This window comes from Streptomyces sp. NPDC127114, from assembly GCF_042677525.1.
Lineage (GTDB): Bacteria > Actinomycetota > Actinomycetes > Streptomycetales > Streptomycetaceae > Streptomyces.
The window spans coordinates 1-113,174 of record NZ_JBHXTJ010000002.1 but is presented as its reverse complement, the minus strand read 5'-3'; the positions used below and the strand labels follow the sequence as shown (position 1 = coordinate 113,174).

Genomic DNA, 113,174 nt, shown 5'->3' with positions numbered 1-113,174 from the left:
ACCACCTTCCGCCCGCGCTGCAGCCGGTGCGCCTTCGAGTACGCCCGCACCACCGTGAAGGAGCCGGTGCGGTCCCGGTCGATCTCCAGGGCGGTGACCTCGCCGCCGAACAGCCGCTCGCGCGCCTGGCCCTTGACCGTCACCACCGAGACCCGCAGCGGCGTGCCGATCGTGATCCCCGTGGCCTGCAGCAACTCGTGGTCCGGGTCGCGGAAGGTCAGCACCGCCGTGTCCGGCAGCCCCACGTTCTCGTCGACCACGCAGCTCACCAGCTGCGCGGCCCAGACCGGCGGCAGTTCACCGGGCGCCTCCACGATCGGATCGGCCGCGAACGACCGCCCTCCGGTCTCGGACCCGCTCATCGCTCCTCCTCGGCATCCGCGTCCCGCAGCAGCCCCGGCACCACGAGTTCGGTGCCCGGGACCAGGGCCATCGGATCGTCGATCCCGTTCGCCTCCGCGATGGCCCGCCAGGCCGTCGCGTCCCCGTACTCGCGCCACGCGAGCATCGCCAGACTGTCGCCCGCCACCACCGTGTGCGTGCTGCGCGCGGTGCGCGAGCCCGACGTCGGGTTCTGGCCCGGCGGATCGACGCTCGCCTCCTCGATGGACAGCGCGCACGTCGCCCGCAGCGGCTTGCCGTCCACGTCGAAGAGCGTGTACGACACGGAGAGGTTCGACAGCACCCCGTCGAACGACGTGGTCCGCGCGTTGCCCCACTCGAACCGCACCCAGGGACTCGCCGGCTTCTTGCGGCCGAGACTGGCCGGGGTCGGCACACAGGCCTTCATCAGCTTCTCCACCGCCTGCTCCACCGAGTTGTCGTGGGTGGCGGTGGCATCGAGGAAGACCTCCAGGCTGAGCGTCCGCGGCCCGCTGCCCACGAACTCGGGCAGCGCCGACTGCCCGGCCATCCGGGACGGCGACCGCCGCCACTCGGTGGTCTTGCCGAGCTGCAGCGTCGAGGGGTTGAACTGCAGGTCGAGCCGTGCGATCGTCCCGCCGGGCCTGGCCCCGACGGAAGCCGGAGGCTCTTTGAGGGTGAGCTGCGCCCGTGCGCGGCCGGCGCGAGCCGATGGGGCCATGGCGGGGACTCCTTTCCGGAGGGACGGGAACGGGGAAGGGGGACGTCTACGGGGCCTTCGGGGGCCTTCCGAGGCCTTCGGTGGCCTACGGGGCTTACGCGACGGGGCTCCGGGTCAGCCGGGCAGCAGGCCCTGGTGGGCGATCTCCAGGCTCTCCACCGCGGCCTGCGAGCTGGCCGGGTCGAACGACGGCCCCTGCCAGCGCACCGGCACGATCCCGAACACCTGCCAGCTGATGATCCGGCTCAGGTCGGGCCGCAGCGCCACGATCTCGCCGTCCTTCGGCTCGACCTTCCGCAGCGTCTCGTCGAGCCAGCGCCCGATCTTCGCCGTATCGGCCGTCACCGGCCGGGTGAGGGTGATGTTCGACCAGGTCACACGCCCCGGCAGCTGCCAGGTGAAGCCGTTGTTGCCGCCCTCGGCGTAGCTCTCCATCTCGACCTCGGCGCCCATGCCGGAGCAGGTGTTGAAGGCGCCCAGGTCGTTGCCGCCGATCGCCAGCCGGAAGAACACGCTGGTCGCGAAGATGTTGTCGGTCATCGGTTCCGTGGTCCGTTTCTCGTGCGTCGTCCGCGTGCTCAGCGGCGTCCGTCGAAGGGCCGGCCCGTGCGCTCCCGGCCGCGCCGCAACTCGGCGCGCAGCAGCCGCGAGACGGGGTCGATCAGCTTGCGCGCCAGGTCGTCCAGGTCGGTGTGGTGGTCCGGAGCCTGCGGAGCGGAGGTGCCGCTCTTCCGCCCGGGCGAGGCGGACGCCGCGACGGGCGCCGCGACGGACGCGGCACCGCCGCCCTGGTGCGTCGCGGGCGCGGCCCGCTGCACCGGCGTGACGGCGGGCGTCGAGGGCGCCCGCGGCACCACCACCGGCACGTGCCGCGCCCCGCCGGCGGGCGGCGGCGCCTGAGCGGGCCCGGCCGGGGACGGCCGGACGACGGCCGACGGCTGCGGTCCGGTTACGGGCAGGGGAGCGGGGGCGTGCGGCGCACCGGGCGCGGGCCGCGCGAGGACGGAACCGGGCGGAACGGCAGCGACGGGCACCGCGGACGCCGTCGGGGCGACGGCCGCGCGTTGCACGGCGGGCGATGCCGGAAACCGGGGTGCGGTGGACGGGGCTGACACGGCGGGAGGGCCGGACAGGGCGGGAGGGGCGGACGCGGCGGATGCCGGGGCCGAGGCCGTCCAGCGGACCGGGACCACGGGACGGGCGTCCGCGGCCCGCCGCGGCCCGGCTGCCGTATGAGGACCGGCCACCGGCGCGTCGAGTCCCGGCGTCAGGGGCCGGTTCGCGAGCAGTCGGAGACCCTGGGACGCGACGGGCGTGTGACGCGGGACCGCGCCCGGGCCGTCCACCCGGCGCGCCACGACGAGCGGCGGCACGGTGGGTGTTCCGCCGCCGCTGACACCGTGACGGGAGCCCATCGGACGGGTCCCGCGGTTGCCCCGTGAGGCGGCGGAGGCACCGGTCTCGGCCGCGCCCGCCTTCCGGAGGTCGACAGACGGCGCCGTCGGCTGCGCCGCGCTCGCCGGCATGGCCGGCAGGGGAGCTCCGAGCCCGGAACGATGCCGAGCGCCGCGCCGCCCTGCCGCGGCCGGGCCGTCCGAGGACGCCTCCGCCGCAGCGCGTTGGAGCACCGGCATCGACGCGGACGTGACGGACGTGTCGGATGTGACGGGCGTGACGGGTGTACGGGGTGCGCCGGGCGCAGCCGGGCTGTCGGGTGATGCCTCCGTCGCGCGCCTCGGCGAGGGCGCCGCCCCCTGACCGGTGAGCGGCCTCGCCGTGGCGGGAAGTCGGGTCAGCGGCGCCCCGAGCCCTGCGGCCGGCCGAGGCGCGGCGGGACCGTCCCCGGGCTGTTCCGCCGTGCGCTGGAGGACGGGCATCGCGGGCGCCGAGGCGGGCGTCGTGGAGCCCGGGAATTCCCCGGTCGCCGGAGCGCCCGGCCGGACGAGCGCGCCGGGGCCGTCGGCCGCCCCGTCCGCCGTCTGCTGGAGAACGGGCATGGCCGGAGACGGGGTGCTGAGGGCCGGCGTCTCGTCGGCCAGCGGCCTTGCGGCGGACGGCCGTTGCACGTCGGGCGCGCCGAGCGGTGCCCGTCCCTCCTTGCGCTGGACGGACGGTGGCGCGGACGGGTCGTCCGCGTGTCGCGAGGCGGCCGAGGGCGGTACGACGGTCACCCGGCGCCGGGGTACGGCGGGGCCGTGCGCGGCGGTCGGTGTCCGGCCGACACCGCGCGGGCGCACGACGGTGCGCGCCGGCTCGGCAGCTGCCTCGGGCGGAGTGGACTCGGCCCGTTCGGCGTGCGCCGACGCGCGCTGTACGCGCGGGTTGGACCCAGGTACGGCGGCGGCGGACGGCACGGTTCCAGCCGTGGAGGCCGGCGGTACCACCGCGATCCGGCGGACCAGCGGGAAGTCGGGCAGCACGGGCCCGCGCCGGGCCGATTCCGCGGACGCGGAGCGCTGGACGACGCCGAGGACGGCGGGGGAGTCCGGGGACATGAGCCCCCGGGTCTCCCCGGCCGGATCCTGCCGCCCGGCGGCACCGGGCGGGGAGCCGGCGAGCCGGGCCCGTTGCACGACAGCGTCGCTCGTGGGATGTGACAGGGACCCGGACGGGGAGTCGCCCGTCGCGAGCTGCGGCCCGGCGGAACCGGCTCCGCTGCCGTCGCCTCCGGCCGGGCCGGACACCCGGGCCCGCTGCACGGACGCGGCGGAGCCACCGGCCTCGCGAGGAGCCCCCGTCGAGCCGACGGGCGCAAGACCGGTCGACCCGCCGGTCGAGCCGGTCGCCCGGCTCCGCCGGCCGCCACCATCAGCGGCATGGCCCTGCCCGGCACCCGCCGCGGCGTCACCCGACCCGCCCGGCCGCGGGGTCGAACCGCCCGGGCGGGTACCGTCGTTCGGCGTCGATCGGTTCGCCCGACTCCGCCGGGTGTCTCCACCGGCGGCACGGCCGTGCCCGGCACCCGCCGCCGTGTCGCCCGCCTCGCCCGGCCGCCGGGCCGAACCGGCCGCGCGGGATCCGCCGTTCGGTGTGGCGCCGGTCGCCGCACTGCGCTGCGTGCTTCCTCCAGTCGCGCGGGCGCGTGGGGCACTCGCCGCCGCGTCGTCCGCCTCGCCCGGTCGCCGACCCGAACCGGCCGCGCGGGGCCCGCCGTTCGGTGTGGCGCCGGTCGCCGCACTGCGCTGCGTGCTTCCTCCAGTCGCGCGGCCGCGTGGGGCAGTCGCCGCCGTGTCGCCCGCCTCGCCCGGCCGCCGACCCGAACCGGCCGCGCGGGGCCCGCCGTTCGGTGTGGCGCCGGTCGCCGCACTCCGCTGCGTGCTTCCACCGGCCGTGCGGTCGCGCGCGGCACCCGCCGCCGCGTCGCCCGGCTCGCCTGTCCGCCGTCCCCTGCTGCCCTTGGCGGGCGTCGCGGCACCGCTCGGCGCGCTCGGGGTGGTACCTCCCGCTCGTGCCCGGTCGACGGACCGGCCCGAGCCGTTCCCGGCCGGGGCGCCGGGGTCGTCCGCATCCCGTGCGGTGGCGCGGGAGACGACGGGGCCCACCGGAGCGGTGCGGCGGACGTGCCCGGTTCCGTCATGGTCCGGATGCTCGGCGTCGGGCGTCACCACCGGTGCGCCCGCCGGGCGGGCGCCCGCACCCGTGCCCGTACCCGCGCCCGTCCCCGCGGGTGACTCGGGGCCGCCCTCCGCGCCGTGCGGCGGTCGCACCGCGCGCAGCAGCAGCGGGCCGCCGGTGGGCACGTCGCGGGTCGTGGTCGGGCGGGTCACGCCGCGGACCAGGCCGGAGGGGGCCGACGGCAGCAGCGCGTGGGCGAGGCCGCTGTCGAAGGACGGGTCCTGCCACGCGGCCAGACCGTCGCGGAAGGCGAGCCCGTCGCTCACGCCCAGCGGGGCCCGCGAGACGGTGAGGGACGGCGGCGACGTCACGCGCCAGCCGCCGTCCCAGTCTCCGGGTACGCCGGAGCGCGGGGCGGCGTCCGCCGCGGCACCGGAAGCCGCCGCCCGCTGGACGGGGGCGGTCTCCGGCGCGACGGGCCGCCGACGCAGCCAGTCCCGCCATGCCATGTACTCAACCGCCTTCGTTCACGCGGGTGTTGATGCGGGCTATCTCGGCGACCCACTCCTGCCGCTCGTGGTGCGGCAGGTCGAGGATCTCGTCCCGCTGCCAGTGGAAGTGGTAGGCGATGTACGCGATCTCCTCCCGCAGCCGGGGGAGGGCGTACGTCACGATTCCCCCAGGCGCCCACCGGAGAGGTCGACCTCGAATCCGCCCTCGCAGTGCGGGCACGTCACCGCGGCGCGGGTGTGGCCCTCGCTGTTGACGCGCCGGTAGAAGTCCTGGAGGAAGGCCACGTCCGTGGCGTACATCCGCTCCACGACCCCCGCGTGCACGTCGGTGATCGTGCCCAGCCGGGTGATCACCTGGCTGAGCAGGACCACGCTCAGGTACGCGGGGTTCTCCTTGACCCGCAGGTCGATCTGCGGGCGCAGCTCGTCCCGGGCGGTGGCCAGCCGCATGGACCCGTGCCGGTGCACCGTGCCGTTCTCGTCCACGTAGCCGCGCGGCAGTTCGAACTCGAACTCGGTGCGCAGCCCGTGGTCCGCCGCACGCGGGGCACCGGACGGCGCCGTCGCCGGGGCGGCTCCAGGGGCGGCTGCCGGGGGCGCGGCGTGGGCCGGCTGTTCGCCGGTCCCGGTGCCGGCCGTGGCCGGGGAGGGCGCGGTGGCCTGGAGGAACTCCTCCAGGTTGCCCGCTGTGACCGTACGGCGCCTCATTCGACGACGATCTCCTCGAACACGATCGTCACGGTCTCGGTGGCCGCGGACGACTCACCGGCCTTCAGGGACGGGCCCTCCCACTTGGAGGCCCAGCCCTGCATCAGCTGGATGCGGCGGACCGTGTTGCCCTCGGTGTCCTTGATCTCGATCGTGAGGTTCTGCCGAGCGGCGTTCACGGCCCCGTTGTTCAGGGTCTCCTTGATCCAGTTGGTGAACTCGCTGCTCTGGTCGAGCCCCCGGGTGATCGTGATCTCGCCCGCCTGCCGGGCCCCCGGCTGTTTGCGGATGATCTGCTTGCCCTCCGAGGTCACCTGCTTGACCTCGACGACGTCCTCCTCGACGGTGAACCCGCTGATCTCCTGGATCGACTCGACCAGGTAACCCCCGAGCTGCACGCCGAAGACGTGGGTGGAAAGAGCATCGCCCGTTGCCATGTGTGTCTGTCAACCTTCCCTTGCGGACCCGCGGGTCACTCGTCGATGAGGCTGGTGCTGTCCGAGAACTGGGCCAGCCGGAACACCACGAACTCGGCGGGCTTCACGGGCGAGACGCCGATCTCGCAGACCACCCGGCCCTGGTCGATCGACTCCTGCGGGTTGTTGTCACGGTCGCACTTGACGTAGAACGCCTCCGCCGCCGTGCGCCCGAACAGCGCGCCGCGGCGCCACTCCTCGGTGAGGAAGGCGGTGACGTTGCGCCGGATGCTGGACCACAGCCGGTCGTCGTTCGGCTCGAAGACCACCCACTGGGTGCCCAGGAGGATGGATTCCTCCAGGTAGTTGAAGAGGCGGCGCACGTTGAGGTAGCGCCAGGCCGGGTCGGAGGAGAGGGTGCGGGCGCCCCAGATCCGGATGCCGCGGCCGGGGAAGGCCCGCACGCAGTTCACGCCGATCGGGTTCAGCAGGTCCTGCTCGCCCTTGCTGAGCCGCAGTTCCAGGTCCACCGCGCCGCGGATCACCTCGTTGGCGGGGGCCTTGTGCACACCCCGCTCGGCGTCGCTGCGCGCCCAGACGCCGGCGACGTGACCGCTCGGCGGGACCGTCGTGTTGCGTCCGGAGGCCGGGTCGAAGACCCGCACCCACGGGTAGTAGAGGGTGGCGAAGCGGGAGTCGTAGCCCGCCTCGTCCTGGCGCCAGCGGCGTACGGCCTGCGCGTTGAGGCCGGGCGGGGTGTCCAGGACGGCGACCCGGTCGCCCATCTGCTCGCAGTGCGCGATGACGGCGAGCTGGACGGTGCGCACGCCCTCGTCGTCGATCGCACCGCGCTCGTAGGCGCTCATCAGGTCCGGCACCGCGACCATGGTGATCTCGTCGATCGTCTCCAGACCGGCGAAGCCGGTGCGGGCGCCCGCGTCGCCGACGTACTCCGCCGGGTCGAGGCGGGCCGGGGCCGGTCCGCCGACCTGGGCGGCGGGCGCGGCCGGAGCGGCGGGGGTGGCCGGCGCGGCGGCGTCGGGCAGGGCGACCGTCTGGCTCTCGGGCCGGGTCTGCGTGCCGTCGCGGCGCTCGGCGACCTCGATCAGCTTCGAGCCGCGGGTCTGGGTGACGAAGTAGCCCTTGACGCTCTTGCGGGTGGAGACCTCGTAGGTCTCGGCGACCTGGTCGCCCTGGCGCACCAGGACCTTGAAGCGGTCCTCGGGCGGGTTGTCGCCCTCCACGTCCGCGATCTCCACGGACACGCCGCTGACGCCGGGCCTGGCGGAGACCAGGAAGCCGCCGAGCTCGACCGGCCGGCCGGCCGGGACCTCCTGACGACCGCCGGCGGCGGACGACGCTCCCGCCCCGCCCTCGGAGGCCTGGCTGCCGACGCGCACGATGTACGCGGCGCCGCCGCCGTTGGCGAAGTACCCGTAGACGGCGTGGGGCAGGTAGGCGCCGTCCGCGAAGCCGCCGAAGACCTGGGTGTACTGGTCCCAGTTGGTGACCAGGGTCGGCTCGTGGAACGGCCCGCTCCGTGCGAAGCCCACGAACGCGGCGACCGCGGTGCCGACCCCTTCGATCGGGCGAGCACCGGACTGCACCTCCTCCACGTACACGCCCGGGGTGAGGTACGTCGGCATGCGCGCTCCTTCGTTCTGTCACTTCTGTCACTGGTGGCGGTCCCAGCTTTTCCGCCGGGCCGTCAGGGCGACAGGTGCGCGCGGACCTGCGCGGGGGCAGCGGGGCTGCCCTCCCGGGACCCGCCCCGCGACCCGCACCCCGGACCCGCTCCCGCTCCTCGACTTCCGCGGCCCGCTCGGGGCGCCTGCGCTCCGCGCCGGTCTCAGCGCCGCGTGACCTCGGCCAGGTACGGGCCGAACTCGCCCGCCAGGACCAGCCGGCCCAGCTTGCGGTACTCCTCGGCGACGGCCGTCACCAGCTGGGACATGGTCAGCGGACCGCCCGCCGCGGCGGCCGCGTAGGCCGCGGTGACCGCGCAGGCCCGGATGCTGCCGCCGGCCAGCTCGAAGCGCTCCGCGCAGAAGTCCAGGTCGAGGTCGGCCGCGCGGGGCAGCCGCGCGCCCAGACAGCGTTCCCACAGGGCAAGCCGCTGGGCGGCGTCGGGCACCGGGAAGTCGGCGATCACGTCCAGGCGGCGGGTGAACGCCTCGTCCAGGTTGGACCGCAGATTGGTGGTCAGGACGGCGATGCCGTCGAAGGACTCCATCCGTTGCAGCAGATACGCCGACTCGACGTTGGCGTGCCGGTCATGGGCGTCCTTCACCTCCGAGCGCTTGCCGAAGATCGCGTCCGCCTCGTCGAACAGCAGCACCGCGTTGACCGACGAGGCCTCGGTGAAGATCCGTTCCAGGTTCTTCTCCGTCTCGCCGACGTACTTGTCGACGACCGTGGACAGATCCACCACGTACAGGTCCATGCCCAGATCGGCCGCGACGACCTCGGCGGACATGGTCTTGCCGGTGCCGGAGGCGCCCGCGAACAGGGCGATCACCCCGCGTCCGCGCCCACCGCCCGGCCGCATCCCCCACTGCCCGAGCACCTGGTCACGGTGGCGGGCGCGCACGGCCAGCTCCCGCAGCTGCCGGTGGGCGGGCGGCGGCAGCACGAGGTCGTCCCAGCCCACGGCGGGCTCCACGCGCCGGGCGAGCCGGGCGAGACCGGCACCGCTCTGGCCGCGGACGGCCGTGCGCAGGTCGTCGGGTGACACCGCCCGGCCGTCGAGCGCGGCCGCGCGGACGGCGGCCCCGGCGGCGCGCCGCAGCTGCCCGGCGTCCAGGCGGTGAGCGGCCACGGACAGCGCGAGCGCCTCGACGTCGGGAGCTGCGGCCGGAGTTCCTCCGTCCCGGGTCGGCGCGGCGCCGTCGCGGGGCGCGGTCGGGCCGGCCAGGGTGCCGGATCCGGGCGATCCGGGCGATCCGGACGGGGCGAGCTCGGTCAGGGCCCGTTCCAGCGCGTGCCGCCAGCGTTCCGCCTGGCGCCCGGGCGCGGGCGCCGCCACCGCGAGGGTGACGGGCGTGTCGGCGGCCCAGGCCGGTTCCCAGCCGCTCGTGCCGTACGTGAGCAGGGGCACGCCGCGCAGGGCGGCGCACATCGTGCGCAGCAGCCGGTCCCGTACGCCCGGCCGGTCGGGCAGCGCCTCCAACGGGCCGAGCACCACGCCCCCGCCCGTCAGCCGGGCCTCGCGGGCGACGGCCCGGGCGACAGCGGCTACGGCCCGCTCGTCGTGACCGAGCGCCACCGCGTCCAGGCACAGCGCGGGCAGTCCGGCGGCCCGCAGCGCGGCGGAGGCGAGGCCTGCGGCGTCGCCGCCGCGGGCCCGCAGGTGCACGTGACCGGTGCCGGTACGCAGCGCGGCGACCGCGCGGTCCCGCTCCACCGGCTCGGCGGCCGGATCGGCGGCCGGGTCCTCGGAGCGCCCGCCGAGCAGCTCGGCGAGGCTCGGGTCGGGCGCGTCGTCGCCGAGCAGGTGCGCGGTGACCCGGTCGGGGACGACGAGCACCCGCGAAAGCGGCGGCCGTTCGGGCTCGGTCACCTCCACGAGACCGCCCGCGACCAGCGGCGCGCCGGGCGACAGCCGGAACCGCGCCGAGGGGATACCCGCGCGGCCGACGAGTTCCAGCGCGAGCCCGACGGTGGGCCGGCGGCGCGTCAGGTCGTCGTTGAGATAGCCGTAGAGCCGCTCGAAGCGGGCGTCCAGGTCCGGCGCGAGGGCCACCAGGAGCAGGTCCAGGTCCAGCGGCGCGAGCCCGAACCGGCCGGCCAGGACCGCGAGCCGCGAACCCGGTGGCGGGCCGGCCGGTGCGAGGGCGGGCAGCTCGGCGTCGTACGGCGGGTCGAGCACCCGGGCGACCGCCTCGGGCGTCAGGTACTGGCCGCGGTAGGGGTCGTACGGGTCGGGGTCGACGGCCTGCCGCGCCGCGACCGCCTGCCGCACCCGCTCCTCGACGAGCTGCAGCCGGGTCCACAGGTGGCGGGCGGGGTCGTCCGGTCCCGCGGCCGCGTCCGTGGCACCAGCCGGTGCATGTGCCGGTGCCTCGTCACGTACGGATGCGGACATGGGGACCCCCGGCGGGCGCGGAATCGGCTACGGACACGGAATGGGCGACGGACACGGAATGGACGACGGACACGGAATGGGCGACGGACACGGAATGGACGACGGACACGGAATCGGCGACGGGCGCCGCATCGGCCGCGGACACGGCATCGGCTGCGGATACGAGGCCGGGTGCCGTCGGCGGCTCGGTGGTCCGCGCGGCTGGCGCGGACGGCGGGCTGCCGGTCACCGTTGACGTCCTCCCCGGCGACGGCGGGCCGGCACCGGACGGCGCTCCCGGGGAGCGCCGAAGCCCTCGCCCGGCGCGGGCTCGTCCAGCTCGGCGTACCGCAGCCGGTGCTGCTCGTCGCTGCCACCGGTGTCGTGGCCCGGCTCGCCCCGCACCCCCTCATCGACCCGCGTCCCCGGCCGGAGCCCCGGTCCGGAGCGCACGACGAGGCCCTCGGTGACCGGCGGGGCGGTGTTCCGGGTGACGCCGGCCAGCGGGGCGCGGACCCGCAGCCCGATCGACGGCCGCAGTTCGCCGCCCAGCGCCGACCACACGTCGGAGGCGGCCGGGGCGTCCGCACCGGTGCCGCCGACCTCCAGCGGGACGAGCAGGCCGAGTTCGGCGAGCGTGCCGCCGAGCAGCTCCGGCGGCACGGCGTCGTGCGACACGAGGCAGGACAGCACCTCGGCGAGCAGCCGGTGCTCGTCCTGGGGCCGGCCCGCCCAGGCGGTCACCAGGTAGGTGAGCTCGAACCAGCGCGGCGGGGTGCGGCGCGCGACGACGAGGCCCTCCGCGTCGTACACCTCGCCGGCCCCGCTGCCGCGCCGGGTCTGGTCCTCGCGGACGTCGTACAGGAACACGCAGACCGTGGGCGCGCTGCGGCGCGCCGCCCAGTCGCGCGTCGGCGCGTCGAAGACGACCTCGATGCCCGACGCCTCCAGACCGGACCCGGCGAGCAGCCGCCGCAGTCCCTCGTCGACCTCGTGGATCATCGGCGCGTCACCGTGTCCGGCGGCTGCACCGTTCCGCTCACCACCAGGAAGTCGGTCTTCACCGGCGAGAAGCCGGGACCGCTCGCGGTGATGGTGCGCGGGCCGGTCTGGTCCTTGGTGAGGATGAGCAGCTGCCCCGCGAAGGTGCCGTCCCTTCGCGGTACGGTCGGCGCCGCCGCTGCCGTGATGCCGGGCTTCCAGGTGAGCTTCACGGGCACGCCGGGCGGGAAGTCCCTGCCGCGCACCGAGGTGACGAACCCGGGCTTGCCGATCGGCGGCACGGCGACGATCCTCGGCTGGAGGATCCGGATGCGCCGCTCCGCGGTGTTGTCGCCCGGGTCGGCGTCCGTGCCGCTCGTGGTGAGCCGGCCGGTGACGCGTCCGGTGAGCGCGCGGTCGGGCCGCAGGACGACCTGGACGACGGCGCCGGCGCCGGGCACCAGGTCCGGCAGCGCGCACGACCAGGAGGCGTCGCAGCCGGGCGGCGGCCCGTCGTGGGGGACGCCCGGGGGCAGGCCGACGCGCAGCCGCAGTCCGGTGGCGAGGGCGTCCCGGCCGTTGCGGACCGTGTACGTGACGACGACGCGGCCGCCGACGTAACCCGGGTCGGGCTGGGCGCTGACCCGCACTCCGGGTCCCGCGAGCGGGGCGGGCGGCGGGGGCGGCGCGGTGGTGGGCTTCGGGGGCGTCGGCGTGGGCCTGGGCGTCGGCGTGGTCGGGGTCGGCGTCGGTGCCTCGCGCACCGGCACCACCGTCCGGCCGGTGTTGTCGCCCGGGTTGGGGTCGAGGACGGTCCCGGTGACGGTCCAGTCCACCGGCTGGTCGCCCGGGACGAGCCCGGCGAAGGTGACGGTGACCGGGATCGTGGTGCCCGGCGGCACGATGCCGAGGACGCAGGTCAGGGCTGCCGGATCACAGGTGGCGCCGGGCGCCGTGAGGGCGGTGACGGTCAGGCCGGTGGGCGGCGCGACGGTCAGCCGGGTGCCGGGGGAGGCCGCCGGGCCGTGGTTGACGACGTTCACCCGGGCGGTCGCGGTCTCGCCCGCGGTCACCGGGGGAAGGGCCGCGGGCGCCTCGACCGCGAGGTCGACGGACTGCTGGACGGCGGGTTCCTTCTGGCGGCCGGGCAGGTCGACGGTGAGGTGGACGAGTTCGCCGGTGGCCACGTCCACCCTCTTCAGCTTCTCCGGGCTGTTGGGTGCCCGCTTCGGCCGGACGCTGATGATCAGGCTCTTCGCGTCGGCCGTCCAGGCGGCGTCCCGGGGCTGGAACGGGCCGGGGTTCTCCGGAAGTTCGCGCCGGCACGCGCCCGGCACGTCGCGCGCGGCCCCGGGCAGCAGCACGCGGCAGGTGTCGCCGGTGAGGGAGGTGAGCAGGATGCCGTTGCGCTCGTCGAGGCGGCCGCCGCCGCTCTTGCGGTTGAGGGCGATGGTGGTGCCGTCCGGCGAGAACGCGGGGCTGTCGTCGATGACCTCGCAGTCACCCGGGCAGATCGCGGCGCTCAGGTCGCGCTGCCGGTCCGGCCGGTCCAGCCGGTCCACAGGCACCGTCCAGACGTGCTTGTTCCCGCCGTTGCCGTTGATCACCAGGTTGCGGGTGAAGGCCAGGGTGGTGCCGTCGGAGGACCAGGCGGGCTGGGCGTCACCGCCTCGCGGCTGACCGGCCGGCGGGACGATTTCGCCGCGGATCGCTCCCGAGGCGGCGTCCGCGACGAGGATGCGGCTGGTCCAGGCGACCCCGCCGGTCCCGTCGGGCGACATGCGGGTGAAGGCGAGGAGCCGTCCGTCCGGTGAGAACGCCGGGTCGGTGTCCCGGTCCCCGGGGCCGCGCCCGGCGAGCGGCAGCGGCGCCTCGTGGGTGCCGTCGGCGTCCACCATCCAGATCCGCTCGATCCGCCGGTCGGCGGTGCCCTCGAACCGGGTCACGACGATCCGGCGCCCGTCGGGCGTGTAGCTCTGCCGCTCGGTCCACGGGTCGGAGCCCTTGGCGGGCTGGAACAGCGGGTCCTTGGCCGGGTCGGTGTTGGTGTCGGCGGCCGGGTCCTCCTTGAGGATCTCCACGTTGAGGTCCCGCGGATCCGCGCCGTCCGGGCGGGCGTCCTGCAGGGTGACCACGTGCGGACCGGCCGCCGAGGTGCGCTCGACCACCGCGCCGCCGCCGGTCACCGGTCCGAGCCAGGTGACCTCGCTGATCTCCCGGTCCTCGCTCAGCTCGACCTTCGGGGTGGCCTCCGAGTGCGCGTCCACCCGGAAGACGTGGTTCCAGTCGCCCTCGCAGTCGCAGGTGCGGTCCGGGCTGAGGAACAGCAGACCGTTCCCGTCGGGCAGCCAGGCTGCCCCATGGGTCCGCCACTTCGCCTGCGCGCCCGACAGGAGCTGCCCCTTGGCGACCCCGTCGGTCCACTTCAGGCGCGGGCCGTCGGGGCCGGTCGCGGTGTACGCGATGACGTCCCGGTTCTCGGCGTCGTCCACCGGGTTCCAGACCGGCTCGGACGCGGTGCCGTGGGTCGGGTCGCTGACCAGTCTGGCGGCGCCGCCGTTCATGGGACGCACGTACACCTGCCGGCCGAGGACCGGGTCGGCGTCGCTCACGTACGCGAGGCGCCTGCCCTCCGGCGAGACCGTGGGGTGCACCTCGTTCGCCGGGGTCTCCGTCAGCCGGGCGAGTCCGGCGCCGTCGGTGCCGACCCGCCAGATGTCGCGCTGCCCGCCGTCGCGCGGTGCCGCGTCGAAGACGACCGCGCGGCCGTCCGGGGTCAGCCGGGGGTTCGCGGCGTCGAGACCGCTGGTCAGCCGGTGCACCGCGCCGTCGGCGGTCCGCAGGTAGATCTGCGGGGCCGGCTCGTCGCGGCGGCTCGCGAACACCAACCGGTCGCCGAGCGCGGCGGGTTGCACGTCCATGTGGGCCGGGCCCGGCCCGAACAGGGGCGTGCTGTCGGTCGCCGTCGTCACCCGGCCGAGGCTGCGGTGCCGGGTGCCGGCGAACGCGATCCGGCCCTCACCGGCCGCGGCGGCCCGAGGGCCCGCCTGCGCCTCGTCCGGGGCGGAGGCCGCCGTCACCGCCAGGAGGGGGACCAACAGCAGCAGCGGTGCCGCGGCCCTTCCCCAGCGGTACCGCCGGCCACCGGAGCCACCCGTGCTCATCAGGGTCCACCTCACAGTCCGGTGCATCACAGTCCTGTGTGCCAGCCTGCGGGCCGGCGGGCCCGCCGGGCAGGGCCAGGGGGCCGCACCCGGGGGAAACGCGCGGTGCGCTTTCGGGCAGCCGCGGCCACGGCGGCCGGCCGCCGCCGGCGTCGCCTTGGCCGGCGTCCGCGCCTTCGCCATGGCCGTCGCAGTCGTCGTCTCCGTGGCCGTCGCCGCCGCCGGCGTCGTCGCTCAGATCAGACCGTTGCGCAGGGCGAAGCCGACGGCGTGCGTGCGGTTGCGCAGCTGCAGTCGCGTGATCACCTCGTGCAGCACGTTCTTGACGGTCCGTTCGGAGTACGAGGTCTTCCGCGCGATCTCGGCGGTGTCCAGGCCCTCCGACACCAGCCGCAGCATGTCGGCCTCGCGCGCCGTGAGCGTGGACAACGAGGAGGCGTGCGGGTCGAGCGCCGCTCGCTGCAGGCTGCCGACGTGCTGCAGCAGGCGGGCGAGCAGATCGCCCGGCAGCACTCCCTCGCCCTTCGCCATCGCGAGCACCAGCCGTAACAGCCGGTCCTGGTCCGCCTCGGCGCGCCGCAGCACCGCCGTGACCCCGCACTCGATGGCCCGCTGCAGGGCGTCCCCCGACTCGAAGGTGCCGACCACCAGGCCGGTGGAGGTGCGCGGGTCCTGCCGCAGCCGTCGCAGCAGCGCCACGGTCTCGTCGTCCACGCTGTCCACGGCCACCAGCGACACCTGGGCGCCCTCCGGGCGCCCCTCGACGACGAGTTCGAGTTCCGGGCGCTGGCGCAGCTGATGGACCACGCCGACGTGGAGCACCGGATCGGCGGCGTACACCGCCACCGAGATCCGCCGCCCCGCGCGGGGCGGTGTCACCGTGCCGGACGAGGAGATGGTGTCGCCCTGCTGAGCCTGTGTCATGTGCGTTCCTGTTCGATGAGACATGTGGGGGGCCGGGGTGTCCGGCGGACCGGAGCCGACCGGGCGCTGAGGAGATGCGGAGCCGGACGGGCTCCAGGGAGATGCGGATGCGGAGCCGGACGGGTTCCAGGGAGATGCGGATGCGGAGTCGGACGGGCCTTGGGGAGATGCGGAACGGGCCGGGAGAGTTCCGCGCGCGGAGCCGGGCCGGAACACGGCCGGGCCTACGGGGCACCGCCGTTGCCCGGTGCGTTGCCCTCCGGTCCGTTCCGGCGCCCGGTGCGCCGTCGCTAGCGTCGAGGGGTGACGTCCCCAGCAGCCTCTTCCAGCCCTGGCGCGCCCGCGCCCGACATCCCGCGGGTGTCCGTGACGCCGGGCGGCACCGCGACCACCAGCCTGACCGTGCGCAACGACGGTGACATCGTCGAGGCGTACGGCCTGGAGGTGGTCGGCGACTGCGCCGCCTGGACGACGGTCGAACCCGAGCGGGTCTCGCTGTATCCGGGCACCTCCGAGACGGTGACGATCCGGCTGGCGCCGCCGCGTTCCCCGCAGGTGCGGGCCGGTGACCTGCCCCTCGCCGTACGCGTGCTGCCCACCGAGCACCCCGAGGCGGTGCGGGTCCCCGAGACCGTCGTGCACGTCGAGGAGTTCCGGGAACTGCGCACCGCCGTCGCCCCGCGCCGCCGCCGCGGCTGGCTCCGCGGGCGTTACCGGCTCGCGGTGCGCAACGAAGGCAACGCGCCCGTACGACTGGGCTTCACGGCCGGACAGCCGGGCGAGGAGCTGAAGTTCGACTTCAAGCCCGCCGACCGGTCGCTCGAGCCGGGGGAGTCCGCCGAGGTGGGGCTGCGGGTGCGTACGGGCCGGCCCGTGTGGTTCGGAACGCCGGTCACCTGGCCCTTCACCCTGGACGTGACCGAGGAGCGGGACACCGGGGAGGCGCAGGACCCGGCTCTCGTCCGGGCACCGCTGGACGCGGAGTTCGTCCAGATCCCGATTTTCCCGAGGTGGCTGCTCGCGGTCCTGGCGGCGCTGCTCGCGCTGCTGATCGCCTGGTTCGCCCTGGTCCGCCCGGCGGTGCGCAGCACCGCCAAGGAGGCCGCCGACGAACTCGTCCAGAAGCGGCCGGCCCCCAGCGCCGAGCCGAGCGCGCCGCCCTCCACCGGGACCGGCGAGGGCAGGCGTCCTGGCGGCACCGGGCAGGGGCCGGGCGGAAACGGCGCCGGTGACGGCACGGGCACCGGCAGCGCCACCGGTTCCGCTTCCGGCGGCGGGCAGCAGGGCTCGACCACGATCGACCTGGAGACCTCCGGCGGCCGGACCGAGACCGGCACCTACACCGTGCCGAAGGACAAGGCGTTCGGTATCACGGACATCGTTGTCGCCAACTTCCAAGGGGACGAGGGCGTGATGACCATCGCCTTCGGCGACCGGAAGATCACGACGATCGCGCTGGAGACCTTCCGCAACCAGGACTACCACTGGGTCACCCCCATCAGGATCGTCGAGAACCAGACCGTGACCATCCAGGTGACCTGTGCGAAGCCGGGCACCCCGGCCACCGGGCGGCAGGCGCAGAAGTGCCACGAGGTCCTGAACGTGAGCGGAGTGCTCAGCGACCTCAGGTGAACCGGGCGGCACGGCCCATCCTCGGAGCCGGATCCGTAAACATGCAAGCCGCACGCAACCGCGCTGTCCAGAAGGCGACGGCCACCTGGTGCGAGGAGCTGTCCGGTTTGCGGACATGTGTTCGTACGGAAAAACGTCAAAACGGCGGACTTCGGTCCGCCGTTTCCCGTCCGGCACGCGAAACAGGAAGGCCGGATCGCGTGCCTTCGTCCGTCGCGCCCCGACCCGTCGGGCTCGTCAGGACTGTCGGACTTGTCGCTCCTGTCGCACCTGTCGGCCCGTCAGCGGCGCTGCCACCGACGCCGCGAACCGCTTCCTCGTCGCGTCACCGCAAGGACGCCGACTCCCTTGAAGCGAGCTGAAGCGAGTCGAAGCGAGCCGCGGGGGATCCGAAGTGAGCCGGAGCGAATGAACTCCCTTGCCGGAAAGGGCCTCTTGGAGCGGTACGCCGTGGTCATACTGGCCCGGTGCCCAGCATCGTGATCCCCGCCCACAACGAGGAGCGCACCCTCGGCCGGCTCCTGGACCGCCTTCTGGAAGGCGCCGCGGAGCGGGAGTTCGACATCCTCGTCGTGTGCAACGGCTGTACGGACGACACCGCCGCCGTCGCCGCCGCGCGCGGCCCGCGGGTCCGCGTCGTCGAGACGCCCGTCCCGTCCAAGCACGAGGCGCTGCGCCTCGGCGACCGGCACGCCGAGGGCTTTCCCCGGCTGTACGTGGACGCCGACGTCGAACTCGGCGCCGCCGACGTACGCGCCCTGAGCGCGGCGCTCTCCGGACCCGGCGCCGTGCTCGCCGCCGCGCCCGCGCGCGAGCTCCCGATGACGGGCTGCTCCTGGCGGGTGCGCGCCTACTACCGCGTCTGGCAGCGGCTTCCGGCGGTACGCGACGGCCTGTTCGGGCGCGGAGTGATCGCCATGTCGGCCGAGGGCCACGCCCGGCTCGCCGCGCTCCCGCCGCTGATGGCCGACGACCTGGCCGCCTCCCTCGCCTTCGCGCCGACGGAACGGGCGGTGATCCCCGCTGCCCGCGTCGTCGTCCGTCCGCCCCGCACCTGGCCGGACCTGATCCGCCGCAGGATCAGGGCGGCGACGTCGACGGCCCAGCTGGAGGCCCATCAGGGCGCCGCCTCCGCCGCCGGAACCCCGCAGCCCTCCGCCCGGACCGGGATCTCGGACCTGCGCGCCCTGCTGCGCGCGGACCCGACCCTGCTCCCCGCCATGGCCGTCTTCCTCTCGGCTGCGCTCGCCGCGCGCAGGGGCGCGCGCAAGGCGGTCGCGGCGGGAGACTTCGACACCTGGCTCAGGGACGAGAGCAGCCGGCAGTGAGCGGTCGGCCCGGGCCGGAGGCGACCCGAGGGATCCGGCCGTTCCGGCCCCGCGCGTGATCGACGGTGCCTAGGCTGCACATGATCACGCCGAGAGAGGGCCACTCATGACCTACCGGATCCCGGGGCGACGCGCCGCCGCGCCGGCGGCGCTCGCGCTCGCCGTCTGCACCGCCTGGACGGGCACCGTCGTGCCGACGGCCCGCGCCGAGGAGCGCACGGCGGCGGTGGCGGCGGCGGACGCCGGGCCGCTCACGCCCGCGACCCGGTTCTACGTGGACCCCGACAGCGGGGCCGCACGGCAGGCGGCCGTGGACGCCGCCGCCGGCGACACGGACGACGCGGCGAACATGACCCGGCTCGCGGGCCTGCCGCAGGCCGCCTGGTTCACCGGAGGCACGCCCGCGGAGGTCCGCGCGGACGCCGCCGCCCTCGTCGCACGGGCCGGCGCCGCCGGGCAGGTGCCGGTGCTCGTCGCGTACAACGTGCCCGGTCGTGACTGCGGCCTCTACTCCGGCGGCGGCGCCACGTCCTCCGCCGCCTACCGGGAGTGGATCACCGCGCTCGCCGAGGGCGTCGGGGACGCCCCGGCCGTCGTGGTCCTGGAGCCCGACGGCCTCGCCGCCCTGCCCAAGGACTGCGCGGGCTCGGTCGACCCCACCGGTGAGCTGACCGCCGCCCGCCTCGCCGACCTCGGCTTCGCCGTGACCACCCTCAAGCAGCGGCCCGGCACGGCCGTCTACCTCGACGCCGGCAACAGCCAGTGGCGTGCCGTCGGCGACATGGCACGGCGGCTCATCGACGCGGGCGTGGCCCGCGCCGACGGCTTCTCGCTCAACGTGTCCAACTTCCAGCCCACCGACCACCAGACCCGCTACGGCACCTGGGTCTCCCAGTGCGTCTGGTTCGCCACCGAGGGCCCGGAGTGGGGCCGCGGCCACACCGACTGGTGCGCGAGCCAGTACTACTCCGCCGCCGCCCCGAACGACGGCCGCCCGGGCAACGCGGTCTCCGCCGACGACCCGACCACCTGGCACTGGACCGACGCCTGGTACGCCCAGTCGGCCGGGCAGCCCTCCACCACCGAGCTCGCCCACTTCGTCGTCGACACCAGCCGCAACGGCCGCGGCCCCTGGCAGCCCGCCGCCGGCACCTACGCCGACCCGGAGACCTGGTGCAACCCGCCGGGCCGCGGCATGGGCCCGCGCCCGACCGCCGACACCGGCCTGCCCCTCGTCGACGCGTACCTGTACGTGAAGACGATCGGCGACTCCGACGGCAGCTGCACGCGCGGCACGCCCGGTCCCGTCGACCCGGTGTACGGGGTCGTCGACCCGCCCGCCGGCGCCTGGTGGCCGGACTTCGCCCACGCCCTGGCCCGCAACGCCGAACCCGCCCTCCTGCCCTGAGACACCGGGCCTTCCCCGTGGCCCGCCGGCGGCCCTCCAAGGGCCTCGGAGGGCCACGGGCACGTCGCCCTCAAGCCGCCCTCGCGTCGCGGCCTTCTTCGAACGGGCTCTCGACGCGGGGCCCCGCCCTGCGCGATGATCACGCCCGCACCACACCACCCCCCCTCTCCTTCGCATCCCCTACCGGGAGGACGTTGATGGCTCGCCGCACATCCCGCGGCCTGATCGCCGCGGCCACCGCCACCGTGGCGCTGATCGCTCCGGCCGGCTCGGCCTCGGCCTCGGGGACCACCCCCGTCGCCGCCGGACCGCAGGCCCGTGTCTTCATGGTCAACCCCGTGCAGTCCACGGGCGACCAGTCGCTCGCCGACGCCAAGGACGCCGCCGGCGCGGTGCCCGGCTCGGCGTACACCACCGTGGAACTCCGCGGTCTCGACGGCAGCGGAGGGCTCTCCGGCCGCTGGGCGTACGTCCGTTCCGACACGGGCGCCTCGGCGAAGACCGCCGAGGCCGGCTCGTACGACCGCGGCGACGACCAGTTCGAGCAGGTCATGGCGTACTTCTGGGTCAACGAGGCCCAGGAGTACCTGCAGGGACTCGGCTTCGGCAGCGAACTGCCCGGCGCCAACGACCGCGCGCAGCCCGTGCGCATCAACCAGTGGGGCTCGGACAACTCCTTCTTCACCGACAAGAAGGACGAGATCCGCTTCGGCAAGGGCGGCGTCGACGACGCCGAGGACGCCGAGGTGATCGTGCACGAGTACGGGCACGCCGTGCACGAGGCCCAGGTTCCCGGCTTCGGGACCTCGGCCGAGGCCGGTGCGATCGGCGAGGCCTTCGGCGACTACCTGGCCGTCGAGGTCGGCAACGCCGCGGCCGCCCGCCACGGCTGGCCGGTGAAGGCGAACCCCGCCTGCGTGGCCGACTGGGACTCCGTCTCGTACAGCAGGGCCCCACACTGCCTGCGCACGGTCGACGGCGACAAGGTCTATTCCGACCGGACCGGTGAGGTGCACGCCGACGGCGAGATCTGGTCCCGGGCGCTGTGGGACATCCGCGGCGCGCTCGGCGCCAGGACCGCCGACCGGATCATCGTGAACGCCCAGTTCGGCTTCGCTCCCGACACCTCCTTCGCGGACGCCGCGGCGAAGACGATCGCCACGGCGCGCGCCATGTACGGGCAGGGCGCGGCGGACGCGGTCCGCGACGCCTTCCGGGCCCGCGAGATCCCGGGGGTCTGAGGACGGCCCTGAGCCGGCGGGTGCCGAACCGGGCACCCGCCGGCGGATGCCCCGGGTTCGGCCCGGCGGGTGACCCGCCGGCCGCCCCGGTGGGATCCCGGACGGCGCAGGGGGTATCGAGTACAGACACCCCCTCGCGACGGAAAGGAGCCCCCTCATGGAGACCGGCAGGAGCGTCGGCTTCGTCACGTCCTTCGACCGGGCGGCCGGATACGGCTTCGTCCTACCGCTCAACTCCGAGGAACCCGTCTTCTTCCGCACCGACGACATCGAGGGCGGCCACGCCCTGTCCGAGGGCCAGCAGGTCTCCTTCGTCCTCGTCCTCGGTGACGGCCGGTTCGAGGCCCAGCAGATCCGTCCCTGACCCGAGCAGGGACAGCGGGACGCGGCGGAAGACGATCGACTCGTACGGGCCGGCCACCCCCGTCTCGTACAGCACGCCGACCGTGCCCGCGTCCGCCCGCACCAGGTCCGAGTACGCGGCCGGACGGGACGAGAGCGTGAGCGCGCGGACGACGGTCCGGCCGCCGTCGGTGCTGGTCCACAGGGCCGCCGCGGCGCGGCGGTCGGGGACGGAGGGAGCGGAGAGGAGCAGCAGGCCGGGCCGCCCCGGCACGGACAGCAGGCTGCCCTGCACGACCGGCACGTCGGCCAGGCCGGGCGTGGGCGCGTAGGGCCGGTCGAGCGTGGCACCGCCGTCGGCCGACCGGGCGTCGGCGCGGTTGCCCGGGCCGGAGCCGTGCTGGTCGCGGGCGCTGAAGTAGAGGCCGCCGTCGGCGAGTTCGGCCACCGTGGACTCGTTGGTGTTGACCGTGCCCTCGTACGACGCGTCGGCGTAGCCGATGCGCCAGTGGTGACCGCCGTCGTCGCTGTACAGGGCGTGGGCGCCGTAGTAGCGCGGCTCGCGCCCGGTGTCGGGCGAGCCGGGCGGAGGCGCGGCCGAGTGGTTGGCGGGGACGACGAGCCGGCCGGCGTGGCGGCCGTGGGTGAGCGCGATCGCGTGGCCGGGTCCCGTGGCGTACCAGCGCCAGCCGTCCCGCTTCACCGAGGACGTGATGTCCCGGGGCGCGGAGAAGCTGTGCCCGTCGTCCGCACTGCGCTGCACGTACACCCGCCGGCCCCGTTCGGGACCCACCGTGCCCTGGAGCACCGCGCGTTCGGTCACGTCGCCGTCGTTGCCCGAGGAGAGCAGGACCACGTCACCGCTGCGCGGATCGACCACCGGTGCCGGGTTGCCCCGGGTGTCGCCGCGGCCGGGCGCGACGACCGCCAACGGGCCCCAGGTGCAGCCGCCGTCCGCGGAGCGCCGGAGCACGAGGTCCACGGCGCCCGAGTCGCCCGCGCCGTGCACCCGGCCCTCGGCGAAGGCGAGCAGCGTCCCGGCCGGGGTGCGGACGACGGCCGGTATGCGGTAGACCGCGTAGCCGCCGGTACCGGAGACGTACGGCACCGAGGAGGTGCACCCGGGCGTGCCCGCCGGGGCGTCCGCCGCCACCGCGCCCAGCACCAGACCGGCCACCGCCGGCACGCCACCCCACCGCCACCGTCGCATGCGGACACCGCACACGGACAGGACGTCGGTACCCCCAACATCCGCCGACCGGAGGGAAGTCGGCGGGCGAAGCCGGGGTGAACGGGTCGCTCGCGCAGGTCTCGCCGCGTCAGCTGCCGAAGCCCGGCCCCGGCCGTGCGCCGAGTCTCAGCCCCGGCCGTGCGCCGCCAGCCGCGCGCCCACCGCGTCGAGCAGCAGCTCCAGCGCGAACGGGTGCCCGCTGTCCCGCATGTCCGCGGCCAGCAGCGGGAACGTCGCCGCGACATGCGGATGGGTGTCGGCCGAGAGCCTGCCGTACGCCGCGTGCCACACCTGCTCGTCCGCGAGCCGGGCCGGTTCCGGCAGTGCGAGCGCGGCGGCGTCCAGGGCGGCGAAGGCCAGCGCCTGGTCCACGAAGGCGTGGTAGATCCGCACCGCCTCCGCGTCCGGGAAGCCCGCCCTGCGCAGCACTCCGAGGATCGACTCCACGGCCCGCGTCTCGTGCTCGCGGCCGGTCGTGCGGTGCGCGGCGAGCGCCGCCACCTGCGGGTTCGCCAGGTACGCGGCATGGATGCGCAGCGCGATCTCGCGCAGGTCGGCCCGCCATTCGCCGGTTGCCCGCCAGCCCGCCTGCGCCCGCCCCACCATCTCGTCGGCGAGGGCGAGGAGCAGGTCGTCGGTGTTGCGGAAGTAGCGGTAGACCGCGCTGGGGTCCGCGCCCAGGGCGGCGCCGAGGCGTCGTACGGACAGCGCGTCCGCACCGTGCTGGGCGACCAGGCGCAGGGCGGTCTCGACGATCATCCGCTCGGAGAGCACGGTGCCCTGCTTGGTGGGGCGGCGGCGCTGCCGCCGGTGCTCCGGAACCACTCGTTCTGCCATGGCCGGACCCTATCGGCGGGAGCCTTACGACAACAGCCTTGACGTTCAGGTGACGGCGGAGGTTGCATGACGCACCTCGTACCGGCCGTCCGCGCCGGCTCCCTAGACCCTCCAGGAGTACGCAGATGAGCACGGCCGACCTGGTCTTCACCGGTGGTCCCGTCTTCACCGGCGACCCGGCCCGCACCCGGGCCGGCTCCCTCGCCGTGGTCGGCGAGCGGATCACCGCCGTCGGTCACGACGAGGTGCGCGACCTCATCGGTCCCCGGACCGAAGTCGTGGACCTGAAGGGGAAGTTGCTGATTCCCGGCTTCCAGGACGCGCACATCCACGCGGTGTACGGAGGCGTGGAACTCGCCGAGTGCGACCTCAGCGGGACGACGGGCGTAGACGAATACCGCACGATCATCGCCGAGTTCGCCGCCGCACACCCCGACCACGAGTGGATCACCGGCGGCGGCTGGTCCATGGAGAGCTTCGAAGGCGGTCTGCCCACCCGGCAGTTGCTCGACTCGGTCGTCGCCGACCGGCCCGTCTGCCTGGTCAACCGCGACCACCACGGCTCCTGGGTCAACTCCCGCGCCCTCGAGCTCGCCGGGATCACCGCCGACACCGCCGATCCGGTCGACGGCCGGATCGAGCGCGACGCCGACGGCGTGCCCACCGGCGTGCTCCAGGAGGGCGCCTCTGCCCTGGTCTCGCGGCTCGTCCCGCCGAGCACCACCGCCGACCGGGTCGCCGGCCTGCTCCGCGCCCAGGCCCTGCTGCACTCGCTGGGCATCACCGGCTGGCAGGACGCCCTGCTCGGGGAGTTCAGCGGCAAGCCCGACCCGTCCGACGCGTACGTCGCCGCCGCCCTGGACGGCACCCTGACCGCCCGCGTCACCGGCGCACTGTGGTGGGAGCGCCTCCGCGGTGCCGACCAGCTGCCCGAACTCGTCGCCCAGCGCGAGAAGCTGAGCCACGGCCGGTTCCGCGCCGGATCGGTCAAGATCATGCAGGACGGCATCGCCGAGAACTTCACCGCCGCCATGACCAGCCCCTACCTCGACGGCTGCGGCTGCGCCACCGCCAACACCGGGATGAGCTTCGTCGATCCCGAGGCGCTGCGCGGCTACGTCACCGAGCTCGACGCCCTCGACTTCCAGGTCCATTTCCACGCGCTGGGCGACCGTGCCGTACGGGAGGCCCTGGACGCGATCGAGGCCGCCGTCGCCGCCAACGGCCGCCGCGGCAACCGCCACCACCTGGCCCACCTCCAGGTCGTGCACCCCGACGACATCCCGCGCTTCGCCCGGCTCGGTGCGCTCGCCAACATCCAGCCGCTGTGGGCCGCGCACGAACCGCAGATGGACGAGCTGACCATTCCCTTCCTCGGGCCCGAACGCGCCGCCTGGCAGTACCCGTTCGGCGACCTGGTGCGGGCCGGGGCGACCCTGGTGGCCGGCAGCGACTGGCCGGTCAGCAGCCCCGACCCGCTCGCCGGGCTCCACGTCGCGGTCAACCGCGCCGAGCCGGGGGCCACCGACGGGCGGGTCTTCCTGCCCGGGCAGCGGCTCGACCTCACCACGGCTCTGGCCGCCTACACGGCCGGCTCCGCCCATGTGAACGGGCACGACGACGCGGGCAGCCTGCGGGCCGGCCACCTCGCCGACCTCGTCGTGCTCGACCGGGACATCCTCACCGGTCCGCCCGAGGAGATCGCCTCGGCCACGGTGGAGCAGACGTTCGTCGGCGGGGAGCGCGTGTACGCGTCCTGACCGGCGGGCGCCCGGCCACCGGAAGTCGCCCTCAGCCCGTGGGCGGTGGGGCCGGGGCCTGCCCCTCGTGTCCGCCCACGTGGGTGCGGGCGCACGCCATGAACCGTGACCTGGAGGTCAGCTCTGATGACCGGACGAGGCCCGCACCTGGAGCCGGGCGGTGAGCAGCACTCCCGCGGGGGTGCTGCCACCGCCCTCCAGGGCGGAGACCAGCAGGGCGATGCCCTCCTCGGCGACGTCCGCCGGGCGCAGGCTCAGCGTGCTGACCGGCGGGTCGGCGTGGGCGGCGGACTCGTCCTCGCTGACGCAGACCACCCGTACGTCGCCCGGGACCGCCAGGCCGAGCCGGCGCGCCGCGTCCATGAGCAGCGGCGGGCTCGCCTCGGCGACGACGAAGAGCCCGTCCGGGCGCGGCTCGGTCTTCAGGGCCTGCTCGACCGCCCGGACCGCGGGGCCGTTCCCGGGTTCCCCGACCAGCGTGACCAGGTCGTCCGCACCGTGCCGCGCGCACCAGTCGCGGTACGCCGCGAGCACCTCGCGGTGGAAGCGGGTCGTGCTGTCCGGCAGGACGAGCGCGGGCCGCCCGGCCCCGCCCTCCCGCAGGTGGTCGAGTGACTCCCGTACCGCCGCGCCGGTGTCCACGTCGACCCAGTGCGCTCCCGGGCGGTCCGCCACCGACGCGTCGCTGAACACCGGGATCCGGGCGGCCAGGAGGTCCTCCACCAGCGGGTCGCCCTCGACGGGGTCGGCCACGATGACCGCCTCGAGCGGCAGGTCCGCCCATTCCCGCTGCAGCGTTCCCGCCGGCAGCATCACCAGGGCGTACCCGTGCCGCAGTGCGGCGGCGGCCGTCGCGCCGGTGAGCTGCGCGAAGTAGGGCGAGTCGAGGTACGTCCAGGGCTCGCCGGCGAACTCGCCGACCACGTAGCCGATCAGCCGGGCCCGCCCGGCGCGCAGCTGGCGTGCGGTGGCGTTGGGCCGGTAGCCCATGCGGCGCGCGGTCTCGACCGCCTTCTCCCGCACGGCGGGGGAGAGCCGCCCCGTGCCGTTGAGCGCCGCCGACACGGTCGTCTTCGAGAGGCCCGCCTCGCGGGCGACGTCGACGAGCCGTACCCGGGGCGCGGCCGCCCGGCCGCGGCTCTGTCCGTCATGCCCTTCGGGCCGTTCGCGTGTGGTCACGGTCCGATGCTGCCATCTCGCTGACCTCTGCAAAACCGTTCCCGCAGACCCTTGTGCGGGAACGTTCCCGCATCAATACTCGCTCCATTCCTCCCCCCACCAGCCCCCGTCACTACACCCGTAAAGGGGTGGGTCTCCTTGCGCACGCCCAGACTCCTCGCCGCCGTCGCCTGTACCGCCGCCCTCGCCACCGCCTGCTCCGGCGCCACCCGGCCCGCCGGCGGCGCCGCTGACTACACCGTCACCCCGCTGAGCCCGGCGGCGAAGGGACCGCTGTCCTCCCTCACCTGGTCGCTCTACGCGGAGCCGTACACGCTCGACTACGCCCAGGCCTTCGACTACCCGCCCAACACCGTCCTCGCGAACGTCTGCGAACAGCTCCTCCGGGTCACCCCCGACCTGAGGATCGAGCCCGGACTCGCCGTGAAGTGGGACAACCCCCAGCCCGACGTCTGGGTCTACACCCTGCGGTCCGGTGTCACCTTCCACGACGGCACGGTCATGACCGCCGACGACGTCGTCGCCTCCCTCAAGCGCCAGACGGACCCCGCCACCGGCTCACCGTGGGGCTCCGCCTTCAAGAACGTCGAGGCGATCGAGAAGACCGGCCCCCTGGAGGTCACCCTCCGGCTCACCAGGCCCGACGTCCTCCTGAACGAACTCATGGCCGCCTCGCCCGGCACTATCGAGAGCGCCGCCTTCCTCGCCAAGGCCGGCAAGGAGTACGGCGTCCCCGGCGGCAGGATCAACTGCACCGGCCCGTACGCCCTGGACACCTGGCAGCAGGGCGAGTCCATCACCCTCAAGAAGCACCCCGGCTACTGGGACGAGAAGCTCACGCCGAAGACCGACAGCGTCCGCTTCACCTTCGTCGAGGACCCCGCCGCCCGCACCAACACCTTCCTCTCCGGCACCGCCGACGGCGGCTACATGGTCCCCTCGACCTCCCTCGCCCAGCTGCGGGCCGGCAGCAGGGGCAAGGTGTACTTCGGCCCCAACACCGCCGCCGCCAACCTCGCCGTCCTCGACTTCAAGGGCACCCTCGGCGACCTCCGGGTCCGCAAGGCGCTGTCCATGGCCCTGGACCGCGAGAACATCGTCAAGGCCGCCGCCGGCGGCGTCGGCGTCCCCGCCAAGGCCCCCACCGCCCGCGGCGCCTGGGCCCTCACCCCGGAGCGCACCGACCGCTACTTCGAGGAACTGCCCGATCCCGTCCACGACGTCGCCGCCGCCAAGGACCTGATCGACCAGGCCGGCGCCCACGGCAAGAAGGTCACCCTGGTGACCAGTACGCTCGCCCCCGAGATCAGCGTCGTCGCCAACGCCGTCCAGGCGGCCGGCCGTCAGATCGGGCTCGACGTCCGGCTCAAGGCCGTCGCCCCCGAGGCGTACAGCAGCATCTTCGTCGACCCGAACGCCCGCAAGGGACTCGACCTCGTCATCACCAACGGCTACGACAACACGCCCGACCCGCTGGAGTTCTACCAGTACCTGCGCACCGGCGACTTCGGGAACTACGGCAACTGGTCCGACCCCGTCTACGACGCCGCCTTCGACCGGGCCAACGCCGCCGCCGACCCCGGCGCCCGCAGCGACCTGACCGCCGAACTCCAGAAGATCGCCGTGCGCGAACTGCCCGTCATCCCCGTCTACGAGGCGCCGTACTCCGTCTTCCTCGGCGACAGGATCACCGGCGCACCCACCGGCATCGCCCAGCTCTACTACCCCTGGGCCGCGACGATCGGCGCCGCGCACTGATGAACGGTCTCGCCCGCTACCTGCTCGGACGGCTCGCCGGCCTCCTCGGCGTCCTGCTCGTCACCTCCTTCGTCGTCTTCGCCACCGTCCACCTCGCCCCCGGCGACCCGGTCTCGTTCCTGCTCCACGGCCGGCCCGCGACACCCGAGACCGTGGCCGCGCTGCGCGCGGAGCACCACCTCGACGACCCGGTGGCCGTGCAGTACGCCACCTGGCTCGGCGACGCCCTGCGCGGCGACTTCGGCCGCTCCGCCCAGTACCACCAGGACGTCGCCACCCTGCTCGGCACCCGGCTCGGCGGCACCCTCCTGCTCGTCGGCTACGCGGCCCTGCTCGTCACCGTCGGCGGCGTCGGCCTCGGCGTGCTCGCCGCCCTGCGGCCCGGCGTCGTCGACCGGCTCGTGCTCATCGGCACCGGCATCGCCACCGCCACGCCCTCGTTCGTCAGCGCCATCGCCCTGGTGTCGCTGTTCTCCGTGAACCTCGGCTGGTTCCCCGGCCCCGGCGGCACCCCCGAAGGCCTCGCCGACCGCCTCCACCACCTGACCCTGCCCGCCTTCGCCCTCGCGACCACCTTCGCCGGACTCCTCGCCCGCGTCACCCGCTCCGCGATGCTCGACGAACTCGGCCACGACCACGTCGACGTGGCCCGCGCCCGCGGTGTCGCCCGCCGCACCGTCGTCCGCCGGCACGTGCTGCGCAACAGCCTCGGCCCCGTCGTCACCGTCGGCGGCACCATGCTCGCCGGCCTCCTCGTCACCACCTCGATCGTCGAGACCGCCTTCGACGTCCCCGGACTCGGCTCCCTCCTCGTCCAGTCCGTCACCGCCAAGGACTTCGCCGTCGTCCAGGCCGTCACCCTGCTCAGCGTCGCCGCCTTCGTCCTCGTCAACCTGGCCGTCGACCTCCTCGCGCCCCTCATCGACCCCCGGCTCAGCCTGCTCACCCACGGGGAAGGCACCTCATGACCCTCACCGCACGACCCGGGGCGGCCGGCCCAGCGGCCGCCCCGCGCAGACGCCCGGGCCTGCGCCGGCTGCGCGCCCTCGGCGGCCAGGGACCGCTGTTCACCGCCGCCCTGCTGCTCCTCGCGGCCCTCGTGCTCGTCGCCGCGCTGGCCCCGCTGCTCGCCCCGTACGACCCCGAGGCCATGGACCTGACGGCCAGCCTCGTCGGCACCGGCGGCGACCACCTCCTCGGCACCGACCAGTCCGGCCGCGACATCCTGTCCCGGCTGCTGTACGGCGCCCGCACCGGTCTCCTCGGCCCGCTGCTCGTCGTCGCCGTCTCCACGGTGCTCGGCACCGGCCTCGGCGTCCTCGCCGGCTGGCGCGGCGGACGGGCCGACGCGGTCCTCTCCCGCTCCATGGACCTCGTCTTCGCCGTGCCCGGACTGCTCCTCGCCATCATGCTGGTGGCGGTCACCGGCTCCGGCATGACCGCGCCCGTCGTCGCCATGGCCGTCGCCTACACCCCGTACGTCGGACGGCTCGTCCGCGGCATCGCCCGCCAGGAGAAGGCCCGCCCGTACATCGAGTCGTACCGCGTGCAGGGCTGGTCCGGCCGGACCATCTGCCTGCGCCACCTCCTGCCCAACATCGCGCCCACGGTGCTCGCGCAGTCGGCGATGAACTTCGGCTACGCGCTGATGGACCTGGCCGCCCTGTCCTTCCTCGGCTTCGGCGTCCAGCCGCCGGCCGCCGACTGGGGCGCCATGATCAACGAAGGCCAGTCGGCGATCCAGCAGGGCGCGATGCTGCCCGCGCTCGCGCCGTCCTTCTGCATCGTCCTCGCCGTCGTGGCGTTCGGCATCGTCGGCGAGGGACTCGCCGACCGGATCGCGAAGCGGGAGCGCTGAACACACCATGACCGACCACGGCAACCAGCCCGTCCCCACGGGTACGGTCGCGGACACCGGCACCGCACCCGTCCTCGAGATCGACCGGCTCACGCTCCGGCTCCCCGAGGACCGGGCCGCCCGCCCCCTCCTCGACGGGGTCTCGCTGACCGTCGCGCCCGGCGAGACCGTCGGCCTCGTCGGCGAGTCCGGCTCCGGCAAGTCCGTCGCCTGCCGCAGCGTCCTCGGCCTGCTGCCCGCCCGCGCCCGCGTCACCGGCGCGGTGCGGATCGCCGGACGCGACGTGCTCACCATGGACCGCGCCGCCCTCGCCGCGACCCGCGCCCGCGACGTCGGCATGGTCTTCCAGGACCCGCGCGCCTCCGTCAACCCCCTGCGCCGCGTCGGCGACTTCCTCACCGAGGGACTGCGGGCCGCCGGCGTCCCCGCCGCCAAGGCCACCGAGCGCGCCGGGGAACTCCTCGACGCCGTCGGCATCCGCGACCCGCGCGGCGCGCTCCGCCGCCGCCCGCACGAGTTCTCCGGCGGCATGCTCCAGCGCGTCGTCATCGCCGCCGCGCTCGCCGGCGACCCGGCCCTCGTCGTCGCCGACGAGCCCACGACCGCACTCGACGTCACCACCCAGGCCGAGATCATCGCGATCCTCACCCGCCTCCAGGCCGAACGCGGCACCGGACTGCTCTTCGTCACGCACGACCTCGAACTCGCCGCCGCCGTCTGCGACCGGGTGTACGTCATGTACGCCGGCCGCATCGTCGAGACCGGCGCCACCACCGGCCTCTTCGACCGGCCGCGCCACCCCTACACCGCGGGCCTGCTCTCCTGCACCCCGCGCCTCGACCCCGGCGCACCCGCGCCCCGCCCCATCCCGGGACGCCCGGTCTCCGTCGCCGAGGTCCCGCCCGGCTGTGCCTTCGCCGCCCGGTGCCCGTACGCCCAGCCCCGCTGCACCCAGGAGGTGCCCGCGCTCACCGCGCACGGCTCCGGGCTCACCGCCTGCCACCGCGCCGACGAAGGGATCCTGTCGTGACCGAGACCTCCGGCCTGGTGGTGCGCGGACTGCGCAAGGCGTACGGGGCACATGTCGCCGTCGACGACGTGTCGTTCGCCCTGGCCCCCGGCTCGTCGCTGGGCATCGTCGGCGAGTCCGGCAGCGGCAAGACCACCACCGTCCGCATGCTCGTCGGCCTCGAACGCGCCGACGCCGGCACCGTCACCCTCGACGGCCGGGACCGCTCCGCCGGCACCCGCCGCACGGGCCTGCGCCGGGCCGAACGGCTCGCGCGGGCCCGCGAGATCCAGATGGTCTTCCAGGACCCCTATCTCTCGCTCGACCCGCGGGTCACGGTCGGCGGCTGCGTCGACGAGGTGCTGCGCCTCCACTTCCGCCTCGGCCCCGCGGCGCGCAAGGCCCGGGTCGCCGAACTCCTCGACCAGGTGGGCCTCGGCCCGCGCGAGGCCGCCGCGCTGCCCCGCGCCCTGTCCGGCGGGCAGCGCCAGCGCGTGGCGATCGCCCGCGCCCTCGCCGCCGAACCGCGGGTCCTCGTCCTCGACGAGGCCGTCGCCGCCCTGGACGTCTCCGTCCAGGCGCAGATCCTGGAACTCCTGGCCGGCATCCGGCGCGACGCCGGCGTGGGCTATCTCTTCGTCACCCACGACCTGGGAGTCGTCCGGCACATCACCGAGGAGGTTGTGGTGCTCCGCCACGGCCGCATCGTCGAGTCGGGCCCCACCGACCGCGTCCTCGACACGCCACGCCACCCCTACACCCGCCTGCTGCTGGACTCCGTCCCGCGCCGCGGCTGGGACCCGGCCCGGATCGCCGGGGCCCGCGCGGCGATCGGCGACCGCCCGCGGTGACCGTCAGGCCGCCGGCCTCGGGGCCACCGGCGTCAGCAGCGGGCGCTTCGCCGCGCGGCCGTCGCCGGACGAGCGGCCGAGGAGCCGCCGGCCGAGCCAGGGGCCGAGGAACGCCGCCGCCCAGGCCAGTTCCGCGCCTGCCGCGCGCAGACCGCCGGGCGGGCGCGTGCCGGGCGGCGGGAGCGGGCGCGCCCAGGAGTCGTCGCTGCCCGGCAGGCCGAGGGTCTCGGCGAAGGCGGCGGCGATCCGCGCGTGGCCCGGCGGGGCGGCGTGCAGGCGGTCGCGGCTCCAGAGGCGCGGGTCGGTGACCACCGGGTGGTGGGCGGTCTCCAGGACGGTGACGCCGTGTCGGCCCGCGGCTTCGCGGATCCGGTCGTTGAGCGCGCTGATCCGGGGCGCGACGGGTCGGGCCGCGGGAATCAGCCGGGTGAGGTCGGGGAAGGTCAGGGTCGCGACCCGGGCGCCCTGGGCGCCGAGCGCCGCGAACATCGCCTCCAGGTGGCCCGCCACCTCGTCGGCGTCGAAACGGGGCCGCAGCAGGTCGTTGACGCCCGCGACGACCGTCGCGAGGTCGGGCTGGAGGGCCAGGGCGGGCGCCAGCTGCTCGGCCCGTACCTGACCGGCGAGCCGGCCCCGTACGGCGAGGTTGGCGTAGCGGAGCTCCGGGTTCGACCGGGCGGCCAGCTCGGCGAGCCGGTCCGCCCAGCCACGCAGGCCCCGGGTGTCGTCGCCGTCGCCGACGCCCTCGGTCTGGCTGTCGCCGAGCGCCACGTACCTCAGATACACGGGGCCACCCTCACTCGGTCACGCCGTCCAATATTCACTTTTTTGAGTATAAAGGGAGGGGTCAGCCGACGTGGACGCGCGGGCGGCGGTCCCGGTCGGGCTCGGCCTCGCGCAGGATCTCGCGGGTGACCGGGGCGATCTCGCCCTGGCCGAAGAGGAAGAAGCGCAGGAAGTTGGCGAAGGGGTTGCCCTCGGTCCACTCGAAGTAGACGTGCGGGCGGGCGCCGGTGATGTCGCGGGTGTGGAGCAGCAGGGCCGCGAGGGCGTTGGGGACGGAGGAGCTCTCGACCGTCAGGACCCGGTAGCGGTCGTGCATGACCTCGCCGCGGACGGTCAGACCGGCCTCGAACTCGGACGGGTCGGTGACCGTCACCTCGACGAAGACGAAGTCCTCCGTGCCGGGAACGTCGTTGTCGGCGCGGATCTGGTCCTTCTTCGCCCGGTACTCCTCCGCGTCGCGCCTGTCGGGCTCGTTGGCGACGAAGCGCGGCGTGCGGCTGCCGACGTCGCGGATGAACCGCTCCGCCATCTCGTCGAGTTCGACGTGGGTGACGCGCAGCTCGAAGGCACGGCCGAGCCGGGAGAGGAGGGAGATGAGGATGATGCCCGCGATGAAGCAGGCACCGATCTTCACGCCGTCCGGGCGCTCGATGACGTTGACGACGGTCGTGTAGAGGAAGACGACGGAGATCACGCCGAAGGCGATCGTCCAGCCGCGCTGGCCGGCCTTGCGCGCGGCGATGGTCACCGCGATGGCCGCCGAGCAGATGAGCACCAGGACACCGGTGGCGTACGCCCCGCCCTGGGCGTCCACGTCGGCGTCGAAGATCCACGTCACCAGGAAGGCGACCAGCGTGAAGACGATGACCATCGGGCGCACGGCTCGGGCCCAGTGCGGGGCCATGCCGTACTTCGGCAGGTAGCGGGGCATCAGGTTGAGCAGGCCCGCCATGGCCGAGGCGCCCGCGAACCACAGGATCAGGATGGTCGAGACGTCGTAGACCGTGCCGAAGGTGTTGCCGAGCTGCTCGTGGGCGAGATAGGCCAGGGCGCGGCCGTTCGCCTTGCCGCCGGACTCGAACTCCTCGTGCGGGATGAGCACGGTGGTGATGAAGCTGGTCGTGATCAGGAAGACGCTCATGATGAGCGCGGCGGTGGTGAGCAGCTTCTTGGTGCCGCGGATGCGCCCGGCCGGCGCGGCCTCGGTGTCCGACGCGTCACCCTTGACGTGCGGCATCACGGCCACGCCGGTCTCGAAGCCGGACAGGCCCAGCGCGAGCTTCGGGAACACGATCAGGGCCACGCCGATCATCACGAAGACGTTGCCGTGGTCGGCGGTCAGGGCGGTGGTCCAGTCGGTGACCACGTGGCCCTCCGTGAGCACCTGCCACAGGCCGGACACGACCACGACGGCGTTGAGACCGAGGTAGACCGCGACGAGCGTGACGGCGACGCCGATCGCCTCCAGGAAGCCCTTGAGGAACACCGCGCCGAGCAGCGCGATGAGGATCATGGTGATCAGCACCTGCTTGTCGTGCAGCGCCGACTCCAGGTGCGGGTTCTCCACCAGGTGGGTCGAGGCGTCGGCGGCCGACAGCGTGATGGTGATGAGGAAGTCGGTCGCCGCGAAGCCCAGCAGCGTCAGGACGAAGAGCTTGCCCTTCCAGAAGGAGAGCAGCCGCGCCAGCATCGCGATCGAGCCCTCGCCGTGCGGGCTCTCCTCGGCGACCCGGCGGTAGACCGGCAGGGCGCCGGCCAGGGTCACGATCACGAGCACGATCGTGGCCACGGGGGAGAGGAGACCGGCGGCCAGGGCGGCGATGCCCGGCTGGTAGCCGAGCGTGGAGAAGTAGTCCACACCCGTCAGGCACATGACGCGCCACCAGGGCTGGCCCTTGTGCCCGTGCGCGGACACCTCGGCCTCCGCGGGTCGCGAGGGTCTGCCCTTGCCCATGTCGGACAGCCCTTCCAGCATCCACGCACGCAGGCGGTCGGAACGGGGCGCGGGGGGCGTGGCCATCGAAGGACTCCTGCTGTCCGGGCGGGGCGGTCGGATTCGGCCATCGTGCGGACGGCGGCAAGCCAGCGTATGCAGGGGAGGCGTCAGGAGCAGGCCCGAGCGCGTATGGAACGCGTCAAGATCCCTCATCAGGGCGTTGCCCTCGTCACAGCGGACGGCGGCCGACCGGCCTACGCCGCCTCCCCGGCGGTGACCGTGAGCCGCTCCGGACCATGGAACACCCAGTCCGGGGCGTACCGCACCTCGACCGCCGGCCGGGCGCCGGGCCGGAGCGCGGGCAGGTGGGTCAGGAGCACCGCGAGGCCGGTCTCGGCCTCGGCACGGGCCAGCGCGGCCCCCGCGCAGTAGTGGATGCCGAGGCCGAAGGAACAGTGCCGGGCCGGGTCCCGGCGGATGTCGAGCCGTTCGGGATCGGGGAAGCGGGCCGGATCCCGGTTGGCGGAGCCCAGGACGAGGACGAGCCGGTCGCCCCGGCGTACCGCGTGCCCGGCGAGCGCGGTGTCGCGCTGCGCCCAGCGCGTGACCATCTGCACCGGCGGGTCGTGCCGCAGGAACTCGTCCACCGCGCCCGGCAGCAGGGCCGGGTCCGCCCGCAGTTCCGCGCGCAGCTCCGGGCGGGCGAGCAGCGCCAGCACCGCCTTGCCGAGGAGGCCGGTGGTGGTCTCGTGGCCCGCCGTCAGCAGATGGATGCAGGTGGCCGACTGCTCCTCGGGCGTGAGCGGGGTCCGCTCGTCGGCGGCGCGCACGAGGGCCGAGAGCAGGTCCCCGCGGTCGTTCCCCGGACCGCGCCGCGCGTCCAGCTCCCGCCGGAAGAAGGCGTCGAGTTCGGCCGCCGCGCGCTCCGCCCCCGCCATTCCCGCGCGGCTGCGGTCGGCCCGGGTACCGCCCGCGCGCTGCAGCGCCAGCGCCCGCTCGCGGAACCAGCCGTGCCGCCGCTCCGGTATGCCGAGCACTCCGGCGATGACGAGCAGGGGGAAGGGCGCCGCGAAGTCGGCGACGAGGTCGAAGCGCGCGGCGGCCGCCGGATCCACGAGCGGGTCGACCAGCCGGCGCGCGATCCGGCGGATGCGCGGGCGCAGCGCGTCGACCGGCCCGTTGGCCAGGGCCGGGGCGACGAGGGCCCGCAGACCCGTGTGGCGGGGCGGATCCAGGAAGACCAGCCAGTTCTCGACGACCTGGCGCAGCACCGCGTAGCCGGGCGGCAGCGGGGCCGCGCTGCCGGTCGCCGGGTCCACGCGGCCGAACTCCCGGCGGGCGAGCACCCGCGCCACCTCCGCGTACCCGAACACGTACCAGGTCGTCGGACCGCCCGCCGGAGACCGCACGGCGTGCACCGGTCCGGCCTCCCGGTAGCGCCGGTAGACGGGGTACGGGTCGGTGAGGTCGAGCCGGGCCGGGTCGAAGGCCGGCAGCAGGCGGGACTCGACGCTCATGCGCCCGCTCCCCGCACCAGGTCGGCCAGGGCGCCCGGATCCCGGGGCGGCGCCGCGCCGCGCCAGGCCACATGGCCGTCGGGGCGGACCAGCACGTACGGCCGCTCGTAACGCGCCGCCGCCACCGGGTCGGCGCACCGGACCACCCGCAGCGGCACCCGGCGCTCGGCGAAGGCCCGTACCACCCCGTCCGGTCCGCCTCCGGGATCGGCCGCACCCGCGCCCTCCGCCCGGGCCCCGGGACAGGCCGCACCGCCGTCCTCCACCCGGCCTCCGGGATCGGCCGCACCCGCGCCCTCCGCCCCGGCCCCGAAGCACATCAGGACGAACTCCCGCCCGAACAGGTCGAGCGTCGAGCGGCCCGGGGCCAGCCAGACGTGCGGGGCCCGCGTCCCCGGCAGCGTCGAGCGGTTCACCGGGACGGCCCCCTCGCCGTCCGCCTGGCCCTCGGCGGCCAGGACGGGGGAGCGGTAGCGGTACGCGAAGTGCATCTCCGGCCGGTCGAACTCCCGCCGCACGTCCGAGGCCGCCAGCTCCTCGGCCAGCGCCGCACGCGCCCGCGCGCCCGCCGGAGTGTCGTCCAGGAGCGCGGGCGAGATGCGGCGCTCCTGGGTACGGCGCAGATTGCGGTGCGCCTCCGCCACCCCGGCCAGGGCCACCGGACGGCGCTCGGTCCCGTACGAGCCGAGCAGCCCCGGCCCCGCCCAGCCGGCCAGCGCCGCGGCGAGTTTCCAGCCGAGGTCCGCGGCGTCGCAGACGCCCGTGCTCATGCCGAAGCCGCCCGAAGGCGACAGGATGTGCGCGGCGTCACCGGCCAGGAACACCGGCCCGGCCCGGTAGCGCTCGGCGACCCGGTGGGTCAGGTGCCAGACGGTGTCCGACTCCACCTCCAGGGGTGTGTCCAGCGGCACCGCCCGGCGCACGACGTCCAGCGGGGCCGCCGGGCCGACCGGGGCGGTGAGGCGGTAGAGCCCGCGTCCGTCGACCGAGCGCAGCGGATAGCGGAGGCCGGCGGGCGAGGTGAGGAAGTGGACGAGCGGGGCCCGCGGCCCGAGCAGCTCGGGCAGCTCGCGCGCCCGGAACACGATGTTGCGCAGGACCTTGGTCGCGTGCAGCTCGGGCATGGCGATCCGGCAGGCCTTGCGTACGGAGGAGGCGGCGCCGTCGCAGCCGACCAGGAAACGGGCCCGCACGGTGGCGCGGCCGCCGTCGTCGGAGCCGACGGTCGCCGTGACGCCGCCGGACGCGGTCGTGAAACCGAGCAGCCGGTGGCGCAGCCGTACCGGTCCCTCGGGGTGGCGGCCGAGACGGTCGAGGAGCAGCGGCGCCATCCAGTGCTGCGGGCAGATCGCCTCGGGCTCGGGGGTGTGCTCCGGCCGCGGCCGGGTCGCGGCCGTGCCGAACTCCAGCCGGTGGATCTCGTGCCCGCCGACCGCCGTCACCCAGGCGACGTCCAGGGCGTGGTCGTCGGGCCAGCCCGCGCCGCGCAGCGCGCCGGCCACCCCCCAGCGGCGGAACATCTCCATGGCGCGGGGCCCCACCGTGGTGATCCGCGGTTCCGCGGGGACCGCGTCGCCCGCCTCCACCAGCGTGAAGGCCACGCCCCGGAGGGTGAGGTCGAGCGCGAGCGCGAGCCCCACCGGCCCGCCGCCCACCACCAGGACGTCGGTCTCCCACGCACCGGACGGCGCGGGTGTCTCGCAGGTGCTCATGGGTTCAGCGCCCTCCTTCGGTACGGCCACCACGGCGGGCCTCGCCGCCGAACTGCTCGGCGTAGAAGGCCATCAGCTCCGGCACACGCCCGGGCACGCCCTCGCACGCGCGGGCCATCCGGGCGAGGTGCGCGAAGCGCATCGCGAACGCCCGGCGGGCCACGTCGGGCCGGGCGAGCGCCACCGGCGGCTCCTCCAGCTCGAACGACGGGCCCGCCGTCCGGCCCCGCCACCCCGAGTCGAGCGTCACCAGGAGCTCGGCCAGCGGGCGCATCATCCCGGTCATCACGTCGATCGCCGCGTTCATCAGCCGGGACCGGCGCAGGCTCGCGTCGGGGCTCTCGGCGAAGTGCTGCACCATCAGCTGGAGCATCAGGAAGTAGCAGCGGTTGAACAGCCGCGTCACCGCGCGGGCGTGCGGGGCGCGGACCACCGCCCGCCCGGGGTGCGCCGGGTCGAGCGTCGGGTTGCGCAGTGCCGGGTAGGCCGGGCTCCACGGCGCTCCCTGCCCGCCCGGCCCGTCCGCCCGCTCGGTCATGAGGAGTTCGCCGAGCCGCACGAAGGTGTCGTGGTGGGACTCCGGCAGCGGTCCCGGGGCGTCGAGCACCCCGCCCTCGCCCTGCTCGGTCACGAAGTCCACGGCGAAGAGCGCGCTCGACAGGTCGTCGACCTCCAGCTGGTAGTCGGGATGGCGGGCGTCGACCGCCCGGCCGAGGAAGAGATGGTGCTCGCCGCCCCCACGGCCCCGCTCCACCAGGAACAGGTCGGGCACCCGGGTCAGGCCGTCGCGGATCGCCGCGTACAGCTCGCTCGGCGAGCCGAACAACGCGGGCCCGCCGGCATGGTCGGGCGCACCGGCACCGTCCCCACCGCCGCTCGCGTCGCTCCGGTCACCCGCCAGCCGCTCGGGCCGCTCGATCGCGACGAACCGCTGCACGCTGCCGAGGTGGAGCGGTTCGAGCGCGAAGTCCAGCGGCAGCGGCAGCCGCCCCGGCGTCCCGAAGTCGATCGCCGGCACGTGGAACGGCTCGCCCATCGCCATCAGGATGTTGTTGACGACCAGGAAGTGGATCATCTCCTCGCGGGCGACCGCGAACAGGGTGTCCCGGATTCCCCGGCTCAGCGTCTCGCCGCCGTCGCCGCAGGCGAGCCGCAGCTGCCGAGGCGTCCACACCCCGCTGCGGACGTACGCGAAACCGGCGCCGTGGGTGGGCAGCGAGTACCCGGCGTACAGATACTGCAGCGAGGTCGCCAGCTCCACCGTGACCGCCTGCCACAGCGCCTCCCGCAGCTGGGCGCGGGTGGTGATCCGCGGCCGTGCGGCGGCGCCCGGAGAGGCCGGCATCGCCGGGAGCACGGCGTCCGCCGCGCCCCGGGCCCGCAGGTACGTGAGGAGCAGCCGTGCCTTCGGGAGGGTCAGGTCGCGGGTCGGCGGCATGTAGTACGTGCGGTCCTTGTTCGCCGGGTCGCACATCTGCCAGATCAGCTTCGCGTACGTCTCGACCTTGCACCGGTCCGCCAGACTGAACACCTCGTCCCGCATGAACGGGAACAGCTGCTCGTAGAAGGCGAAGACCTCCCGGTGCAGCAGCTCGAAGCCGACGTCCTCCTTGAGGACCGCGTCCAGGTGCCAGTCGTCGGGCAGGACCCGTACGTGCGCCCCGCCGGCCCCCGCCCACCAGCCGAGCGCGTCCGCGTCGTCGTACGCGGCCGCCGCCGAACCCGCGGTGTCGGGCGCGCAGGGCGGCAGCTCGTCGCCGTCGACGGCGAGCAGCAGCCGCGCCGTGCCGGCCCGGGCGCCGCGCACCGTGAACCAGCCGCGACCGTGGGCGTCGGTCACCAGACGGCACGAGTCGCCGAAGTCCGCCGGGCCGTGCGCCACCGGCCCGGCCGGCGCGCCGTCCCGGGTCTCCTCCTTGGCGTCGGTGAGGCGGCCGGGCCGCAGTTCGACGACGCGCAGGTCCCCGGTGCGCGCCTCCGGCGCGGCGGCGACGGGGTCACGGGGCAGGGCCCGCGGGTTGGCGAACTGCCGGACGACGACCGGCTCCAGGGTCGCCGGGCGGCCCCGTACCGCGGCGCGTACCGGCACCTCCACGGCATGGTCCTCGCCCCGCTCCCGGTCCGGGTGCTCCACGAAGAGCGCCGCGTCGTCCGTGACGACCACCGCCTCCCGCTCACGCAGCAGCACCGCCCCGCGCCCGCCGCACCCGTCGCCCTCCGCCGGCTCCACCAGACACAGGCCCTCGTCGGCGGCCCAGGCGGCGCCCGGCGCGGTCACCGGCACGCGCGCCACGATTCCGCCGCGGCCGTGCGGGCCGCCGGTTCCGGCGGGGCCGTCGTCCTTCCGTAACACCGCGACCAGTTCGTCCGAGACGACGGTCCGCAGTTCGAGGTCGCCGGGGCCCGGCCGGCCGAACGGCAGGTTGAACACGGCCTCGTCGGCCGTCACCCGCACCGAGCAGACCCGCGCCCGCCGGCCGCCGTGACCCGGGCGACCGGTGGAGCGGTCGGCGCCGTACGGGACGAGCAGCCGGCCCGCCGGATGCGTGCGCGGCTCCTCCGGCCGCCAGGGCGCGATCACCCCGTGCAGCCGCCACTGCTGCGGCGCGTCGCCCGGCCCCGCGTACCCGTGGCCCGGCGAGCCGGGCGGGCCCGCCGCTTCCAGGACGAACTGGACGAGCAGCCCGCCGTGCTCCTCGGCCGCCGCGCGCAGCGCGCCCGCCAGCGGGGAGGGCGCGCCGGGCCCCTCCGGCCAGTCGAGGGCGGCACCGGCAGGGACCGCGAACTGGTGCAGCACCGAGGGCGCCGGGTCGAAGGACTGCCAGCGCGGCGGCTGGAAACCGGCCACGTCTCCGAGGCACACGTGCCCGGAGTCGTGCGAGCGGCCTTCCCGGCCCAGTGCGAACCGGCCGATCATCAGGGTCGTCGTCCACGCCGACGCCGGGTCGACGTCGAACACCCGGGCGCGGTTGGCCGTCGTGCCCAGATACGGGTTGTAGTGGCCCCACAGGTCCACGGCCCGGCCGAGCAGCGGATCCCCGGCGGGCACCGGGGCGCCGTCCGGGCCGTCGGCGGCCGTCACCCGGGCGTCGACCGAGAAGTGGCCGTTGCCCGACACGTGCCCGCCCGAGGCACCCCGCTCGCGGAGCATCGCCTGGCAGTCGGCGGCCGGCCGGTCCGCGGGGAACGGCTCCCCGGCGAACGGCCTCCCCAGGGACGGCTCCGGGCCCGACTCCGCGGTGTTCCCGCCGGTGAGGACGGTGTTGGTCGCCAGGTCCAGCAGGCCGGCCGCCGCGGCGGCACGCGGGCCCGTCGGCAGCCTGGTCACCGCCGTGCCCGCGAAGTACACCCGAGGGGTGTCGAAGACGCTCACGCCGCCTCCAGGAGGGCCGGGGCCGGACGGCCGTGACGGGCACCGGCGAGGCGGTCGATCCCGGCGACCGCGTCCAGGGCCGACTCCACCGCCCCCTCGATCCAGGCCGGTTCGGACGAGCAGTGCTCCCCGGCGAAGAACAGCCGCCCCTGCGGCCGGGCCGCCCTGCGGCGCTCCTCCTCGCAGGCCGCCGCGTCCTGCCCCCAGCGGATGGTGCAGCCGCCGGCCGTCCACGGGTGCTCGCCCCACGCCATGCTCGCCACGCCGAGCACCATGCCGCGGCGCCGTAACTGCGGGTGCATCCGGCCCAGTTCGTCGACGACGGTCTCATGCCGCTGACGGACCGGCATCCGCCCCACGAGGTCCGCGTCCTCGCCGATGGTGTAGCTGGCGAGCAGCGCGGCGCCGCGCCGCCCGTGCTCGCCGCGCCGCCCGTGCGGAGCGCCCGGCGGAACGTCGTCCGCCGGCGCCGGGTAGTACGTCTGCCGGATCAGGCCGCCGCTGAAGGAGGCGCCGCCACGGATGCCCTCCCGCTCCCAGAACGGCTCCCGGACGTGCACGGCCACCTTGGTCGCCGGGCAGTAGTCCACCTCGCCCACGACGGCCAGCTTGTCCTCGTCGAGACCGGTCAGGGCCATCCCGCGCAGCACCGAGAACGGCACCGTGCACAGCACCAGGTCCGCGCGGCGCACGACGGCGAGCGGGCCGCGCCCGATCCGCAGCCGGACGTGGTCCGCGGCGACGTCGATCCCGGTCACCTCCTGGCCGAGCCAGATCGGGCCCCGGACACGCGCGGCGAGCCGCTGCACCAGCTGGTCCATGCCGCAGGCGAGCCGGACGAGCCGCGGGCTGGTCTCGGTCAGGATGTCGTCGAGGAAGCTGTTGAGCCGAGGACCGCAGCCGGCCCGGATGCCCGGATGGGCGGCGAAGAGGCCGTGCACGTCGATGCGGTCCTTCGCGTCGCCGAGCATATGGGGCGTGAGGTCGAGCCGTTCGACGAGGTCGAGGAGGTCGTGGGCGAGGTCGGCGCGTAACCCGGTGCGCAGCGTCGGCGGGGCGACGGCGTCGACGACGGCCGCGAGCCAGGCGCCGAAGACGACGGTCTCCTCGCGGTAGTCGTCACGGGCGAGGGCGGACCGCACGTCCGCGATCAGCCGGCGCGGCGCGTCGCGCAGCCGGACGTGCCCGGTGCTGGTGGCGAGCAGGGCGTTCTCCTCCGAGAGCAGGGTCGTGAACGGCCGTACCTGGTCACGGAGTCCGAGATGGTCGATGTAGTGCATGGTGCGGTGGTGCGCGGTGGGTACGCGCATCGCGCCGAGTTCCACGAAGGGGGCGCCCTCGTGGGCGCCGAAGCGGTGGGTGCGGACGCGGCCGCCGAGCCGGCGGCTGCCTTCGAGGATCTCCACGCGGTGGCCGAGGCGCTCGAGTTCGTAGGCGGCGACCAGGCCGGCCATCCCCGCGCCGATGACGGTGACCGTGCCTCGGGTGCGTGTCCGGTGCTGGGACAAGGGATCTGACTCCCGTCACTGTGCGCTGGCTGAGGAGGAGGGGGAGGCGTGGCGGGGCGCGAGGGCGTCGAGGTACGCGCCGAGCGTGGCGGGCCGGTCGACGGGGGCGACCAGGCCCACGTACCCGTCGGGCCTGACGAGCCGCAGCTCGCCGGGGCGGCCGAGCAGCCGTTCCTCGGCCGCGTCGGCCGGGGTGACCGGCAGGACCCGGACCGGCACGGGCCCGCGCGTGCACCGCTCCACGACGGCCTCCCGCACGGCCGCGTCGTCGCCGGGCCCGGCCGCGGGCAGGACCAGGGTCCAGGTGTCGTAGCGGAGCAGCGTGTGCAGCCGTACCGGCCCGGTGCCCGGGTGCCCGGTCGACACCAGCGCGTCCGGCATCCGTTCGCCGGCCCGCGGGGCGCGGCACCGCCCGGGTCTCGCGGCGGTGCGCTGCCACGACAGGGCGCTCGCCCGGTGGTGGCGGCCGAGATCGCTCAACTGCCGGTCGATCCGCCGCTGGAAGCCGGGCAGGGCGAGGGCGAGCGGCACGGTGGCGGTGAAGGCGTGGTAGCCGAGCGCGGGCAGCGGCAGCTCCATGAAGTTGACCCGCATCTCGCGGATGTACCGCAGGGCGAGGGCGCGTTGCTCGGTGTCGTACGTGTCGAGGAGCCGCTCGTCGGCCTCGCCGCGGTGCACGGCGGCGAGCTTCCAGGCGAGGTTGTGGGCGCCGAGCATGCCCACGTTCATGCCGTGGCCGCCGACCGGCGCCCAGGCGTGGGCGGCGTCGCCCGCGAGCAGCCCGCGCCCGCAGCGGAGGCGGGCGGCGACCCGGTCGCTGAACCGGGCCCGGTTGAGCCACGGCGGGTCCGTGGGAGTGAGCCGCAGCCGGGGGAGGCGGGCGGTGCCGGCGACGAGGTCGCGCAGCTCGTCGAGGGTGGGCGGGGCGGTGAGGTCGGGGTCGGGGTCGTCGCGGAAGCAGAAGAAGCGGAAGCCGCCGCCGGGCAGCGGGAAGACGAGCAGGGAGCGGCGCGGGGCGAGGAAGATGTGGCCGTGGCCCGGGTGGCGGCCGTAGGGCCAGTCGGCGTGGGCGTTGCCCTGGACGACCTGGAGGCCGGTGCGGCGGCGGCCCTGGAACGGGATGCCGAGCCGGTCGCGGACCACGCTGGCGGTGCCCTCGCAGCCCACGATCCACGAGGCGGTGCCCGACTCGGCGGAGCCGTCGCCGAGGAGGAGGCCGAACTCGGCGCGGTCGTCGTGGACCTTGACGTCCGTCACCTCGCTGTTCCACTCGACCTCGGTGCCGAGCCCGGCCAGCTCCGCGCACAGCAGCCGCTCGATGTCGTGCTGCTCGATGTTGAGCGGGCGGCTGTGGGCCGAGCGGTGCCAGCCGGTGGTGAGCCCGCCGAGACGGCGCCCGGCGCCGTGGATGGTCACCTCGCCCAGCTCCACCGCGTGGCGCCCGAGCGTGCCGGCGACACCGAGGGCGTCCAGGGCCTCCGCCGCCCTGGGCCACACGACCAGGGCCCGGGCCTCGCGCTTGGCGGCCGGCGCGCGGTCCACCACCCGCACGCCGATGCCGAGCCTGCGCAGGGCGATCGCCAGCGTCAGCCCGACCGGCCCCGCACCGACCACGCACACGTCCACATCCGGCATCCGGCCCACTCCCCACCCGTCGACCCGCTCGTGACACTCCGCACCCTGAGCCGGAACCAGCGACTCCGGCATGTTCTTCAGGGTGCGCGCCGATGATCACGTCTCGCCAGGGCGTGCGGCCCGGCGCGAGAAGCATTCGACCTGCCGATATGACTCCCTGTGCATCACATCGTCTGTTTGGGTGATCAGGTGCGCGGAAGGTCGCCCGGCCGCGAGGGGCGGGCGTTGCCGCGTGCGGCGGAGCCGAGGAGCGCCTGCCCCTTATGTCTCATATAGGGTGATGCGATAGGAATCGCGGATTGTGCCCTACGGGGCCCGGCCGATGCGTAGGTCGATGCGTTGGACACTCACCAGTCGCCGAGCAGGGTCCCGCAGCCGCCCAGGGCGGCCGTCGGGTACGCGGGCGTGCTCAACGACCTGCTGCCCATCGCGCTGTGGCGGGAGGACGCGCAGGGCCGGATCGTCGAATGGTCACTGGCCGCCCAGGACCTGCTCGGCTACCGCCCGGAGGAGGCCATCGGCCGGCTCGCCACGCCGCTCCTCGTACCCGACACCAACCACGAGCTCGCCGAGCGGCTGACCCGCAAGGTCCAGGCGGGCGAGACCGTCGTCGGCACCCTTCCCGTACGGCACCGCGACGGTCACTCGGTCGCCATGGAGATGTGGATCGTGCCCGCCGCCGACCCGGCGGGCAGACCCGGCGCCATGCTCATCGCCTTCGAGACCTCCCAGGTCCTGCGGATGCGCGACAACCTGGCCGCCCTCGAGTCGCTCTTCACCCAGTCGCCCATCGGCCTCGCCACCCTCGGCCCCGACCTGCGCTTCCTGCGCGTGAACAACGCCCTCGCCCGGATGAACGGCGTCCCGCCCGCCGACCACGTCGGCCGCCGGCTCACCGAGGTCGTCCCCGGCGTCAACGCCGGCGCCCTCGAGGCCCTGATGCAGCAGGTCCTCGACACCGGCACCGCCGTCGTGGACGCCCGCCGGGCCGGCCGCACGCCCGCCGACCCCGACCACGACCACATCTGGTCCAACTCCTACGCCCCGCTCCTCGACCACGGCGGCCGCCCGCTCGGCATCATCGCCTCCCTCATCGACATCACCGAGAGCCAGCAGGCCCACATCGAGGTCGAACGCGCCCGCCACCGCTTCGCCCTCCTCGCGGAGGCCGGAGCCCGCATCGGCACCACCCTCGACCTGCGGCAGACCGCCGAGGAGGTGGTCTCCTTCCTCGTCCCCCAGCTGGCCGACTCCGCCGACGTCCAGCTGCTCGAAGCCGTCCTGGAGCCCGACGAGTCCACCGCCGCCACCCGCGGCGTGCTGCGCCGTCTCGCCGCCCGCTTCCCCGACCCGACCGCGCCGACCGCCCTCCTCGCCCCCGGCCAGACCTTCCAGATCCCGCTCGACTCGGTGTACGAGGAGGTCATCACCGACGCCCGGGCCATGGACCTGTTCACCGCCGACGTCCCCGCCCTCATCAAGGACCCGCGCCTCGAGGCCCTGCGCCGCTATCTCGCCACCCGCATCGGCTCCGCCCGGCTGATCCCGCTCGTGGCCCGTGGCAAGGTGCTCGGCACCGTCTCGGTCACCCGGCTGCGCAGCCGCGAACCCTTCGACGAGGAGGACCGGGTGCTCATGGACGAGGTGGTCGCCCGGGCCGCCACCAACATCGACAACGCCCGGCTCTACACCACCCAGCGGCAGGCCGCCCTCACCCTCCAGCGCAGCCTCACCAACAACGCCCTGCCCGACGTCACCGGCCTGGAACTCACCGGACGCTACCTCCCGGCCAGCGACCACGACGTCGGCGGCGACTGGTTCGACGTGGTCGCCCTGCCCGGCGGCCGCACCGGCCTGGTCATCGGCGACGTCATGGGCCACGGCATCCACGCGGCGGCGGTCATGGGGCAGCTGCGCACCGCCGTCCGCACCCTGGCCCGCCACGACATCCAGCCGGCCCGCATGCTGCGTTCCCTGGACGCGGTCGTCGCCGACCTCGGCGAGGACGAGATGGCCACCTGCGTGTACGCGGTGTACGACCCGGCCGGAGCCGGCTGGACCATCGCCCGCGCCGGGCACCCGCCGCCGGCCGTCGTCACCCCCGACGGCACCGTCACCTTCCTCGACGGACCGCCCGGCACGCCCCTGGGAACCGGCGCGCACGAGTTCGGCACCGAGGAGGTGGCGCTCCCCGCGGGGGGACTCCTCGTGCTGTACACGGACGGCCTCATCGAGGCCCGCGACCAGGACCTCGACCAGGGCATGGCGAGGATCGCCGCGGCGCTGCGCGACATGGACCGGCCGCTGGACGAGCTGTGCGACGAACTGCTGGCCGGGCTTCCCGAGGGCCCGGCCCAGGACGACGTGGCGATGCTGCTCGCCCGTACGACGAGGACGTGAGCCGGACGAGGACGTGAGCGCGACGAGAGCGTGAGCCAGACCGTGGCGGGAGTCGGACCGTGGCGGGAGTCGGACCGTGGCGCGAGTCAGACCGAGGCGTGACTCAGGCCGGGGCGTGACTCAGGCCGGGGCGTGACTCAGACCGGGGCGCCGCGCTCCAGGATCTCCTTCAGCTGCTCCTCGTCCCTCGGCATCTCCTTGCGGACGTGCCGCTTGACCACCAGGGGCACGAGCGCCTTGCCGATGCCGTGGCCCTCGAAGTCGACGGAGAGCCGCACGCGCGAGCGCATGCCGCCGTCGAGCGGCTCGATGGTGCCTTCGAGGTCGGGACGGACCGGCCCGTCCGTGCCGTGGACGTGCCAGCTGCGCGGCGGATCCAGGGTGAGCTCGATGTGCGTGTCGAAGTCACGGCGTCCCATGTGCCGCGTCACCGTGAACCTCTGGCTCGCGGCCCCGGGGGTGCCGCTGATCCGCTGCACCCTGACCGCGCTCTCCTGCCAGTCCGGCAGGTGCGAGGGGTCCGTGATGTAGGCGAAGACCTCTTCGGGCGGGCGGGCGATGTCGACCGAGCCGTTGATCCTGGACATGTCGCCTCCTTGCGTGGGCGAGATGGATCCCTCTCATCGTCCCACGCGGCAGCGCCACCGCGCAGGCTCAGCGACCGCCGGCCCGCGCCCGGTACAGGTCCCTCAGCAGGGCGATCTCCGCGCCGTGGTGCAGCAGCTCCTGGTTCATCCACCAGACGATCTCGATGAACGGGTTCTCGGGATCGCTGCCGTGGGGATAGCTGCTGAAGCCCACCGTGTCCAGGTCCTCGTCGGTCACCGAGAGCAGCATCTCGCGCCAGGCGCCCATGGCCTTGTCGAAGTCCGCCACGGCCGAGGCGGCGTCCCCGCGGCTGTGGAAGTCGTCCCTGGTCAGGGTGCGGGTGCCGACCGTGTGGTCGGTGCGCAGGAGGAACATCTCGGCGAGGTGGCTGAGCCGCCACGCGAGAGTGGTGAACGGCGCCGGCTCCGGGTGCGGCGGCGGTGCCGTGTCCCGTCCCCAGTCACCGGCTCCGGTCAGCAGCGTGGCCCGCGGCCCCGGGCCCGTGTCGCGGCGCCGGACCGACCAGCAGTCCGGCACCGGCTCCCACAGGTACTCGTCGTCCGTGACCGGCCCGACCGCGACGTCCGTCCCGTTGCCGCTGTCCATGACCGGGCCGTTGAGCCGGTTCACCAGCCGCTCGCGTGCGAAGTCGAACTGCTCGAGCAGGGGGACGAGACGGGGCGGCATCGCCATGGGACGCTCCGGAGGGATCGACGGGAAAGGGCACGGTGCGCCCGCACCTTGTCACACAACCCACCGCGCGGCCACGGGATTTCGACCCGGCCGCCCGGGGCCGGTCAGGCCGTCTCTCCGGGATCGGGGGCGGACCCGGCCGGATCGGGGGCGGACCTGGCCGGATCAGGAGCCGACCTGGCCAGTCTCCGGAAGAGACGGCCTAGGAGGGCGAGGCGCCCGGCAGGCCCCGCAGCCAGTCCAGTGCCGCCTGGGCGCTGAACTCCGCCTGGCCGCCCCGTAGCAGCAGGTCCGCCGTGGCGAAGGCCGGGTCGTCCGCCGTGCCCGGCACGTAGGGCAGTGCGAGGCACCGCATCCCCGCCGCGTGCGCGGCCGCCGCACCCGGCGGCGCGTCCTCCAGGACCACGCACCGCTCCGGTGCGGTACCGAGCCGACGGGCCGCCTCCAGGAACACGTCCGGCTCCGGCTTGCCGCGGGCCACCTCCTCCGCCGACACCGTCGTCGGCAGGAACGGGGCGAGACCCGTCCCGGCGAGCACGGCCTCGATCGCCGCCCGCGAGGAGCCCGAGGCCACCACCATCGGCACCGCGTCCGCGTGCAGCCGCTCCACGAACTTCCGCATCTCGGGGAAGACCGGCGTCGAGGCCCGGGCGAGCTCCAGGTAGTGGCGGTTGGTGGCGTCGAGCAGCTCGTCGACCGGCGCGCCGACGCCGAACCTGCCGGCCAGCAGCTCCAGGGACTCGCGCGTGCCGATCCCGATGAACCGCGTGTGGTGCTCCCAGTCGTAGTCCTCGGGCGTCACCCCGTACGGGCCGAGGGCCCGGAGGGTGGCCAGATGGTAGTTCGGCTCGCTGTCCACCAGCGTGCCGTCGAGATCGAAGACGACCGAGAAGCGCGCGATGTCCATGCGCCCAGCCTGGCAGAGGACGGGCCCGGTTCCGAGGGTCCTTGGTCCCTGGTACGGACAGGAGCCCGCCGCCCGCCGTTCAGGAGCCGCCCGCCGTGCGAGCCGTCCACGGCCCGCGTCTTCCGGGCGCCCGCGCGCCCGCCGCTCAGGAGCCGCCCCGCCGCCCCACCGCCTCGACCAGCGGGAGCAGCCGGTGCGGCACCCGCTCGCGCAGGGCGATCTCGGTCCGGGTGCGGACCACCCCGGGCAGCTGGATCAGCCGCTGGATCACGTCCTCCAGGTGCCCGGCGTCCCGCGCCACCACCCGGGTCAACAGGTCCCCGCCGCCGGTGATGGAGAAGGCCTCCACGATCTCGGGGACGGCCGCGAGAGCGTCGCCGACCTCGTCGAGATGGCCCTGCGTCACCTCGATGTGCACGAACGCGAGCACCGGGTGCCCGAGCGCCGCGGGCGAGAGCACCGGCCCCGTGGCCGTGATCACCCCGTCCCGCTCCAGCCGGTCGATCCGGGCCTGCACGGTGCCCCGTGCCACGCCCAGGATCCGCGCGTACTCGCGCACGCTGGTGCGCGGCTGCTCGATGAGGAGTCGCAGGATGCGGGTGTCGAGCTCGTCCACCGCCATGGTCCGATGGCCTCCTTCTGGTCGAGGTTCTCCGTCTTCGACTGTACCAATGGCCCACCCTGCGGCCTGCCGGTTGAGCCAGTGGGCGGACTGATGCTTTCCTCTTACAAGAGTTTGACGACTGATGGCGCCGCGCACGCGCCGGACCGGCGAGGTGGCCGGCCCCGGACCCGCGGCGCCTTCGTCATGTGTACCTGCGTGTGCGTGAAGAGGGTGTGTGTTCGGAAGCGGGGGCGGAACGTCCGTCATGAAGAAGGGTCTGGACCAGGTCGGCGCGATGCTGCGGACGATGTGCGTGGCGCCCGATCCGGGCAAGGTCCGGCTGCGGCTGTCGAGCCGCGCCGTGCTCGCCGTCGGACTCGCCGTCGGCGCCGCGGAACTGGCCGGGCTCTCGCTCACCGCGTCCATCACCGCCGGCCTGGCCGCGCTGCTCGCCCTCTTCACCGTCGCCGACCCGACCGTGCGCCGCCAGGCCGTGACGACCGCTCTGCTGCCGCTCGCGGGCTTCCCGGTCCTCGCCCTGGCCACCGTGCTGCACGGCACGCCGCCGGTCCGCGACCTGGCCTGGCTCCTGGTGGTCTTCGCCGGCGTGTACGCGCGCCGCTGGGGCCCGCGCGGGCACGCGCTCGGCATCTTCGCCTTCATGCAGTTCTTCGTGACCCAGTTCCTGCACGCGGTGCCCGCGCAGCTGCCCGAGCTCTTCGGCGCCGTGCTGCTCGCGCTCGGCGTCGTCGGCGCGGTCCGCTTCGTCGCCTGGTGCATCGAGCGGCGCGTGCCGCCGCCCGCGGCGCCCGCGCCGCTGCCCGGCACCGGGCTCCACCGGCCCACCACCCGGCAGGCCTTCCAGGTCACCGCGGCCTGCGCGGTCGCCCTCGCGGCCGGCCAGGTCCTGTCCCAGGAACGCTGGTACTGGGCCGTCGGCACCGCCTGGTGGATCTTCGTCAACACCGCCTCGCGCGGCGAGACCCTCGTCCGCGGTTTCCGCCGCGTCGTCGGCACCGTCACCGGCATCGCCGCCGGACTGCTCATCGCCCTGCCGCTCGGCGGCGCCCCGGCGCCGACGGCCGCCCTCGTGGCCGTCTGCGTCTTCGGGATCTTCTACACCGCGCCGCTCTCGTACAGCTGGATGATGTTCTTCGTCACCGTCATGGCGGGACTGCTGTACGGCCTGCTCGGTGTCCTGCACCCGGGGCTGCTGCTGCTCCGGTTCGAGGAGACCGCCGTCGGCGCCCTCGGCGCGGCCGTCGGCGTCGCCCTGCTCCCCGTCACCACCCACGCGGCCACCAACGCCTGGATCCAGCGGGCCGTGACCTGCGTGCACGCCTGCACGACCGCCGCGGCGCGCCGGCTCGCCGGAGACCCGTACGCCGACCCGGCCGCCCACGCCGCCGAACTCGACCTCCTGCTCGGGCGGGCCCGGCTCACGCTGGCGCCGCTCGTCCACCCGCTGAGCCCGCTGCGTGCCCGCAAGGCCCGCGCCCGCCATGTCCTGGCTCTGCTCGACGACTGCGCCCGCGCGAGCCGAGGCCTCGCCGACGTCGCGGCCGACCCCGACGCCTCGCACGACGCCCGCCTCGCGGCCGCCGCCTGGCGCGTCGAGGCCGCCGTGCACGCCCTGGTCCCGCCGGCCGCCCCGGTACGCGCCACCGAGACCGCCCTGGCCTCGCTGCCGGCCCACCACCCCGGCGCCGAGGCCGCCCTCGGTCACCTCCACGCCCTGGAGCACGCCCTCACGGCCCTGGCGACCCCTCTGCGCACGGCCCCGAGCTCCCCGCTCGTCCCGGCGGCCTGAGACGGGGCGGACGGATCACGGTGGGCCCACGGGGCGCTGCCGTGCCCGGTGGGACCTCGATCCCGGCCCGGGGGGACCTCCATCCCGGCCCGGTGGGACCTCGATCCCGTCCCGGGGGACCCCGATCCCGCGCCCGGCCGGACCGATCCCAGCGCCCGGCCAGAACCATCCCGCGCCCGGCCGGACTCCGGTCCGCCGGACACCCCAAGCGGACCAGGCGGACCGGGCGGACCGGGCGGACCAGGCGGACCGGGCCGCCGTCCCGCCGCAATGGACCCTCTTGGTCTAGACCTCCTGCTAACGTCGGCCACGACGACGGCCGGTCTGCCGTGACCGGCCCGCAGGACAGGGGAGGCGCCGTGGGCGACGCACGGACGGGTCAGGCGGGCGCGCAGCGCCCTATGCGGGCGTTCATCGGGTCGTTCACCTCGGCGGGCGGCCGCGGCGTGCTCGTGGCCGCGGCGGACCCCGAACGAGGCGCGCTCCACATCACCGGAACGAGCGACGCCGTCGCCGACCCCTCCTTCCTCGCCCTCGACGGGAACCTGCTCTACGCCGTCTCCGAGACCGAGGAGGGAGCGGTCGCGGTCTTCGACGTCAGCGGCCCCGAGCCCCGGCCGCTCGGCGCGCCCGTCCCCGTCGACGCGGCGGGGCCCACCCATCTCGCCGTCACAGCCGGGCACGTGCTCACCGCGAACTACACCTCCGGCAGCGTCACCTCCCTGCCCCGCACCGGCGACGGCGCCCTCGGCCCCGTCGCCGGGCGACTGCGCCACGAGGGCTCCGGGCCCGTCGCCGACCGGCAGGAAGGTCCGCACGCCCACCAGGTGGTCACCGATCCCGGCGGGCGCTGGGTGCTGGCGGTCGACCTCGGCACGGACTCCGTCATGGTCAGCGCCCTCGACCCCGCAACCGGCGCGCTGCGCCCGCACGGAGCGACCGCGCTGCGGCCCGGCACCGGACCGCGCCATCTCGTCTTCCACCCGGCCGGCACCCACGCGTACGTCCTGAACGAGCTGGAGCCCACCCTCACCGTCTGCCGCTGGGACGGCGGGAGCGGTGTGCTCACGCCGCTCGGCGAGAGCCGTGTCGTCCCCGAGGGCGCCCCCGGGCCGAGCTACCCCTCCGAGGTGGTCGCCGCTCCCGACGGGCGCTTCCTGTGGGCCGCCGTGCGCGGCGACGACACCCTCGCCGTCCTCGCGCTCGACGCGGCCGGCGACACCGCCCGGCTCGTCGCCTCGGTGCCCTGCGGCGGCCACTGGCCCCGCGACCTGACCCTCGCCCCCTCCGGGCGCCACCTGTACACGGCCAACGAGCGCTCCGGCGACGTCACCTGGTTCACCGTGGACCCCGACACCGGTCTGCCGGAGCGCGCGGGCTCGGTCCCGGCCCCCGCCGCCTCCTGCGTGGTCCTCGGCTGAGCCGGCGGAACGCCCACGGGAAGGGCCCGCACCGGATCGTTCCGGTGCGGGCCCTTCCCGTCACGGTCGTGCGCCGGTGGTACGGCGGTCGCGCCTCAGCGGACCGGCGCGCCCGGCTGCGGCGCGATGCCCAGCGCCGACATGTACTGCGAGAGCACCAGCCGGCCGATCGCCGGGTACGCGCCCAGCGGCTCGGCCGCCGCGCAGCCGGCCTCCTTCGCGGCCGCGTCGAGCAGTCCCTCGGCCAGCTCCGGGCCGATCAGGTACGGGGCCAGCGCGAGCTGCTCCGAACCGGCGCCGCGCAGCTGCTCGGCGATCGACGCGATCGAACCCTCCTGGTCGAGCGCCGCGGCCATCACGGGCACCGCGAGACGGGCCGCGAGCAGCATGCCGGTGATGCCGGCGGCCTGCACGGCCTCCTCGCCGCCCACGGTGGCCAGGATGATGCCGTCGGCCGCCGTGGCGACGGTGAACAGGCGGGCGCGGTCGGCGCGGGCCAGACCGGCCTCGGAGAGCCGCACGTGGAGCGCCTCGGCGAGCAGCGGGTGCGGGCCGAGCACGTCGGTCAGCTCGGCGGTGTTGCCCGCGTCCATCACGGCCTGGCGGATCTGCCGGGTCAGCGCGCTGTCGGGGCCCGCGAGCAGCGGCACCACGACCGCGGCGGGACCCTCCGGTGCGGCGACCTCACGGCCGGCCGCCACGGCGATCTCGTACCGCTCGGTGCGCAGGGCCTCCACCCGCGTCAGCACCGCGGCGAGGCCGGGGTACTCGGTGTCGTCGCCGTCCAGGTAGCCGATCTCGGCCTCGATGCCGGGCAGCTCCGAGCGGGCGATGCTCACGACCTCCTCGGCCAGCGAGCGTATGGCGGCCGACGGCGCGCCGGGAACGGCGAGAACCAGCGTGGGAGCGCCCTCGGGCGCCGCCACGGGTTCAGGACGACGGTGCCGCCCGGACTGGCGGGGGCGCGGCATTCGTACAGGCAGGCCGGGAGTGGGCCCAGTGGGGGAGCTCATGGCGCCGCATGCTACTGGTTTCGCACGCCGCGCGGTTCGCTGAGGTGCGACTGAGCGACGTCTGCCCCGCTATGTCCGAACCGGCCGGTAATCGCCGGTTACCTGGCGAGTTGCAGCAGCCGGGGATCCTCCGGCAGACGCAGCGATCCGTCCGCGAGCGCGGCCGCGATCGTCACCGCCCCGGCCAGCGGGTCGCCCGCCGCGGGCACTTCGCGGACGCCCGGCAGCAGCGCGCCGAACTCCGCGCGCAGCGGCCCGAGCAAGGGCTCGCCCATCATGAACAGACCACCCGTCAGGGCGACTTCCCTCCCGGACCCGGAGGGCGCGACGGCCGCCGCGGCCTCCGCGATGTGCGCGGCGGCACGCTCCAGGACGCCCGCCGCGACCGCGTCCCCGGCGGCCGCGCAGACGGCCACCTCGGGCGCGAACGAGGCGAGTACGGCCGGTCGGTCGGTGCGCGGATACAGCGCGCCCGGCAACCCGGCCGCCGGGCCGAACCGTTCCTCGGCGCGGGCGAGCAGCGCGGCCGAACCGCCCCGCCGGCCGTCGTACGCCCGCATCGCCGCCTCCAGGCCGGCCCGGCCGATCCAGGCGCCGCTGCCGCAGTCGCCCAGAAGGTGGCCCCAGCCGTCCGCCCGGCGCCAGCCGGACAGGTCCGTGCCGATCGCGATGAGGCCCGTACCACCGGCGACGACCGCGCCCGGACGCTGGCCGAGCGCTCCGGCGTACGCGGTGACGGCGTCCGCCGCGAGCGCGAGCCGCCGCACGCCCCAGGCCCGGTCGATCGCCCCGGGCAGCTCGGCCCGCAGCCGGTCGCCCAGGGTCGCCATCCCGGCCGCCCCGACGGCGACCGCGAGGACGGTCCCGCCGCCGGCCCGCGCCGTCATCGCGTCCACGGCCGGCAGCAGCTGTCCGAGCAGATGGCCGGCGTCGATGCCGCCGGCGCCGGTGCGCACCGGCTCACGGGACGACACCGTCTCCACGATCTCCCGGCCCTCTCCGGCCGGCCCCTGCCCCGGGCGCGCGAGCGCGACCCGCAGTCCCGAGCCGCCGGAGTCCACTCCGACGACGAACGCGCGCTCCGGGGCGGTCGTCACGGCAGCTGCCAGTCCACGGGCTCGGCGCCCTGACGGAGCAGCAGTTCGTTGGTGCGGCTGAACGGCCGCGAGCCGAAGAAGCCCCGGTCGGCGGACATCGGCGAGGGGTGCGAGGACTCGATGGCCGGCAGGTTGCCGAGCAGCGGGCGCAGATTGCGGGCGTCGCGGCCCCACAGCACCGAGACGAGCGGCTTGCCGCGCGCCGCGAGCGCGCGGATGGCCTGCTCGGTGACCGCCTCCCAGCCCTTGTCGCGGTGCGCGCCGGGCCGCCTCGGCGCGGTGGTGAGCGCCCTGTTGAGCAGCAGGACGCCCTGCCGGGTCCACGGCGTGAGGTCGCCGTTGGCCGGCCGGGGGAGGCCCAGGTCGGTGTGCATCTCCCGGAAGATGTTCTCCAGGCTCGGCGGCAGCGGGTGCACGTCCGGCGCCACGGAGAAGCTCAGGCCCACGGCGTGGCCGGGAGTCGGATAGGGGTCCTGGCCGACGATGAGGACCCTCACCTCGTCGAAGGGCTGCTGGAACGCCCTCAGGACGTTCGCCCCCGAGGGCAGATAGGTCCGCCCGGAGGCGATCTCCTGCCGGAGGAAGTCGCCCATCGCGGCGATGCGTTCGGCCACCGGCGCGAGCGCGTGCGCCCACCCGGCCTCGACGATTTCGTTCAACGGTCGTGCTGCCACGCCGTCACTCTATCGGCGCACACCGACAACACCCCCGACGTCCGAGCGACCACTGTCCGCCCGGTGACCGCTCGGCCGGTGAGCGTTCGCCCCCGGTGGCCGCTCGGCCGCTGAGCGTTCGACAGGTGACCGCTCGGGACGTCCGTCGCTCAGCCGATCACCGCCGCCCGTACGCACAGCACGTCCGGCAGGTGCTCGGCGAGCAGCTGCCAGCTGTCCCCGTCGTCCGGGCTCGCGTACACCTCGCCGTTGCGGTTGCCGAAGTAGACGCCCGCCGGGTCGCCGTCGTCGGTGCACAGGGCGTCGCGCAGCACCGTGCCGTAGTGGTCGCCCTCGGGCAGGCCCTTGGCCAGCGGCTCCCAGGTCGCGCCCGCGTCGCCGGTCCGGTAGACCCGGCAGCGGTGCCCGGCCGGGACACGGTCGGAGTCGGCGTTGATCGGGAAGACGTAGGCGGTGTCCGGCCGGTGCGGGTGGGCGGCGACGGCGAAGCCGAAGTCGGACGGCAGGCCCTCGCCGATGTCGGTCCAGCGTCCGCCGCCGTCGTCGCTGCGGAACACGCCCCAGTGGTTCTGGAGATAGAGCCGGTCCAGGTCCCCGGCGTCCTGGGCGATCTTGTGCACGCACTGCCCGAACTCCGGGTTCGGGTCGGGCAGGAACACCGCCGACACGCCCTCGTTCGACGGGGACCAGCTCGCGCCGCCGTCACGCGAGCGGAAGACGCCGGCGGTCGACACCGCCACGGTCACGGCGTCCGGGTCGCGCGGGTCGGTGACGACGGTGTGCACCGCCTCGCCGCCTCCGCCCGGTACCCACCGGTCCCGGGTGGGGTGCTCCCACAGCGGCCGCACCAGCTCGAACGACTCGCCGCCGTCGGCGGACCGGAAGAGCGCGGCAGGCTCCGTCCCCGCGTAGACGACGTCGGGGGAGTGGGCGGGCGCGGGGTGCAGCTGCCAGACCCGCTCCAGCGAAGCCCCGGTGTCCTGCGGGAACCTGACCGCGGGCCGGGGCGGCTCCGTCCAGCTCCCGCCCAGGTCGTCGGAGTGGAAGACGGAGGGGCCCCAGTGCGCGCTGTCCCCACCGACCAGGATTCTGGGCACCGGGCGGCGGGTGTCGATGCCGATCGAGTAGATCGCCTGCGCGTTGAAGTGAGGGGCGTCGAACTCCCATCGGCCGTCTCGCCCGCGGCCGATGAAGAGCCCCTTGCGGGTGCCCACGGTCAGTAGCACGTCGGTCATGCCGACACCTCCAGGACGCCGTTGTCGCGGATACGGGCCAGTCTGCACCCCACCACTGACAACGGCTCCCGGAGTCCGCTCCGCCCCTGGTCAGGGGCGTGTTGTGCGGCTCGGCCGCGCACGCGAGGGGTCAGAACGCCCGGGCGTACTGCGGCGGGAAGGCGAGCTCCGCGCCCAGTTCGCGTGCCGCGCGGCGGGGCCAGGAGGCGTCGCGCAGCAGCTCGCGGCCGAGCAGTACGGCGTCCGCCTCCCCGTTGGCGACGATCTTCTCGGCCTGCTCGCTCTCCGTGATCAGGCCCACGGCGGCGACCGGGAGCCCGGTCTCCTCCTTGACCCGGGTGGCGAACGGCACCTGGTACCCGGGGGCGACGGGGATCCTGGCCGGTCCGCCGTTGCCGCCGGTCGACACGTCGAGCAGGTCCACGCCGTGCTCGCGCAGCAGGGCGGCGAGGCGGACGGTCTCGTCCGCCGTCCAGCCCTGCTCCTCCAGCCAGTCGGTGGCGGAGATGCGGAAGAAGAGCGGCAGCTCCTCGGGCCAGACGGCGCGCACGGCGTCGACGACCTCCAGGGCGAGACGGGTGCGGTTCTCGAAGGATCCGCCGTAGGCGTCGGTGCGCCGGTTGCTGAACGGGGAGAGGAACTGGCCGATCAGATAGCCGTGGGCGCCGTGCACCTCCACGACCTTGAAGCCGGCCGCGAGGGCCCGCCGCGCCGCCTCGCCGAACTGCCGGACCACGTCGCGGATCTGCTCGACCGTCAGCTCGGTCGGCACGGGGTGGACCTCGTCGTACGCGACCGGGCTCGGGCCGAGCGGCTGCCAGCCGATGCCCCGGTCGGCGGCGACGGGCCCGTTGCCCTCCCAGGGCCGCTCCGTCGAGGCCTTCCGTCCGGCATGGCCGATCTGGACGCCCGGCACGGTGCCCTGCGCGCTCAGGAACCCGGTGATCCGGCGCAGGCCGTCGATCTGCGCGTCGTCCCAGATGCCGAGGTCGAAGGGGCTGATCCGGCCCTCGGGGGCGACGGCGGTCGACTCCAGCAGGATCAGGCCGGCGCCGCCGGTGGCGCGGGCGCCGTAGTGCGCGAGGTGCCAGTCGCCCGCGACGCCCGCGCCCGGGCCCGTCGGCTCCGCCGAGTACTGGCACATCGGGGCCATCCAGACGCGGTTGGGGACGGTGACGGACCGCAGGGTGAAGGGCTCGAACAGGGCGGCGCTCATGACGGACTCCGTTTCGGCGTGACAGGTGCTGCCTCGGGGTGGCGTTCGTACGATACGCATCGTAGTACGGCGCCTGTCAAACTACGAGGACTCTCGTACAATGGAGCTCCCATTCCCGAGAGCCGTGGAGCCGCAGCCGTGACGACCGCGACCAACCCCCGGGTCCTGGAACACCCCGAGCGCGAGGACATCCGCCTCGAATCCGTGCTGCACGCCCTCTCCGACGCCGTACGGCTCCGCATCGTGCGCGACATGGCGCGCGGCGAGGGCGCCGAGTTCTCCTGCTCGCACTTCGCGCTGCCGGTCACCAAGTCGACGAGCACCCACCACTTCCGCGTACTGCGCGAGAGCGGCGTGCTCCGCCAGCTCTACCGGGGCACGACCAAGCTCAACACCCTCCGCCGAGACGACCTCGACGCCCTCTTCCCCGGCCTCCTCGACGCCGTCCTCACGGCGGCCGAGTCCCAGGCGGAACGCCTGGGCGAATAGGGCCTGTCCGGCGGATCGTGGCCGGGTCCGCGGCGTCTGGCACGGCACCTCGCCGCGTTGCCGGAGCGCCCCGACAGTTCCTTCCCCAAGCTCTCGGCTTCGCTCGAGCAGGGGAGACCCCATGCACCAGGCGCCGCGGCCTATCCGGCCCTGATCCGCCGGCGCCGCGACGCCCGATGCGCCCGGCCGTTCACGTGCCGGGCCGTTCGGCGCGCACGGTCGCTCGACGGGCCCGGTCGCCGGTCGGCCCCGCGCCATCCGTGCGTCGGACCCTCCCGCGCCCCGGCGGACGTCCGGATCAGCTGATCGGGCCGCCCTCCCTGGTGCGGTCTGCCAGGCCGCCCTCGCCGGGGCGTCGGGCGGCGTCGAAGGCGGGGCCGCCGCGGGCCGCGCCGCGCAGGCCCGTCCAGTCGGGGATCTTCACCGGGCCGCGTCCCAGCGTGCCGCCGAGTGCCGCCTCGGCGCGTTCGATCGCCAGCCAGCCCGTCCAGGGAACCGGCTCGTGGCCGAGGGCGTGCAGCTCCGGAAGCGGGTCCGGCGCGATCGGGCGGCGGGCCAGGGCGGGGGCGTCGGCCAGCAGGGAGGCGACGGTCTCCTTGGCGCAGGGGCGGTTGGTGCCGATCACCCCGGTGGGGCCCCGCTTGATCCAGCCGGCCACGTACTCGCCCGGCGACGGGACTCCGTCCCGCAGCACCCGGCCCGCCTCGTGCGGCACCGTGCCCGTCGCCGTGTCGAACGGCAGCCCGGGCAGCGGCACGCCCTGGTAGCCGACCGCGCGCAGCACCAGTCCGGCCGGGATCTCCTCGTACCGCCCGGTGCCCCGCACCCGGCCCTGCCCGTCGGGCTCGGTCCGCTCGAAGCGGACCGCCGTGACCCGGCCGGCCTCGCCGAGGATCTCCACCGGCCGCAGGAAGAACCGCAGCCGGACCGCGCGGGCCCGCGGCGAGCCCTCGGCGGCGCGCCCGGCCCAGGCCCGTAGGACCTCCACATTGCGCCGGCTCACGGCGGGCAGCCCGTCCGGGGCGGCGTACCCGGGATCGAGGGCGAGCTCCGCCGGATCGACCACGACCTCGGTGTCCGGCAGGGCGCCCAGTTCGCGCAGCTCCTTGGTGGTGAACCGGGCCGCGGAGGGCCCGCGCCGGGCGACCATGTGCACCTCGCGGACCGCGCTGTCCTTGAGCGCCTCGAGGGCGTCCTGCGGGATGTCGGTCGGGCGCAGTTCCTCCGCCCGCCGGACGAGCAGCCGGGTCACGTCCACGGCGACGTTGCCCGCGCCGACGACCACGGCGCCGGCCCGGTCGAGGCCGAAGTCCTCGTGCACCGCGTCCGGATGGGCGCTGTACCAGGAGACGAACTCCGTCGCGGAGAAGCTGCCCCGCAGCTCCTCGCCCGGAATGCCCAGCCGCCGGTCGCGGGCGGCGCCCACGCAGTACACGACCGCGTGGTACAGCTCCAGGAGCCGGGCCGGGGTGAGTCCCCGGGTCCCGACCTCCACGTCGCCGAGGAAGGCGATCCGCTCGTCCTCCAGGACCGTCCGCAGGCTGCCCTGGAGCGATTTGATCTTCTCGTGGTCGGGCGCGACCCCGTAGCGCACGAGGCCGTACGGGCACGGCAGCCGGTCCAGGACGTCGACCCGGATCCCGGGCACGTCGCTCTGCCCGACCAGTGCCTGGGCGGTGTAGACCCCGCTGGGGCCCGAGCCGACGACGGCGACACGCAGCACGGACGCACCCCTTCCCGCCGGGAGACCTCCAGCATGGCACCGCCGGGCCCGTCGGGGGAGTGGGCGTACGCCACCCGCGTAAGCCCGTCCGCGTGAAGCCCACCCGCGCAAGCCCACCCGCGTAAGCCCGTCCGCGTGAAGCCCACCCGCGCAAGCCCGCCCCCGGCCGCCTCCCGTCGGGGCCGCGCTACATCGAGCGCATCCGGTCGATCTCCGCCGACTGCTGGGCGATCACGTCGTTGGCCATCTCCTCGACCAGCACGTTGTTGCCCTGGCTGAGCACGTCCGCCGCCATCGTCACGGCGCCCTCGTGATGGGCGATCATCAGCTTCAGGAACAGGGCGTCGAAGGCCTCGCCCCTGGCCGCCTTCAACTGCGCGAGCTGGGCCTCCGTCGCCATCCCCGGCATGGTGTGGTGGTCGTGGCCGGACTGCGGGCGGGCGCCGCCGTTGTTCTTCAGCCAGCCCTCCATCGCGCCGATCTCCGGCGCCTGGGCCGCCTGGATCCGCTCCGCGACCTTGCGGACCCTGTCGGACCGGGCGCGCTGCGGCGCGAGCGCGGTCATGGTGAGGGCCTGACGGTGATGCACGATCATCATCTGCACGTAGCCGTAGTCGGCGCTGTTGGGACGCTCGTCCGGCATCAGCCGGGCCGCCTCCTCCGGTGAGACCCGCTTCGCGGGCTCGCCCGGCCGCCCCGGAGCGACGATCCCGGGACTTCCGCCCGAACCCCCCGCCCTCGGCGCGGACTCGGTGTCCCCGGATCCGGTCTGGCAGGCGCCGAGGGCGAGCACGGCGGTGGCGGACAGCAGTACGGCGACGGCACCACGGGCGACACGGCGGTTCGGCAACGCGACCTCCACAGGCACGACAGGACGGCGGGCACGACGGCAGTCAGTCAGTCAAGCAGCGTCAACAACAACATCAATCACTCAAACAACATCAATCACCCTGTCAACAGCGGCAGTTCCGCAGGACTTCATGACTTCTCTGTTGCCATCTGTTGAGATGTCCAGGCTAAGGAAGATACTGCCGGGGTCCATTCGTCGTTCGACTGCGAACGAAATCAGAGAGGACTGAGTGACTTCGTGCGTACCACGAGTACCCCGCGTGCACGGATCAGAGGCCTGGGTGTGGCGACCGCCGCGGCGGGCCTGCTGATCGGTCTGCTCGCCGCAGGGCCCGCGGCCGCCACACCCGACCCGGGCGACGAGCCCCTCGGGAACAAGGTCACGGCGGAGCAGGCGGCCGACGCCCGCGCCGCCATCGCGAGCGGTGAGATACCCGGCGTGGACGAGATCGTCCACAGCTCCAACATCGAACACCTCGTCAACATCCCCAAGGACGCCCTCAAGGGCACCAACTCCGACCTCGCCTTCCAGGGCAAGTACGCCTTCGCCGGCAACTACGACGGCTTCCGGATCTTCGACATCAGCGACCCCGCAAACCCGAAGACCGTCACCCAGGTGCTCTGCCCCGGTTCCCAGAACGACGTCTCCGTCTCGGGCAACCTGCTCTTCCTCTCCACCGACTCCTCCCGCAGCGACAACTCCTGCGCCAGCACGCCGCAGCCGGCCTCGGTGAAGGAATCCTGGGAGGGCATGAAGATCTTCGACATCAGCGACGTCGCCAACCCGAGGTACGTCGCCGCCGTCGAGACCGCCTGCGGCTCGCACACCCACACCCTCGTGCCCAAGCGCAAGGACGTGTACGTCTACGTCTCCTCGTACTCGCCCAACGCCGCCTTCCCGGACTGCCAGCCCCCGCACGACGGCATCTCGGTCATCAAGGTGCCGCGGAAGGCGCCCGAGCAGGCCAGGGTCGTCGGCTTCCCGGTGCTCTTCCCGGGTGACGGCCCGGACGGCGGCGGCAACCCCGGCGGGCCCACCAACCCGGGCGTCTCCAAGACCACCGGCTGCCACGACATCACCGTGCTCCCGGGCAAGGACCTGGCCGCCGGCGCCTGCATGGGCGACGGCATCCTGTTCGACATCAAGAACCCCGAGCAGCCCCGGGTGATCGACCAGGTCCAGGACAACGTCAACTTCGCCTTCTGGCACTCCGCGACCTTCAACCAGAAGGCGGACAAGGTCGTCTTCACCGACGAGCTCGGCGGCGGCGGCGCGGCCACCTGCAACGCGACCGTCGGCCCGAACCGCGGCGCGGACGGCATCTACGACATCACCGGCAAGGGCGACCAGCGCAGGCTGGTCTTCCGCAGCTACTTCAAGATCCCGCGCCACCAGGCCGACACCGAGAACTGTGTCGCCCACAACGGCTCGCTCATCCCGGTCAAGGGCAAGGACATCATGGTCCAGGCCTGGTACCAGGGCGGCGTCTCCGTCTGGGACTTCACCGACTCCCGCCGGCCGAAGGAGATCGCGTACTTCGAGCGCGGCCCGATCTCCAGCACCACGCTCGTCGGCGGCGGCTCCTGGTCCGCCTACTACTACAACGGCCACATCTACTCGAACGACCTGGCCAAGGGCTTCGACGTGCTGAAGCTCAGCGACAAGCGCACCGACAAGGCGGAGCGGATCCGGATGGACGAGCTCAACGTCCAGACCCAGCCGGACTACTTCGACGACTTCGACGACTGACCGGACGGACGACCGGACGGCTGTCCGGACGGCAGACCCGACGGATGGCCGGACGACTGACCGGACGGCAGACCGGACGGCAGGCCGGAAGGCAGTCCCGACGACTGACGCGGCAGGCGGTCCGGCAGGACCGTGCGGCCCCGTAACGTCGCCGGCAGCACCGGCGTGCCGTCGGGCGGACCCCCGTCCGGCGGCACGCCCTGCTCCCACTCCAGCCCGTACCGCTGGAACAGCTCGGCCCGCAGCCGGGCCCGCGGCATCGCCGCGCCCGGCAGCAGCTGCGCGAACACCGCGCCCATCAGCAGCGCCCGCAGCAGCGGATAGTCGGCGTCCACGTCGGCGGAGCCGTAGCGGGCCACCGTGTCGCGCAGCAGTGCCGCGAGCCGCTGCTGCTCCGGGCACTGCACGAAGCCCTCGGCCTGCAGGATGCCCGCCATGTGCGTCCGCATGAGCACCGGCCGCTCCTCGGCGAGGCCGAGGATCGCGTCGATCGCCCGCGCGAGCCGCTCCCGGCCGTCCTCCGTGCGCGGTTCGCGCTCCAGCGCCGCCTCCAGCGTGCGGTGCATCAGCCGGTGCACCGCGGACTGGAGCAGCTGGCGCTTGCCGGGGAAGTAGTACGAGATCAGCCCGCGCGCCGAACCGGCCCGCTGGGCGATGTCCCCGAGGGTCGTGGCCTCGTAGCCGCGTTCGGATACCAGCTCCACGGTGGCCGCCAGGATCCGCTCGCGGGAGCGCCGCCGAAGCTCTTCATTGACCGATGCGCTACGCGGGGACATCCTGGACTCCTGCGTTGACTGGCTTCCAGCCAATATACTCAGCGCGTCCTGTCGTCGCGCCCTCGTGGCCGGAGGCGGGGTCGGCCGTCTGTTCTGGGCGACGCGGGGGATCGTCCAGAACAGTCGGCTTCACGACGTTTCTCCCATTCTGCCTCCGGTGTCCTTTCTGTCGGCCGTGGTGGTACGGGTTCCCAGCCGCCGGTACGTGAGGATCGCGACGGCCACGCAGCACCAGCCGAGCAGCCAGCCGCCCAGCACGTCCGAGGGCCAGTGGACGCCCAGGTAGACCCGGGTCCAGCCGACCCCGAGGACCGACACCAGGGCCGCCCCGGCGAGCGTGCCCCAGCCCGGCCGGCTCTCGCGCCAGTGCAGGGCGAGCACCCAGAGCAGCAGCCCGCACACGACCGCCGCCGTCATGGCGTGGCCGGACGGGAAGGCCTCGTACGGCGCCGAGTCCACCGGATCGGGCCAGCTTGGCCGCTCCCGGCCCGTCAGGGCCTTCAGGCCCTGCTGGAGGCCCCAGGCGGAGAGCACGGTGGCGGCCACCCACAGGGCGAGCAGCCGCTCGCGGCGCCACCACAGCACCAGGACCGCGACGGTGACGAGTACGCGCCAGGTGACCGGGTCCCACACCCAGTCGCTCAGGATCCGGTTCAGCCGCGTCAGGCCCGGCTCGGCGACCGCGCTGCGGTGCAGCGCCTCGGACACGTCTCTGTCGAACGCCAGCAGGGGCGGCCATCCCACGGCCACCAGCACGAGCAGCAGCACGGCGAGAACCCCGGACACCACGGCGGAGATGCGCATGGACCGATCCTGCCCGACCGCGATCCGCCGCCGTGCGTCAGGGGCCCGGTGTCCACGGTTGGGTGTCCACGGCCTGGTGTTCGCGGGCTGGTGTCCGCGGTGCAGTGTCCGCGGTGCAGTGTCCACGGCTCGGTGTCCCCGGCTCGGTGTCCACGGCGTGGCCCGGCGGATCGGGGCCGGACAGGCCCTACGGGAGTGCGGTCAGCGCCGGGACGAAGGCCACCAGGACCGGGACCGCCGGGACCAGCGCCGCCGCGGCCGTCAGCCGCAGACGGCGCGCCGCGGTCAGTCGCGGGGTGGCGGTGAGCAGCCGGTTCACCCGCTGCGGAAGGCCGGCGTCCGGGGCCGGTCCCGGGCCGAACACCCCGCGGTCCTCGTTGAGTTCCACCAACGCGAGCGCCACCGTCAGCCGTCCGAAACGGCGCGAGGCCACGTCGTCCGCCGCCAGCTCCACCAGCCGGTGCATCTCGCCGCGGAAGGCCGCGAAGACCGGCACGCCGGGGAACCCGCCCGCCAGCGCCGCCGAGCAGTGCAGCAGCCAGTCGTGCCGCGCCCGGGCATGTCCCTGCTCGTGCGCGAGCACCGCGTCCAGCTGACGGCCCTTGAGTCGGCGCAGCGCGGCCGTCGTGATGACCAGGCGCGGAGCGCCGCCGGGCAGCCACCACGCGTCCGGGCGCTCGCCCTCCAGGACCACCAGGCGCGAGCTGCCCGAGGGCTCCTCGCCGGGCAACAGCGGCGCCCGCACCAGGAGTTCGCAGCGACGCCGGCGGCGGCGGGCCCGTGCCCGGCCGATCTCCCGGCCCAGCATCGCCCCGCTCCACAGCCCGCCGGCCGCGAGCGCCACGGCGAGGGCGGCCGACCACGGCCCGTGCGTCCCCAGCTCGTACGCGTCGATCACCGCGCGCGGCGCGGGCGCGAAGACCTGCCCGCGCACCGCCTGCCAGGCCGCCGCCGCGCTGAACGTCATCGACAGCGCGAAGCTCAGCAGCACCGCGGCCACGACGCACTGCCACACCCACAGCGCCACCACGGGTTCCCGTTCCGCCCAGTCGGCCCGCGCCAGAAGTCGCGGGGCGACGACGGCGGTCAGGACACCGAGCGCGAGCAGCGCGAGGGAGACCAACATGGCGTCAGCCTATGAGCGCGGTACCAGGACGGGGTATGCCCTCGCGGATCAAGTGACGTACGCCACGGTTTGATCGCACCGCGCGTACCCCTCAGAGCGTGAGGAGCATCGCCAGCATCGCGAGCGCCATCGACAGCCGGCACACCAGCGTCAGCTCGGGCCCGGCCGCCACGGCGCCGGCCCGGGGCGCACCGGCGCCCGCCGGGACGGCCGCCGGCACCAGCCGGGCGCCCGAACGCAGCACGTACACGCCGTAGTAGGCGAGCAGCGCGCCCGTCAGCACGGGTATGCCTCCGCCGGCGGCCACGCCGCCGTGCCCCGCACCGTGTCCCCCGTGCGCGCCGGGCGCGGCGGCCATCGCCAGCGCCATGTAGACCATCGCCAGCGAGCCGACCAGATGGTGCAGATGGTGTCCGCCGTGCCGCACCGCGTACCCGAGCGCGTGCAGAGCCGCGATCCCGAACACCCCCGCGTACAGCGTCCAGCTCCAGCCCGGCGGGCTGAGCGCCGCGGCGGGCAGCGCCATCGCGGCCATCCCGAAGCCCATCACGGCCTCGCCGCCGGCCGCCCGGCGCTCCGCACCGGTGCTGCCGCGCACGCGCAGCAGGCAGTACACCCCGCTCGCCGCGCACAGCACGACCAGCAACCACCCGGACAGAGCCGGCCCGTGCACGCCGCACACCCCCCTCCTCGCGGTCCCGACCCGGAGGGCATGCCCGCCCGCCCGAGCACCCACGCGCACGTCAGGACGCGCACGGGTGTACGAGGGGGGAGTGCGGGGAGCGCGCGTTAGGCTCGTGGGCGATCGCGTCCGCCGATCACCAGCGCCCGAGGGGAGACCGCACACCATGGACACCGCCGCGCCCCGGACCACCGGCCCGATCACGTACCGGGAGGCCTCACTGGACGACGTCCCGGTGCTCGTCCCGCTCGTCGAGTCCGCCTACCGGGGCGACTCCAGCCGGGGCGGCTGGACCACCGAGGCGGACCTCCTCGAAGGGCAGCGCACGGACGCCGAGGGTGTCGCCGCCGTCATCACCGCGCCGGGCAGCCGGCTGATGGTGGTGGAGCGGGACGGCGAGATCGTCGCCTGCTGCCAGCTGGAGCACCGGGGTGACGCGGCCTACTTCGGCATGTTCGCGGTCCGCCCCGAGCTCCAGGGCGCCGGTCTCGGCAGGCTGATCATCGCCGAGGCCGAGCGCCGGGTCCGGGAGCTGTGGGACGCGCGCGAGATGCACATGACGGTGATCTCGGTGCGCGCGGAGCTGATCGCCTGGTACGAGCGCCGCGGTTACCGCCGTACGGGCCGGATGACTCCCTTCCCGTACGGCGACGAGCGCTTCGGCGTGCCGCAGCGCGACGACCTGGAGTTCGAGCTCCTGGTGAAGGAACTCGTCTGACGGAGAGCCCCGCCTGACCGGCCGGCCCCCAGACCGGCCTCGGCCGGCGCCCGGGCCGCCGCAGGCCTGACGCTCGCCCCGGCGCCCGGGCCGCCGCAGGCCGGACGGTCGCCCCGGCGCCCCGGCCGTCCGGGGCCGCTCAGGCCGTGAAGCGCCCCGTGCGGCGGATCTCCGGGCGGTCGGTGGTCGCCCCGTCGAGGCCGAGGGCGCGGGCGAGCCGCAGGTCGTCCTGGGTGTTCACCACCCAGCCGACGACCTTGAGGCCGGCCGCGTGCGCCCGCTCGACGGTGTGCAGCGTGAGGTGCCGGACGTTCAGGACGAGCGCCCCCGCGCCCACCGCGAGAGCACGCTCCACCACGTCGTCCTGTCGGCGGTCCGCGACCAGCGCGGTGCGCACGCCCGGGACGAGGCCGCGGATCTCGGCGAGGGCCTCGTCGTGGAAGGACAGCACCTCGACGCGCCCGGTCAGGTCGCGGTCGTTGAGCACCGCGGCGAGCGCGCGGGCCGCGGCGACGTCCTTGATCTCCGCCTGGAGCGGAGCCCGTACCGCGGCCAGGACCTCCTCGAAGACGGGTACGCGCTCGCCGTCGCCCGCGTCGAGCTCCCTCAGTTCCGCGAGCGTCTTGCCCGAGATCGGCCCGGTGCCGTCCGTGGTGCGGTCGACGTCGGCGTCGTGCATGACGACGAGCGCCCCGTCCTTGCTGAGGTGGAGGTCGAGTTCGATGGCGTCCATGCCGGCCCGCTCGGCGTGGACGAAGGAGCGCAGGGTGTTCTCGGGCGCGACGCCCATGACCCCGCGGTGACCGATGGTGAGGAAACTCAAGATCTTCTCGCTTCCGTCGAAGTCCGGCCCCTGCCGTGCCGGGCGCCGGTCGGCTCCTGGCGCAGCCTAACCGCTGGGGACGAAACGGGAAGCGGGCGCGCGGAACCCCGCATTTCTCGGTCCTCCACCGGACCCGACAGGAAAATTCACGGTGACACCCGGGGTCTCACAGGAGAATTTCTCCCTCCCCTCTTGTGGGAGAGATCAGAACGTGGATACCGTGTCCTGACGCAAGGTTCTCCTGTGGAGGAAGAGGAATGACGGAAATTCTTGTGCAGGACGTGACCGGTGGGGGGATAGCCGCCGACACCCCGGTGATCGACCACCCCTCGTGGCCCGAGCTCAAGAATGCCGTGGAGGAGCTCCGCCCCTGGCAGAGCGCGGACGGCTCGATCGACTTCACGGCCGAGGGCGCCCCTGCCCGCGCCCACGCCGAGCAGACCGTCGAGCGCATCGTCGCCGCGGTCGAGCAGCTCTCCCCGCTGCTCCCGCACGACGCGGACTACCACCGCGCGCTCGTCGCCGACCTGCGCAAGTGGGCCGAGGGCGGCTTCGAGGTCCCGGACTTCCTCGACGCGCTGATGGCCTTCCACCCGGCGGCCGACCGCCGTGACGGGCTCCAGCACCTCGTGGTCTTCCCGATGTACACCCAGAACGGCAACCCGGACCGCAACCTCGAGGCGGTCGTGCTGCGCATGGTGTGGCCGGAGTGGCTGTCCGAGCTGGAGGCCACCCGCTACGACAACCCGCTGTTCTGCGGCATCGCCTTCGAGGACTTCACGGCCGGCTACGACACCCACTCGGCCGTCCTCTTCCCGGAGACCATCGCCGTCCGCGAGGCCCCCGAGCGCTTCACCTGGGGCGGCATCTTCTGCGACCGCGAGGCCGCGCGCTTCCGCAAGGTCACCGAGGCCTCCGTCGACATCCTGGGCATCGAGCTGCCCGAGGACATCGCCGCCATGGTCGACGACCAGGAGCGCTGCGAGAAGGCCTTCGTCCTGTGGGACATGGTCCACGACCGCACCCACAGCCACGGCGACCTGCCCTTCGACCCCTTCATGATCAAGCAGCGCCAGCCGTTCTGGATGTACGGCCTGGAGGAGCTGCGCTGCGACCTCACCGCCTTCAAGGAGGCCGTGAAGCTGGAGGCCGAGGGCAACGAGCACGGCCGTGACGTGCAGTACGCGGTGCTCTTCGACCGCATGTTCCGCTTCCCCGTCTCCGGCGACCGCAACCGCAACTACGACGGTCTCGGCGGCCAGCTGCTCTTCGCGTACCTCCACAAGCACGACGTGGTGCGCTGGACCGACAACACGCTGAAGATCGACTGGCAGCGGGCCCCCGAGGTCACCAACCAGCTCTGCGGCGAGATCGAGCAGCTGTACCGCGACGGCATCGACCGTCCCAAGCTCGTCCACTGGTTCAAGGCGTACGAGCTGGTCTCCACCTACCTCGCCCCGCACCCCGGCTCCACCTGGGCCAAGGGTCCCGACGCCCTGGACCTCACGCTCCCGCCGCGCAAGCTCGTGGACGACGTGCTTCCGGACGAGTTTCCGCTCAGCATGTTCTATGAGGCCCTTGCCAAGAAGCTCAAGGGCGTGATCGCCTCCACCAAGGGCATCACCCCCGCGACCGCCGCCCGTACCGAGCGGGCCGCCGCGTGACCGACACGGCAAAGGCAACCGGCGACGCCGCGCCGGACGGGGCGGCACAGGCGAGCGAGCAGGAGGCGACGACCATGATCGGTAACGGCGGAACGCTGGACGGAGCCGTCATCGCGGTCGCGGGCGCGGCCGGCCCGGCCGGCCGGGCGGCCCTGCTCCGCCTCGCCGAGGCGGGAGCGACCGTCGTCGCCTCCGACGCCGACCCGGCGCGGCTCGCCGAGGCGGTCGACGCCGCCCGCTACGCGCACGGCGGCTCCACGGTCACCGGCGACACCGTCGACCTCCTCGACCTGGGCGCCACCCGCGAGTGGGCGGACAAGACCGAGAAGGAGTTCGGCCGGATCGACGGCCTGGTCCACCTCGTCGGCGGCTGGCGCGGAGCGCCCTCCTTCGCCGAGGCCGACCTCAAGGACTGGGACTTCCTGGAGAAGCTCCTGATCCGTACGGTCCAGCACACCTCCCTCGCCTTCCACGACGCCCTGCTGCGCAGCGGCGGCCGCGGCCGCTACGCCCTGGTCAGCCAGGTCGGCGCGCACAAGCCGGTGGCCAACAACGCCGCGTACAACGCCGGCAAGGCCGCCGCCGAGGCCTGGACCCTCGCCATGGCGGACTCCTTCCGCAAGGCGGGGGGCGACGAGGGCCCGCAGGCGGCGGCTGCGATCCTGGTGATCAAGGCACTGGTGCACGACGCGATGCGCGCGGAGCGCCCCAATGCGAAGTTCGCGGGCTTCACCGACGTCAAGGACCTGGCCGACGCCATCGCCGGACTCTGGGACCGGCCCGCACAGGAAGTGAATGGACAGCGCCTGTGGCTGACCCCCAAGCCCTGACCGCGGCCCTGGGCTCCAGGACCGACGCCCGTCGTCACCACGACCCGTCGGTCCGCGGCTTCGCCAGCGACAACTACGCCGGAGCCCACCCGGAGGTCCTCGCGGCCATCGCCCTCGCCAACGGCGGCCACCAGGTCGCCTACGGCGAGGACCAGTACACCGACCACCTGCAGCGCATCATGCACAGCCACTTCGGCCCCACGGCCGAGGCGTTCCCGGTCTTCAACGGGACCGGGGCCAACGTGACCGCGCTCCAGGCCCTCACCGACCGCTGGGGCGCGGTGATCTGCGCCGAGACGGCGCACATCAACGTGGACGAGGGCGGCGCGCCCGAGCGGATGGGCGGCCTCAAGCTGCTCACCGTGCCCACCCCGGACGGCAAGCTCACCCCCGAGCTGATCGACCGGCAGGCCTGGGGCTGGGAGGACGAGCACCGGGCGATGCCCCAGGTCGTCTCGATCACCCAGAACACCGAGCTCGGCACCGTCTACACGGTGGAGGAGATCCGGGCCATCGTGGAGCACGCCCACTCCAAGGGCATGAAGGTGCACCTCGACGGCGCCCGCATAGCCAACGCGGCCGCCTCGCTCGACGTACCGATGCGGGCGTTCACCAACGCGGTGGGCGTGGACGTCATCTCGTACGGCGGGACGAAGAACGGCATGCTCTTCGGCGAGGCCGTGGTCGTCCTCAACCCGGACGCGGTCAGCCACATGAAGCACCTGCGCAAGCTGTCCATGCAGCTGGCCTCGAAGATGCGCTTCGTGTCGGTCCAGCTGGAGGCGCTGCTCGCCAAGGACCTCTGGCTGCGCAACGCCCGGCACGCCAACGCGATGGCCCGGCGGCTCGCCGAGGGCGTGCGCGGCGTGGACGGGGTGGAGATCCTCTACCCGGTCCAGGCGAACGCGGTCTTCGCGCGGCTCCCGCACGAGGTCAGCAGGCGCCTCCAGGAACGCTTCCGCTTCTACTTCTGGGACGAGGCGGCCGGCGATGTGCGCTGGATGTGTTCCTTCGACACCACGGAGGACGACGTGGACGCCTTCCTCCAGGCGCTGAAGGAAGAGATGGCGCGATAGCCCCTGCACTTGCATAGCTATGCGGTCGGACGGAAATCCATTGACTCCCGTCCGGCCGCATTCCTATGCTCGCCGCCCATGGAACTCATCCAGCAGAACCCTGACATCTCCGCGTACCTGACCGCCGACGAGGCGGTCGATCACGGTCATCCCGTGGTGCGCGAGACCTCCGACCGGCTCTGGGCGGAACATCCGGATGCATACTCATACGCCAAGGCGGCCTTCGAGTTCGTCCGCGACGCCATTCCGCACTCCCACGACTCCGGGGACCTGCGCGTCACCTGGCGCGCCTCCGACGTCCTGGAGCAGGGCACCGGCATCTGTTACGCCAAGTCCCACGCGTACGCCGCGCTCCTGAGGGCCCGGGGCATCCCCGCCGCCCTGTGCTACCAGCGGCTCGCGGACGACGACGGCTCGGACCCGGTGATCCACGGCCTCGTCGCCCTGAAGCTGCCGGGGGAGGAGAAGTGGGCGCGGCAGGATCCGCGGGGCAACGTGCCTCCCGGCGTCGACGCCCAGTTCTCCGTGGAGGAGGAGCGGCTGGCGTGGGCCGTCCGGCCCGACTCGGGCGAGGTGGACTACCCGGTGCTCCACGCCGAGCCCCACCCGGTCGTCCTCGCCGTGCTCCAGGCCGCCCCGGACCGGCCGTACCTCTGGCGGACGCTCCCCACGGAACTGTGAGCCGGGCCCCCTACGGAACGGTACGGAACGGTGAGCCGCCGGAGAACTACTTCTCCCTGGCCTTGAGCTCCTCCGGCGTCGGCGCCGTGCCCCCGAGGTGCGCGGGCACCCACCAGGTGTCGCTCGCGTCCTTCGGGCGCACGGGATAGGCCCGCTGAGCCGCCTCCAGGAGCTCCTGGACCCGCTCCCGCAGCCGCCGGGTGATCGCGCCCGCGTACTGGTCCGCCGGCGCCTCGATCGGCTCGCCGACCCGGATCGTCACGGGGATGTGGCTGCGCTTGAAGTTGCGCGGCCGGCCCTTGGTCCAGATCCGCTGGGTGCCCCACAGGGCCATCGGGATCAGCGGCACCCCGGCCTCCTGCGCGAGCCGCGCCGCACCCGACTTGAAGCTCTTGAGCGTGAACGACTCCGAGATGGTCGCCTCGGGGAAGACGCCGACGATCTCGCCCGAGCGCAGCGCCTTCAGGGCGTGCGCGTAGGCGTGCTCGCCCTGGGCGCGGTCCACCGGGATGTGCTTCATGGCGCGCATCAGAGGCCCGGACACCTTGTGCCGGAAGACGGACTCCTTCGCCATGAAGCGCACCAGGCGCTTCTGCGGGAGTGCGGCCAGGCCGGTGAAGATGAAGTCCAGATAGCTGATGTGGTTGCTGACGATCACCGCCCCGCCCTGCCGCGGGATGTGCTCCGAACCCTGAGTGTCGATCTTCAGGTCCAGTGCCTTGAACATGGTGAGAGCGGCACCGATGACCGGCCGATAGACGAGCTCTGCCATGTGGGAGGAACCCCTTACGTCAGTGCCTGAGGAGGGTTCTCCCGGCGAAGTTACGCGGCCGTAGGTTTTCGGCTTTTTGCAGATCGTGCCCCATGTGCGGGCTCGTGACCAGTCCTGGCGGCTTCGTACAGGGAGATTCTCGTCACTCGCGGTGGCCGTGGCGGGAATCGAACGGCGCCGTGCGACGCTGCACAGGGTGCGGCACGCTGCCGGTACGAGCGGAGGAGAAGCGGAGATGACCGAGGTCCTGGGCGCCGCCCAGCTGGGCGCCGAGCTGGGGGAGCGGGCCACCCTGGTCCAGTTCTCCACCGCCTTCTGCCAGCCGTGCAGGGCCACCCGCAGAACCCTCGCCGAGGTCGCCGCCATGGTCGAGGGCGTCGGGCACGTCGAGATCGACGCCGAGGAGCGCCTGGATCTCGTACGGGCACTGGGCGTCGTGCGTACGCCCACGGTGCTCGTCCTGGACCGGACCGGCCGCGTGGTGCGCAGGGCCGCCGGGCAGCCCCGCAAGGCCGACGTCATCGCGGCCCTCGGACGGGCGGTCTGATCCGGTGCCCGGCACGGTCCCTGACGCGGTGACACATCTCCCACATCGCGGTACGCACTTGACTGCACACGTCAACGATCGTCAGTCTGGCGGAATGGTGCCGGAACTCCTTCTCTACGGCCGGGCCCACGTGGACCTGGCCCGCAACGCGAGCGCGCGCTGTCCGGGTGTCTGACGAACCCGCGACCCCTTGCACGCCGCCCTCGCAGAAGGACGACCCCATGACCGTCTCGCCCGAGCTCCGTACGCTCCCGACGATTCCCCCGGCCCCCTCGTTCCCCGGCGTTCCCGCCGCCCCGACCGCGGGCGCGCCCCGGCCCGGCTCTCCCGACCTGCTCCGCTCGGTCTTCCGGCAGCACGCCGCCGGAGTCGCGGTCATCACCGCGCACGGCGACCGGCCGGTCGGCTTCACCGCCACCTCGCTGAACTCGGTCGCCGCCGAGCCTCCGCTGATCTCCTTCGGCGTGGGCACGGGCTCCTCCAGCTGGCCGGTGGTCGCCGAGGCCGAGCACATCGGCGTCCACATACTCGGCGAGCACCAGGAGCAGCTGGCCGCCACCTTCGCGCGCAGCGGCGCCGACCGTTTCGCCGCGCCCACCCGGTGGAGCCGCGGACCCGAGGGCGTCCCGGTTCTCGACGGCGTGCTCGCCTGGCTGGTGTGCCGGGTGGTGGCCCGCGTCCCGGCCGGCGACCACCGGATCGTCATCGCCGAGGCCGTCGCCGGCGACCCGGACGGCGCGGGCCGGCCGCTCCTGTACCACCAGGGGCGCTTCAACGCGCTGCGCGACTGAGAGTTCCCCTGCCGGCCCTCGCCGGCGCGTTGTCAAGGTCACACGGCTGAGCGCTTGCTCAGCGGTAACGAACTGGGTGTACTGACGAGTAATATTCCGGTCGGGGCATGTGGCGCCCCGATCGGAAACCCGCCCTTCAGGCGCCTATGCTGCGAGCAACAAGGCAGCCCAGTTATGACGATGCAGTAGGAGAGCCGGCGTGAGCTTGAGGATCGTTGTCTGTGTGAAGTACGTGCCGGACGCCACGGGCGACCGGAAGTTCGCGGACGACCTGACGGTCGACCGCGACGACGTCGACGGCCTCCTTTCGGAGCTCGACGAGTACGCGGTCGAGCAGGCCCTGCAGATCGCCGAGGAGGCCGACGACGCCGAGGTCACCGTCCTCACCGTCGGCCCCGAGGACGCCAAGGACGCCCTGCGCAAGGCGCTGTCCATGGGCGCCGACAAGGCCGTCCACGTCGAGGACGACGACCTGCACGGCACCGACGTCATGGGTACCTCGCTGGTGCTCGCCAAGGCCATTGAGAAGACCGGCTACGACGTCGTCATCGCCGGCATGGCGTCCACCGACGGCACCATGGGTGTCCTCCCGGCGATCCTGGCCGAGCGCCTGGGCGTCCCGCAGGTCACCCTGCTCTCCGAGGTCAAGATCGAGGACGGCGTCGTGAAGGGCCGTCGCGACGGCGACACCGCCTCCGAGCAGCTGGAGGCCTCCCTCCCGGCCGTCGTCTCGGTGACGGACCAGTCGGGCGAGGCGCGCTACCCGTCCTTCAAGGGCATCATGGCCGCCAAGAAGAAGCCGGTGGAGTCCCTGGACCTGTCGGACCTCGACATCGAGGCCGAGGAGGTCGGCCTGGAGGGTTCGTGGACCAAGGTCGACTCGGCCGCCGAGCGCCCGGCGCGCACCAAGGGCACGATCGTCACGGACGAGGGCGACGGCGGCAAGCAGCTGGCCGAGTTCCTCGCGAGCCAGAAGTTCATCTAAGGCTCGCGCGAGCCCCCCAGACCCGCCCCTCTTCGTTCGCAGGAGACTGAAGTCCCATGGCTGAGATTCTCGTCTACGTCGACCACGTCGACGGAGCCGTCCGCAAGCCCACCCTGGAGCTGCTGACCCTGGCCCGCCGCCTCGGCGAGCCGGTCGCCGTCGCGCTCGGCACGGGTGCCGCCGACACCGCGGCCACGCTGGCCGAGCACGGTGCCGTCAAGGTCCTCACCGCCGACGCCGCCGACTTCGCCGACTACCTGGTCGTCCCGAAGGTCGACGCGCTCCAGGCCGCGTACGAGGCCGTGTCCCCGGCCGCCGTGCTCGTCCCGTCCTCCGCCGAGGGCAAGGAGATCGCCGCCCGCCTCGCCGTCCGCATCGGCTCCGGCATCATCACCGACGCCGTCGACCTCGAGGCCGGTGACGAGGGCCCGGTCGCGACGCAGTCCGCGTTCGCCGCCTCGTACACCACCAAGTCCCGGGTCTCCAAGGGCACTCCGGTCATCACGGTCAAGCCGAACTCGGCTCCCGTGGAGCCCGCCCCGGCCGCCGGCACCGTCGAGGCGCTCGCCGTCTCCTTCTCGGAGAAGGCGCACGGCACCAAGGTCGTCGCCCGCACCCCGCGCGAGTCGACCGGCCGCCCGGAGCTGACCGAGGCCGCGATCGTGGTCTCCGGTGGCCGTGGTGTCAACGGCGCCGAGAACTTCGGCATCATCGAGGCGCTCGCCGACTCGCTCGGTGCCGCCGTCGGCGCCTCCCGCGCCGCCGTCGACGCCGGCTGGTACCCGCACTCCAACCAGGTCGGCCAGACCGGCAAGTCGGTCTCGCCGCAGCTGTACATCGCCTCCGGCATCTCCGGTGCGATCCAGCACCGCGCGGGTATGCAGACCTCGAAGACCATCGTGGCCATCAACAAGGACGCCGAGGCCCCGATCTTCGACCTGGTCGACTACGGCGTCGTGGGCGACCTGTTCGACGTCGTGCCGCAGCTGACCGCCGAGATCACGTCCCGCAAGGGCTGACCTGCGGGTTCTTCATCGGTCCTGGGGCCGCGTGGTGATCTTCACCGCGCGGCCCCCGGCCGTTTCGGCCACCCGTGGACACCCATTGACGCAAGTGGAGGCGGACTACTAACTTCGCTATACGGATTGTTGATTCCGTGCAGCGGAAAACAGGAGGATGTGGGATGGGTCAGCAGGAGAAGGTGTCGACGAGCCTCGCCGGCGCGGTCAGCGAAGGCATCAGCGCCTCCCTCGCCGGGGTCGACGCCGAGCTGGACCGGCGCTACCCGGGAGACCCCGGCACCCGCCAGCCCGTCCACACCGTCTACGTGCCCGGCAACGTCTTCGACGCCGGCACCATCCGCTCCTGGGGCGACCAGGCCCTCGCCGCCCTCGACGAGCACGCCCCCGACGCCGCCACCTTCGCCGCCGTCCTCGGCCTCTCCGACGACCTCGCCGAGGACGTCTACGGCCGCGTCCGCGCCAAGCTGGAGCGCGAGCCCATCGAGGACCTCCGGGTCGACTTCGAGGACGGCTACGGCGGCACGGACGAGGACCGCGACGCCGCCCGCGCCGCCCGCATCATCACCGAGGCCTACGCGGACCTCAGCGCCGCCCCGTACATGGGCATCCGCATGAAGTGCATGGAGGCCGCCGTACGCGACCGCGGCATCCGCACCACCGACGTCTTCCTCACCGGCCTCATGGAGAACGGCGGCCTGCCCGACGGCCTCGTCCTCACCCTGCCCAAGGTCACCTACCCCGAGCAGGTCACCGCCTTCGTACGCCTCCTGGAGGCCTTCGAGAAGGCCCACGGCCTCGACGCCGGCCGGCTCGGCTTCGAGATCCAGATCGAGACCAGCCAGGCCATCCTCGCCGCCGACGGCACCGCCACCGTCGCCCGCATGATCGACGCCGCCGAGGGCCGCGCCACCGGCCTGCACTACGGCACCTTCGACTACAGCGCCTGCCTCGGCGTCTCCGCCGCCTACCAGGCCAGCGACCACCCCGCCGCCGACCACGCCAAGGCGATCATGCAGGTCGCCGCCGCCGGCACCGGCGTCCGCGTCTCCGACGGCTCCACCAACGTGCTCCCCGTCGGTTCCACCGCCCACGTCCACGAGGCCTGGAAGCTCCACTACGGCCTCACCCGCCGCGCCCTGGCCCGCGCCTACTACCAGGGCTGGGACATGCACCCCGGCCACATCCCCACCCGCTACGCCGCCGTCTTCGCCTTCTACCGCGAGGGCTTCCAGACCGCCGCCAAGCGCCTGTCCGCCTACGCCAACCAGGCGGGCGGCGACGTCATGGACGAGCCCGCCACCGCCAAGGCGCTCAGCTCCTACCTGCTGCGCGGCATCGACTGCGGAGCCCTCGACACCGCCGAGGTCGACGCCCTCACCGGCCTCACCCGCGCCGACCTGGACCGCTTCGCCGCCCCGCGGCGCGGCGACCTGACGGCCACCGCCCCGTAGTCCCGGCCCGCGCAGGGCCGCCCCCCGTGCCCCGTACCCTGTACGCGTCCACTTCGGCCGACAGGGAACGGGGCATCGGTGTCATCGGGGGAGTACGAGCGGCTTGCCGGCCGCTACCGGGTCGTGGCCCAGCTCGGGCGCGGCGGCATGGGAATCGTCTGGCGCGCGGTCGACGAGGTCCTCGGCCGCGAGGTGGCCGTCAAGGAACTGCGCACCTACAACGACGCGTCGGGACGCGAACTGGAGGACCTGCGCCTGCGGATGCAGCGCGAGGCACGGGCCGCTGCCCGGGTCCGCCACCCCGGAGTCGTCGCCGTCCACGACGTGACCGAACATCAGGGCCGCCCCGTCATCGTCATGGAGTTCGTCGACGGGCCCTCGCTCGACGGCGTCCTCGCCGAACGCGGCACCATGGAACCCCGCGAGGCCGCCGCCGTCGGCGCCGCCGTCCTCGACGCCCTGGCCGCCGCGCACGAGGCCGGCGTGCTCCACCGCGACGTCAAGCCCGGCAACATCCTGCTCGACACCGGCGGCCGGGTCGTCCTCACCGACTTCGGCATCGCCGCCATGGAGGACCCCGGCGACGGCTCCGCCACCCATCTGACGCGCAGCGGCGAGATCGTCGGCTCGCTCGACTACCTCGCACCCGAGCGCGCCCAGGGGCAGCAGCCGGGCCCCGCCTCGGACGTCTGGGCGCTCGGCGCCACCCTCTACGCGGCGGTCGAGGGCGCCTCGCCGTTCCGCCGCACCTCCACCTGGTCCACTCTCAACGCCATCGTCGTGGAACCCCTTCCGGAGCCCCGCCGGGCAGGCCCGCTCGCCCCGGCCCTGCGCCTGCTCATGCACAAGGACCCGGCGCTGCGCCCGGACGCCCGCACGGCGGCGGGCCTGCTGAGGGCGGTCGCCGAGGGCCGCGAAGCGCACGTCCCGGGTCCCGAGGGCCTCGCACCGGGTGCGGCAACGGCGGCGCAGGGCGCGGCACCGGCACCGGCCGGGTACGGCCCGGCGTCGGCGCAGCACGGCTCGGTGTCGCACGGCGCGGCGCCGCACGGCTCGGCCCGCGGGCCCGGAGACGTACCGAACGCCGTGGGGCCCCCGGCCCCCGGGGCCGCGCACCTGTGGGTGCCGACCGAGCCCGACGCCGTACCGCACCGCCCGGAGGGCTTCGGACCGGCGGTGCCGCCGGCCACGGGGGCGGACGGCAGCGGCACGGTTCCGACGCCGTACGCCCCGGCGCACGTGCCGTACGGCGTCCAGGGCACGCACGGCACCCCGCCGCAGGGGCCGCCGGTCACGCCCGTCGCGCCGGACGCGGTACCGCTGTCGGGACCGCAGACCTCGCCCGTCGCGCCGGGCGCCGGCCGCGCCCGCGGCCGGGGCGGACGAAACCGCTCGTCGGTCCTCGCCGCCGCGGCGGCGGCCGCCGTCCTGCTCGTCGGCGGCGGCGTGACGTACGCCCTCGTCGGCAAGGACGGCGAGGCGGGGCAGGGCCAGGTGGCCGGCGGTCAGGCGCCCACGAGCCCGACCGGCGAGCCCGGCCGGGTCCTCGACCCGGGAGCGCCCGGGGCCACCCCGAGCGCCGGCGGCAGTGGTTCCGCGTCGGCGACGCCGTCGAAGGAAGGCGCCGGGAAGTCCGCCTCCCCGTCCTCGCCCGCCGCCGGCTCCTCGTCCGCACCGGCGCCCTCGGCGTCGCGGACGACCAGGGCGCCCGCGCCGAGCGCTACCGCCGGCGGCGGCTCCGGCGGTGGTACGGCCACGAGCCCCGCGTCCGGCGGCTGCACCTCCCGCGGCGGCGGGAAGTACGACTGCCAGGTGTGGCGCACCGAGAAGACCTACCGTCACGACGGCGGCGAGATGGGCATCCTGAACGCCGGCACGAACTACTTCTACTGCCAGGTGAACCTCGGCCGCCGCGAGACGTACGGCAGCTGGACCAACGTGTGGTGGGCCAGGACCGACGACGACAGCGGCAACACCAACGTCTACTTCAGCGTCGTCTACATCAAGGGCGGCGACAACGACCGCCCGGTGCCGGGCCTGCCCGTCTGCTGACGGGCGGGGCGTCCGCCCGGTGGTGATCGGCCGGGCGGGTCGGTGTGGCGGCCGTGGTCTGCCGGGCGGGCGGGTGCGGCCGGCCGGCCGGTGCGGCCGTGAGCCGCCGGACCCGGGCCCGTCCGGCCGGGATCCGTCGGAAGGGGCCTGGTCCTGGCAGGCGGCCTGCGGTCGGACAGGTCCTAGGCGGCGGGCGGCGGCGGGATCTCGCCCGAGCCGCGGGCGATCAGCCGGGTGCCGAGGACGACCGTCGACGGAGGTTCCTCGATCCCGTCGAGGCGGCGGAACAGCCGTTCCGCCGCCGTGCGGCCCAGGGCCGCCGCGTCCTGCGCGATGACCGTGATGCCGAGCAGGTCCGCGAGTTCGATGTCGTCGAAGCCGACCAGGGCGACCGGGCGTTCGCGGCCCGCGAGCACCCGTACCGCCGTCACGGTGACCCGGTTGTTGCCCGCGAAGAGCGCCGTCACCGGCTCGGGCCCGGACAGCATCGCCTCGGCCGCCGCCGTCACGCGCTCCGGGTCGGTCGGGCCGAGGGACACCCACTCCTCGGCCACGTCGAGCCCGGCGTCGTCCATCGCCGCCCGGTAGCCGCGCAGCCGCTCGGCGGCGGTGTGGATCCGCGGCCGGTCGCCGATGAAACCGATCCGGCGGTGGCCGTGCGCGATCAGGTGCGCCACGCCCGCCCGCGCGCCGCCGAAGCTGTCGGACAGCACCGTGTCCGCGTCGATCCGGCCCGCCGGGCGGTCCACGAAGACCGTGGCGACGCCCGCGCGTATCTCCGGCTCCAGATAGCGGTGGTCGCCGCCCGCCGGGATGACGATGAGCCCGTCGACCCGCCGCGCGCACAGCGCGAGCGCCAGTTCCTGCTCGCGGTCCGGGTCCTCGGCGCTGGAACCGTTGATGAGCAGCGCGCCGTGGGCCCGGGCCACCTCCTCGACGGCGCGGCTGAGCGGACCGTAGAACGGGTCGGCCAGGTCCTCCAGGACCAGGCCGACCGACGCCGTGCGTCCCTTGCGCAGCACCCGCGCGCTGTCGTTGCGGCGGAAGCCGAGCGAATCGATGGCCTCCTGGACCCGGCGCTCGGTGTCGGGCGTGACGCCCGGCTCGCCGTTGACGACCCGTGAGACGGTCTTCAGGCCGACGCCCGCCCGGGCGGCGACGTCCTTCATGGTGGGCCGATTGCCGTAGCGGTGCTCGGGGCGGCGGGCGATGTCGGCCACGGTGCGCGGTTCCTCCGTCATGCGGGTGTCAGGTGTCGGCGGGTGCCGTCCGGTGTCGGCGGATGCCGGTCGGTGCCGGCCGATGTCGGCGGATGCCGGTCGGCGTGGGCGGTGCCGGTCGGTCTCGGCGGGTTCCCGGGGGTGCCTGAGGTTGTCTCGGGGGCCCGGGATGCCCGGGTGTTTTCGGTTGTCGTACGGGGCGGGTGCCCGGCGATTTCGATCTCGATCTCGTTGCTGTCGAGCATAGGGCTGGACAACGTTGTCAGAGGTGGGAAGACTGTAGGTCGCACCGACTGACCGCCCACGGAGACCCGGAGCCCATGCGCACTGACCTCGTCGTCGCCCTCGACATCGGCGGCACCAAGATCGCCGGAGCGCTGGTCGACGCCGGGGGCCGCATCCTCCTCCGGGCGCAGCGGCCCACGCCCGCGCGCGAGGACGGCGAGACCGTGATGGGCGCGGTGGCGGCCGTGCTCGACGAGCTCGCCCGCTCGCCGCTGTGGGCCTCGGCGCGGGCCGTCGGCATCGGCAGCGCGGGACCGGTCGACGCCTCCACCGGCACGGTGAGCCCGGTCAACGTGCCAGGCTGGCGCGACTTCCCGCTGGTCGAGCGGGTGCGCCGGGCCACGGGCGGGCTGCCCGTCACCCTCGTCGGCGACGGCGTCGCCATGACCGCCGCCGAGCACTGGCAGGGCGCCGCGCGCGGCCACGACAACGCGCTGTGCCTCGTGGTGTCCACGGGCGTCGGCGGCGGCCTCGTCCTCGACGGACGGGTCCACCCCGGTCCGACCGGGAACGCCGGTCACATCGGCCACATGAGTGTGGACCTGGACGGCGAGAGCTGCCCGTGCGGCGGCCGCGGCTGCGTCGAACGGATCGCCAGCGGCCCGCACATCGCCCGCCGCGCCCTCGAGAACGGCTGGCGGCCGGGACCCGACGGCGACACCTCCGCCGCCGCGGTGGCCGCCGCGGCCCGCGCGGGCGACCCGGTCGCCGTGGCCTCCTTCGAGCGGGCCGCGCAGGCGCTCGCGGCCGGGATCGCCGCCACGGCCACCCTGGTCGAGATCGACATCGCCGTGATCGGCGGGGGAGTGGCGGGCGCGGGCCCGGTCCTCTTCGACCCGCTCCGGCGCAGCCTCCGCTCGTACGCGACGCTCTCCTTCGTCCAGGGCATCGAGGTCGTCCCCGCACTCACCGGCACGGACGCCGGCCTCCTCGGCGCGGCGGCGGCAGCGACCCCGGAGGGGGCGGCGGAACGGGCGCGGGACTGAGCGCAGGGTTGTGCGCGGGGGCGGGTGGCGGGTGCGCGGGGCACGGGTGCGCTGGTGCGCGGGCCCGGTGCACGCGCCCGGTGCGATGGGATACGGGTGCGCTGGTCCGCGGGCACGGCGCGTGAGCGCGCTCGGCGCCTGCCGGCGGACTGGGTGGGGCCGACGCCAGGCCCCGCGAGCGCGCTCGGGGGCTTGCGCGCGGCAGCGGGTGCACCCGGCGCGCGACTCCGGACGGGCCGCCAGGCGCGCGGCCCGGCTGCGGGCGCCCTGCGCGCGCCGCTCGGGCTGCCCCCTGCGCGACCCGGCGCGCGTCGGGCGCACCGGCGCACGGCCGGTGTCGGGCCGTGCCTCCGCGCGCCTGAGGCGGGGACGGCCGAACGGGGCTACGAACGGTGCCCCCGGCCCCGTAACGTCTCCGGCGAGCGCTGCTCCACGATCACCAGAAAGGTGTCGGACTCCAGGTCCATCACCACCCGCGCGGGCAGCCCCTCGTCGCGCCGTGCGCTCGCGAACTCCTCAGCGGGCCAGCTGCCGCGCGGTCCGCCCGCCGGAAACCGCTCCAGAACCGTACGATCCATCTCCGCACCCCCTCGTGCTCGCCGTTTCCAACGACGGCCGTTCGCGAAGTGTTACGCGCCGGGCACGTGCCCCGGTTCCCCGACGCCCCCTCCGGAAGGGGCGCCGACGGCCGGGGGTTTCCGTGGCAGGGTGGTGCGGGCAAGCCACTGGGGGCAACCGAAGAGGGGGAATCGTGATCGTCTGGATCAACGGTGCGTTCGGCGCGGGAAAGAGCAGCACCGCGCGTGAGCTGGTCGATCTGATCCCGAACAGCACGCTGTACGACCCCGAGCTCACCGGTGGAGCCATGAGCCTGCTCCTTCCGCAGAAACGTCTCGCTGAGGTGACGGACTTCCAGGACCTGCCGATCTGGCGCCGGCTCGTCGTGGACACCGCCGCCGCGCTGCTCGCCGAGGTCGGCGGGGTGCTCGTGGTGCCGATGACACTGCTGCGGCAGGAGTACCGCGACGAGATCTTCGGGGGCCTCGCCGCTCGCCGGATCGACGTGCGGCATGTCCTGCTCACCCAGGACGAAACGATCCTGCGCGACCGTATCGAAAGCCGCGTCGAGCACCCCGGCGACCCGGAGGCCGAGGCCCGCGCCCGCCGCTGGTGCCTCGACCACCTCGACCCGTACCGCGCCGCCCGCGACGGCTGGCTCGCCGCCGACGCGTACACCGTCGACAACTCCGCCCTCACCGCCGCCGAGGCCGCACGCACCGTCGCCGAGGCCGTCACCGCAGGACACGCCGCACCCTGCGGCATCGTCCAGACGCCCGAACCCACCGGCGAGACGCTGGCGGCGGGCGTGCTGCTCTTCGACGAGGACGACCGCTTCCTGCTCGTCGACCCCACCTACAAGGCCGGCTGGGAGTTCCCCGGCGGCGTCGTCGAACCCGGCGAGGCACCCGCCCGGGCCGGCATCCGCGAGGTCGCCGAGGAGATCGGCCTCCGGCTGGAGACCGTGCCGCGCCTGCTCCTCGTCGACTGGGAACGGCCCCAGCCACCCGGCTACGGAGGCCTCCGCCTCCTCTTCGACGGCGGCCGCCTCCACTCCGCCGACGCCGAACGCCTCCTCCTGCCCGGCGCCGAACTGCGCGCCTGGCGCTTCGTCACCGAGGAGGAAGCCGCCGACCTCCTCCCGCCCGTCCGCTACCACCGCCTCCGCTGGGCCCTCCGCGCCCGCGAACGCGGCACGGTCCTGAACCTGGAAGCGGGCGTCCCGGTGGGCTGACCGGAGCCGACAGGCCGACCGGCTCGGCACGGGGCCGTGGATGCCTCCGGGGCCGGTCACCCCGCCTGCTCGGCCGCCTTGGTCAGGCGTTCCGCCGTGTCCGTCGTGACCGGTTCGCCGTGGCCGCAGCACAGGACCGACGGACGCAGGTCGGCCAGTCGGCGCATCGACGCCAGGGCCTGGGCGCGGTCGACGTGGAACACGCCGAACATCACGTCCGGCATCGACGCCACCGTGTCGCCCGTGAACAGGACGCCGTGGCGGGGCAGATGGAGCGCGAGCGAGCCGGGCGTGTGGCCGGGGGCGTGGAGGACCACCGCGCCGTCGCCGAAGGGCAGCTCCTCGCCGTCCGCGACCTCCCGGTCCACGCGGGTCGGCGGCGCCTCCGGCACCGTCAGGCCGTGGGCGTACAGCGGGCGCTCCCAGTCCAGCAGGTCCGGCTCCGGTACGGGCAGTTCGCCGCGGATCACCGGGGCGTCCAGGGCGTGCGCCAGGATCTCCGCACCGAAGCGGTCCGCGAGCTCCTCGGCCGCGCCCACGTGGTCGCGGTGGCAGTGGGTGAGCACGATCCGGCGCAGCCGGGACGGGTCGAGGCCCGCCCCGCGCAGCGCCGCTTCGACCGCGTCGGCCGAGCCCGCCCAGCCGGCGTCGATCAGGGTCAGCTCCGTGTCGTTCCCCGTACCGTCACGCCACAGATAGGCCTGACCGACGGAGAACCGGAGCATGTGCAGACGGGCAGTGATCTCCACGAGTTCCACGGGGTTCGCATAGTCCATGACCCGAACCTACGTGCCGCACCCCGCCCGCCCAACAGGTCTACGCTCTGGGCGAGTTCCGCCCATAGCGTGACCACGAAGGCAACCGTGGGCCGGGAACTACGCCTTCGAGCGGGCGTAGTTGAGCAGGAAGTGCGCCTCCGCCACCGACAGCCGCTCCAGCTCCTGCGGCGACACCGACTCGTTCACCGCGTGGATCTGCGCGTCCGGCTCGCTCAGGCCGATCAGCAGGATCTCCGACTCCGGGTAGAGCGTGGCCAGCGTGTTGCACAGCGGGATCGAGCCGCCCATGCCGGCCGTCTGCATCTCCTCGCCGGGGTACGCGACCTTCATCGCCTCCGCCATCGACACGTACGCCGGGCTCGACGTGTCCGCCTGGAACGCCTGGCCCTGGCCGACCTGCTCCAGGCTCACCCGCGCGTTCCACGGCGTGTGCTTCTCGATGTGCGCGAACAGCAGCTCCGTCGCCTTCGCGGCGTCCTGGCCCGGCGGCACGCGCAGGCTGAGCTGCGCGCGGGCCGTCGCCGGGATGGACGGCGTGGCGCCCGCCACCGGGTGGCAGTCGATGCCGATGACGGTCACGGCCGGCCGCGCCCAGATCCGGTCGGCGACCGTGCCGTTGCCCGGCAGGTCCACACCGTCCAGGACCTTCGCGTCCTTGCGGAAGTCGGCCTCCGGGTACTGCAGGCCCTCCCACACCGCGTCCGCCGGCAGCCCGTCGATGACCGTCGAACCGTCCTCCGCGCGCAGCGAGTCCAGGACGCGGATCATCGCCGCCAGCGCGTCCGGCGCGGCACCGCCGAACTGGCCCGAGTGCAGGTTGCCCTGCAGCGTGTCGATGGTCACCCGGATCATCGTCATGCCGCGCAGGGTCGCCGTCACGGTCGGCAGCCCGACCCGGAAGTTGCCGGCGTCGCCGATGACGATCGCGTCCGCCGTCAGCAGCTCGGGGTGCGCCTCCGCGTAACGCTCCAGACCGCCGGTGCCCTGCTCCTCCGAGCCCTCCACGATCACCTTGACCGTGACCGGCACGCCGCCGTTCGCCTTCAGGGCGCGCAGCGCGAGCAGGTGCATGATGAAGCCGCCCTTGCAGTCGGCCGCACCGCGCCCGTACCAGCGGCCGTCCTCGCGCTCGGTCAGCTGGAAGGGCGGCGTCACCCACGCCGACTCGACCAGCATCGGCTGCACGTCGTAGTGCGCGTAGAGCAGCACGGTCGGGGCGCCGGCCGGGCCCGGCAGCACGCCGTACACCGACTGCGAACCGTCCGGCGTGTCGAGCAGCGCCACGTCCTCGAAGCCCTCGGCGCGCAGCGCGTCCGCCACCCAGTTGGCGGCGGCCTCGCACTCGCTGCGCGGGGCGACGGCCTCGTCCGCTACCGACTGGAAGGCCACCAGCTCCGTGAGCTCCGCCTTGGCGCGGGGCATCAGGGATGCGACGGTCTCGGCGATCGGATTCGCGGTCATGGGCACGCTCCTGGTGGGTGCGACGTTGTGACGGTGTCGGGTCTCGGCTCGTCGCCGTGTGTCGGTGGTACGGCGAACGCATGCCCGATCCTACGGCGCGAGGCGACACGGCCGGGCCCCGCTACCGAGCCGTAGGATGCGTGAAGAGCAGCAACAACCGGTCGGATCAGGAGCAGAAGCACATCGTGAGCAGCGAGAACGCAGACGCCGGAGCGGCAGAGGCTGGAGCGGGTCCGGGGGACCCGGACGAGGAGCAGCGGGTCTGGGACGTGGTCGTCGTGGGCGCCGGTCCCGCCGGGGCCTCGGCGGCCTACGCGGCGGCCGTCGCCGGCCGTCGGGTGCTGCTCCTGGAGAAGGCCGAGCTGCCCCGCTACAAGACCTGCGGCGGCGGCATCATCGGCCCGTCGCGCGACGCGCTGCCGCCCGGCTTCGAACTGCCCCTGCAGGACCGGGTGCACGCCGTGACCTTCTCGATGGGCGGCCGCTTCGCCCGTACGCGCCGCTCCCGCCGCATGCTCTTCGGGCTCATCAACCGGCCCGAGTTCGACGCCCAGCTCGTCGAGCACGCCCAGAAGGCGGGCGCCGAGCTGCGCACCGGGGTCACCGTCAGCCGGGTCGAGCAGCACGGCCCGGCCGTGCCGGACCGCCGGACCGTGGCCGTGGTCCTGGCCGACGGCGAGACCGTCCTCGCCCGTGCCGTCGTCGGCGCCGACGGCAGTGCGAGCCGGATAGGGGCGCACGTCGGCGTCAAGCTCGGCCAGGTCGACCTCGGCCTGGAGGCCGAGATCCCGGTGCCGCCGTCCGTGGCCGAGGACTGGAAGGGCCGGGTCCTCATCGACTGGGGCCCGCTGCCCGGCAGTTACGGCTGGGTGTTCCCCAAGGGCGACACGCTGACCGTCGGCGTGATCTCGGCGCGCGGCGAGGGCGCGGCCACCAAGCGCTATCTGGAGGACTTCGTCGCCCGGCTGGGCCTCGCGGGCTTCGAGCCGGCGATCTCCTCCGGCCATCTGACCCGCTGCCGCACCGACGACTCGCCGCTCTCCCGCGGCCGGGTCCTGGTCTGCGGCGACGCGGCCGGGCTGCTCGAGCCGTGGACGCGCGAGGGCATCTCCTTCGCGCTGCGCTCGGGGCGGCTCGCCGGCGAGTGGGCGGTCCGCATCGCGGAGGCGGGCGACGCGGTGGACGCGCGCCGACAGGCGCTCAACTACGCGTTCGCCATCAAGGCGGGGCTCGGCGTCGAGATGGCCGTCGGGCGCCGGATGCTCGCGGCGTTCGAGCGCCGCCCGGGACTGCTGCACGCGGCGATCACGGGCGTGCGGCCGGCCTGGACGGCCTTCACCGACATCACGCGCGGTGCGACGACGCTGGCCGGCCTGGTCCGGGGCAACGGCCTCGCGCGCCGGGCGCTCGACCTGCTGGACCGCTCGATGGACACCTCGGTCGGCGTGGGCCCGGCGGGCCGGGGCGTCGCGCCCCAGAAGGACGGGGCCGACGGGGCCGGGGCCGGGGCCGTCGGGGCCGACGGAGGCCCGGAGGGCGGCGGCGACGCTGACGGCGGCGGAGTCGGGGGTGACGTCCGGGCCAAGGGCGGTAGCGGCAGCGACGGTCGCGGTGGCGACGGTCGCGGTGGTGACGGCAGCGGCGAGGCGCCGGAGGCGCGGGCGCCGGAGGCGCGGGCGCCGGAGGCCTGATGAGTGACGCCTCCTGAGGGAGCGTCCCTCGGGAGCCATCCCTACGAGGGCGGTGCGGACCATGGAGGTCCGCACCGCCTTCACGCGTCGGTGGCCGTGATCCGGAAGACGGGGTGCCGGGGTGCGATCGCGCGCAGCTCCTCGTCCGTGGAGTCCGGTCCGACGCCCTGGAAGAAGACGCCGACCTCGGCCTTCCAGCGCTTCAGGTAGGCGCGCAGCAGGGCGGGCTTCTCGTCGTCGGCGACCTCGACGGCCGTGAACGGCTGCACGTGCCGGCCGAGGTGCAGCTCGCCGCCGCCGGCCGCCCGCATGTTGTGGGTCCACTGGACGTGGCCACGCGGGGCCACGAGGTACTGGGACCCGTCCAGGGTCAGCAGGTTGACCGGGGTGCGGCGCCACTCGCCGCTCTTGCGGCCCCGTACGGCGAGGACGCGGGAGCCCCAGACGCTGACGCCGCGGCGGGTCAGCCAGGCGACGAAGCGGTTCATGACGTTGACCGTGAACCAGCCGGGCTTGATGACGTGTGCGGTGGGGCGCTGGGCGGACATGGGGGCCTCCGGTGAGTGTGTGAGCGCCGATCCGATCCGTGATCGTCGCTTTGAAGGGTGAGCGCCGCTCTGGAACGCGATCGGGCTCGGAAGCGGAAGCGCCGCAGGCGGTGCTCTGAAGCGTGAGCAGCGCCCTGACGCGTGGGCAACGCTCTTGAGTGCGAGCGGTGCCCATAAAGCTGAGCGATGATCCGAAGTGTGAGCATTGCTCCTAAACGCGAGCGGCGATCCGAAGCGTGAGCGCTGCTCTCGTTCTGGGACCAGTGTGCACGGATCGGTGCTCGTAAGCAAGAGCAGTGCTCTCGTTTCGGTGCAGTGCTCCGAAACGTGGCACACTGATCTCCATGACGACCGCCCAGGGAGCACGCGCCCGCGCCCGGATCGAGATCACCGCCGCCATCAAGGACGAGGCCCGCCGTCAGCTCGCCGCCGAAGGCGCCGCGAAGCTCTCGCTGCGCGCCGTCGCCCGCGAACTGGGCATGGTCTCCTCCGCGCTCTACCGCTACTTCCCCAGTCGAGACGACCTGCTGACCGCGCTGATCATCGACGCTTACGACTCCGTGGGCGCCGCCGCCGAACGCGCCCACGCCACGGCCGAGGCCGCCGCGCCCGGCGACCACCTCGCCCACTGGACCGCCGTCTGCCGCGCCGTACGGGCCTGGGCGGTCGACCATCCCCACGAGTACGCGCTCATCTACGGCTCCCCGGTGCCCGGCTACACCGCGCCGCAGGACACCGTCGCCCCCGCCTCCCGGGTCGGCCTGCTCCTCGTCTCCGTCGCCCGCGCCGCCTACCGCGGCAAGGGCATCGCCCTGCCGCCGTTGCCGGACGCGCTGCGCGCCGAGGCGGAGCGGCTCGCCGCCGACATCGCGCCGGATCTGCCGCCGCCGCTGGCCGCCGCCCTCGTGTCCGCGTGGGCCGAGCTGTTCGGGCTGATCTCCTTCGAGGTCTTCGGGCAGTTCGACAACATCGTCGGGGACCGCGACGCCTTCTTCGCGACCGCCGCCGAACGCCTCGGCCGCGAGGTCGGCCTGCTCCCGCGGCCCTGACGCACTTGCTCGCCCTGGCCGACCCGGTTGACGACACCTGCCGACGCCCGATGAACCGGCCGCTCACCGTGCAGGAATTCCGCCACCGCCCGGCCCGCGCGATCTGCCACGGCAGCCGCGGCCACCGACCGGCCCTGCCACTCGTCGCGCCCAGCGGAGCCTGGCACCCGAGGTGTTCTGACGCCTTCATGTTCTGACGCCTTCATGTTCTGACGCCTTCGCGGCAGGCGTCACAACAAGTCGGGTGCGCTCTCCTGGGCGGGATCCTTGGCTGCCGGGGCATCCGGACCGCCGGCCGGGCCGGCGGCGCGCAGCGCCGCTTCGACCCGGCGGTTGCTGGTCATGGATGCTGTGACAGCCGTCATCGCCAGGAGGAGGACGGCGGCGGCGTAGAGCGGGGTGCGGATGTCGTAGGTGGTGGCCAGCCAGCCGCCGAGGAAGGCCCCGACGGGGGCGGCGCACATGGCCAGCATGCGGGAGGTGGAGGCGACCCGGCCCATCAGGTGGGCGGGGACGACGGCCTGTCGGAGGGAGGGCGCGAGCACCATGGTGGCACCCATGCCGGCCCCGCAGACGGCGAGCGCCAGCCCGGCCACGTACGGGTTCGGGGCAGTGGCCAGGCCCAGGATGGCAAGCCCTTCGACGGCGGCTGTGCAGGTCAGTGCGGTGCCGGTGCCGAGTCGTCGGCCGAGGAAGGAGGCGATGCCCGCACCGACCAGACCGCCGGTGGCCTCGGCCGTGAGGAGCAGGCCGAAGCCGTAGGTGTCGATGCCGAGGCGGTCGTGCGCGAAGAGGGCCAGGACGGTCTCCACGGCGAGGAAGGCGACGTTCCCGACCGCCGGGCGGAGTGCGAGCCCGAGCAGCAACCGGTCCCGGAAGACGTACGAGGCCCCGTCACGCGCCTGCCGAAGCAGTCCTTCGCGGGCCTCCGGCACGGGCCGCGGCATGGCGGGCAGCGTACGTACGAGCAGCGCCGAGAGCATGAACGAGACCGCGTCGGCGAGCAGCGGAACCGCCCGCCCGAGCGCGAGCAGGGCACTTCCCGCAGGCGGCCCCGCGAAGCCGGACATGGCTGTCTGGGTGCTGCGCAGGCGGGAGTTGGCGCGCTCCAGGAGCGCGGGGTCGCGGCCGAGCAGATCCGGCAGATAGGCCGTGGCGGCCGTGTCGAAGAAGAGTCCGCCGAGGCCGAGGAGGAAGGCGACGGCCGCGAGCAGCGGAATGCTCAGTACGTCGAGCGCGGCCGCTACCGCGGGTATCGCGAGCAGCACGGCGCGCGCCGCGTCCGTGACCCACATCGTGCGCCGGCGGTCCCAGCGGTCCACCAGCGCACCGCCGAGCACACCGAAGAGCAGCCACGGCAGCGTCCCGGCGGCCGTGACGACGGCGAGCGCCATCGGATCCCGCGTCAACGTCAACGCGAGCAGCGGCAGCGCGGCATGCGACACCCCGTCACCGAGCGAGGAGATCGTCTGCGCGGTCCACAGACGTCCGAACCCCGTCGGCAGCCTCCGAAGGACTGAGGTCACCTGGCGTCCCCTTCGGCCTGCCCGCGCATGGCCGGGTGGAACAGGGCGAAGACGAGTGACGCGTCCGGCAGCGACGGATCGGACAACTCCCGGTACTCGTCCGCCAGCGCCTGCAGCCGCGCCCCCAGCTCCGCGAACTGCTCCTCCGTGAGCCGCAGATGCGCCATCCCCACATGCCGCTCGCCATCTGCCGGCGACGCCTCCAGGTCCGCCACCGCATGCCGCATCAGCACATCCGGACCTCCCTCGCCAGGATCGGGCAGCACGATCGCCCGCGCGGCCATCGCGTAGTACCGCTCGGTGACCCCCCGGACCTTCCGCGTTCGCACCACCTTCACCAGCCCGGCTCGTTCCAGCAGCCGCACGTGATAGCTGGAACTCCCCTTCGCGAGCCCCACCCGCTCGGCGATCTGCGTGATCGTCGCCGGTTCGAAGCGGAGCACGGCCATGATCCGGTGACGCGTGAGGTTGGAAACGGCGCGTAGCTGCTCGTCGGTGGTGACGTGGAACGTCTCGGGAAGATCATCGGTAGGCATGCGAGCAATGGTCAACGATTCTTGACCATTGAGCAAGGGGATTTCGCGCGGACTTCCGGCCCCTCCCGCCACCGCCCCTACTCCTCGTGGAGTACGGGTGACCACCCCGCCCGGCTGACGCACCCGTGTCCCGGCCGCGTCTAGCGTGGCCGCATGGACGAAGAGCCGACCAGCACACCGGCCCCCGGCGGCGACGGACCACCGGACCGCCGGGCCCCGCGGTCGGGCCGTCCGTGGCGAGGCGAGTCACGGTCTCGTGGTCCGTGGCGAGGCGAGTCGCGGTCCGGCGGGCCCTGGCACGGTGGTCGGCCTCGTTGGGCGAGGGGTGACTCCGGTGGCGGGCTGCCGTGGCGGTCCACCCTGCTCGTCACCGTCCTCGTGCTCGTCGGCTCCGGGTTCGCCGGCCGCGGCCAGCCCGACCGCGTCGCCCTCGACGTCCTCGGCCGCGTCCTGCTCGTGCTCGCCGCCGCGCCGCTGCTCCTGCGTCACCGCCACCCGGTGCCCGTCGTCCTCGGCGTGTCCGCGGTGACCCTGGCGTATCTGGCCGCCGGCTACCCGTACGGCCCGGTGTTCGTGCCCGTCGCCGTCGCCTGCTTCGCCGCCGTCGTGCACGGGCACCGGCGGGCCGCCTGGTGGGCCCTCGGACTGCTCTGGGCCGGACACCTGCTGCTCGCCCACTGGCTCTACCGCCATCTGCCGCCGCCCGCGGACGTCGCCGCGCCCTGGGGACAGGAACTCCCGGTCGCCGCCTTCGTCGTGGCGATCCTCGCCGCGTCCGAACTCGCCCGGGTCCGCCGCGAGCAGTGGGCCAGGGAACGCGCCGAGCGGGCCGCCGCCGAGCGGCGCAGGGCCGACGAGGAGCGGCTTCGGATCGCCCGCGAACTCCACGACGTCCTCGCCCACTCCCTCTCCGTGATCAACGTCCAGGCCGGTGTCGGCCTGGCCCTGCTCGACTCGGACCCGGACCAGGCCCGCACCGCCCTCACCACCATCAAGTCGGCCAGCAAGGAGGCCCTGGGCGAGGTGCGCCAGGTGCTCGACACGCTCCGCACGCCCGGAGACGCGCCCCGCGCGCCCGCGCCCGTTCTCGACCGGCTCCCCGAGCTCGTCGACCAGGCCGCCGCGGCCGGCCTCACCGTACGGACCGAGATCCGTGGACGGCGCAGGCGGCTGCCGCCCGGTACCGAGCTCGCCGCGTTCCGGATCGTGCAGGAGGCGCTGACCAACGTGGTGCGCCACTCGGGTTCACGGACGGCCACGGTCGTCCTCGACTACGGCTCCGACGTCCTCGACCTGCGGATCGACGACGAAGGTCCGGCCACCGGCGGCGACGCCGGAGGCAGCGGCAACGGACTCGCCGGAATGCGGGAGCGGGCCGCGGCGCTCGGTGGCACCATCGAGGCGGGCACCCGGCCGGACGGCGGTTTCCGGGTGCGCGCCCATCTCCCCGTACGTTCCGAGGAGTCACCGTGATCCGTGTCCTGCTCGCCGATGACCAGTCGCTGGTACGGGCCGGCTTCCGCGCGCTCCTGGACGCCCAGCCCGACGTCGAGGTGGCGGGCGAGGCGGCGGACGGCGCGGAGGCGGTGGCGCGGGTGCGCGAACTGCGCCCGGACGTCGTCCTGATGGACATCCGGATGCCGGTGCTCGACGGGCTCGCCGCCACCCGCGAGATCACCGGGGACCCCGAGCTCGGCGGGGTCAAGGTGGTGATGCTGACCACGTTCGAGCTCGACGAGTACGTCTTCGAGGCCATCCGCTCCGGAGCCTCCGGCTTCCTGGTGAAGGACACCGAGCCCGAGGAACTGCTGCGTGCCGTGCGCGCGGTGACGGACGGAGACGCGCTGCTCTCGCCCGGCGTGACCCGGCGGCTGATCGAGGAGTTCGCGGCCCGCTCCAAGGTGCCCGCGCGGGCCACCGGGCTCGACGAACTCACCGAGCGGGAGCGCGAGGTGATGGCGCTGGTCGGCCTCGGCCTGTCCAACGAGGAGATCGCCCGGCGTCTGGTGGTCAGCCCGCTCACCGCCAAGACCCATGTGAGCCGCACCATGGTGAAGCTCGGCGCCCGCGACCGGGCCCAACTCGTCGTGCTGGCATACGAGTCGGGCCTGGTCCGGCCGGGCTGGCTGGGCTGAGGCCGGCTGGGCTGAGGCCGGCGGCCGCGTCATGAACCCCGCGGCGTCCGCTACACGGCCGAGTTCTCCCGCCACAGCCGGGCGAGCGACGCGTCGCCCGTGACGGTCACGGACTCCTGCGGCAGCCGGTTCCACAGCGTCAGATAGAGCCGGTCGGCAGGCCCGCTCAGCTCGCAGTCGGCCGGGCCGTCAGCGTTCCGTACGGTGTGCGGCACCTCCGGGGACAGTCGTACGGTCCACACGTCACCGGTGTCGGTGGCGCGGATCCGCAGGACGCGCGGTTCCTCGGTGCGGACCCGGCTGCGGTCACGGGCGTGGAAGGAGCGCAGCAGCTCGTCCACGCCGTCGGCGGCGAGCGCCGGGTCGACGGGGCCGGGGCCGCCGGCGAGCGCCGACTCGGCGTCCGCCCGGTGCACGGTCGTCTCGTGTGCCTGGCGCCGCGCCCAGAAGGCCAGCGGCGAAGGGGCGGGCATGAAGGTCCAGCACTCCAGACCGCCGGGCGCCTCGCGGAGGGCCTCGACGAGCCGGGCGTGGTTCTCGCGGGTGTACGAGAGGAGCGCGTCGCCGTCGAGATCGGTCTCGCCGCTGATCGGGCGGGGTGCGGCGTGGCCCTCGGCGACGAACCCGGTGGCCCAGCGGTGGACCGTCGTGGTGTGCCGCAGCAGGTCGCGCACCCGCCAGCCTGGGCAGGTCGCGACCTCGGCGTCGGGCCCGGCCGCCGCCGCGGCTTCCAGAAGCGCCTTGCCCGCCGTGTCGAGCGCGTCGATGTGCGTGTCGATGCTCAGGGTGTCCATGCCGCGGATTATGTCGCCCGGGCGCGGGAACTCAGGCGGATTTTCCCCACCACACCACCCCTCCGCGTTCTCGGCGGCGTCTGCGTCCTCCGCGCCCCCTGCGCCGTTCCCGGCTGTCCCTACGTGGTCCGCGCGGGGCCGCCCGCCCTGTTGCCGCGCGTCGCGAGCCCCATCGCGGCGGCCCCGGCGGCGAGCACCGCGACCGTGGTGAGGGCGACCGGCAGCGAGAACCAGTCGGCCAGGAAACCGATGGACGGCGGCCCGAGCAGCATGCCGCCGTAGCCCAGCGTGGAGGCGGTGGCGACGCCGCTCGGCCCCGCGACGGCGCCGGCGCGCGCCACGGCGACCGGGAAGATGTTGGCGAGGCCGAGGCCGGTGACCGCGAAGCCCAGCAGGGCCGCCCAGACGGTCGGCGCGAGCGCGCCGAGCAGCATGCCCGCGGCGGCGGTGAGCCCGCCGGCGACCAGGGTGCGGGTCTGGCCGAGGCGTTCGAGCAGGGCGGTGCCGGAGAGCCGGCCGGCGGTCATCGTGAGGGCGAAGAGCGAGTAGCCGGCGGCCGCCACGCCCGGGTGCGCGTGCAGGTCCTGCGCCAGGTGCAGGGCGCCCCAGTCGGCCAGTGCGCCCTCGCCGTACGCGGTGCACAGCGCGATCACGCCGAAGACGAGGACGGTTCCACGCGCCCCCGACCGTGCCTCGCCGGATCGTGCCTGACCGGACCGCGTCTCGCCGGACCGCGCCCCGCCGGCCGACCTCGCCGGAAGAGCCTCGGGCGGTGCGGGGGAGGGGTGGCGCAGGAGTACGGGGCCGGCGACGGCCGTGAGGACGAGACCGGCGGCGGTGAGGCAGAGCAGGTGCGCGGTGGGGGAGAGCCCGGCGGCGACAAGGCCGCCGAGTCCGGCGCCCAGCATGCCGCCGAGGCTGAAGGCGGCGTGGAAGCTCGGCATCACGGGCCTGCGGAGCGCGGCCACGAGGATGACGGCCGCGCTGTTCATGGCGACGTTGATGCCGCCGTACGCCGCGCCGAAGACGAGCAGGACCAGGCCCAGGGCGAGCGGGGAGCGGGTGAGCGGCGGCAGCGCGAGCGAGAGCGAGAGCAGGACGGCGGTGGCGACGGTGACGGCGTGGCTGCCGTAACGGCGGCAGAGGCGTCCGGTGAGCGTCATGGTGACGACGGCTCCGGCGGACACGCCGAGCAGCGCGAGTCCGAGGTCACCGGCGGACGCACCGGTCTGCTGCTTGATGGCAGGGATGCGGACCACCCAGCCGGCGAAGAGGAAGCCGTCCAGGGCGAAGAAGAGGGTCAGGGCGACGCGGAGGCGGGTCAGGGAGAGGGAGGCGGTGTCTCCGCCGGGTCCCCCCGATACGGCCGTCCGTACTTTGTTTAGTAGCGGCACAAACTCAGGATAGGGGCCTCCGCCCGGCGGATTCAACCCGCCGGTCCCGCACGCCCCGGTACGGGCACGACGACGGGCCACGGAAACGGAACGGCACGACGGACGGGCCGCTTGGCAGCCGTACGGCACGACGGCGGGCCGCGGAAACGGAACGGCACGACGGGCCGGCCGCGGGAGCGGAACCGTCGGATGAGGGCGGAACCGGCCTTCAGGCCGGTCGGCGGATCGGGCCGGAAGGCCCGAAGTCGGGAGGCGGGCGCCCCGGGGCGGGCGATCATGGGAGACTCGGGCCCATGAACGGCAAGGCGACGACGACCCGGACTCGGCTGGACAGGGGGCGCAGCGCGCTCGGACCCGCGCTCGAACTCGTGCACACGGGCCGGGCCCCGACGCGCGCCGTGCTCACCGCGGAGCTCGGCGTCACCCGGGCCACCGCCGGCGCCGTCGCCGCCGAGCTAGAGGCCCTCGGCCTCATCCGCGTCGACTCCAACCCAGGAGCCGCCGCAGGCTCCCAGGGCCGCCCCTCGCACCGTCTTGCCATCGACGAGAAGGGCCCCGTCGCCCTCGCCGCCCAGGTCCACGCCGACGGCTTCCGCGCCGCCCTCGTCGGACTCGGCGGCACCATCGAGGCCACCGCCCCCGGCTGCGTCACGGTCTCCGAGGACCCGGCCCAGGTGCTCGGCGCGGTCGTCGAGGCCGGGGCCGCGCTGCTCCGCGCCAGCGGGCGCCGCTGCGTCGGCGCCGGGCTCGCCGCGCCTTCCGCCGTCGCCGAGCCCGAGGGCACCGCCCTCAACCCGCTCCACCTGGCGTGGCCGGCCGGCGCTCCGGTCCGCGAGATCTTCGCCGAGCAGGTCCGCGCCGCCGGCATCGAGGGTCCCGCCTTCACCGGCAATGACGTCAACCTGGCGGCCCTCGCCGAGCACCGCCACGGCGCGGGGCGCGGCGCCCGGGACCTGCTCTGCGTCGCCACCGGACACCGGGGCGTCGGAGGCGCGCTCGTCCTCGACGGCCGCCTGCACACCGGGAGTTCGGGACTCGCCCTGGAGGTCGGCCACCTCACCGTCAACCCCGAGGGCCGCCCCTGTCACTGCGGTTCGCGCGGCTGCCTCGACGTCGAGACCGACCCGCTCGCCTTCCTCACCGTCGCGGGCCGCGCGCCGGGACCCGAGGTCTCCCTCCTCCAGCAGGCCCGCGACCTGCTCCGCGACCACCGCGACGACCCCGGGGTCCGCGCCGCCACCGAGGAGCTGATCGACCGGCTCGGCCTGGGCCTCGCCGGACTGGTCAACATCCTCAACCCCGACCGGATCATCCTCGGCGGCCTCCACCGCGAACTCCTCGGCGCCGACCCCGTACGGCTTCGCGCCGTCGTCGCCGACCGCAGCCTGTGGGGTCGCAGCGGCGGCGTGCCGATCCTGCCGTGCACCCTCGACCACAACAGCCTGGTCGGTGCCGCCGAACTCGCCTGGCAGCCCGTCCTCGACGATCCCCTTAAAGCACTGGGCGGCACGGTCGACGCCGAGTAAGGTCGCGCTCCATGACCGAACCCAAGATCGATCCCGTGCGCACCTCGTCCCCGGCCGGCGCGGACGCCTCCGCGCCGCCGGCGCTCGGCACCGGCCTCACCTTCCACGGCCCGCTCTCCGAGGACCGCGCTGCCCGCATGATCGGCCGCCTCGCCGCCGCCTCGCCGGCCACCGTCCTCGACATCGGCTGCGGCTGGGGTGAGTTGCTGCTGCGCGTCCTCGACGCCGCCCCCGAGGCCAAGGGGCTCGGCATCGACATCAACGGCGCCGACCTCGCGCTCGGCCGCCGCCTCGCCGCCGAGCGTGGTCTCGCCGACCGCGTCGAGTACGTCGAGGAGTCCGGGTTCGGCACGACCCGCGGCCCCGCCGACGCCGTGCTCTGCCTCGGTTCCGGCCAGGCGCTGTGCGACCCCGAGGCGCCGTACGACCTGGCCGTCGTGCTGCGCGAACTGCGCCGCCTGGTACGGCCCGGAGGACGCGTCGTGCTCGGCGAGGGCTTCTGGCAGCGCGTTCCCACCGACGCCGACCTCGCCCGGATGTGGCCCGGCGCCGGTGTCGACGACCACCCCACGCTCGACGGCCTCGTCGACCTCGCGATCGAGGCGGGCTTCCGCCCGGCCTGGATCGAGACCGCGAGCCCTGAGGAGTGGGAGGAGTTCGAGTCCGGTTACCGGCACGCCACCGAGGTCTGGCTCGCCGCCCACCCGGACCACCCGCTCGCCGCGGAGACCCGCGCCCGGGTCGACCGCCAGCGCGGGCAGTGGCTCGGCTACCGCTCCGTCCTCGGCATCGCCTATCTGACGCTGGTGCCGGTCGGCTGAAATCCGCTGGGCTCCGCTCCTCGTGCGCCCTAGGGTGACGCCGTGACGACCCAGATGATCATTCTGAACGGCGGTTCCAGCTCCGGGAAGTCCCGGATGGCCCGTTGCCTCCAGGACGTACTGCCCGGCCACTGGCTGGCCTTCAGCGTCGACGACTTCGTCGACGCGCTGCCGGAGAAGCTGCAGGGCGCGGAGGGCGGGATCGAGTTCGCCGAGGACGGCGGTGTGAGCGTCGGGGCGGAGTTCCGGGTCCTGGAGAAGGCCTGGACGACGGGCGTCGTGGCGATGGTCCGGGCGGGCGCCCGGATCGTCGTCGACGACGTCTTCCTCGGCGGCGCCGCCTCCCAGGAACGCTGGCGCGAGGCCACCGCCGGCCTGGACGTGCTCTGGGTCGGCGTCCGCTGCGACGCCGAGGTCGCCGCAGCCCGCGAGGTCGCCCGTGGCGACCGCACCCCCGGCATGGCCGCCCTGCAGGCGGACCTCGTCCACGAGGGCGTGAGCTACGACCTGGAGGTTGACACCTCGCACGCCGAGTCCGTCGACTGCGCCCGGGCCGTCGCCGCGCGCGTCGGCTGACCGGCGCCCGCCGGGCGCCGCGGTCGACTGCGCGCGACCCGCCGCGCGCAGTCGACCAACCGGGAGTGGCCGACGAGTTGAGTGCGGTCGACCAGCCGGGAGTGGTCGGCCAGTTGAGCGGGGTCGACCAACGGGGAGCAGTCGACCAGCCGAGCGCGATCGACCAACCGGAGTAGTCGACCAGTCCAGCGCGGTCGACCAGCCGGGAGTAGCGGACCAGCCGAGCGCAGTCGACCAACCGGAGTAGTCGACCAGCCGGTTCAGCCGACGAGCCGGTTCACGAGACGAGCCGGTTCACGAGACGAGCCGGTTCACGAGACGAGCCGGTTCAGCCGGCCAGCCGCCTCACCACAGCCGGCCGTGCGGGAGGTCCCGCCGGCCCGGCGCCGACAGGTGCAGCACCTGGAAGCGGTCGACCGGCTCGTCCGGTGCCGCTGCCGGGGTCGCTTCGGCCCACAGCGTGAAGGTCAGCAGTTCCCAGTGGCGCGGGTCGACGGCGAGCGCCCGTGCCACCACGCCCTCGTCCGTCGACTCCCGGGCGTGGCGGTCGAGTTCGGCGGCGATCGCCTCGGCGGGCGGGACGCCGTCGGGCAGCGGACGGCGCTGCCGGGTCGCGCCGCGCGGCGATGCCGCGGCCGCCGGGCCCTCGTCGTACGCGAGCACCGTCCAGTGCTGGACCACGGGCCGGCCGAAGTCGTTCACGATGCCCTGGAAGCCGGGGCCCCACAGGAAGTCGTTCATCCCGGCAGCGCGGGCCCAGAGGTAGAACGGCGCATACTGGTTGACCGGCGAGCCGTCCTCGCGCTCGCGCATCAGGTACGCCTTGAGGCCGAGCCCGGGGAAATCGTCCAGGAGATGGCCCCGGGTCGCGACCCGCTTGCGGATGATCTCCATGTCGTAGTCGGCGGGCAGCGTGATGTCGTACTGCATGGCGTGCACGGTTCGGCTCCTCGGCTCGCTGTCGGTCAGTGACGGGTACGGGGGCTCAGCAGCGCGAGCAGTCCGCGTACGGCGGTGTCGAAGGCGGCGGCGGAGCCGGAGGCGCGGGCGAGGACGTAGCCGCCCTGGACGGTCGCGACGACCGTCGACGCGATCTCGTCGGCGCTCAGCGGACCGTCGAACTCCCCTGTGTCCAGGCCCTCCTGGACGATTCCGGCGAGCCGGCCGCGCAGCCAGTCCAGCGTCTCGTCCACCGGCGCGCGCAGCTCGTCGCTCGCGATCACGTCGGGATCCATCGTCAGCCGCCCCACAGGGCAGCCGCGCAGCACGTCGCGCTCGCGCAGCAGATACGCCTCGATCCGGGCGTACGCCGTCCCCTGCCCGCCGAGCACCCGCTCGGCGCCCGCCCGCATCTCGTCCGCGGTGCGCCGGATGGCGGCGAGGGCCAGGTCGGGCTTGCCGGCGAAGTGGTGGTACATGCTGCCCTGGCCCGCTCCGGCCGCCTGCTGGATGGCCTTGGGGCTGGTGCCGACGTAGCCGCGCTCCCACAGCAGCTCGCGAGTGGCCTCGACCAGGCGCTCGGGCGCGCTCGTGGCTGCGCCCGCGCTCGTGGCAGGACCGGTGGACGTGCTCGCGCCCGTACGCGTACTCATGCAGTCACCGTACATACCAGTAGGTACAGACTCCAGGAGCAGCCGCCCGGCCTCCTCCTACTCCCGTCGTCGTACGCGCGAAGCCGCTGGCCGTACGACGACCCGGGGGCCCCTGCGGAGCGAGTCTCGAAGCGTCACCGAAGCCACGCACGTACGAGGAGCTGAACGACGATGAACACCTTCGCCCACGCGGGCCCAGGCCCCTGGGTCCTCTTCTTCCCGCTCGTCTGGGCGGCCGTGATCGTCACCGTGGTCGCCGTCCTGCGCCGCTTCGGCCGGCGCCGCCACCACGGCCCCGGCTTCCTCGGCGGCCCCGGCCCGTCCGCCGGCGTCGACGAGCGCTCGCCGATCGCGCTGCTCGGCCACCGCTTCGCGGCCGGCGAGATCGACGAGGACGAGTACTGGCGCCGGCTGACCGTCCTGGAGGAGCAGTTCGGCCGGCTCGGCGGGGACAAGGGGCGGCGGGCATGACCACGACCGCCCTCCCGGCCGCCACCCGCCGCGCCGCAGCCCGGGTCGCCGTGCCCCGGGCCTTCGCCGGCACTCCGGACGTCGTGGAGTGAGGGGACACCTCGTACGGGCGACGCCGCCGGTGTCGCCCGTACGAGGTGTGCGCGTCGGAACGTCGGCGCGTCAGTGAGCGTGCCCCTCAGTACGTCAGGGCCGGGCGCGCCGCCGCGGGCGTACGCATCGGCTCGTTCGGCAGGCCGAACGGGACCGGCTCCAACGGGAGGTCGGCGAACGGGCCGACGGTCGTGGCGCCGTGGACGACATGGTCGCGCAGGGGCGGGGCGACGGCAGGGGCGGGTGCCTGGAGCGTGAACCAGACGACCTTGCCGGAGTCGCCGTGCGGGCGGGCGCCCCAGCTCTCGCTCATCGCCGCGATGATGGCGAGGCCGCGTCCGGAGGTCGCGAACTCGTCGTTCGTGGCGCAGGGTTCGGCGACGTCCGGTATCCGGGGATCGTTGTCGCGGACGGAGACGGTGAGCCGGTCGAGGAGCAGCTCGACCTCGACGGTGCACGTCTTGTCCGGCTGGGCGTGCCGGTGGACATTGGTCAGGAGCTCGGTGACACCGAGCGTGGCATGGTCGATCAAGGCGTCGAGCTGCCAGTGGCGCAAGTGCGCCGAAACGATTCTGCGGACCTGACCGATCCGCGACGGCAGGGCCTGGAGCTCCACCGTGCAGTACCTGCTGGGCTCGCTGATCACGGCTGCGACTCCCCGAAGTGAGGTCCGGAAGAAGACGGAGGTTCGGATCTGTCATGCGGTGTAGCAGGACGGTGGCTGGTTCGCAGCGTCACCGCCGGTAAACCCTCGGTGAGGTGGTTCCAGGGTGAACCAGTGGTGACGACGCCGCAACTTGCGGCGACAACGCGCAGGTCAGAGCCGTGTCGCGGCCCGGAGTGCGGGCGTCTCACGGCCCGGATCGGACACGTCTGGCGGCTCGGGCCGTACACGTTCGGTGGCCCGGGCCGTATACGTCCGGTGGCCTGGGCCGGACACGTGTGGCGGTTCCGGCCGGTCACTCGTAACGGCTCGGGCCGTACACGTTCGGGCTCGGTCAGGAGTTCGTCGTGGCCTTCTTCAGGGCTTCGAGCAGGCGGCCGGAGCCCGAGATCCGGTAGCGGGTGCCGTTCACCGTCGCCACCGCCTCGTCGGGCCCGGCGAACCAGGGCCGGCCCGCGCGGACCTTGCCCAGCGGCGCGCTGTCGATCTCGCTGCCGTAACTCGTCAGGAGCGACAGCCGCCCGTCCTCGATGCGGACCTCGCCCGCACGGGTCAGTGAACGGGGCCAGCGGTCGATGCGTACCCCCGTGGCCGTGAACTCGGGCTCCGACATGGTGCTCCGCCCCCTTCGCGCAGAATGCCTGCCCCCAGTGTGCCGGGCCGCGGCCACCGGCACCAGAACGCCCTCGGCACCGGCGACTGCAAGGCACTCCTATGGAGCCTCAAAGGGAACGTTTGCCCAGGTGAGAGCGGTATTGTCGAGTGGTGGGCGACCCTCTGGGCAACGCCTGGGCAAGCCCGTGGGCAATCCCCGGGGCAGCACGAGAAGAGGCACGCACGCATGACCAGCACCGCAAGCCCGATGGCCACCGTCGACGTCGACCGCAGCGACGCCGCGTACCGCTCCTGGCTGAAGGAGGCCGTCCGCAAGGTCCACGCCGACGCCAACCGCTCGGCCGACACCCATCTGCTGCGCTTCCCGCTGCCCGAGAGCTGGGGCATCGACCTGTACCTCAAGGACGAGTCGACCCACCCCACCGGCAGCCTCAAGCACCGGCTCGCCCGCTCCCTGTTCCTCTACGGCCTGTGCAACGGCTGGATCCGGCCCGGCGCGCCCGTCATCGAGGCCTCCAGCGGCTCGACGGCCGTGTCCGAGGCGTACTTCGCCAAGCTGATCGGCGTCCCCTTCATCGCCGTCATGCCCCGCACCACCAGCCCCGAGAAGTGCCGGCTCATCGAGTTCCACGGCGGGCAGTGCCACTTCGTCGACGACTCGCGGACGATGTACGAGGAGGCCGCCGCCCTCGCCGCGCGCACCGGCGGCCACTACATGGACCAGTTCACCTACGCCGAACGGGCCACCGACTGGCGCGGCAACAACAACATCGCCGAGTCGATGTACCAGCAGCTGAAGCTGGAGCGCTACCCCGAGCCCGCGTGGATCGTCGCCACGGCCGGCACCGGCGGCACCTCGGCGACCATCGCCCGCTACGTCCACTACATGCAGTACGACACCCGCATCTGCGTGGCCGACCCCGAGAACTCCTGCTTCTTCGACGGCTGGGTGCACGAGGACCCGGACGCCACCGCCGACTGCGGCTCGCGCATCGAGGGCATCGGCCGGCCCCGCATGGAGCCGAGCTTCGTGCCCGGCGCCGTCGACCGCATGATGAAGGTGCCCGACGCGGCGAGCGTGGCCGCCGTGCGCGCCCTGGAGACCGCCATCGGCCGCAAGGCGGGCGGCTCCACCGGCACCGGCCTGTGGAGCGCGCTGAAGATCGTCGCCGAGATGGTCGCCGACGGGCGCACCGGCAGCGTCGTCACCCTCATCTGCGACCCGGGCGAGCGCTACCTCGACAAGTACTACTCGGACGAGTGGCTGGCCGGGCAGGGCCTCGACATCACGCCGTACAGCGCGGCTATCGAGCAGTTCCTTGCGACGGGAGTCTGGCCGGAGTGAGCCGCCGGTCCAGGCTGCGCATCGCGTCGCGGAACGACCTGCCGACGCCCGGCCGGGCCAGCCGCATGACCGTCCTGCACGCCCCGTTGCCGTCGACCGCCATGGTCCAGCGGACCCGGGTGCCGTCCGCGGCGGGGGAGAGGGCCCACTCCTCCAGGAGGGCGGTGACGCCCGGCGCGTTGGTCTCGTCGACCCGATACGCGTAACGGACGGCCGGGTCGCTCGCCAGGATCGTCTCGCGGAACTCGATCCCGCCGCGCAGCCGGACCGTCCTCCCGGCGCCGCCGTCGGTGGGCGTCGCGGCCGTGACCGCGGTGAACCACGCGGGAGTACTGCCCAGTTCCACCGCGAGCGAGCGGTAGACCGCGGCGGGCGGAGCGGTCAGGTCGGCGGTGAACACCAGGCGAAGAGGTGCTGACTCGGTGAAGTCGAGCTCCACCGGCCGGAGTCGGCGTGGCATGGCCGTTCCTCCCGTCGGACGGGTCGTGGGCCCACCACCGTAACTGACAACCCGTCAGTTACGCAGCAGTCCGTCGAGCGCGCGTCCGAACACGAGCCGTCCCGCCGCCGCCAGCGCCGGGTCGAGAACGGCCGGCACGCCCCACACCCGCAGCTCCTCGACCCACACCACGAGGCTGCCGCCCGAGGCCGTCCCGGACACCTCGAACGAGGCCCGGCCGCGCACCACCCGGCCCCGCTTCACCAGCCGGCACACACCCGTACGGCCCGGTGCGGGCGGCTCCAGGCGCACCACCTCCATCGGGTCGTCGAAGCCGAACCGGCCGACGCCCGTGCGCGCCGTGAAACGGGTGCCCACCCGGTCCGGGCCCGGCGTCAGGACCCTCGTGCGGGTCAACGGGACCAGCTCACCGTGCGCCGGCCAGTCCGTCAGCCGCCGCCACGCCTCGGCGGGCGGCAACGCCGTGACCCGCTCGATCCGGAACCGGCTCACTCCGCCGCGCCCGCCGCGTCCGGGCCCTCGGGCCCCTCGTCCGCGTCCTCCTCGCCCGCCACCACCAGACCCGGCAGATGCTCCGCCATCTCCTCGCGCACCCGCTCCGACACGCCCCGGTCCGTCACCAGCGTGTCCACCTCGTCCAGCGTCGCGAAGGAACTCAGGCCCACCGTCCCCCACTTGGTGTGGTCCGCGACCACCACCACCCGACGCGCCGAGCGGACCAGACGCCGGTTGGTCTCCGCCTCCGCCAGGTTGGGCGTCGACAGACCGGCCTCCACCGAGATGCCGTGCACGCCGAGGAACAGCGCGTCGAAGTGGAGCGAACGGATCGCCTGGTCCGCCACCGGACCCACCAGCGCGTCCGACGGCGTCCGCACCCCGCCCGTCAGCACCACCGTCGCCGCCCCGGGCCGCGGCTCCGCGCCGGAGCCCGCCGGCTGCGCCTCGTGGAACACGTCCGCGACCCGCACCGAGTTCGTCACCACCGTCAGGTCCGGCACGTCCAGCAGGTGCCGCGCCAGCGCGTACGTCGTCGTACCGCCCGACAGCGCGATGGCCGTCCCCGGGCGCACCATCCGCGCCGCGGCCCGGGCGATCTCCTCCTTGGCGCCCAGCTCGAGCTCCGACTTCGCCTCGAAGCCCGGCTCGTGCGTGCTCGTCTCGACCACCGGCACCGCGCCGCCGTGCACCTTGGCCACCATGCCCTGCCGGGCCAGCGCGTCCAGGTCCCGGCGGACCGTCATGTCGGAGACGTTGAGACGGCGGGTCAGCTCGTTGACCCGTACGCCTCCGCGACGGCGCACCTCGTCGAGAATCAGGGCGCGCCGCTGCTCCGCGAGGAGGTTCTGATTGTCACTCACCGCCGGTGCCGGTCCTTTCCGAGGGGAATCCAGGAAATCGGGTAAAGGGGCGTCGGATTCGGTGAGAGCGGTCCCGTCGGGCGCCGCCTTCCGCGATCCTGGTGCCTGCCGTCGAATCCTCCCACCTCGATCCTCCCACTCAGGAAGCGAGTCCCCGAAGTGTCCCCTGCCCCACCCGACCCGCAGAGCGGGGGTGCGGCGCTCGAACTGCTCGTCCACGGCGTGGGCGGAGCCACCGCGGCCGACATGCTGGACGACCCGCGCACGGTGCGGGTCACCGGTGACCGGACCGCGGCGATGCACCGCCGCAGGGACGACGTCGACGCCGAGGACCACCCCGAGCGGTACGCGGACCGGCCGGTCCCGGAGGCGTACTGCTGGTCCAACCTGACCTCCGGGAACGGCGCCCGCGCCCTGTGGCTGCTGCTCCTGCCGTTCATGGTCGCCAACCTCGCCCACTGGATGCGCCCGCCCACCGAGGGCCGCGCCCGGCTCGTCCGCCTCTACGGCGTCCTGGTCCGGCTCGTCGCGCTCACCCTCACCGTGCTCCTCACCGCCGCGGCCTGCGAGGTCGCCCTCGACCTCACGGCCTGGCAGTGCGCGGGCTCCGGCGCCTGTGCCGGACAGCGTTCCTGGCTCGGCTTCCTCTCCGCCGAGCGCGGCGGCTGGTGGTCGCAGCCCGGCCGCCGCCTCGCGCTCGCCGCGCTCGTCCCCACGGCGCTCGTCGGCCTGCTCTGGTACCTCTCCAACCGGACCTGGAGCGCCTACGAGGCCCAGCGCCCGCCCACCGGCTACGACGCCGACCCCGACGCACCCGCCGACCCGGCCCCCGGAGCGCAGGAGCCCGCCGGCTCCGACACCGAGGCCGCCGACGCCGCCAGCCCCACCGCCGCCACTCCCGTCGAACTGCGGCCCGCCCTCGGCCGGCCAGGATTCTGGTACGGCCGCCGGCTCGTCGCCCGGCTGCGCGCCGCCCACACCGCCGCCGGGTTCCTCACCGTCGCCGCCGCCCTCGCCGCGGCCGCCGCAGGCCAGGACCACCGGGCCGCGGCCGGCGGCGCGCGAGAACTCCTCGGCTGGCTCCTCCAGGGCGCCGTCGGCGTCCTCGCCGCCCTGGTGCTGTGGGTGGTCTGCCGCCGCGGCCGCAGCGAGAACCGGCTCGACCTGCGGATCGAACGCGCCCTCGTCTCCTGGCTGCCCGCCACCGCCCTGCTGGTCCTCGCGCTCACCGCCGCGCACACCGCCTGGTCCCGCCCCGGCTGGGTCTCCGCCGGCACCCTGCCCGGCAACACCGTCTTCGGCGTCCTCACCCTCGCCCAGGGCGGCCTGGTCGTCGCCCTCGGCGCCGTCGCCCTGCTCCTCCACCGGCCCCGCCGCGACCCCCGCACCGCCTTGTACGGCCTGGGCGGCCCCGCCACCGCCATGCTGGCCTGCGCCCTCGGCGGCGTGATGTCCGGCGGAGTCGCCCAGCGGGTCGCCGACTGGCTCGACGGCCCGGGCACACCCGGCACCGGCGACGGCCTCATCACCGGACCGCCCGTCCTGCTCAGCTGGCAGGCCTCCGTGATACCCGTCCTGCTCCTGCTGCTCGTCGTGCCCGCCGCGCTGCTCGCCGCCCGCACCGTGCTCGCCGCCCGCAGGCTCCGCACCGCCGTCGACGCCGACTACGGAGCCGCCGACCCGGACCGGCTGCGCACCGACCAGATCGCCGCGAGCCGCGCCCGCGCCGGGCTCACCGACTCCGCGCCCCTCCTCATCGGCGTCGTCTCCGGCGCCACCCTGCTCCTCGGCGCGGCCTCCGTCGCCGGCGCCTGGGCCAGCGGGAACGTCCCGGGCCGGGCCTTCGACGGCGCCCACCCGGCGATCGCCTCGGCCGCCACCGCCGCCCAGGCGCTCGGCTCCTGGATGATCGGCTTCGGCGCCCTCCTCTTCGTCACCTGGGGCCGCCGCGCCTACAAGGACGCCTCCGCGCGCCGCACCATCGGCATCCTCTGGGACGTCGGCACCTTCTGGCCGCGCGCCGCCCACCCCTTCGCCCCGCCCTGCTACGCCGAACGCGCCGTACCCGACCTCACCTGGCGGATGAGCTCCTGGACCCGGCGGACCGGCGGCCGGCTCGTCATCTCCGGCCACTCCCAGGGCAGCGTGCTCGCCGCCGCCGCGGTCTGGCAGCTGCCGCCCGCCACCCGCGGCCGGGTCGCGCTGCTCACCTACGGCTCGCCGCTCGAACGGCTCTACGGGCGCTGGTTCCCGGCCTACTTCGGCCCCGAGTCGCTGCGCGGCCTCCACCGCACCGTGCACTGCTGGAGCAACCTGTACCGGGCCACCGACCCGATCGGCGGCCCCGTCCGCGTCCCCGCCCGGGACGGCCGCCCGGCCGTCGACCGGGCCGAGCTGCTCGACCCCGTCGCGTACGGCCGCACCCGCGAACACCCGCTGCCCGAACCGATCCTGGGGCACTCCGACTACCAGGCCGATCCGGCCTTCGACGAAGCACGCACCGCACTGCTCGACCTGCTGCCGCCCGCACTGCCCCGGCAGCGCGACAACACCGCCGCCCCTCAGGCGAGTTCGGGAAGGTCCTCCGGATAGAGCAGGGTCAGGTCGTCCGTGCTCGGCTCCGCGAGCGCGGCGACCCGGCCCGCGTGCCGCTCCACCATCGCCTCGAACGTCTGCCGCGCGGTACGGCCGTTGCCGAACGTGGGGCCCTTCGGCAGCCCGGCGAAGTACTTCACCAGCGCCTCGCCGCTGCCCTCCGCGAGCCGGTACTCGTGCTCCTCCGCCTGCTGCTCGACGATCCGCAGCAGCTCCTCCGGCTCGTAGTCCGAGAAGCTGATGGTCCGTGAGAAGCGGGACGCCACACCCGGGTTGACGGTCAGGAAGCGCTCCATCTCCGCCGTGTACCCGGCCGCGATCACCACCACCGCGTCCCGGTGGTCCTCCATCAGCTTCACCAGGGTGTCGATCGCCTCGCGGCCGAAGTCCCTGCCCGAGTCCTCGGGAGCCAGCGCGTACGCCTCGTCCACGAACAGCACCCCGCCGCGCGCCCGGTCGAAGGCCTCCTGCGTACGGATGGCCGTCGAGCCGATGTGCTCGCCCACCAGGTCCACCCGGGAGACCTCGACCAGGTGCCCGCGCTCCAGCACCCCGAGGGAGGCCAGCACCTCGCCGTACAGCCGGGCCACCGTCGTCTTGCCCGTACCCGGGTTGCCGGTGAAGACCAGGTGCCGACGGGCGGACACCGCCTTCAGCCCGGCCTCCTGGCGGCGCCGGCCCACCTCGATCATGTTGGTGAGCGTCCGCACCTCGTGCTTGACGCTCTCCAGGCCCACCAGCGCGTCCAGTTCGCCGAGCACCTCCTGCGAGGAGCGCGCGGCGGCCGGAGCCGGCGCCACCGGACCGGGCGACACGGCGGGGGAGCGGGGCGCGGGGACCGTGTCGAGCAGCCCGCCCGACCGGGTCGCCGTCAGGACGCCGCCGGCCTGGGGCACCGGGTGGCCGCGCAGCTGGCTCTCGTCGCTGGTGCAGTCCTCGACGACCGGCCCGTCCTCGGGGAACTCGTAACCGCCGCGCGCGCACCGCTCCGTACGGCAGGTGCGCAGCGTGGTCCGGCAGCCGTCCATCACGTGGAAGCCGTACCCGCCGCTGCCGGTCACCCGGCAGCCGAGGAAGGAACCGCGGCCCTCCGCCGACACGTAGAAGCCGGCCTCGGCGGGAGAGGTGACCGTGCACCGCTCGATCGTCGGGTCGGCGCCCTTGGTGACGATGACGCCGGTCTGCACGGCGTCGATCGTGCAGCCGCCCAGCGTGCCGCCGCTGCCGTGGTCCCGGAACCAGGCGCCCGTGGACGCCTCGCGGATCCGGCAGTCGTCCAGCTGGGCGGTGGCCCCGTCGCTCACCGACACGGCCGTGTTCCGCACCTGCGACAGATCGCTGTCGACGACGTCGGCGCGCGAGCCGCGGTCGAGCACGAACAGCGCGTCGGGCACGTCGTGGACCCGGCACGCGTCCAGCACGGCCGTCGCGCCGTCGCTCACCCAGACCGCCGGGTAGTCCCCCGTGCTGTCGTGGATCTCGCACCGGTTCGCGTCCACCCGCGTGCCCGGGTCCCACACGGACAGACCGTTGCGCCCGAAGCGCCGCACCGTCGAACGGGTCAGCGTGAGCACCGAGCGGGAGCGCAGGTCCACGGCGTTCTCGGGCACGTCGTGGATGTCGCAGTCGGACAGGGTGAGCACCGCGTCCGTGTCCAGGGTGATGCCGTCGGCGGAGGTCCGGTGCACCGAGGAGTCGCTGAGGTGCGCGGTGGCCCGGGAGGCGATCTGCAGCCCGGCGCCCTTGGTCTCGTACACCTCGCAGCCGATGCCCTCCAGCGCGCTGCCCTCGCCGGTGACGGTGATCCCGGCGCCCGAGGCGTGGTGCACCCGGCACCGTTCGAGCCGCGGCTGCGCGCCGCCGCGCACGGAGACGCCGGACTGGCCGGCGGAGACGACCTCGCACTCCTCGAACACCCCGCCCGCGCCGTCGAGCACGGCGATCCCGACGCCCGCCGGGTTGTCGACCGTGGCCCGCCGGACCGTGGGCCGGGCCGTGCCGCGCACCTCGATCCCGGCCGCCGAGCGGGTGACGATCCGCAGGTCGAGCAGTTCCGGGCTGCCGTCCTCGACCAGCAGCGCCGGGGCGGCGGCGTCCTGCCCCTCGATGTGCAGGTCCTGCAGGGTGGCCGAGGCCCGCACGGTCAGCGGCACCCCGTCGGCGGGCGCGATCCGCACCGAGCCGACGGCACCGTCACCGCCCCGCAGGGTGACGGCCCGGTGGACCACCAGGTTCTCCCGGTACGTGCCCGGGGCCACGGTGAGGACGTCCCCGTCGCCCGCGGCCTCCAGGGCGGCGGCGAGAGAGGGGTACTCGCCCGTGCGGCGCCGCCACCGCGACGTGCCGGTGTGCGTCACCTGGACCGTGCCCTGTGCCATGGGTGTGCTCTGCCCCCACCTCGTGCGCCGTCGCTGAACCGATGCCCCACCGTAGCGCGCGCGGCGCCGTCGAGTTGACGGGTCGCCCGCCTCTCCGCCCCCAGGTCAGCTGCCCGTGCCCGTGCGCCCCCAGTCCGGACCGACCTGGGCCCACGCCCGGTCCAGACGCGCGTACCGCCGCCGCACCAGGCGGTGTACGACGAGCCGACGCGCGGTCTCGACCAGGAAGCCGGCGAGCAGGGCCACGGTGAGCCCCGCGATCAGCGCGTGGGCGCGGGCCGTCTCGGGGTGCATCGGCGGGGTCACGGCCCGCCCCGAGCGGTCGGTCCACAGCGGGAAGACGTCACCGGGATGCGCGTGCTCCCGCGCGGTGGTCACCGTGCCGGTGCGCGGGGTGCCGTCGGGCGCCGTCCAGTTCGCCACGACGGCGGGCCGCAGTCGCTGCTCCTCGCCCAGCTCGGCGCTCCGCTCCGGGCTGCGCTCGGTGGCGGCGCGCACCACCTGGGCGACGGTCGGGACCCGCTCCTCGTGCTGGAGGCGGACCGAGCGCTGCAGCGACGTGTTCGCGGAGACCCCGGCGGCCCAGCCGGCCGCCGGCACGGCCAGACACAGCAGCAGGGCGGCCGTCAGGGCCACCCAGGCCTCGACCAGGTCGGTGGTCCGGCGCAGGGGATTGTGCCGCCAGCGCCAGAGCCCGGTGGCTGCACGCACGCTCCGCACCCCCTCGTCTCGTCGACGGCCCGGAACGGGCCGGGCCGCCCGGCGTTTTCCGCTCTTCCAACGAGTGTGCCCCGGGGGCGGGTTCCGCGCCTGTCGGGAGGCAAATCAGTCGAGGATCTTGACCGGGTCGCCGACCCGGATGATCCCGCGCTGCTCGGGGACCAGGTTCTGGCCGAAGATCAGCCGGCTGCCGTCCTTGCGGTGCCGGGCCAGGGTGCGCAGCGGCTCCTTGCCGCGCTCACCGGTCCCCTGGTCGGTGGTGGTGACCACGCACCGGCCGCAGTTCCTGGCGACCCGGAACACGACGTCGCCGATGGAGAGCCGCCGCCAGCCGTCCTCGGCCCACGGCGCGGTGCCGTCGACGACGACGTTGGGCCGGAAGCGGTTCATGGGAAGGGGGCCCTCGTCGGCGTGATCGCCCTGGGCGATCAGGGAGTTGAGGGCGTCCAGCGAGGAGGTGGTGGTGACGAGCAGCGGATAGCCGTCGGCGAAGCTGACGGTCTCGCCGGGCAGCGCGTAGTCGGGGTCGACGGGCCGGCGCCGGGCCGGGTCGTCCATGTGGACGAGCCGCACGTCGCCGCCCAGATAGGCGCGGAACCACGCGTCCGCCGAGGGGTCGGCGGGCACCGCCTCGACCTTCGTGCCGAAGACGTCCACCGTGACCGTCCCGCCCGCCGCGGAGGGGCGCGGCACCTCCACCGTCAGCGGCTCACGACCGGGCCCGGACAGCCGGACGCCGCCGTCCGGGAGCAGCTCGGCCGCGGCCAACGCCAGCCGTGCGTGCTGGCGTTGGGTGACGACCTTGCCCACGGTGTCCACCACGGTCCAGCGGCGGTCGCCGGCCAGTCCCCATGGCTCGACCTCCGCCTCCGCGGGGGAGAACCCGCGCAGTGCCTTGACCGGGTGGACGTGGACGGAGCGCACAACAGGAATCGGCATGCCCTCATCCTGCCAGTCGCCCCGCCGCTCCGGGAATCAGTATCCGCGGCCCTGGTACGGGCGGTTGTACGGGTCCTCGTACGGCGCGGGCGCGGCGGGTCGCGGGGCCGCCGGGCGCATCGCCTCGTACCCGCCGGCCGCCGGGCGCGGCTGCTGCGGCGCCTGCGGGCCCGGATAGCCGTAGCCGCGCGAGGCGGCGGGCTGCTGCGGGATGTACGGGGTGGGCGTGGGCTGCAGCGGCACGGGGGCCATCAGCTGGGTCGCCGGAGCGTGGGCGGCGGGCGCCATCTGCGGCGCGGGCTGCGGATAGCCGTAGCCGCCGTGGCCGCCGTAGGCGGGGGCGGGCTGCGGGGTGGGCGCCGCCGGGAGGGCGGGCAGGGCCGCGGGCAGCGCCGGCAGATAGCTGCTGCTTCCGGAGTAGCCGTTGCCGGTGTCGTACGCGGAGGGCACTCGGATCGGGGCGATCTGAGGCGTGCCCCGTTCTGCGACGAGGGAGTCGTAGATCGGGGTGTCGGGGAACGACGGCGCGGTGTAGTAACCGCCTCCGTAGGTGGAGCGCGGGGAGGTCATGGCCATAAGTTAAGCCCACGATGTGCTGGTTGGGGAGCCCCCAACTCCGGGTCATCCGATTTACGCTGTTTTTGGCCAGCTGACCTGCCAAAACATCGTTAAAGGCCCCGTTAACAAAAGGCATACCCGGAACTCGCGGCTATCGCGGGATTACCGGAAGTAACTGCGGTGTGGCGGCAGCCCGGCCGGTCCCGTCCGGACTGCCGCTCGTCACCGGCTTCCGGGGACTCACGACACCCGGACGGGCTGTCCCCCGACGAAGGGGTGGTCGCGCTCGACGAGTCCCTGACCGGCGGCGCCGCCGGGCGAGCCGAGCTCGTCGAAGAACTCGGCGTTCGCCGTCCGGTACGCCTTCCACTCCGCCGGGAGGTCGTCCTCGTAGAAGATCGCCTCGACGGGGCAGACGGGCTCGCAGGCACCGCAGTCGACGCATTCGTCCGGGTGGATGTACAGGGACCTCCGGCCCTCGTAAATGCAGTCCACCGGACATTCGTCGATGCAGGCCTTGTCCTTCACGTCGACGCAGGGCTGCGCGATGACATACGTCATGGTGACTCCTCGTCAAATCACTGGGGGAGAACGTCCGGTGGCGGCCGGGTCAGCCGGCGACGGAGACGGTGGGCTCGCCGCTCGTGACGCCGTCCTTCTCCATCTGTTCGGCGATCTTCATGGCCTCGT

98 protein-coding genes and 1 pseudogene (1 of these 99 running past the window's edge) are annotated in these 113,174 nt (G+C 74.3%); 39 read left to right on the top strand and 60 right to left on the bottom strand.

Annotation, left to right across the window (positions count from 1 at the left end):
• The 12 genes from ACFVGS_RS02690 to ACFVGS_RS02635 form a co-directional block, all read right to left on the bottom strand.
• A protein-coding gene (locus tag ACFVGS_RS02690; protein WP_385689692.1) for a VgrG-related protein crosses the window boundary here: on the bottom strand, positions 1-362 show its beginning. Its footprint begins 1,456 nt before the window's first position; only the first 362 of its 1,818 coding nucleotides appear in the window; the start codon lies at positions 360-362; its stop codon lies off the left edge, out of view.
• Positions 359-1,084, bottom strand: a complete 726-nt coding sequence (locus tag ACFVGS_RS02685) for a LysM peptidoglycan-binding domain-containing protein (protein WP_384409800.1) — start codon at positions 1,082-1,084, stop codon at positions 359-361. The genes ACFVGS_RS02690 and ACFVGS_RS02685 overlap by 4 nt, the downstream gene beginning before the upstream one ends.
• A 114-nt stretch (positions 1,085-1,198) precedes the next feature.
• On the bottom strand, positions 1,199-1,624 hold the full coding sequence (locus tag ACFVGS_RS02680) for a phage tail protein (protein ID WP_384409798.1): 426 nt from the start codon (positions 1,622-1,624) through the stop codon (positions 1,199-1,201).
• A 38-nt stretch (positions 1,625-1,662) separates the two neighbouring features.
• A complete protein-coding gene (locus ACFVGS_RS02675) occupies positions 1,663-5,148 on the bottom strand; it encodes a hypothetical protein (RefSeq protein WP_385689687.1) in 3,486 nt (1,161 codons plus the stop codon).
• A 4-nt stretch (positions 5,149-5,152) separates the two neighbouring features.
• Positions 5,153-5,311 carry a DUF6760 family protein gene (locus tag ACFVGS_RS02670; protein WP_384409794.1) on the bottom strand — a complete coding sequence of 53 codons (159 nt, stop codon included), beginning with the start codon at positions 5,309-5,311 and terminating at the stop codon, positions 5,153-5,155.
• Positions 5,308-5,859: a hypothetical protein gene (locus ACFVGS_RS02665; RefSeq protein ID WP_384409792.1), complete on the bottom strand. Its 552-nt coding sequence runs from the start codon at positions 5,857-5,859 to the stop codon at positions 5,308-5,310. Before ACFVGS_RS02665 ends, ACFVGS_RS02670 begins: the two co-directional genes overlap by 4 nt.
• A complete protein-coding gene (locus ACFVGS_RS02660) occupies positions 5,856-6,296 on the bottom strand; it encodes a phage tail protein (RefSeq protein WP_384409790.1) in 441 nt (146 codons plus the stop codon). The genes ACFVGS_RS02665 and ACFVGS_RS02660 overlap by 4 nt, the downstream gene beginning before the upstream one ends.
• Positions 6,297-6,331: 35 nt before the next feature.
• Positions 6,332-7,921, bottom strand: a complete 1,590-nt coding sequence (locus ACFVGS_RS02655) for a phage tail sheath family protein (RefSeq protein ID WP_384409789.1) — start codon at positions 7,919-7,921, stop codon at positions 6,332-6,334.
• Positions 7,922-8,124: 203 nt separating this feature from the next.
• Positions 8,125-10,359: an ATP-binding protein gene (locus ACFVGS_RS02650; RefSeq protein ID WP_385689682.1), complete on the bottom strand. Its 2,235-nt coding sequence runs from the start codon at positions 10,357-10,359 to the stop codon at positions 8,125-8,127.
• Positions 10,360-10,584: 225 nt separating this feature from the next.
• The gene (locus tag ACFVGS_RS02645) at positions 10,585-11,340 is read right to left on the bottom strand and encodes a DUF4255 domain-containing protein (protein ID WP_385689679.1); all 756 of its coding nucleotides are present in this window, start codon (positions 11,338-11,340) and stop codon (positions 10,585-10,587) included.
• Positions 11,337-14,483: a hypothetical protein gene (locus ACFVGS_RS02640; RefSeq protein WP_385689676.1), complete on the bottom strand. Its 3,147-nt coding sequence runs from the start codon at positions 14,481-14,483 to the stop codon at positions 11,337-11,339. The genes ACFVGS_RS02645 and ACFVGS_RS02640 overlap by 4 nt, the downstream gene beginning before the upstream one ends.
• A gap of 234 nt (positions 14,484-14,717) precedes the next feature.
• Entirely contained in the window at positions 14,718-15,407 is a 690-nt protein-coding gene (locus ACFVGS_RS02635; protein ID WP_385689674.1) for a response regulator transcription factor, read from the bottom strand.
• A gap of 303 nt (positions 15,408-15,710) precedes the next feature.
• Here ACFVGS_RS02635 and ACFVGS_RS02630 point away from each other — a divergent pair, with 303 nt between their 5' ends.
• The 5 genes from ACFVGS_RS02630 (at position 15,711) to ACFVGS_RS02610 (ending at position 21,380) form a co-directional block, all read left to right on the top strand.
• Positions 15,711-17,039 carry a hydrolytic protein gene (locus ACFVGS_RS02630; RefSeq protein ID WP_385689671.1) on the top strand — a complete coding sequence of 443 codons (1,329 nt, stop codon included), beginning with the start codon at positions 15,711-15,713 and terminating at the stop codon, positions 17,037-17,039.
• Between the two features lie 467 nt (positions 17,040-17,506).
• A complete protein-coding gene (locus ACFVGS_RS02625) occupies positions 17,507-18,367 on the top strand; it encodes a glycosyltransferase (RefSeq protein WP_384409777.1) in 861 nt (286 codons plus the stop codon).
• Positions 18,368-18,473: 106 nt separating this feature from the next.
• Positions 18,474-19,775: a glycoside hydrolase family 6 protein gene (locus ACFVGS_RS02620; protein ID WP_385689668.1), complete on the top strand. Its 1,302-nt coding sequence runs from the start codon at positions 18,474-18,476 to the stop codon at positions 19,773-19,775.
• 197 nt (positions 19,776-19,972) lie between these two features.
• The gene (locus tag ACFVGS_RS02615; protein WP_384409773.1) at positions 19,973-21,016 is read left to right on the top strand and encodes a M4 family metallopeptidase; all 1,044 of its coding nucleotides are present in this window, start codon (positions 19,973-19,975) and stop codon (positions 21,014-21,016) included.
• Between the two features lie 157 nt (positions 21,017-21,173).
• A complete protein-coding gene (locus ACFVGS_RS02610) occupies positions 21,174-21,380 on the top strand; it encodes a cold-shock protein (RefSeq protein ID WP_384409771.1) in 207 nt (68 codons plus the stop codon).
• Here the strand turns inward: ACFVGS_RS02610 and ACFVGS_RS02605 are convergent.
• A pseudogene (locus tag ACFVGS_RS02605) lies at positions 21,381-22,568 on the bottom strand (exo-alpha-sialidase); the annotation flags it as partial.
• Between the two features lie 147 nt (positions 22,569-22,715).
• Positions 22,716-23,426 carry a TetR/AcrR family transcriptional regulator gene (locus ACFVGS_RS02600; protein ID WP_385689664.1) on the bottom strand — a complete coding sequence of 237 codons (711 nt, stop codon included), beginning with the start codon at positions 23,424-23,426 and terminating at the stop codon, positions 22,716-22,718.
• Between the two features lie 125 nt (positions 23,427-23,551).
• Between ACFVGS_RS02600 and ACFVGS_RS02595 the strand changes: the two genes are divergently transcribed.
• Entirely contained in the window at positions 23,552-25,186 is a 1,635-nt protein-coding gene (locus tag ACFVGS_RS02595) for an amidohydrolase (protein ID WP_385689661.1), read from the top strand.
• A 117-nt stretch (positions 25,187-25,303) separates the two neighbouring features.
• On the opposite strand, the gene ACFVGS_RS02590 is transcribed toward ACFVGS_RS02595, so the two are convergent.
• A complete protein-coding gene (locus ACFVGS_RS02590) occupies positions 25,304-26,365 on the bottom strand; it encodes a LacI family DNA-binding transcriptional regulator (protein ID WP_385689658.1) in 1,062 nt (353 codons plus the stop codon).
• Between the two features lie 138 nt (positions 26,366-26,503).
• On the opposite strand from ACFVGS_RS02590, the gene ACFVGS_RS02585 reads away from it, so the two are divergent.
• Genes ACFVGS_RS02585 through ACFVGS_RS02565 form a run of 5 tightly spaced genes read left to right on the top strand, consistent with a single transcriptional unit; the run spans position 26,504 to position 31,841 of the window.
• Positions 26,504-28,123, top strand: a complete 1,620-nt coding sequence (locus ACFVGS_RS02585) for an ABC transporter substrate-binding protein (protein WP_385689655.1) — start codon at positions 26,504-26,506, stop codon at positions 28,121-28,123.
• Positions 28,123-29,091, top strand: a complete 969-nt coding sequence (locus ACFVGS_RS02580) for an ABC transporter permease (protein ID WP_385689652.1) — start codon at positions 28,123-28,125, stop codon at positions 29,089-29,091. Before ACFVGS_RS02585 ends, ACFVGS_RS02580 begins: the two co-directional genes overlap by 1 nt.
• A complete protein-coding gene (locus ACFVGS_RS02575) occupies positions 29,088-29,981 on the top strand; it encodes an ABC transporter permease (RefSeq protein WP_385689649.1) in 894 nt (297 codons plus the stop codon). The genes ACFVGS_RS02580 and ACFVGS_RS02575 overlap by 4 nt, the downstream gene beginning before the upstream one ends.
• Positions 29,982-29,988: 7 nt before the next feature.
• A complete protein-coding gene (locus ACFVGS_RS02570) occupies positions 29,989-31,011 on the top strand; it encodes an ABC transporter ATP-binding protein (protein WP_385689646.1) in 1,023 nt (340 codons plus the stop codon).
• Entirely contained in the window at positions 31,008-31,841 is an 834-nt protein-coding gene (locus ACFVGS_RS02565) for an ABC transporter ATP-binding protein (protein WP_384409756.1), read from the top strand. Before ACFVGS_RS02570 ends, ACFVGS_RS02565 begins: the two co-directional genes overlap by 4 nt.
• A gap of 3 nt (positions 31,842-31,844) precedes the next feature.
• On the opposite strand, the gene ACFVGS_RS02560 is transcribed toward ACFVGS_RS02565, so the two are convergent.
• The 7 genes from ACFVGS_RS02560 to ACFVGS_RS02530 all read right to left on the bottom strand — a co-directional run bounded on the left by ACFVGS_RS02560 (position 31,845) and on the right by ACFVGS_RS02530 (position 44,308).
• Entirely contained in the window at positions 31,845-32,627 is a 783-nt protein-coding gene (locus ACFVGS_RS02560) for an SGNH/GDSL hydrolase family protein (protein ID WP_385689643.1), read from the bottom strand.
• A gap of 61 nt (positions 32,628-32,688) precedes the next feature.
• Positions 32,689-34,647: an amino acid transporter gene (locus ACFVGS_RS02555; RefSeq protein WP_384409752.1), complete on the bottom strand. Its 1,959-nt coding sequence runs from the start codon at positions 34,645-34,647 to the stop codon at positions 32,689-32,691.
• A 170-nt stretch (positions 34,648-34,817) separates the two neighbouring features.
• On the bottom strand, positions 34,818-36,080 hold the full coding sequence (locus tag ACFVGS_RS02550) for a cytochrome P450 (RefSeq protein ID WP_385689640.1): 1,263 nt from the start codon (positions 36,078-36,080) through the stop codon (positions 34,818-34,820).
• Positions 36,077-37,792, bottom strand: a complete 1,716-nt coding sequence (locus ACFVGS_RS02545) for an FAD-dependent monooxygenase (protein WP_385689637.1) — start codon at positions 37,790-37,792, stop codon at positions 36,077-36,079. The genes ACFVGS_RS02550 and ACFVGS_RS02545 overlap by 4 nt, the downstream gene beginning before the upstream one ends.
• Before the next feature lie 4 nt (positions 37,793-37,796).
• Positions 37,797-41,165, bottom strand: a complete 3,369-nt coding sequence (locus tag ACFVGS_RS02540; RefSeq protein ID WP_385689634.1) for a ferritin-like domain-containing protein — start codon at positions 41,163-41,165, stop codon at positions 37,797-37,799.
• Positions 41,162-42,673, bottom strand: coding sequence for a flavin monoamine oxidase family protein (locus ACFVGS_RS02535; RefSeq protein ID WP_385689631.1), 1,512 nt, complete (start codon positions 42,671-42,673; stop codon positions 41,162-41,164). Before ACFVGS_RS02535 ends, ACFVGS_RS02540 begins: the two co-directional genes overlap by 4 nt.
• A 15-nt stretch (positions 42,674-42,688) precedes the next feature.
• A complete protein-coding gene (locus ACFVGS_RS02530) occupies positions 42,689-44,308 on the bottom strand; it encodes an FAD-dependent monooxygenase (RefSeq protein WP_385689628.1) in 1,620 nt (539 codons plus the stop codon).
• Positions 44,309-44,647: 339 nt separating this feature from the next.
• Between ACFVGS_RS02530 and ACFVGS_RS02525 the strand changes: the two genes are divergently transcribed.
• Positions 44,648-46,708: a SpoIIE family protein phosphatase gene (locus ACFVGS_RS02525; protein WP_385689625.1), complete on the top strand. Its 2,061-nt coding sequence runs from the start codon at positions 44,648-44,650 to the stop codon at positions 46,706-46,708.
• Between the two features lie 137 nt (positions 46,709-46,845).
• Here ACFVGS_RS02525 and ACFVGS_RS02520 read toward each other — a convergent pair whose 3' ends face one another.
• The 4 genes from ACFVGS_RS02520 to ACFVGS_RS02505 form a co-directional block, all read right to left on the bottom strand.
• Positions 46,846-47,295, bottom strand: coding sequence for an SRPBCC family protein (locus tag ACFVGS_RS02520; RefSeq protein ID WP_385689622.1), 450 nt, complete (start codon positions 47,293-47,295; stop codon positions 46,846-46,848).
• A 67-nt stretch (positions 47,296-47,362) separates the two neighbouring features.
• Entirely contained in the window at positions 47,363-47,989 is a 627-nt protein-coding gene (locus ACFVGS_RS02515; protein ID WP_385689619.1) for a DinB family protein, read from the bottom strand.
• A gap of 202 nt (positions 47,990-48,191) precedes the next feature.
• Complete coding sequence (locus ACFVGS_RS02510) at positions 48,192-48,896, bottom strand: HAD family hydrolase (RefSeq protein ID WP_385689616.1); 705 nt, start codon at positions 48,894-48,896, stop codon at positions 48,192-48,194.
• 145 nt (positions 48,897-49,041) lie between these two features.
• Positions 49,042-49,518 (bottom strand): Lrp/AsnC family transcriptional regulator, encoded by a 477-nt coding sequence (locus tag ACFVGS_RS02505; protein WP_385689613.1) that lies wholly within the window; start codon positions 49,516-49,518, stop codon positions 49,042-49,044.
• Between the two features lie 247 nt (positions 49,519-49,765).
• Between ACFVGS_RS02505 and ACFVGS_RS02500 the strand changes: the two genes are divergently transcribed.
• Together ACFVGS_RS02500 and ACFVGS_RS02495 are read left to right on the top strand one after the other, a co-directional pair.
• Positions 49,766-51,310, top strand: coding sequence for an FUSC family protein (locus ACFVGS_RS02500; RefSeq protein ID WP_385689611.1), 1,545 nt, complete (start codon positions 49,766-49,768; stop codon positions 51,308-51,310).
• A 401-nt stretch (positions 51,311-51,711) separates the two neighbouring features.
• On the top strand, positions 51,712-52,731 hold the full coding sequence (locus tag ACFVGS_RS02495) for a lactonase family protein (RefSeq protein WP_385690025.1): 1,020 nt from the start codon (positions 51,712-51,714) through the stop codon (positions 52,729-52,731).
• Positions 52,732-52,826: 95 nt separating this feature from the next.
• On the opposite strand, the gene ACFVGS_RS02490 is transcribed toward ACFVGS_RS02495, so the two are convergent.
• From ACFVGS_RS02490 to ACFVGS_RS02470, 5 genes are all read right to left on the bottom strand, one after another.
• Entirely contained in the window at positions 52,827-53,744 is a 918-nt protein-coding gene (locus tag ACFVGS_RS02490; protein WP_384409728.1) for a sirohydrochlorin chelatase, read from the bottom strand.
• Between the two features lie 98 nt (positions 53,745-53,842).
• Positions 53,843-54,841: a BadF/BadG/BcrA/BcrD ATPase family protein gene (locus ACFVGS_RS02485; protein WP_385689608.1), complete on the bottom strand. Its 999-nt coding sequence runs from the start codon at positions 54,839-54,841 to the stop codon at positions 53,843-53,845.
• Positions 54,838-55,515, bottom strand: coding sequence for a uracil-DNA glycosylase (locus tag ACFVGS_RS02480; RefSeq protein WP_384409724.1), 678 nt, complete (start codon positions 55,513-55,515; stop codon positions 54,838-54,840). Before ACFVGS_RS02480 ends, ACFVGS_RS02485 begins: the two co-directional genes overlap by 4 nt.
• Before the next feature lie 149 nt (positions 55,516-55,664).
• Positions 55,665-56,750: a WD40/YVTN/BNR-like repeat-containing protein gene (locus tag ACFVGS_RS02475; RefSeq protein WP_385689604.1), complete on the bottom strand. Its 1,086-nt coding sequence runs from the start codon at positions 56,748-56,750 to the stop codon at positions 55,665-55,667.
• Positions 56,751-56,880: 130 nt separating this feature from the next.
• On the bottom strand, positions 56,881-57,966 hold the full coding sequence (locus ACFVGS_RS02470; RefSeq protein ID WP_385689601.1) for an NADH:flavin oxidoreductase/NADH oxidase: 1,086 nt from the start codon (positions 57,964-57,966) through the stop codon (positions 56,881-56,883).
• 138 nt (positions 57,967-58,104) lie between these two features.
• Between ACFVGS_RS02470 and ACFVGS_RS02465 the strand changes: the two genes are divergently transcribed.
• Positions 58,105-58,455, top strand: coding sequence for an ArsR/SmtB family transcription factor (locus tag ACFVGS_RS02465; RefSeq protein WP_385689597.1), 351 nt, complete (start codon positions 58,105-58,107; stop codon positions 58,453-58,455).
• 298 nt (positions 58,456-58,753) lie between these two features.
• Here the strand turns inward: ACFVGS_RS02465 and ACFVGS_RS02460 are convergent, their stop codons facing one another.
• Positions 58,754-60,178, bottom strand: coding sequence for an FAD-dependent oxidoreductase (locus ACFVGS_RS02460; RefSeq protein WP_385689594.1), 1,425 nt, complete (start codon positions 60,176-60,178; stop codon positions 58,754-58,756).
• Between the two features lie 187 nt (positions 60,179-60,365).
• On the bottom strand, positions 60,366-61,028 hold the full coding sequence (locus ACFVGS_RS02455; RefSeq protein WP_385689591.1) for a DUF305 domain-containing protein: 663 nt from the start codon (positions 61,026-61,028) through the stop codon (positions 60,366-60,368).
• A gap of 237 nt (positions 61,029-61,265) precedes the next feature.
• Between ACFVGS_RS02455 and ACFVGS_RS02450 the strand changes: the two genes are divergently transcribed.
• Positions 61,266-62,777 (top strand): LVIVD repeat-containing protein, encoded by a 1,512-nt coding sequence (locus tag ACFVGS_RS02450; RefSeq protein WP_384409712.1) that lies wholly within the window; start codon positions 61,266-61,268, stop codon positions 62,775-62,777.
• On the opposite strand, the gene ACFVGS_RS02445 is transcribed toward ACFVGS_RS02450, so the two are convergent.
• From ACFVGS_RS02445 to ACFVGS_RS02430, 4 genes are all read right to left on the bottom strand, one after another.
• On the bottom strand, positions 62,753-63,553 hold the full coding sequence (locus ACFVGS_RS02445) for a TetR family transcriptional regulator (protein WP_385689588.1): 801 nt from the start codon (positions 63,551-63,553) through the stop codon (positions 62,753-62,755). The two genes, ACFVGS_RS02450 and ACFVGS_RS02445, sit on opposite strands and share 25 nt — an antisense overlap.
• A 129-nt stretch (positions 63,554-63,682) precedes the next feature.
• Positions 63,683-64,357 carry a phosphatase PAP2 family protein gene (locus ACFVGS_RS02440; RefSeq protein ID WP_385689585.1) on the bottom strand — a complete coding sequence of 225 codons (675 nt, stop codon included), beginning with the start codon at positions 64,355-64,357 and terminating at the stop codon, positions 63,683-63,685.
• A 187-nt stretch (positions 64,358-64,544) separates the two neighbouring features.
• On the bottom strand, positions 64,545-65,483 hold the full coding sequence (locus ACFVGS_RS02435; RefSeq protein WP_384409706.1) for a M56 family metallopeptidase: 939 nt from the start codon (positions 65,481-65,483) through the stop codon (positions 64,545-64,547).
• Between the two features lie 91 nt (positions 65,484-65,574).
• A complete protein-coding gene (locus ACFVGS_RS02430; protein ID WP_384409704.1) occupies positions 65,575-66,156 on the bottom strand; it encodes a DUF5134 domain-containing protein in 582 nt (193 codons plus the stop codon).
• A gap of 175 nt (positions 66,157-66,331) precedes the next feature.
• Between ACFVGS_RS02430 and ACFVGS_RS02425 the strand changes: the two genes are divergently transcribed.
• Positions 66,332-66,883, top strand: a complete 552-nt coding sequence (locus tag ACFVGS_RS02425) for a GNAT family N-acetyltransferase (RefSeq protein ID WP_384409702.1) — start codon at positions 66,332-66,334, stop codon at positions 66,881-66,883.
• Between the two features lie 139 nt (positions 66,884-67,022).
• Here the strand turns inward: ACFVGS_RS02425 and ACFVGS_RS02420 are convergent, their stop codons facing one another.
• Entirely contained in the window at positions 67,023-67,706 is a 684-nt protein-coding gene (locus ACFVGS_RS02420) for a glycerophosphodiester phosphodiesterase (RefSeq protein WP_384409700.1), read from the bottom strand.
• Between the two features lie 257 nt (positions 67,707-67,963).
• Here ACFVGS_RS02420 and ACFVGS_RS02415 point away from each other — a divergent pair, with 257 nt between their 5' ends.
• From ACFVGS_RS02415 to ACFVGS_RS02400, 4 genes are all read left to right on the top strand, one after another.
• Positions 67,964-69,370 (top strand): DUF6421 family protein, encoded by a 1,407-nt coding sequence (locus ACFVGS_RS02415; RefSeq protein WP_384409698.1) that lies wholly within the window; start codon positions 67,964-67,966, stop codon positions 69,368-69,370.
• A gap of 74 nt (positions 69,371-69,444) precedes the next feature.
• Positions 69,445-70,200 (top strand): SDR family NAD(P)-dependent oxidoreductase, encoded by a 756-nt coding sequence (locus ACFVGS_RS02410; RefSeq protein ID WP_384409910.1) that lies wholly within the window; start codon positions 69,445-69,447, stop codon positions 70,198-70,200.
• On the top strand, positions 70,197-71,276 hold the full coding sequence (locus ACFVGS_RS02405) for a threonine aldolase family protein (protein ID WP_384409908.1): 1,080 nt from the start codon (positions 70,197-70,199) through the stop codon (positions 71,274-71,276). Before ACFVGS_RS02410 ends, ACFVGS_RS02405 begins: the two co-directional genes overlap by 4 nt.
• A gap of 78 nt (positions 71,277-71,354) precedes the next feature.
• Positions 71,355-71,957 carry a transglutaminase family protein gene (locus ACFVGS_RS02400; RefSeq protein WP_385689579.1) on the top strand — a complete coding sequence of 201 codons (603 nt, stop codon included), beginning with the start codon at positions 71,355-71,357 and terminating at the stop codon, positions 71,955-71,957.
• 46 nt (positions 71,958-72,003) lie between these two features.
• Here the strand turns inward: ACFVGS_RS02400 and ACFVGS_RS02395 are convergent, their stop codons facing one another.
• Entirely contained in the window at positions 72,004-72,729 is a 726-nt protein-coding gene (locus ACFVGS_RS02395; protein WP_384409694.1) for a lysophospholipid acyltransferase family protein, read from the bottom strand.
• Between the two features lie 235 nt (positions 72,730-72,964).
• On the opposite strand from ACFVGS_RS02395, the gene ACFVGS_RS02390 reads away from it, so the two are divergent.
• From ACFVGS_RS02390 to ACFVGS_RS02365, 6 genes are all read left to right on the top strand, one after another.
• Positions 72,965-73,276, top strand: a complete 312-nt coding sequence (locus tag ACFVGS_RS02390) for a TlpA family protein disulfide reductase (protein WP_385689576.1) — start codon at positions 72,965-72,967, stop codon at positions 73,274-73,276.
• Between the two features lie 221 nt (positions 73,277-73,497).
• Positions 73,498-74,067 carry a flavin reductase family protein gene (locus ACFVGS_RS02385; RefSeq protein WP_384409690.1) on the top strand — a complete coding sequence of 190 codons (570 nt, stop codon included), beginning with the start codon at positions 73,498-73,500 and terminating at the stop codon, positions 74,065-74,067.
• 199 nt (positions 74,068-74,266) lie between these two features.
• Positions 74,267-75,052 carry an electron transfer flavoprotein subunit beta/FixA family protein gene (locus ACFVGS_RS02380; RefSeq protein ID WP_384409688.1) on the top strand — a complete coding sequence of 262 codons (786 nt, stop codon included), beginning with the start codon at positions 74,267-74,269 and terminating at the stop codon, positions 75,050-75,052.
• Between the two features lie 56 nt (positions 75,053-75,108).
• Positions 75,109-76,071, top strand: coding sequence for an electron transfer flavoprotein subunit alpha/FixB family protein (locus ACFVGS_RS02375; RefSeq protein ID WP_385689572.1), 963 nt, complete (start codon positions 75,109-75,111; stop codon positions 76,069-76,071).
• 164 nt (positions 76,072-76,235) lie between these two features.
• On the top strand, positions 76,236-77,525 hold the full coding sequence (locus tag ACFVGS_RS02370) for a DUF6986 family protein (RefSeq protein ID WP_384409684.1): 1,290 nt from the start codon (positions 76,236-76,238) through the stop codon (positions 77,523-77,525).
• 78 nt (positions 77,526-77,603) lie between these two features.
• Positions 77,604-79,577: a protein kinase gene (locus ACFVGS_RS02365; protein ID WP_385689569.1), complete on the top strand. Its 1,974-nt coding sequence runs from the start codon at positions 77,604-77,606 to the stop codon at positions 79,575-79,577.
• A 182-nt stretch (positions 79,578-79,759) separates the two neighbouring features.
• Here the strand turns inward: ACFVGS_RS02365 and ACFVGS_RS02360 are convergent, their stop codons facing one another.
• Positions 79,760-80,797: a LacI family DNA-binding transcriptional regulator gene (locus tag ACFVGS_RS02360; protein ID WP_384409907.1), complete on the bottom strand. Its 1,038-nt coding sequence runs from the start codon at positions 80,795-80,797 to the stop codon at positions 79,760-79,762.
• A 320-nt stretch (positions 80,798-81,117) separates the two neighbouring features.
• On the opposite strand from ACFVGS_RS02360, the gene ACFVGS_RS02355 reads away from it, so the two are divergent.
• On the top strand, positions 81,118-82,068 hold the full coding sequence (locus tag ACFVGS_RS02355) for an ROK family protein (RefSeq protein WP_384409680.1): 951 nt from the start codon (positions 81,118-81,120) through the stop codon (positions 82,066-82,068).
• Between the two features lie 383 nt (positions 82,069-82,451).
• On the opposite strand, the gene ACFVGS_RS02350 is transcribed toward ACFVGS_RS02355, so the two are convergent.
• Entirely contained in the window at positions 82,452-82,646 is a 195-nt protein-coding gene (locus ACFVGS_RS02350) for a hypothetical protein (RefSeq protein WP_384409678.1), read from the bottom strand.
• 173 nt (positions 82,647-82,819) lie between these two features.
• On the opposite strand from ACFVGS_RS02350, the gene ACFVGS_RS02345 reads away from it, so the two are divergent.
• A complete protein-coding gene (locus ACFVGS_RS02345) occupies positions 82,820-83,860 on the top strand; it encodes an NUDIX domain-containing protein (RefSeq protein WP_384409676.1) in 1,041 nt (346 codons plus the stop codon).
• 56 nt (positions 83,861-83,916) lie between these two features.
• Here ACFVGS_RS02345 and ACFVGS_RS02340 read toward each other — a convergent pair whose 3' ends face one another.
• On the bottom strand, positions 83,917-84,636 hold the full coding sequence (locus tag ACFVGS_RS02340) for an MBL fold metallo-hydrolase (protein ID WP_384409675.1): 720 nt from the start codon (positions 84,634-84,636) through the stop codon (positions 83,917-83,919).
• A 99-nt stretch (positions 84,637-84,735) separates the two neighbouring features.
• Positions 84,736-86,100 carry a dipeptidase gene (locus ACFVGS_RS02335; RefSeq protein WP_384409673.1) on the bottom strand — a complete coding sequence of 455 codons (1,365 nt, stop codon included), beginning with the start codon at positions 86,098-86,100 and terminating at the stop codon, positions 84,736-84,738.
• A gap of 185 nt (positions 86,101-86,285) precedes the next feature.
• Here ACFVGS_RS02335 and ACFVGS_RS02330 point away from each other — a divergent pair, with 185 nt between their 5' ends.
• A complete protein-coding gene (locus ACFVGS_RS02330; protein WP_385690022.1) occupies positions 86,286-87,791 on the top strand; it encodes a geranylgeranyl reductase family protein in 1,506 nt (501 codons plus the stop codon).
• Positions 87,792-87,871: 80 nt separating this feature from the next.
• On the opposite strand, the gene ACFVGS_RS02325 is transcribed toward ACFVGS_RS02330, so the two are convergent.
• Positions 87,872-88,339: a nitroreductase family deazaflavin-dependent oxidoreductase gene (locus tag ACFVGS_RS02325; protein WP_385689563.1), complete on the bottom strand. Its 468-nt coding sequence runs from the start codon at positions 88,337-88,339 to the stop codon at positions 87,872-87,874.
• 344 nt (positions 88,340-88,683) lie between these two features.
• Between ACFVGS_RS02325 and ACFVGS_RS02320 the strand changes: the two genes are divergently transcribed.
• The gene (locus ACFVGS_RS02320; RefSeq protein ID WP_385689560.1) at positions 88,684-89,388 is read left to right on the top strand and encodes a TetR/AcrR family transcriptional regulator; all 705 of its coding nucleotides are present in this window, start codon (positions 88,684-88,686) and stop codon (positions 89,386-89,388) included.
• A 230-nt stretch (positions 89,389-89,618) separates the two neighbouring features.
• On the opposite strand, the gene ACFVGS_RS02315 is transcribed toward ACFVGS_RS02320, so the two are convergent.
• Positions 89,619-90,893, bottom strand: a complete 1,275-nt coding sequence (locus tag ACFVGS_RS02315) for an MFS transporter (RefSeq protein ID WP_385690019.1) — start codon at positions 90,891-90,893, stop codon at positions 89,619-89,621.
• A 17-nt stretch (positions 90,894-90,910) separates the two neighbouring features.
• On the bottom strand, positions 90,911-91,450 hold the full coding sequence (locus tag ACFVGS_RS02310; RefSeq protein WP_384409665.1) for an ArsR/SmtB family transcription factor: 540 nt from the start codon (positions 91,448-91,450) through the stop codon (positions 90,911-90,913).
• A 153-nt stretch (positions 91,451-91,603) separates the two neighbouring features.
• Between ACFVGS_RS02310 and ACFVGS_RS02305 the strand changes: the two genes are divergently transcribed.
• Entirely contained in the window at positions 91,604-92,923 is a 1,320-nt protein-coding gene (locus tag ACFVGS_RS02305) for a sensor histidine kinase (RefSeq protein WP_385689557.1), read from the top strand.
• Positions 92,920-93,585, top strand: coding sequence for a response regulator (locus tag ACFVGS_RS02300; RefSeq protein ID WP_384409661.1), 666 nt, complete (start codon positions 92,920-92,922; stop codon positions 93,583-93,585). The genes ACFVGS_RS02305 and ACFVGS_RS02300 overlap by 4 nt, the downstream gene beginning before the upstream one ends.
• Before the next feature lie 50 nt (positions 93,586-93,635).
• On the opposite strand, the gene ACFVGS_RS02295 is transcribed toward ACFVGS_RS02300, so the two are convergent.
• Together ACFVGS_RS02295 and ACFVGS_RS02290 are read right to left on the bottom strand one after the other, a co-directional pair.
• Positions 93,636-94,370: a maleylpyruvate isomerase family mycothiol-dependent enzyme gene (locus ACFVGS_RS02295; RefSeq protein WP_384409903.1), complete on the bottom strand. Its 735-nt coding sequence runs from the start codon at positions 94,368-94,370 to the stop codon at positions 93,636-93,638.
• Between the two features lie 128 nt (positions 94,371-94,498).
• Complete coding sequence (locus tag ACFVGS_RS02290) at positions 94,499-95,773, bottom strand: MFS transporter (protein WP_385689554.1); 1,275 nt, start codon at positions 95,771-95,773, stop codon at positions 94,499-94,501.
• 293 nt (positions 95,774-96,066) lie between these two features.
• Between ACFVGS_RS02290 and ACFVGS_RS02285 the strand changes: the two genes are divergently transcribed.
• The 3 genes from ACFVGS_RS02285 to cpt are packed head-to-tail and all read left to right on the top strand — an operon-like array spanning position 96,067 to position 98,696.
• A complete protein-coding gene (locus tag ACFVGS_RS02285; protein WP_384409657.1) occupies positions 96,067-97,299 on the top strand; it encodes an ROK family protein in 1,233 nt (410 codons plus the stop codon).
• Between the two features lie 11 nt (positions 97,300-97,310).
• Positions 97,311-98,120, top strand: a complete 810-nt coding sequence (locus ACFVGS_RS02280) for an SAM-dependent methyltransferase (RefSeq protein WP_384409655.1) — start codon at positions 97,311-97,313, stop codon at positions 98,118-98,120.
• 54 nt (positions 98,121-98,174) lie between these two features.
• The gene (gene cpt / locus ACFVGS_RS02275; protein ID WP_385690016.1) at positions 98,175-98,696 is read left to right on the top strand and encodes a chloramphenicol phosphotransferase CPT; all 522 of its coding nucleotides are present in this window, start codon (positions 98,175-98,177) and stop codon (positions 98,694-98,696) included.
• Positions 98,697-99,041: 345 nt separating this feature from the next.
• On the opposite strand, the gene ACFVGS_RS02270 is transcribed toward cpt, so the two are convergent.
• Positions 99,042-99,635: a DUF4865 family protein gene (locus ACFVGS_RS02270; protein ID WP_385689551.1), complete on the bottom strand. Its 594-nt coding sequence runs from the start codon at positions 99,633-99,635 to the stop codon at positions 99,042-99,044.
• A 26-nt stretch (positions 99,636-99,661) separates the two neighbouring features.
• On the bottom strand, positions 99,662-100,288 hold the full coding sequence (locus ACFVGS_RS02265; RefSeq protein ID WP_385689548.1) for a TetR/AcrR family transcriptional regulator: 627 nt from the start codon (positions 100,286-100,288) through the stop codon (positions 99,662-99,664).
• A gap of 171 nt (positions 100,289-100,459) precedes the next feature.
• Here ACFVGS_RS02265 and ACFVGS_RS02260 point away from each other — a divergent pair, with 171 nt between their 5' ends.
• Entirely contained in the window at positions 100,460-100,759 is a 300-nt protein-coding gene (locus ACFVGS_RS02260) for an SHOCT domain-containing protein (RefSeq protein ID WP_384409649.1), read from the top strand.
• Positions 100,760-100,937: 178 nt separating this feature from the next.
• Here the strand turns inward: ACFVGS_RS02260 and ACFVGS_RS02255 are convergent, their stop codons facing one another.
• Both ACFVGS_RS02255 and ACFVGS_RS02250 read right to left on the bottom strand, forming a co-directional pair.
• Positions 100,938-101,498 carry an ATP-binding protein gene (locus ACFVGS_RS02255; RefSeq protein ID WP_384409646.1) on the bottom strand — a complete coding sequence of 187 codons (561 nt, stop codon included), beginning with the start codon at positions 101,496-101,498 and terminating at the stop codon, positions 100,938-100,940.
• Positions 101,499-101,850: 352 nt separating this feature from the next.
• Positions 101,851-102,129, bottom strand: coding sequence for a hypothetical protein (locus ACFVGS_RS02250; protein ID WP_384409644.1), 279 nt, complete (start codon positions 102,127-102,129; stop codon positions 101,851-101,853).
• Positions 102,130-102,357: 228 nt separating this feature from the next.
• Between ACFVGS_RS02250 and ACFVGS_RS02245 the strand changes: the two genes are divergently transcribed.
• Positions 102,358-103,476 (top strand): PLP-dependent cysteine synthase family protein, encoded by a 1,119-nt coding sequence (locus tag ACFVGS_RS02245; protein WP_384409642.1) that lies wholly within the window; start codon positions 102,358-102,360, stop codon positions 103,474-103,476.
• On the opposite strand, the gene ACFVGS_RS02240 is transcribed toward ACFVGS_RS02245, so the two are convergent.
• Genes ACFVGS_RS02240 through ACFVGS_RS02230 form a run of 3 tightly spaced genes read right to left on the bottom strand, consistent with a single transcriptional unit; the run spans position 103,436 to position 105,294 of the window.
• Positions 103,436-103,936, bottom strand: coding sequence for an SRPBCC family protein (locus ACFVGS_RS02240; protein WP_384409640.1), 501 nt, complete (start codon positions 103,934-103,936; stop codon positions 103,436-103,438). The genes ACFVGS_RS02245 and ACFVGS_RS02240 overlap by 41 nt on opposite strands.
• Before the next feature lie 54 nt (positions 103,937-103,990).
• On the bottom strand, positions 103,991-104,428 hold the full coding sequence (locus tag ACFVGS_RS02235; protein WP_385689543.1) for an SRPBCC family protein: 438 nt from the start codon (positions 104,426-104,428) through the stop codon (positions 103,991-103,993).
• The gene (locus ACFVGS_RS02230) at positions 104,425-105,294 is read right to left on the bottom strand and encodes a DeoR/GlpR family DNA-binding transcription regulator (RefSeq protein ID WP_385689540.1); all 870 of its coding nucleotides are present in this window, start codon (positions 105,292-105,294) and stop codon (positions 104,425-104,427) included. Before ACFVGS_RS02230 ends, ACFVGS_RS02235 begins: the two co-directional genes overlap by 4 nt.
• Positions 105,295-105,453: 159 nt before the next feature.
• Here ACFVGS_RS02230 and ACFVGS_RS02225 point away from each other — a divergent pair, with 159 nt between their 5' ends.
• The gene (locus tag ACFVGS_RS02225; protein ID WP_385689537.1) at positions 105,454-107,886 is read left to right on the top strand and encodes a hypothetical protein; all 2,433 of its coding nucleotides are present in this window, start codon (positions 105,454-105,456) and stop codon (positions 107,884-107,886) included.
• Here ACFVGS_RS02225 and ACFVGS_RS02220 read toward each other — a convergent pair.
• From ACFVGS_RS02220 to fdxA, 5 genes are all read right to left on the bottom strand, one after another.
• Entirely contained in the window at positions 107,856-110,267 is a 2,412-nt protein-coding gene (locus ACFVGS_RS02220; RefSeq protein ID WP_385689534.1) for a right-handed parallel beta-helix repeat-containing protein, read from the bottom strand. The genes ACFVGS_RS02225 and ACFVGS_RS02220 overlap by 31 nt on opposite strands.
• Positions 110,268-110,372: 105 nt before the next feature.
• Positions 110,373-110,978: a hypothetical protein gene (locus ACFVGS_RS02215; protein ID WP_384409630.1), complete on the bottom strand. Its 606-nt coding sequence runs from the start codon at positions 110,976-110,978 to the stop codon at positions 110,373-110,375.
• Between the two features lie 114 nt (positions 110,979-111,092).
• On the bottom strand, positions 111,093-111,926 hold the full coding sequence (locus ACFVGS_RS02210; RefSeq protein WP_385689531.1) for an MOSC domain-containing protein: 834 nt from the start codon (positions 111,924-111,926) through the stop codon (positions 111,093-111,095).
• A 36-nt stretch (positions 111,927-111,962) separates the two neighbouring features.
• Positions 111,963-112,496 carry a DUF6643 family protein gene (locus ACFVGS_RS02205; RefSeq protein ID WP_384409626.1) on the bottom strand — a complete coding sequence of 178 codons (534 nt, stop codon included), beginning with the start codon at positions 112,494-112,496 and terminating at the stop codon, positions 111,963-111,965.
• Positions 112,497-112,724: 228 nt separating this feature from the next.
• Positions 112,725-113,045: a ferredoxin gene (gene fdxA / locus ACFVGS_RS02200; RefSeq protein WP_384409624.1), complete on the bottom strand. Its 321-nt coding sequence runs from the start codon at positions 113,043-113,045 to the stop codon at positions 112,725-112,727.
• Between the last annotated feature and the right edge of the window lie 129 nt (positions 113,046-113,174).

What these genes read in the sequence shown, in the direction of transcription:
- ACFVGS_RS02685 (WP_384409800.1), bottom strand. Translation starts at nt 1,084, where the DNA reads ATGGCCCCATCGGCTCGCGCCGGCCGCGCACGGGCGCAGCTCACCCTC.
- ACFVGS_RS02680 (WP_384409798.1), bottom strand. Translation starts at nt 1,624, where the DNA reads ATGACCGACAACATCTTCGCGACCAGCGTGTTCTTCCGGCTGGCGATC.
- ACFVGS_RS02675 (WP_385689687.1), bottom strand. Translation starts at nt 5,148, where the DNA reads ATGGCATGGCGGGACTGGCTGCGTCGGCGGCCCGTCGCGCCGGAGACC.
- ACFVGS_RS02665 (WP_384409792.1), bottom strand. Translation starts at nt 5,859, where the DNA reads ATGAGGCGCCGTACGGTCACAGCGGGCAACCTGGAGGAGTTCCTCCAG.
- ACFVGS_RS02660 (WP_384409790.1), bottom strand. Translation starts at nt 6,296, where the DNA reads ATGGCAACGGGCGATGCTCTTTCCACCCACGTCTTCGGCGTGCAGCTC.
- ACFVGS_RS02655 (WP_384409789.1), bottom strand. Translation starts at nt 7,921, where the DNA reads ATGCCGACGTACCTCACCCCGGGCGTGTACGTGGAGGAGGTGCAGTCC.
- ACFVGS_RS02650 (WP_385689682.1), bottom strand. Translation starts at nt 10,359, where the DNA reads ATGTCCGCATCCGTACGTGACGAGGCACCGGCACATGCACCGGCTGGT.
- ACFVGS_RS02645 (WP_385689679.1), bottom strand. Translation starts at nt 11,340, where the DNA reads ATGATCCACGAGGTCGACGAGGGACTGCGGCGGCTGCTCGCCGGGTCC.
- ACFVGS_RS02640 (WP_385689676.1), bottom strand. Translation starts at nt 14,483, where the DNA reads ATGAGCACGGGTGGCTCCGGTGGCCGGCGGTACCGCTGGGGAAGGGCC.
- ACFVGS_RS02635 (WP_385689674.1), bottom strand. Translation starts at nt 15,407, where the DNA reads ATGACACAGGCTCAGCAGGGCGACACCATCTCCTCGTCCGGCACGGTG.
- ACFVGS_RS02620 (WP_385689668.1), top strand. Translation starts at nt 18,474, where the DNA reads ATGACCTACCGGATCCCGGGGCGACGCGCCGCCGCGCCGGCGGCGCTC.
- ACFVGS_RS02615 (WP_384409773.1), top strand. Translation starts at nt 19,973, where the DNA reads ATGGCTCGCCGCACATCCCGCGGCCTGATCGCCGCGGCCACCGCCACC.
- ACFVGS_RS02610 (WP_384409771.1), top strand. Translation starts at nt 21,174, where the DNA reads ATGGAGACCGGCAGGAGCGTCGGCTTCGTCACGTCCTTCGACCGGGCG.
- ACFVGS_RS02600 (WP_385689664.1), bottom strand. Translation starts at nt 23,426, where the DNA reads ATGGCAGAACGAGTGGTTCCGGAGCACCGGCGGCAGCGCCGCCGCCCC.
- ACFVGS_RS02595 (WP_385689661.1), top strand. Translation starts at nt 23,552, where the DNA reads ATGAGCACGGCCGACCTGGTCTTCACCGGTGGTCCCGTCTTCACCGGC.
- ACFVGS_RS02580 (WP_385689652.1), top strand. Translation starts at nt 28,123, where the DNA reads ATGAACGGTCTCGCCCGCTACCTGCTCGGACGGCTCGCCGGCCTCCTC.
- ACFVGS_RS02575 (WP_385689649.1), top strand. Translation starts at nt 29,088, where the DNA reads ATGACCCTCACCGCACGACCCGGGGCGGCCGGCCCAGCGGCCGCCCCG.
- ACFVGS_RS02570 (WP_385689646.1), top strand. Translation starts at nt 29,989, where the DNA reads ATGACCGACCACGGCAACCAGCCCGTCCCCACGGGTACGGTCGCGGAC.
- ACFVGS_RS02555 (WP_384409752.1), bottom strand. Translation starts at nt 34,647, where the DNA reads ATGGCCACGCCCCCCGCGCCCCGTTCCGACCGCCTGCGTGCGTGGATG.
- ACFVGS_RS02550 (WP_385689640.1), bottom strand. Translation starts at nt 36,080, where the DNA reads ATGAGCGTCGAGTCCCGCCTGCTGCCGGCCTTCGACCCGGCCCGGCTC.
- ACFVGS_RS02545 (WP_385689637.1), bottom strand. Translation starts at nt 37,792, where the DNA reads ATGAGCACCTGCGAGACACCCGCGCCGTCCGGTGCGTGGGAGACCGAC.
- ACFVGS_RS02530 (WP_385689628.1), bottom strand. Translation starts at nt 44,308, where the DNA reads ATGCCGGATGTGGACGTGTGCGTGGTCGGTGCGGGGCCGGTCGGGCTG.
- ACFVGS_RS02520 (WP_385689622.1), bottom strand. Translation starts at nt 47,295, where the DNA reads ATGTCCAGGATCAACGGCTCGGTCGACATCGCCCGCCCGCCCGAAGAG.
- ACFVGS_RS02515 (WP_385689619.1), bottom strand. Translation starts at nt 47,989, where the DNA reads ATGGCGATGCCGCCCCGTCTCGTCCCCCTGCTCGAGCAGTTCGACTTC.
- ACFVGS_RS02510 (WP_385689616.1), bottom strand. Translation starts at nt 48,896, where the DNA reads ATGGACATCGCGCGCTTCTCGGTCGTCTTCGATCTCGACGGCACGCTG.
- ACFVGS_RS02505 (WP_385689613.1), bottom strand. Translation starts at nt 49,518, where the DNA reads ATGGCGGTGGACGAGCTCGACACCCGCATCCTGCGACTCCTCATCGAG.
- ACFVGS_RS02500 (WP_385689611.1), top strand. Translation starts at nt 49,766, where the DNA reads ATGAAGAAGGGTCTGGACCAGGTCGGCGCGATGCTGCGGACGATGTGC.
- ACFVGS_RS02495 (WP_385690025.1), top strand. Translation starts at nt 51,712, where the DNA reads ATGCGGGCGTTCATCGGGTCGTTCACCTCGGCGGGCGGCCGCGGCGTG.
- ACFVGS_RS02490 (WP_384409728.1), bottom strand. Translation starts at nt 53,744, where the DNA reads ATGAGCTCCCCCACTGGGCCCACTCCCGGCCTGCCTGTACGAATGCCG.
- ACFVGS_RS02475 (WP_385689604.1), bottom strand. Translation starts at nt 56,750, where the DNA reads ATGACCGACGTGCTACTGACCGTGGGCACCCGCAAGGGGCTCTTCATC.
- ACFVGS_RS02470 (WP_385689601.1), bottom strand. Translation starts at nt 57,966, where the DNA reads ATGAGCGCCGCCCTGTTCGAGCCCTTCACCCTGCGGTCCGTCACCGTC.
- ACFVGS_RS02445 (WP_385689588.1), bottom strand. Translation starts at nt 63,553, where the DNA reads ATGTCCCCGCGTAGCGCATCGGTCAATGAAGAGCTTCGGCGGCGCTCC.
- ACFVGS_RS02440 (WP_385689585.1), bottom strand. Translation starts at nt 64,357, where the DNA reads ATGCGCATCTCCGCCGTGGTGTCCGGGGTTCTCGCCGTGCTGCTGCTC.
- ACFVGS_RS02435 (WP_384409706.1), bottom strand. Translation starts at nt 65,483, where the DNA reads ATGTTGGTCTCCCTCGCGCTGCTCGCGCTCGGTGTCCTGACCGCCGTC.
- ACFVGS_RS02425 (WP_384409702.1), top strand. Translation starts at nt 66,332, where the DNA reads ATGGACACCGCCGCGCCCCGGACCACCGGCCCGATCACGTACCGGGAG.
- ACFVGS_RS02415 (WP_384409698.1), top strand. Translation starts at nt 67,964, where the DNA reads ATGACGGAAATTCTTGTGCAGGACGTGACCGGTGGGGGGATAGCCGCC.
- ACFVGS_RS02410 (WP_384409910.1), top strand. Translation starts at nt 69,445, where the DNA reads ATGATCGGTAACGGCGGAACGCTGGACGGAGCCGTCATCGCGGTCGCG.
- ACFVGS_RS02400 (WP_385689579.1), top strand. Translation starts at nt 71,355, where the DNA reads ATGGAACTCATCCAGCAGAACCCTGACATCTCCGCGTACCTGACCGCC.
- ACFVGS_RS02395 (WP_384409694.1), bottom strand. Translation starts at nt 72,729, where the DNA reads ATGGCAGAGCTCGTCTATCGGCCGGTCATCGGTGCCGCTCTCACCATG.
- ACFVGS_RS02390 (WP_385689576.1), top strand. Translation starts at nt 72,965, where the DNA reads ATGACCGAGGTCCTGGGCGCCGCCCAGCTGGGCGCCGAGCTGGGGGAG.
- ACFVGS_RS02385 (WP_384409690.1), top strand. Translation starts at nt 73,498, where the DNA reads ATGACCGTCTCGCCCGAGCTCCGTACGCTCCCGACGATTCCCCCGGCC.
- ACFVGS_RS02375 (WP_385689572.1), top strand. Translation starts at nt 75,109, where the DNA reads ATGGCTGAGATTCTCGTCTACGTCGACCACGTCGACGGAGCCGTCCGC.
- ACFVGS_RS02370 (WP_384409684.1), top strand. Translation starts at nt 76,236, where the DNA reads ATGGGTCAGCAGGAGAAGGTGTCGACGAGCCTCGCCGGCGCGGTCAGC.
- ACFVGS_RS02355 (WP_384409680.1), top strand. Translation starts at nt 81,118, where the DNA reads ATGCGCACTGACCTCGTCGTCGCCCTCGACATCGGCGGCACCAAGATC.
- ACFVGS_RS02350 (WP_384409678.1), bottom strand. Translation starts at nt 82,646, where the DNA reads ATGGATCGTACGGTTCTGGAGCGGTTTCCGGCGGGCGGACCGCGCGGC.
- ACFVGS_RS02340 (WP_384409675.1), bottom strand. Translation starts at nt 84,636, where the DNA reads ATGGACTATGCGAACCCCGTGGAACTCGTGGAGATCACTGCCCGTCTG.
- ACFVGS_RS02335 (WP_384409673.1), bottom strand. Translation starts at nt 86,100, where the DNA reads ATGACCGCGAATCCGATCGCCGAGACCGTCGCATCCCTGATGCCCCGC.
- ACFVGS_RS02325 (WP_385689563.1), bottom strand. Translation starts at nt 88,339, where the DNA reads ATGTCCGCCCAGCGCCCCACCGCACACGTCATCAAGCCCGGCTGGTTC.
- ACFVGS_RS02320 (WP_385689560.1), top strand. Translation starts at nt 88,684, where the DNA reads ATGACGACCGCCCAGGGAGCACGCGCCCGCGCCCGGATCGAGATCACC.
- ACFVGS_RS02310 (WP_384409665.1), bottom strand. Translation starts at nt 91,450, where the DNA reads ATGCCTACCGATGATCTTCCCGAGACGTTCCACGTCACCACCGACGAG.
- ACFVGS_RS02305 (WP_385689557.1), top strand. Translation starts at nt 91,604, where the DNA reads ATGGACGAAGAGCCGACCAGCACACCGGCCCCCGGCGGCGACGGACCA.
- ACFVGS_RS02285 (WP_384409657.1), top strand. Translation starts at nt 96,067, where the DNA reads ATGAACGGCAAGGCGACGACGACCCGGACTCGGCTGGACAGGGGGCGC.
- ACFVGS_RS02280 (WP_384409655.1), top strand. Translation starts at nt 97,311, where the DNA reads ATGACCGAACCCAAGATCGATCCCGTGCGCACCTCGTCCCCGGCCGGC.
- cpt (WP_385690016.1), top strand. Translation starts at nt 98,175, where the DNA reads ATGATCATTCTGAACGGCGGTTCCAGCTCCGGGAAGTCCCGGATGGCC.
- ACFVGS_RS02265 (WP_385689548.1), bottom strand. Translation starts at nt 100,288, where the DNA reads ATGAGTACGCGTACGGGCGCGAGCACGTCCACCGGTCCTGCCACGAGC.
- ACFVGS_RS02260 (WP_384409649.1), top strand. Translation starts at nt 100,460, where the DNA reads ATGAACACCTTCGCCCACGCGGGCCCAGGCCCCTGGGTCCTCTTCTTC.
- ACFVGS_RS02250 (WP_384409644.1), bottom strand. Translation starts at nt 102,129, where the DNA reads ATGTCGGAGCCCGAGTTCACGGCCACGGGGGTACGCATCGACCGCTGG.
- ACFVGS_RS02245 (WP_384409642.1), top strand. Translation starts at nt 102,358, where the DNA reads ATGACCAGCACCGCAAGCCCGATGGCCACCGTCGACGTCGACCGCAGC.
- ACFVGS_RS02240 (WP_384409640.1), bottom strand. Translation starts at nt 103,936, where the DNA reads ATGCCACGCCGACTCCGGCCGGTGGAGCTCGACTTCACCGAGTCAGCA.
- ACFVGS_RS02220 (WP_385689534.1), bottom strand. Translation starts at nt 110,267, where the DNA reads ATGGCACAGGGCACGGTCCAGGTGACGCACACCGGCACGTCGCGGTGG.
- ACFVGS_RS02210 (WP_385689531.1), bottom strand. Translation starts at nt 111,926, where the DNA reads ATGCCGATTCCTGTTGTGCGCTCCGTCCACGTCCACCCGGTCAAGGCA.
- ACFVGS_RS02205 (WP_384409626.1), bottom strand. Translation starts at nt 112,496, where the DNA reads ATGACCTCCCCGCGCTCCACCTACGGAGGCGGTTACTACACCGCGCCG.
- fdxA (WP_384409624.1), bottom strand. Translation starts at nt 113,045, where the DNA reads ATGACGTATGTCATCGCGCAGCCCTGCGTCGACGTGAAGGACAAGGCC.